We start from the raw sequence: 115343 nt of genomic DNA on the forward strand, positions 1-115343 counted from the left end.
CTCCGCACTTTGATTGCCAGAGAGAAGCTCGTCATCGACACCCGTAACCGTGCGTCCACGAGTCCGGATGTGCCTTCGTGCACAGACATTCTCCGGGTTGGCAGTTGTTGCTAAGTAAAAAGGCCTCGCCAGAGGAGCGCGCCAGTCAAGGAGAAGCGTCCGATAATCATCGTCTCTATCGTCTAATCCCATCCTGCCTATGTAGCGACGGTCGACGTGGGGTTGCCCAGGCACCGGATTATCGATGGCATCAGTTGACTCAGAGTAGACGTCGATACGACCAAAGACTAAGCCCAGTTGGGCGAGGTTAAGGCGATCAATTTTTTGATTAAGGGAGTGATACTCCGTTTCCCGGCGTACCAAAGCTTCTGCATCGGGATTAGAGGGATCGACGTGGAGCATGACTTCACGGAGGCGTTCATTGGCACGTAAGACCTCGGCGTCAAGTTTGCCAAAAAGCTTATCGACGTACCCCTGTTCTGCGATAACTGCATCAGCCTGGTTGTTATCTGGGGTACTTGCATGAGGTTCTGTTGTGTTGCTGGAACCTCGAGGATCGTGGCGTTGACTATTCTCTGCCCCCTGTTGAGACTTCAATACACAGCCTTTCCCATTACGTGCATAAAACTCGACAATATGTGTTTTCATCTGAGGTGCTCTACAAAAACAGAATGTGATCCGCTTCAGAGCTTGAAGAGTTATCCAGCATAGCGTTAAAACAAAAAGAGTGTGCAGCGAGTCCTGGGGTAAATAAAATGCCGGATCGGGACACCGATCCGGCATTATCTCAAAAACAAAGTAGAGGTAGTTAGAAAGCTCCGTCGAAACGTTTCATGGCTTTATTTAAAGCTTTTTCTGCCTGGCTTTGTAAACGAGAGGCTTTTTTACTGGCTTTTTTAGCAGAACGGCCAGTTGACTTCTCGGCTTGAGCGTAAGCCTCCGCAGCTCGTTCCTGGGCTTTAGCAGCAACTTTCACCGCCTTTTTCTTAGCGATCTTTGCGTTGTTTTGAGCTGTTGTGAGCCAATCGTCCTTGTTGTCTTCCACATAGCCCTGAGCAGCCTGTGCGTACTCGGTTACCTTATCGGTGGCATCGCCGATCCAGTCCTTAGCAGTGGAGGCAAAGGCTGACGCAGTTTCTTGTGCCTGCTCAGCGAGCTTATCTGTTTCGGATTTTGTTGGAAGTGCTTGCTGAATTTGGGCGCTGGCTTTTTGTGCTGCTTTATCAGCACGCCACTTTAAACTTGGTTTTCCTGCTGTATCGACACTGGTGATAGCCAGTCCACCGAGCAGTGCGACGCTGGTAAGGAAACCTTGTTTGCGGGCTGTCTTCTCCTCGCGATCCTGGGTTTCCCAGAAAGCGTGACGGGCAAGGATCGTAGGAACACTCAGTGCTGCAAGCGTTGTTGCAGCAAGACGCGGGGATTTTCCGAGTGCAAGCAAAGTACCTGCACCAATCTTTGCACCGCCTACTGCCTGTGTGATGAGCTTAGGGTCATCTGGTATCTGGCGGTAATATTTCCGCGGAAGAACCGTACGGAGATGACCGAGAACGGTCTGAGTCCCTTCCACATGTGCTTGGCTATTGAGAACGGTGTCCGCACCGTCGGCAATATAAACGGAAGCGAGCATCGGTCGGGCGATCTTGCGGATCATGGGCAAAGTCTCCTTCGTAATTTATTCGACGCGCAGCCGTTGGGGGATCTTGGCGATAGAGCATGACGCAATCGTCAGAAAAGGTAGCGAGCCGAGTTTGCGCATGCCATAGCAACGGCGTGCGCGCTATCCAACGCCTACGTAAGCCATGGTACATATCAATACGTTGTGTTGGTGGGATTTTCCTTCCTTTATTGTTAATGAATGAAGTATGTGCCTGGGGTCTTGCTACGGTGATGGGGCACACACGACCTACCAGCCGCGGGCTCGCCATTCATCGAGGTGAGGGCGCTCTGTCCCTAAGGTGGTGGGCCTTCCGTGACCAGGATGAACAACTGTAGTATCCGGGTACTTTTGGAAAAGCTTGGTCGATACGTCATCTAAAAGCTTTAGGAAATCCTGGTGGTTCTCTGTTTTCCCTATCCCACCTGGAAAAAGCGAATCGCCGACAAAAAGATGCGTGGTTTCTCCGATTGGGACTGCAATCGCAGCGCCGCCTGCAGTATGTCCATGCAGAATATGAACCGGAAAATCGTGGCCGGCAAAAGAAAGCATGTCTGAGTCTGTGAGTAGGACATCTATAGGGGCATTAATATTTGCAGCATCGGGCTGAGGTGCAAAGTGTTTAGCGCCTGTGTGCTCAAGAATCTGGGGGAGTGCCCGCAGATGGTCCCAATGGCTGTGAGTGCTAAGAACTGCGGTGATGGAGACATCGTTTTCGGCCGCTAAATCTAATAGGGCTTGTGGGTTATCGGCGGCGTCGATAAGCAAAGCCTCTTTCCCTGCGCAAAGGAGATAACAGTTGTTATCCATTTCTGACACGGAAATATGTGCAAGTGTTATGTCTTGGTTGTTCATGCGATCTACGATAGCGAAGAACCTAAAAAGCGTCCATATGTTCGAATGTGGTGTAGTCTGATGGAAAACCTATGGCCTGTGGATGCCTAAGCTCGCGCGCGAGATTGGGAATACAACTTTGTCTGGGCCAGTTGTGTAAAAGAGGTTGAAGGTATCGCGCGTCTCTTGTGAGGTTAGTGGTTACCTGGGTATAAGCAGGCGATTGATAAAAATCATGGGCCTGCGGATACAGCGAGTATTACAACGAGTATTGATGGCTCGGCAATGGTGAGGAATGGAATAGAGTGGCAGATCGTCTTGTAGTGCGTGGCGCACGGGAGCACAACCTAAAAGGCGTGGATATTGATATTCCGCGTGACTCTATGGTGGTGTTCACGGGGCTATCGGGATCAGGCAAGTCATCCTTAGCTTTTGACACAATTTTTGCCGAGGGACAGCGACGCTATGTCGAGTCTTTGTCGTCGTATGCTCGGATGTTCTTAGGGCAGATGGATAAACCGGACGTTGATTTCATTGATGGGCTTTCTCCTGCCGTGTCCATTGATCAGAAATCCACTAACCGCAACCCGCGCTCCACGGTCGGCACGATCACGGAGATCTACGATTATCTCCGACTTCTGTTTGCGCGAGCAGGCACTGCGCACTGTCCGGTTTGCGATGCTGTGATCGAGCGTCAGACTCCGCAGCAGATCGTTGACCAGGTGCTAGCTATGGAAGAGGGGCTGAAGTTTCAGGTGCTGGCCCCCGTTGTACGTACCCGTAAAGGGGAATTTGTCGATCTTTTCGCAGATTTAGCATCACAAGGATTCTCACGGGTGCAGGTCGATGGGGAAGTATATTCTTTAACGGAACCTCCCACGCTGAAAAAGCAGATCAAGCATGATATTGATGTGGTGGTAGATAGGCTTCAGGTGAAGCCATCGCAGCGCCAGCGTTTAACGGACTCGGTAGAGACTGCGCTGGGACTAGCCGACGGGGTTGTCGCTTTGGACTTTGTGTCCCTCGATGCCTCCGACCCACATCGAGTTCGGCGTTTTTCAGAGAAGATGGCGTGTCCCAATGGCCACGTGTTGAGCGTGGATGAGCTTGAACCGCGTTCTTTCTCCTTCAATTCTCCCTATGGGGCGTGCCCCGATTGTGACGGTTTGGGAACCCGGACGGTTGTGGACGTTGATCTTCTGATTCCAGACAAAGATGCTCCCGTGGTGCGATGTGTCCAGCCCTGGAATTCAAGCCCAAACCATAAATACTTTCAAAAGCTCATTGAAGGACTGTCCAAGGCTCTGGGGTTTGATCCCGAAACTCCGTTTAGTGAGTTAACAAAAGCTCAACAAGATGCACTCATCAACGGTAGTTCCGATGAAGTGACCGTGCGCTATAAAAACCGTTATGGCCGAGTACGCAATTGGACAGCACCTTTTGAAGGCGTTCTGGGCTATATCGACAGAAAATTAGAGCAAACTGGCTCAGAATCACAGAAGGATCGGTTGCTCCAATACACCCGTGAGGATGCATGTAAAACATGTGGTGGTGCTCGCTTGCGTCCGGAGATTTTGGCTGTGCGTATTAGCTCTACGTCTCATGGCGAGCTGTCTATTGCAGGATTGAGTGAACTCTCTGTTTACGATGCTGCAGAGTTTTTAGAGTCCTTGGTGCTAGGCAAGCGTGAGGAGATCATCGCTGGGGCTGTGCTGAAGGAGATCAACGCTCGGTTAAAGTTCCTACTAGACGTTGGGCTGAACTACCTCACTTTGAATCGGAGTGCAGGCACATTATCTGGAGGTGAAGCCCAGCGTATTCGTTTAGCCACCCAGATCGGTTCTGGTTTGGCCGGAGTTCTCTACGTCCTTGACGAGCCTTCAATTGGGTTGCATCAACGGGATAACCAGCGCTTGATCGCTACTCTTGAGCGTCTTCGGGATATCGGCAACACACTCATCGTTGTAGAACATGATGAGGACACTATCCGTGCTGCAGATTGGCTTATCGACGTAGGTCCGAAGGCTGGCGAGTACGGCGGACAAATTGTTTACCAAGGAAAACCGCAAGGGATCATCGAATGCGAGGAATCCATCACTGGTGCCTATCTTTCTGGTCGAAAAGTCCTGGGGGTGCCAGATCAACGCCGAGATATTGATCCGGATCGTAAGCTCAAAGTTGTGGGAGCGCGAGAAAACAATCTCAAGGATATTGACGTTGAGATACCGTTGGGGGTGTTGGCCTGCATTACTGGTGTATCCGGCTCGGGCAAATCGACACTTATCAATCAGATTCTTGCGAAAGTACTGGGCAATGAGCTGAATAGAGCGCGCAATGTTCCCGGACGGGCGAAACGCGTTGAAGGAATCGAACACTTGGACAAATTAGTTCAGGTTGATCAATCGCCTATCGGGCGCACACCTCGTTCTAACCCTGCAACATATACGGGTGTCTTTGACAAGATTAGAACGTTGTTTGCGGAGACTTCAGAGGCGAAGGTTCGAGGCTATAAAGCCGGCCGTTTCTCCTTTAACGTCAAAGGCGGCCGGTGCGAAGCGTGCCAGGGAGATGGGACGCTGAAAATTGAAATGAACTTCTTGCCTGATGTCTATGTCCCGTGTGAGGTCTGTCAAGGGGCTCGCTACAATCGTGAGACTTTGGAAGTTAAGTACAAAGGCAAAAACATCGCCGAGGTCCTTGACATGCCGATCAGTGAAGCTGCTGAGTTTTTTGAGCCGATCACTTCGATTCATAGATATCTCAAAACTCTAACGGAAGTGGGACTGGGTTACGTTAGATTAGGTCAATCGGCAACGACCCTTTCCGGAGGTGAAGCGCAACGTGTAAAGCTTGCCTCGGAGTTGCAAAAACGCTCTAACGGAAGAACCATTTATATCTTGGATGAACCGACAACAGGGCTTCATTTTGAAGATATTAGGAAGCTTATGCTCGTGATCCAGGGGTTGGTGGATAAGGGAAATTCGGTCATTGTGATCGAGCATAACTTAGATGTAATAAAGGCAGCTGACTGGATTATTGATATGGGGCCAGAAGGTGGATCCGGCGGAGGAACCGTCGTGGCAGAAGGCACGCCGGAAACCGTTGCGGCTGTTACTGGTTCCTACACAGGGGCTTTTTTAAAGGAAGTTTTAGGAAAACAATCAGCCTAGTAAAGCCGTCGATTTGTGCGGATGCTGTTGGTGCTGATATGGTTAGCTCTACTACCGCCTGAGTAGATAAAAATCTTGCTTGTTTTCACGTTGAGTATTTTTGTTTATTCGGGTCGCAAGTGGAGATCATCCCACCTGAAGCCGCAAGCGCATGTTTGCAGGACAAGGGTAAAAGGGTACATGGTGTGACCTAATAAGGTTGCACATGCATGGATCTCCCGTTCATTGTTAAAGATGGACGGGATTTTTCTATGTCTTTATGTATTTAGGTGAAATCTACGGGCGATGGGCGCGGTACATCACATTAATTGCTACTTGAGGAGTCCCCATCAGCGCTGAAGCTCGCATCAATGAGCGCATCCGAGTTCCCGAGGTCCGCCTTGTCGGCCCTAACGGAGAACAGGTGGGCATCGTGCGTATCGACGACGCCCGCAAGCTCGCTTACGAAGCAGACCTTGATCTTGTCGAGGTTGCTCCTAACGCTAAACCGCCCGTTTGCAAGATTATGGACTATGGAAAGTTCAAATACGAGCAGGCACAGAAGGCGCGTGAAGCTCGGAAAAACCAGCAGCAGACTGTGGTCAAGGAGCAGAAGTTCCGTCCCAAGATCGACGATCACGATTATGAGACGAAAAAGAACAATGTGATCCGGTTCCTTGAAAAGGGTTCCAAGGTGAAGGTCACCATTATGTTCCGTGGTCGCGAGCAGTCCCGTCCGGAGCTGGGTTTCCGTTTGCTGGAGCGTCTTGCGGATGATGTCGCAGATTTCGGCATTGTGGAGACAAAGCCTAAGCAAGATGGTCGTAATATGACGATGGTTTTCGGGCCGGTCCGCAAGGGCAAGAAGTAATACTTTAAAGACACTAAAAGGACGTAAATTCCATGAAGCAGAAGACCCACAAGGGCACCGCTAAGCGCGTCAAGGTCACCGGCTCCGGCAAGCTGCGTCGTGAGCGCGCCAACCGTCGCCACCTTCTCGAGGGCAAGCCCTCCACTCGCACTCGTCGCTTGAAGGGTACTGAGGACGTCTCCAAGGCTGACACCAAGCGCGTCAAGCGCCTCTTGGGCATGGCGTAATCGCGCCTTCCAATCATCCTCATTTCTCTTTAAGAACCTAAAACGATAAGGAAGTTTTCACTGTGGCACGTGTCAAGCGCTCACTGAATGCTAAGAAGAAGCGTCGCGAGATTCTCAAGGCCGCCAAGGGCTACCGCGGCCAGCGTTCCCGCCTGTACCGTAAGGCAAAGGAGCAGTGGCTCCACTCTATGACCTACGCTTACCGCGATCGTCGCGCGCGTAAGTCTGAGTTCCGTAAGCTGTGGATCACTCGTATCAACGCTGCGGCTCGTATGAATGACATCACTTACAACCGTCTCATCCAGGGCCTTCGCCTTGCTGAGATCGAGGTTGACCGCAAGGTTCTCGCTGACCTCGCTGTGAATGACTTCGCTGCATTCTCCGCAATCTGCGAGGCTGCTAAGGCTGCTCTTCCTGAGGACGTTAACGCTCCTAAGGCTGCCTAATTAGCTTGAAAATTAAACAGAACATCCGCCTCGTCACTATCGCGCGAGGCGGATGTTCTGTTTATGGAGTATGCGGACATCAGGCAGGCGTCGGTTAAGCTCCATGTCTATGGAAAAGCTCCTCTTCCACGCAAGCTAAGACGGAAGAGGAGCTTGAAAAACAAATGGGTTAAGCGCGCTTGGTGCGCATAACTCCGAATCCTAGAATGGCGAGGATAACGCCAAGAATTGCCATTCCAATGCCTGCCCACATGGCGATCGATCCAACAAGCCACCACCCATAAGCGCTCAGTAGGATGCCACGAAGGGTGTCTCCTTGGAAAAGAGAATCGCGTATCTTTTGTAGCTTAGCTATTTCCTCTTCGGATGCGCCCTTCTTCTTGGCCTCGTTGATCACAGTTCCCATTTCCTGGAACGTTTTTCCATCGGCGGAAGCCAGCATATGCTGCCAGATGTAATTGTCTGCGTAAGCCTTAGCCTGTGGACCGGTAGTGAGATCTTGACCGATCCACTTGGTCAGGATTTCTTTGGATTCTTGGTCCTTGAGTTTGTCGATGCCTTCTTGCGTTGGCATGGTGATTTTTTCCTGAACTAGTTGCTCGCGCACAAACCCATGTGCGTATGTGCCGCCAAAGATAGCGGCAGCGCCGACAACAATGAGAACGATAGAAAAAACGCGGCTTAGCGCGCCATAGATAGCTTTGTTACTCATGGTGTTTGAGAGAAACCTTCCTAAAAAGCGGCGGTGGAACGACGGAAATTGGTGACGCACCACATATTTTGCAACCTTAAAATTAACATTGAAATTCTTGTGAATTGAATTTTGTTGGATGTGATACACAACTCATTTCTTGTTGAGTCCAAGGAAAGAGGGGGTCATGGGTCTGCACTGTGCATTACTGATATGGTTTTTTCCATGGAACTGGATTTTGATCAGCCTTTTAGTGAGAGAACCCCCCGCGTAGTCAACGCTGCAAAGCTTCTACGGGCTGCAGGAAGAAAGAAGGCGGATCGGTTCCTGGCAGAAGGGGAAAATAGCGTTGAAGCAGCTGTGAGTACTGGTGCAGCCACTGACGTGTTTGTCACGGAAAGAGCAGCGCAAAGATTTGCCGATGTGATAACTGCTGCCAAGCACATGGGCGTGTACGTTCATCCGATCACCGATCGCGCTGCGAAGAGCTTGTCGGATACGGTAACCACCACTGGAATTTTTGCGGTATGCCGACCTGTCCTGTGGGATATTAAATCTGCGCTGAAAGGCCAACCTCGTTTAGTATGCGTCCCCGTAGGAACAGCAGAGCCTGGTAACGCCGGAACACTGATCCGTGTTGCAGATGCGATGGGAGCTGACTGCATTATCTTTGCCGGAGACACTGTGGATCCACAGGGGCCTAAAGCTGTGAGATCAAGTGCGGGTTCTCTTTTTCATATACCGGTAGTGCGCGAACCCAATATGCAGAGAGTCTGGGATTCCCTCAAAGCTCGTGGATTGACGATTCTTGCGACTACCGCACAAGGCGAAGTGAGTCTGGATAATCCGGGGGAGGCTCTTTCCAGCCCGACTGCGTGGCTTATGGGTAATGAAGCACACGGCCTGGATTCAGAGCTCATGGAGAAAGCGGATCATCGTGTAAGCATCCCGATCCGAGGTAGGGCTGAATCCCTGAACCTTGCCACTGCTGCGTCTATTTGTCTTTATGAGTCTTCGAAGGCCCTCCTAGCGGACTAGGAAAACCGCTGCAGGCAAGCTGCATAAATCTGTTGGAAGCATCGGGTAAAAGCGTAATAACGGAAATGGTGCTTGTACCTCATTCGCCCTGACTCATTTTGTCTACCTCAGTGTGGGTATGATGTGAGGGTTACTCGAATGACTATGGATCCAACAGAGGAGCACTGAGTGTCTGATCAACCGGATAATTCGTCGGTGGACTTAACCGAAGAAAGCTTGAATTCCGCTGCCGAGGCAGCTATTGAGGCTTTTGCCACTGCTCAGACCTTGGAAGACTTGGCTGAGGCGCGTCGAGCGCACCTGGGTGATTCCGCGCCGATCCCGCAAGCACGTCGCGCTTTGGGATCGATTGCAAAAGAAAAACGAAAAGAAGCGGGCCGTCTCGTTAATATGGCCAGGGGGCGCGTCGAAAAGCATTTTGCTGAGGCCAAGGTCGTTCTGGAAGAAAAACGTAATGCAGAAGTACTGAAAGCTGAGCGTGTCGACGTCACGGTGCCTACCACTCGTCGACAGCTCGGTGCTTTGCATCCGATCACAGAACTCAGCGAAACCATCGCTGACATTTTTGTGGGAATGGGCTATGAAGTTGCAGAAGGCCCAGAAGTAGAAGCAGAGTACTTTAACTTCGACTCTCTGAACTTCATTCCTGATCATCCGGCGCGTACGCTGCAAGATACCTTCCACGTGGGTGAGCCAGGCTCTAGCCAAGTACTGCGCACGCACACCTCACCAGTGCAGATGCGAACGATGCTTTCCCGTGACGTTCCGGTGTACGTTGTCTGCCCAGGCAGGGTGTTCCGCACTGATGAGCTCGACGCTACTCATACGCCGGTGTTCCATCAGATTGAAGGCCTAGCGGTAGATAAAGGCCTGACGATGGCTCATCTCAAAGGCACCTTGGATCATCTGGCTAAAACTCTCTTTGGACCAGAGACAAAAACACGCATGCGGACTAATTACTTCCCGTTCACAGAGCCTTCCGCAGAGGTTGATGTGTGGTTCCCTAATAAGAAGGGTGGCGCTGGATGGATCGAATGGGGTGGCTGCGGCATGGTCAACCCCAACGTCCTCAAGGCTGCGGGAATTGATCCAGAAGTCTACAACGGTTTCGCATTTGGCATGGGACTTGAAAGAACGCTTCAGTTTAGAAATGGATTGAGCGACATGCGCGACATGGTGGAAGGCGATGTGCGCTTCACCCTTCCTTTTGGTGTCCAAGCATAGAACCCGCACACCGAGAATCTTTCAAGACAAAAACAGGAGTTAGTTTTACATGCTTATCTCGCAAAACTGGGTAACGAGACTGCTAGGACATTCCAACAAGGGATGGTCCTTGACCCCGGAAGAACTAGACGCAGGTTATGTTCGTGTCGGGTTTGAGACCGAAGGCTATGAGGGAATCGCGGAGACAACCGGGCCGCTGGTGCTCGGGCGCGTGGAAACGATCGAGGAACTTACCGGTTTTAAAAAGCCCATCCGCCATTGCCACGTGAACGTAGGCGACGCTAACGGGACTGGCGAGTTGCAGTCCATCGTGTGTGGCGCACGTAATTTCCGCGAGGGAGACCTCGTGGTGGTTTCCCTGCCAGGTGCTGTCTTGCCTGGTAATTTCGCAATTTCTGCCCGAGAGACCTATGGGCGGATGTCTGCTGGAATGATTTGTTCGGCAGCTGAATTAGGACTCGCAGACAAGCAGAATTCAGGAATTATTACCTTGCCGGAAGGCGTGGGAGCACCCGGTGATGATGCTCGCGCTATTGTGGGCTTAGAAGACACTATTTTTGACGTTAATATCACGCCAGATCGCGGATATGCGCTTTCCGCGCGAGGTTTGACTCGGGAACTAGCCTCTGCTTTTAACCTCGAATACGCTGACCCTGCCGCAGACCTTCGGGTTGCAGGGATTGATGTTTCTGCAGTTCCTGCAGCAGCTAACACATCGCTTTCGGTTGATCTTAAACCTGAAACAAAAGCAGTACGTTTTGGTCTGCGTAAAGTAACTGGAATTGACCCCGCTGCAGAATCTCCTTTCTGGCTGCAGCGTGAGTTGATGCTGTCCGGTCAACGGCCTGTTAATCCTGCGACTGACGTGACCAACTACATCATGTTGCTCTTGGGCCAGCCAATGCATGCTTTCGACGCGGACGTGATCACCGGCGACCTCGTTGTACGCTGTGCTCACGCCGGTGAGCAGCTGGAGACTCTCGACCACATCACCCGGAAGCTTTCGGAAGAAGACGTGGTTATCGCCGATGCTGCTGGAATCCAATCGCTTGCAGGCGTTATGGGCGGAAATGTTTCAGAGATCTCTGCGGAGACGACAAACGTTTACTTCGAGGCGGCCAACTGGGATCCAATTACGATTGCTCGGACTTCACGCAGGCATAAGCTAAGTTCCGAAGCTTCTCGACGCTTTGAACGCGGAGTCGACCCCACGCTAGTGGAGACAGCGCTCGATGCTGCGTGCGCGCTGTTGGTGTCGATTGCAGGCGGAACCATCGAATCGGAGCGAACCCTGATCGGGGAAGTTCCTGCTATGCCAAAGGTGCGCATGCTTGCGCTTCGTCCAGCAGCAATCGCGGGCGTTGACTATTCTCCTGAAACCGTCATTTCTCGCTTAGAGGAAATTGGCTGTGTGGTGGAACGCGAGGGCGATGAGCTTATTGTGACACCACCAACGTGGCGCCACGATATTACGATGGCGGCTGACCTGGTAGAAGAAGTTTTGCGTTTGGAGGGGCTAGAGCAGATTCCTTCCATCGTTCCCCCTGCACCCGTAGGGACCGGGCTAAGCCGTGCGCAGAAACGTCGTCGGGCAATAGGACATTCTCTGGCGTATAACGGGTACGCGGAAATTCTGCCCACGCCTTTTATCAAGAGCGACAGCTTTGATCTGTGGGAGCTTCCCTCAGATGACGCTCGTAGACGTACAGTGAAGGTGCAGAACCCACTCGACTTCGATTATGCAATCCTTGCCACCACGTTGTTGCCGTCCATGCTGGAAGCGGTTGCTCGCAACGTATCCCGCGGGCAGCACTCCGTAAGCCTTTTCGGTCTACAACAGGTCGCATTTAACCGTGGCGAGGGGGTTTCCCCAATGCTTGATGTTCGTACTCGACCAAGCGCGGATGATGTGCAGGGTCTTTTGGATTCGCTTCCGTATCAGCCGCTTCACGTGGCTACGGTTGCCACTGGGCAGATTGAGAATGAAGGCCCGTGGGGACAAGGACGCGATTACACATATGCTGATGCCGTGGAGTCGGCGAGGGTCGTAGCGCGGGCAGCTGGGGTAGAACTTGAAGTCTCGAATGCGGAATATCTTCCGTGGCACCCAGGCCGCTGTGCAGAATTGCGCCTGGGTGAGGTAGTCGTAGGCTACGCAGGTGAGCTGCATCCGCAGATCCTAGATCGCTTGGGCTTGCCACCGCGCACCTGTGCAATGGAACTCGATATCACTGCGATGCCATTTGATAATGTTTTCCCTGCTCCGGTGTTGTCTGCCTTCCCAACCTTGCACCAAGATCTGGCTCTGGTTGTAGATGAAGACGTACCTGCGGAGTCAGTACGAAAAGTGATTGCAGAAGCCGCAGGCGAGCTTTTAGAAAAAGTAGAGCTTTTCGACGTCTACCGTTCCGATAACCTCGGGGAAAACAAAAAGTCACTGGCCTTTTCCTTGGTTTTCCGGGCACAAGACCGCACTCTTACGGATGAAGAATGTTCCGAAGGTCGACTTGCGGCGGCTGAGGCAGCCACGCAAAAGTTTGGTGCGGCTATGCGTGCTTAATGTAAACACGTAATTTAACGCGTCACATATATCCCAAAAGTCGGGTGTGTGGCGCGTTTGTGTTTTCCAAACAGGGGGCATCGGGGTAAATATTCTCGGAATACTTACATGTTACGGAATACTATGTATATAGTGGGGGTATGACGATCACGGTAGCAGTCGCGGGTGCAAGCGGATATGCAGGCGGAGAGATTCTCCGCCTTTTGCTTAACCATCCGCGTTATGTGAGCGGGGAATTAGAAATCGGAACACTAACCGGTTCATCCACTGCCGGAGAGCCATTGGGGAAACTCATGCCTCATTTACCGGAGCTTGCGGACCGAGTAATACAACCGACTACTCCAGAACAACTTGCTGGTCATGATGTAGTTTTCTTGGCCTTGCCGCACGGACACTCTGCGAAGATAGCTAAGGAATGTCAGGACTCGTGTGTGGTCATCGATTGTGCTGCAGACTTCCGCCTTCACGATCAAGGGGATTGGGATCACTATTACGGGGGAAGCTACTCAGGATCGTGGCCATATGGAATCCCGGAGATGCCGGGGCATCGTGAACAAATCAGGGGCGCGCGCAAAGTAGCGGTACCCGGATGCTTTCCTACGGGGGCCACGTTGGCACTGTGGCCTGCCATAAAAATGGGTCTTGTTAGGCCGGATATATCTATTGTTTCTGTCACGGGAGTCTCCGGCGGTGGGAAAAAGCCAGCTGTGGGTCTGTTAGGTGCGGAAACAATGGGATCATTGAGCGCATATAACGTTGCGGGTAGCCACCGACATACGCCGGAAATAGTCCAAAATTTGTCAGAATATTCAAGCTCGCCGGTTTCTGTCAGCTTTACTCCGATTCTGGCTCCGTTACCTCGGGGAATTCTTACCACCGCGATAGCTCCGATTGCTCCGGGAGTTTCTCACAGTGACGCCTATAACGCATACGTTAGTTCCTATGAGTCGGAGCCTTTTGTCCAGGTGCTTCCTCCTGGGATGCAGCCTCAGACCCAATCGGTTGTTGGTTCGAACATGTGCCATATTCAGGTAGCTGTGGATTCCGTGGCAGAAAAGCTCATCGTTACGTCTGCGATCGACAACCTGACAAAAGGAACAGGTGGGGCCGCAGTGCAATGCATGAATATTATTCTGGGTTGGGACGAAACGTCAGGGCTTCCGCGTACCGGGACTGCGCCCTAGGGCGGATCTTGTGTATCGGTTCACAGGGATAGAAGAAAAAGGACACATTTATATTATGAGCACTAGTGGCATCACGGCTGTTCAAGGCTTCTCTGCCGCCGCAACAACCGCAGGAATTAAGCCTTCCGGTAATAAAGACATGGCGTTGGTCGTTAACCACGGGCCAGAGTTTATAGCCGCCGCAGTTTTTACTAGAAACAAAATTGTGGCAGCGCCTGTGAAACTGAGTAAGAGGTCGCTAAGCGATGGGACCTTGAAGGCCATTGTCTTTAACTCCGGGAATGCTAACGCTTGCAACGGGGCCCAAGGTGAGCAGGATGCTCAGGCCATCGTGGACGCAGTGGCGCAGTCGCTTTCGCTCAAAAGCACCGACATCGCGGCATGCTCTACGGGGTTGATAGGAGAACCTCTGCCCGTCGAGAAGCTACTAGCGGCGACTTCTGTGCTTGTCGACGGCCTAGGCGACCACGGTGAGCAAGCCGCCGAAGCAATCATGACTACGGATACCGTCAGTAAACAAGCAGTACTCAAAGAGGCCGATTGGTCGGTGGGGGCAATGGGCAAAGGCGTAGGAATGATGGCGCCTTCGTTGGCCACGATGTTGGTATGCATTACTACGGATGCTTCGGTGTCCTCAGAAGTTGCACAATCTGCGCTGGAGAAAGCTGCAGCAAAGACTTTTAACACCCTTGATATTGACGGCTCTACCTCCACCAATGACACCGTAATACTGATGGCCAACGGTGCATCGGGTATAACTCCCAGCACGGAAGCCTTTGAATCGGCTATACATGCAGTGTGCTCTGATATAGCCGATCAGTTGCAATCGGACGCAGAAGGGATAACAAAGCGGGTTCGCATTACAGTGACCGGTGCAACCAACGATGACCAAGCGCTTCACGCCGCGCGCACTCTGGGGCGAGACAATCTATTTAAATGCGCGATGTTTGGGTCAGATCCAAACTGGGGAAGAGTCCTTGCTGCTATCGGCATGGCAGAAGCTGATATGGACCCCGATAATATTTCAGTTTATTTTAATGATCAGCCAGTATGCCTGGCATCGACCGGAACACCTCATGCCCGAGAGGTGGACTTAAGCGGGACCGACATCGATGTTCGCGTTGACTTGGGCACTGCTCACACAGGAACTGCCTTTATCCGAACAACCGATTTGTCTCATTCATATGTGGAAATTAACTCAGCTTATTCCTCCTAACAAGTAGAGGGACAAAAATGAGCATCATGATCTGCGCTTGTCCCCAGACTGGAGAAGGGCATTGTCTATGACAGATATGCTTGATCATCTCACTGCACAAGATAGAGCCACAGTGCTAGCTGAGGCTTTGCCATGGTTGCAACATTTCCGCGACAAGATTGTGGTCGTGAAGTATGGCGGCAACGCGATGGTGGATGAGTCTCTCAAAGCCGCGTTTGCTGCGGACATGGTCTTCCTACGCACTGTTGGAGCAAAACCCGTCGTGGTGCACGGCGGCGGGCCACAGATTTCCTCCATGCTGAATAAATTGGGGCTAGAAGGCGAATTTAAAGGGGGCTTTCGGGTAACCACTCCTGAAATTATGGAGGTGGTACGGATGGTGCTCTTTGGTCAGGTGGGACGGGACCTTGTCGGTTTGATCAATTCCCACGGCCCGTACGCGGTTGGCACATCAGGTGAAGATGCGGGGTTGTTCCAAGCAGAAAAACGACTTGTAGCAGTGGGCGGACAAGCTACCGATATTGGTTTGGTAGGCGACATTACAGCTGTCAATCCTGCGAGCCTCATGGATATCATCGAGGCTGGGAGAATACCCGTAGTATCCACGATTGCTCCCGGTGATGACGGAGAAATATATAACGTTAATGCGGACACGGCGGCAGGCGCACTCGCCTCAGCCATAGGAGCGGAACGACTGCTTATTCTCACCAACGTGGAAGGCCTCTATACCGCGTGGCCGGATAAGGGATCCCTTGTTTCTAAAATCAGCGTAGCTGAGCTTCGCGCGATTATTCCTACCTTGCATGCAGGCATGATCCCGAAGATGGAAAGTTGCCTTAACGCTGTTATCAAAGGCGTACCTGCAGCGCATGTGATTGATGGACGCACTCCGCATGCAGTTCTCCTGGAACTGCTGACATCTGGTGGTATTGGCACGATGGTGACTCAGGATGCAGCGATCCCAGAAGCAACAATTTTTAGACACACTCAAGGAGGGAAATGATGCAGGAAGAAAATATATGTCAGGCTAAAAGCCATGCTGGACACCGTTCTGCACGAGAAAAGTGGCCTGACGTTGTGATGAACACATATGGGACTCCAGCATTGGAACTCGTTGACGGACACGGAGCACTAGTCACTGATTCCTTGGGTAGGGAGCATATAGATCTTCTCGCTGGAATTGCCGTGAACTCCTTGGGCCATGGGCATCCTGTTATTACAGAGGCAGTAACAACACAAATCCAGAGTTTCTCCCATGTGTCTAACCTTTTTGCTTCTGCACCTGTGGTGAATGCTGCAGAAAAAATCATCCAACGGTTTAGCCAAGGCCAACCAGACTCGGATGCTATCGCTTCTGATACACGAGTATTCTTTTGCAACTCCGGAACAGAGGCAAACGAGGCTGCTTTTAAGCTTGCTCGATTGAGTAGGCGAAGCCGAATTCTTGCAGCACAACATGGTTTTCACGGAAGAACGATGGGCGCGTTGGCGCTAACCGGACAACCAGAAAAGCAAGCTCCTTTTGGTCCTTTGCCTGTTGGAGTCGAGTTCTATCCTTATGGAGACCTTGACTATCTGCGCAAACTTGTCGCCATAAATCCTCACGACGTAGCTGCTATTTTTCTAGAGCCAATTCAAGGGGAAACCGGCGTAATTCCAGCGCCTGAAGGATTCCTGCAAGAAGTCCGGTGCTTATGCACTGATAACGGCATCCTGATGGTGGTCGATGAAGTTCAAACCGGTGTCGGGCGTACCGGAGACTTCTTTGCATTCCAGCACGATGGGGTGTTGCCGGACGTCGTTACCATGGCCAAAGGTTTAGGTGGGGGATTACCTATCGGAGCGTGCATAGCGCATGGAAAGGCAAAGGATCTATTTACTCCTGGATTGCACGGAACCACATTTGGTGGGAATCCTGTGGCCTGCGCAGCGGCGTGCGCAGTACTGGACGTAATAAATGAGGATTTTATTACCGACGTCCGAGCAAAAGGGAAAATCTTCAAAGACAAGCTATCAGACTTGAAATCCGTTGATTATGTGCGCGGTCGAGGTCTTATGTTGGGGGTAGTGCTGAAGCAGCCTATCGCAAAAATTGCGGCGCAACGAGCAGCAGATTTTGGTGTGATTCTCAATGCTCCATCGGAATTCGTCTTAAGGATTACTCCGCCGTTAATTATCGACACTGAACACATTGTGGAAGCAGTCGGACGCATAGAGCGCCTGTTTGATTCCCTGACTGCTCCTACTGAGTGAAAGGACCTTGCACACTAATGAACACGGATACGACACTGTCTTCTCACGACGCCTTTGACACCTTTGATGAGGCAGGACCTGGAAAGGCTTTAGCAAGGCATTTTTTAGCTGATGACGACCTCACACCTTCTGAACAGCGTGAAGTATTAGAACTGGCCGCACAGCTCAAAAAGCATCCGTATTCTTTGCGTCCACTGGAAGGGCCTCAATCGGTTGCGGTCTTATTTGATAAGACATCAACGCGGACAAGGTTTTCTTTTGACGCAGGAATTGCGCAACTGGGAGGAAACGCGATTGTCGTAGATAGCAACGCTTCCCAGATGGGCAAGGGCGAGACCTATCAGGATACTGGTGCAGTCCTTTCCCGGTTTACCTCGGCTATCGTGTGGCGCACGTTTGCCCACAGCAATCTGGAGGAGATGGCTCAGACTGCCACGGTGCCTATTATTAATGCTTTGTCTGACGATCTTCACCCGTGCCAAATCTTGGCGGACCTGCAGACCTGTGTTGAACATCTTTGTGCGGAAGAAGGCCCCAGTGGCTTGCGTGGGAAAAAGGCTGTCTACCTTGGAGATGGCAGCAATAACATGGCGAACTCGTATCTCATTGGTTTTGCCACGGCAGGTGTAAACATAAGCATTATCGCTCCGGCTGATTTTCAGCCTAAAGCAGAGTTCGTAGCGCGCGCGAAAAAACGTGCTGAGCAAACCGGGGCAGTAATCACTGTTACTGATGATCTTGATGAAGTATCAGGGGCACATATTGTGATTACAGATACATGGGTATCTATGGGGATGGAGAAAGACGGTATTGATCGTCGAACTCCTTTTATTCCTTATCAAGTTAACGATGCCATTATGGATCGCGCCGATGAGAGCGCTATATTTCTTCATTGTCTCCCCGCATATCGGGGGAATGAAGTTGCTGCTTCTGTTATTGATGGTCCGCAGTCTGTGGTCTTTGATGAGGCGGAAAATCGCCTACATGCGCAGAAAGCACTCATGTCTTGGCTGCTGGATTATCAACCAACAGCCTAGGATAGATGCGTAAAAGCGATATAAAAGAATTCGGTACCCCGCATAACTTTAGGGGAGCGAAGAGAAAGTTGTGAGGAAGAATCCATGAGCACTAGTCCGATTACGCGAACGGTTCGGCAAGCCTTGATTCTTGATTTGCTCGAACAAAACCAAGTGTCGAGCCAAATGCAATTGTCCGATCTGCTTAAAGCGAAGGGCGTGGAAATCACTCAGGGAACGCTATCCCGTGACCTGGATGAGCTCGGGGCAAAAAAGGTTCGCCCCGAGGGCGGGCGTGCGTTTTATGCGGTGGGAGCTGCAGATGAGGTAGCAGCGCCATCGACGGTAGGTACTCGGGAGAAGCTTCGCAAGATGCTTGACGACTTGCTCGTTTCCGTCGATCACTCCGGCAACATCGCTGTGCTGCGTACCCCACCTGGGGGTGCCCCATTCTTAGCTTCGTTCATTGACCGTGTGGGAATGGAAGAAGTAGTTGGAACTATCGCTGGCGATGACACCGTTTTTGTTCTGGCACGCGATCCAATGACTGGTCAGGACCTTGGAGAATTCCTTAGCCAAAGACGCTCAGGGCACTAATCTGGTTGTTTTTCAGTCGACTTAGTGCCAATAAAAACAGTGAGTTGGCTTCCTAAGTCATGAGTTTTCTGGGTTCTTTCCTAGGGGCGGAAAATCTCGCTTCGCAATTTATGGGAATGAGTGCATAAACTACCTAAAGAAGGATTCATATATGTAGAACCTCCAAACTTATGGATAGTTTAGTGGTACTGAACCTGCGTCTTTTCCATAAATTCTGCATAATGATCAAAATTTCATCTCATATTCAATTCAGTTGAGAATTTTTAAGGAGCAAACATGACCAATCGTGTCGTTCTGGCGTACTCCGGTGGACTTGATACTTCTGTCGCTATTCCTTACCTGGCAAAAATGACAGGGGGTGAGGTCGTTGCGGTTTCGCTCGACCTGGGTCAAGGCGGCGAGGATATGGAGTCCGTGCGGCAGCGTGCACTCGACTGCGGTGCGGTTGAGTCCATCGTGATTGACGCTAAAGACGAGTTTGCTAACGATTATTGTTTGCCTACGATCAAAGCAAATGGCATGTATATGAAGCAGTACCCTTTGGTCTCTGCTATCTCGCGCCCGCTGATCGTAAAGCACCTAGTAGAGGCTGCTAAAGAACACGGCGGTACGCATGTCTCACATGGTTGTACGGGCAAAGGAAACGATCAGGTCCGATTTGAGGTTGGTTTCCGCAACCTAGCGCCGGAGTTGGAGATCATTGCTCCTGCGCGTGATTACGCGTGGACGCGTGATAAGGCTATCGCATTTGCGGAAGAGATCAATCTTCCTATTGAACAATCAAAGAAATCGCCTTTCTCTATTGATCAGAATGTGTGGGGTCGTGCTGTTGAGACCGGATTCTTGGAAGATCTGTGGAATCCTCCAACAAAGGATTTGTACTCTTACACCGAAGATCCTGCGTTGGGCAACGCTCCCGATGAACTGATTATTACTTTCGAGGCCGGTGCTCCTGTGGCTATTGATGGTCGCAAAGTTACAGTTCTGCAGGCGATTGAAGAACTCAATCGTCGTGCAGGCGCACAGGGAATCGGACGCCTGGATATGGTCGAGGATCGCCTTGTCGGTATTAAGTCTCGTGAGGTCTACGAGGCACCAGGTGCGATTGCTTTGATTACTGCTCATCAGGCTATGGAAGATGTCACTCTGGAGCGCGAGGTTGCCCGCTATAAGCGCGGTATCGACGCACGTTGGTCCGAGGAAGTATACGACGGCCTGTGGTACGCGCCGCTGAAGCGTTCACTCGACGCTTTTGTGGATTCCACGCAAGAGCATGTCTCTGGTGATATCCGCATGGTGCTTCACGCTGGAAAGATCATTGTCAATGGACGCCGCTCTGCACATTCACTTTATGATTTTGATCTAGCAACCTATGACACCGGCGATACATTTGATCAGACCTTGGCCAAGGGTTTTGTTGAGCTGCATGGTTTGTCCTCCAAGATCTCGAACCGTCGTGACCGCGAGGCTCGCTAACGTGAATAAGCACGGAACAAATGAAGGTGCGCTGTGGGGAGGAAGGTTTTCCGGCGGCCCCAGCGAGGCGATGTTCGCGTTGAGCGTGTCCACTCATTTTGACTGGGTTCTTGCTCCCTATGATGTTCTAGCATCCAAAGCTCACGCCAAGGTGCTGCACTCGGCAGGGCTTCTGAGCAGCTCGGATCTAGAGACCATGCTGGCTGGCCTTGACCAGCTGGGCAAGGATGTAGCAGATGGCTCTTTTACTCCTTTGCCCAGTGATGAGGACGTCCATGGGGCAATGGAGCGCGGACTCATCGACCGCGTAGGTCCTGAAGTTGGCGGACGTTTGCGTGCAGGCCGGTCGAGGAACGACCAGGTTGCGACGCTCTTCCGTATGTGGGTTAGGGACGCGATACGAGGCATCGCTGTTTGCGTTACCGAGCTTATCGACGCCCTCGTACAACAAGCGAGCGCGCATCCAGAAGCAATCATGCCGGGCAAGACTCATTCTCAGGCTGCGCAGCCGGTTTTGCTGGCTCACCAGCTGTTGGCACACGCACAACCGTTGCTGCGCGATGTAGACCGAATTCAGGACCTGGATAAGCGCTTAGCGGTGTCACCGTACGGCTCAGGAGCACTCGCGGGTTCGTCATTAAAGCTTAACCCTGAGGCGATTGCAGAAGAGCTGGGATTTGACTCCGCCGCGGACAACTCCATCGACGCTACGTCCTCCCGAGATTTTGCATCTGAGACAGCTTTCGTTTTGGCCCAGATCGCAGTTGACATGTCGCGCCTTGCAGAGGAAATCATTTACTGGTGCACACCAGAATACGGTTATGTCACATTGTCTGATGCATGGTCGACCGGAAGCTCAATCATGCCGCAGAAGAAAAACCCTGATGTGGCGGAGCTGACGAGGGGCAAGACGGGTCGTTTGATCGGTAACCTGGCTGGACTCATGGCAACCCTTAAGGCCCAGCCTTTGGCTTATAACCGCGATCTTCAAGAGGACAAAGAACCCATTGTTGATTCGGTTGCACAGCTGAACTTGCTTCTTCCTGCAATGACAGGTCTAGTGTCTACCCTTGAATTCCATGAAGATCGCATGGCTGAACTTGCCCCAGCCGGCTATACGTTAGCTACGGATCTGGCTGAGTGGATGGTTCGCGAGGGCGTGCCTTTTAGAGAAGCTCACGAGGCTTCTGGAGCATGCGTGCGTATTGCAGAACAACGCGGAGTAGGACTCGATGAGTTGACGGACGAGGAATTCGCTAGCGTCGACTCACGTTTGACCTCTGCGGTTCGAAACGTGCTCACCGTAGAAGGCGCAGTTGCTTCGCGAGCGACGCGCGGAGGTACCGCTGGAGTGCAAGTATCCAAACAACGGGAACGCGTTGAACTAGCGTCTGCGGAGTTACGCCGTTGGGCTGAAACTCCTGTTCGCTCGTAAACTTGTTACGTCGAAAAGCCTCGACCCCTATTTCTTTAACCTGGATAGGGGTTGAGGCTTCGCTGCTATTGTCCGCTAAGCAAAGGGAAAATATCTCGGTGTTGTACGCTAGAAAACCATGAGTATCGATCCCCAGCTGCTAGAAGTTCTCGCATGCCCCCAAGACAAAGGGCCGTTGCGCTATCTAGAGCATGACAATGTCTTGGTTAACGATCGCCTTGGCATTGCCTATCGAATTGAAGACAATATTCCGGTAATGCTTGAAGATGAAGCGATTACGTGGCCTCAAGGGAAAACCCAGTAGTTTTCCATTTATTTTCACCATACTCACACAATCAAGGAACCTATCTACATGTCCCAGCATGGCAATATCGTTGATGAACTCCTGTGGCGCGGTTTAATTAACGATTCCACAGACATTGATGCACTGAAAGAAGCATGCGAACAGCCCATTACTCTTTATTGTGGCTTTGATCCCACCGGCGATTCCCTGCACGCGGGGCATTTGGTTCCTATGGTTATGCTGCGCCGTTTTCAGCAGTTTGGGCACAGGCCACTAACCCTAGCTGGCGGAGCTACAGGCATGATCGGCGACCCACGTGATGTGGGAGAGCGTGTCATGCTCACAGAAGAAAAAGTTGCGCAGAATCTTGAGGCGATTAAAAAACAGCTTCGACGGTTTGTTTCTTTTGAATCCGGTCAGAATAACGATGCGATCATGGTCAACAACGCTGACTGGACGGCGGAGATGTCAGTGATCGAATTCTTACGCGATGTAGGAAAGAACTTTTCACTGAATACGATGTTGGATCGCGAGACGGTGAAGCGTCGTCTTGCTAGCGACGGCATCTCTTACACCGAATTCTCTTACATGCTTCTGCAGTCAAACGATTTTGTTCATCTGCGCAAAAAATACGATTGCATCCTACAGATCGGTGGCGGAGATCAGTGGGGCAACATCATCTCGGGTGTTGACCTGAACCGACGAGTTGATGGCACAAAAGTCCATGCTTTGACGGTTCCGTTGGTAACTGATGCTCAGGGACAAAAGTTTGGTAAGTCTACCGGTGGCGGAAAACTATGGCTCGATCCTGAGCAGACCAGCCCTTACTCCTGGTACCAGTATTTCCTCAATGCTGGAGACACGGTTGTTATTGATTACCTCAAGTGGTTTACGTTCCTAAGCGAGTCCGAGATCGCGGAACTGGAAGTCCAGGTAGCTGAGGCCCCTCATAAGCGTGAGGCACAGCGGAGGCTCGCTCGAGAGATGACAACGCTTGTCCATGGCGAAGCTGCTACTGCTGCCGTGGAATTGGCTGCTCAAGCTCTTTTTGGCAAAGCCTCGATTGAAGACCTTGATGAGCAGACACTGATTGGCGCGGTTTCTGAAACCCCAGTTGCGGAGATTGCGGCTGGGGAAGCTCGAACCATCGTTGACCTGCTTGCTGCTTCGGGTCTTGCCGATTCCAAGGGGGCCGCTCGACGCGCAGTAAAAGAGGGCGGTGCCTACGTAAATAACGTTCGCATTAGCGACGAAGCCTGGGAACCAAGCAGCGAGGATCTACTTCATGGCTCATGGGTTGTTTTACGTAAAGGTAAAAAGAACTTTGCGGGCGTTCGGTTTAACACTTAACTGTTAACAAGGACCGTGAGAAGAACTTCTTTCTTCTCACGGTCCTTTTGCTTATTCGGTTTCCGGTAAAAGGAATCCACCTTTTAATGCTGTGTTGTGTGTTGAAAACGGCATTGAGGAATCGATTGGCAAAGTCCTCTGCAAGTGGTCTGCTTTAAAAGTGGCTGTGAGCTGGGGATTTGTGTGTTCTGTTGAGGGTGTGTAACTTTATGCGAGTCGCCGCGGCCGAGAGGTTGCAAGATGGTGACCGGATGGTGAACAAAGAAAACGAAGAGTTTGACTTTTGTTGTTACTGTGTTTACTGTTTGTTGTACTTACGCTTGTAGCGCGCTGATGATGGTTGGTGTGTGGGGTGTGGGTGTGTTGTTTGAGAACTCAATAGTGTGCCAATGTACTTATAAATATATTTTATGGTTGACATGGTGATAGCTACGTTTTGTAGTTAAACAATGATGCGTTATCACATGATGTTTTATGTGATGATCACGGTGTACACAGTTTTGGCCGGCAAGTGTGGCTTGCTTGTAAAAATGTTGTGCTAAGGAAATGAGTTGTTTATGCGAAACATGGTTGTGTTTCATGCTTATGGCCCTGTGTGGGTTGTGGTGTGGGATTCCATGTGAACAAACAATAGTCACACAGTGTGTGGGTGTTGGGTGGTTGTTGTGTTGTCTCGTCAAGGCATCGATGATCACTGTTTTTTGCTTTACTTTTTTCATTATTTTTTTGATGAATGATCAATGGATTATTTTTTGTTGGTTGTTTGTTTTTTTGCCAGTTTTGGTTGGGCTTTTCACGAAGCCTGGTTGGTCTTTTATTGGACTGATTTTTTGTGGAGAGTTTGATCCTGGCTCAGGACGAACGCTGGCGGCGTGCTTAACACATGCAAGTCGAACGGAAAGGCCCCTTCGGGGGTACTCGAGTGGCGAACGGGTGAGTAACACGTGGGTGATCTGCCTCGTACTCTGGGATAAGCCTGGGAAACTGGGTCTAATACTGGATAGGACCGCACTTTAGTGTGTGTGGTGGAAAGTTTTTTCGGTACGAGATGAGCCCGCGGCCTATCAGCTTGTTGGTGGGGTAATGGCCTACCAAGGCGTCGACGGGTAGCCGGCCTGAGAGGGTGGACGGCCACATTGGGACTGAGATACGGCCCAGACTCCTACGGGAGGCAGCAGTGGGGAATATTGCACAATGGGCGCAAGCCTGATGCAGCGACGCCGCGTGAGGGATGACGGCCTTCGGGTTGTAAACCTCTTTCGACAGGGACGAAGCTTTTGTGACGGTACCTGTATAAGAAGCACCGGCTAACTACGTGCCAGCAGCCGCGGTAATACGTAGGGTGCGAGCGTTGTCCGGAATTACTGGGCGTAAAGAGCTCGTAGGTGGTTTGTCGCGTCGTCTGTGAAATTCCGGGGCTTAACTCCGGGCGTGCAGGCGATACGGGCATAACTTGAGTGCTGTAGGGGAGACTGGAATTCCTGGTGTAGCGGTGGAATGCGCAGATATCAGGAGGAACACCGATGGCGAAGGCAGGTCTCTGGGCAGTAACTGACGCTGAGGAGCGAAAGCATGGGGAGCGAACAGGATTAGATACCCTGGTAGTCCATGCCGTAAACGGTGGGCGCTAGGTGTGAGGGTCTTCCACGACTTTCGTGCCGTAGCTAACGCATTAAGCGCCCCGCCTGGGGAGTACGGCCGCAAGGCTAAAACTCAAAGGAATTGACGGGGGCCCGCACAAGCGGCGGAGCATGTGGATTAATTCGATGCAACGCGAAGAACCTTACCTGGGCTTGACATATACAAGATCGGCGTAGAGATACGTTTTCCCTTGTGGTTTGTATACAGGTGGTGCATGGTTGTCGTCAGCTCGTGTCGTGAGATGTTGGGTTAAGTCCCGCAACGAGCGCAACCCTTGTCTTATGTTGCCAGCACGTTATGGTGGGGACTCATGAGAGACTGCCGGGGTTAACTCGGAGGAAGGTGGGGATGACGTCAAATCATCATGCCCCTTATGTCCAGGGCTTCACACATGCTACAATGGTCGGTACAACGCGTTGCGAGCCTGTGAGGGTGAGCGAATCGCTGAAAGCCGGCCTCAGTTCGGATTGGGGTCTGCAACTCGACCCCATGAAGTCGGAGTCGCTAGTAATCGCAGATCAGCAACGCTGCGGTGAATACGTTCCCGGGCCTTGTACACACCGCCCGTCACGTCATGAAAGTTGGTAACACCCGAAGCCCATGGCCCAACCAGTTTTCTGGGGGGAGTGGTCGAAGGTGGGATCGGCGATTGGGACGAAGTCGTAACAAGGTAGCCGTACCGGAAGGTGCGGCTGGATCACCTCCTTTCTAAGGAGTTTTATTTTTCCAGCATTCACTGGTTGGTGTTTGTTGTTGTTTATTTGTAAATCCGGGTGGAGCAAAGTTGTGTGTGATTGTGTGCTGCTAATCAGATGGTGGCTGTGCATGGTTGTGTGATGGTGTGTTGTTGTGTTGTGTTGGTTGTAGGATTGTTTGTTTGTTGTGTTGGCATGCTGTTGGGTGTCTGGGATGATGCACTGTTGTGTTGATTCTTGTGGCTGCTTTTGTGCTGGTGATGGCCTGTGTGGGTTGTTGTTGGTGTGGGGGTGGTTGTGTTGTGTGAGAACTGTATAGTGGACGCGAGTAATAATCTTTATTCTTTTTAGTTCTTGGTATTTTTTGTTTGCATATTTTGTGTGTGTTGTTTTTTAAGGGCACACGGTGGATGCCTTGGCATTATGAGCCGATGAAGGACGTGTAAGGCCGCGATAGGCCTCGGGGAGTTGCCAATAGAGCGTTGATCCGAGGGTGTCCGAATGGGGAAACCTGGCCATAGTTATGTGTGGTTACCCTTCAGTGAATTCATAGCTGTTGTGGGGGTTTACGCGGGGAAGTGAAACATCTCAGTACCCGTAGGAGAAGAAAACAATTGTGATTCCGTTAGTAGTGGCGAACGAACGTGGATGAGGCTAAACCATGTGCGTGTGATACCTGGCAGGGGTTGCGTGTGTGGTGTTGTGGGGTGTGTGCGTTAAAAAGGCTGCCATCTTTTTGCTGGTTTGTGCATGTGTTAGCGGAAGTGGTGTGGGAACGCCTGCCGTAGAAGGTGAGAGTCCTGTACGTGAAAGCATGTGTGCGCTGGTTGTGCATGTCCCCGAGTAGCAGCGGGCTCGTGGAATCTGCTGTGAATCTGCCGGGACCACCCGGTAAGCCTAAATACTTGTAATGACCGATAGCGGATTAGTACCGTGAGGGAATGGTGAAAAGTACCCCGGGAGGGGAGTGAAATAGTACCTGAAACCGTGTGCTTACAATCCGTCAGAGCCTCTTTTGTGGGGTGATGGCGTGCCTTTTGAAGAATGAGCCTGCGAGTCAGCGGCATGTCGCGAGGTTAACCTTTTGGTGGGTAGCCGTAGCGAAAGCGAATCCTAACGAGGGTGTTGTTAGTGGCATGTCCTGGACCCGAAGCGGGGTGATCTACCCATGGCCAGTGTGAAGCAGAGGTAAGACTTTGTGGAGGCGCGAACCCACTTAGGTTGAAAACTGAGGGGATGAGCTGTGGGTAGGGGTGAAAGGCCAATCAAACTCCGTGATAGCTGGTTCTCCCCGAAATGCATTTAGGTGCAGCGTTGCGTGTTTCTTGCTGGAGGTAGAGCTACTGGTTGGTTGAGCGGGACTACAATCTTAGCAATGTCAGCCAAACTCCGAATGCCGGTAATGTTATAGCGTGGCAGTGAGACTGCGGGGGATAAGCTCCGTTGGTCGAGAGGGAAACAGCCCAGATCGCCGGTTAAGGCCCCTAAGCGTGTACTAAGTGGAAAAGGATGTGGGATCGCGAAGACAGCCAGGAGGTTGGCTTAGAAGCAGCCATCCTTGAAAGAGTGCGTAATAGCTCACTGGTCGAGTGGTTCTGCGCCGACAATGTAGTGGGGCTCAAGTACACCGCCGAAGCCGCGGCAGTCAACATTTTTTGTTGGTTGGGTAGGGGAGCGTCGTGCATGTGGTGAAGCATTTGGGTGACCGGGTGTGGAGTGTGTGCGAGTGAGAATGCAGGCATGAGTAACGAATGAAAAGTGGAAAACTTTTCCGCCGGATGACTAAGGGTTCCTGGGTTAAGCTAATCTTCCCAGGGTGAGTCGGGACCTAAGGCGAGGCCGACAGGCGTAGTCGATGGATAACCAGTTGATATTCTGGTACCCGTGGTGATGCGACAAGTGGTGAATCAGTGGTACTAACCGCCCATTAATTGCATGTGTTCATACTTTGTGTGGGTGTGTGTGGTTGTGCGTGGGACCTTCGTTGGTAGTAGCCAAGTGATGGGGTGACGCAGTGAGGTAGCCGAGCCACTTATTGGATTGTGGTGTAAGCGTGTGGCCCGTGGCATAGGTAAATCCGTGCTGCATATAGGGTGAGGCGTGATGCGTAGACCTTTTTGGTTGATGTTGGTGATCCTGTACTGTCGAGAAAAGCCTCTAGCGAGTGTCATTATGGCCCGTACCCTAAACCGACACAGGTAGTCAGGTAGAGAATACTAAGGCGATCGGGTGAACTGTGGTTAAGGAACTCGGCAAAATGCCCCCGTAACTTCGGGAGAAGGGGGACCATTGTTGGTGACAGACTGATGGAGCTGACGGTGGTCGCAGAGAATAGAGGGAAGCGACTGTTTATTAAAAACACAGGTCCGTGCGAAAACGTGGAAGTTGATGTATACGGACTGACGCCTGCCCGGTGCTGGAAGGTTAAGAGGACCTGTTAGATCCCTTGTGGGGTCGAAGCGGAGAATTTAAGCCCCAGTAAACGGCGGTGGTAACTATAACCATCCTAAGGTAGCGAAATTCCTTGTCGGGTAAGTTCCGACCTGCACGAATGGCGTAACGACTTCCCTGCTGTCTCAACCACAGGCCCGGTGAAATTGCAGTACGAGTAAAGATGCTCGTTACGCGCGGCAGGACGAAAAGACCCCGGGACCTTCACTATAGCTTGGTATTGGTGTTTGGTTCGGTTTGTGTAGGATAGGTGGGAGACTGTGATACTGCGCCGCTAGGTGTGGTGGAGTCGCAAGTTGAAATACCACTCTGATCGGATTGAGCACCTTAACCTTGGCCCATGATCTGGGTTGGGGACAGTGCCTGGTGGGTAGTTTAACTGGGGCGGTTGCCTCCTAAAATGTAACGGAGGCGCCCAAAGGTTCCCTCAGCCTGGTTGGCAATCAGGTGGTGAGTGTAAGTGCACAAGGGAGCTTGACTGTGAGACTGACAGGTCGAGCAGGGACGAAAGTCGGGACTAGTGATCCGGCACCTACTTGTGGAAGTGGTGTCGCTCAACGGATAAAAGGTACCCCGGGGATAACAGGCTGATCTTCCCCAAGAGTCCATATCGACGGGATGGTTTGGCACCTCGATGTCGGCTCGTCGCATCCTGGGGCTGGAGTAGGTCCCAAGGGTTGGGCTGTTCGCCCATTAAAGCGGCACGCGAGCTGGGTTTAGAACGTCGTGAGACAGTTCGGTCTCTATCCGCCGTGCGCGTTGAAACTTGAAGAAGGCTGTCCCTAGTACGAGAGGACCGGGACGGACGTACCTCTAGTGTGCCAGTTGTCACGCCCGTGGCAGGGCTGGTTGGCTACGTACGGAAGGGATAACCGCTGAAAGCATCTAAGCGGGAAGCCTGTTTTAAGATGAGGTTTCTTTTGAGGTTCCCTCTAGACGAGGGGGTTGATAGGCCAGATCTGGAAGAGTGGTAACACTTGGAGGTGACTGGTACTAATTTACCGATAAACAACCACCTTATGTGGTGTGAATGTGTTGTGCCTGGAGCGTTTAAAAAGAAGAAGAGTTTTGTTGCTTGTGTTCACTGTGCAGTGTCTGACATGACACGTGTGTGTTGTGTTATATAGGATGTGTTGGTGGTTATAGCGTCGGGGGTACGCCCGGTCCCTTTCCGAACCCGGAAGCTAAGCCCGATTGCGCTGATGGTACTGCACCTGGGAGGGTGTGGGAGAGTAGGTCGCCGCCAACCAAAAAATTTGATAGAAGAGTGGTTATATAGGGTGTGTGTTGTGTAGGAGGATAAAATTTCTTCTATACTACACACCCTATTTCCGCATTTTAATAAAGGAATTTTATGGCTGATTCTCATTCCCGTGAAGGCCGCTCACAGCGCGGCTTTAAGTCTCGTGACGACCGCCGTCAAGGTGGTGAACGGGGACGCCGTGGTGAGAGCTCATGGGGGCGTAATGATCGTCATGAGGGAAATGACCGACGCGCTGGAAGCTCAAATGGCGGACGTCGAGAAGGCTATGGACGACGTCGGGATGAGAACGACCGTAAGTCAGGGCGCCCCTTTGACAGAGATCGCAGGGGGCGTTTTGATGATCGGGACAAACGAAGAAGCGATGACCGCCGCGATGATCGTCGGCAGGGTTCCCGTTGGGATGACGATAAGCGGGGGCCTCGTCGGGATGATCGTCGTAAGAGCTGGAATGATGAGCGCAATGGGGAGCGCCGCCGAGGCGGACGCCCAGAATATCGTCGTGGGGATGGAGAGCGTTCTGACCGACCACGTAATAATGATCGTGGTCGTGATGGGGAGCGCCGTCACTCACAACGCGGCGGAGCTGATCGGGATAAACAACAGCGTGGGCCAATTCGTCCAGGCTACCGCGAGGAACGTATTAATAACCGCGTGAATGAACCGGATTTGCCGGATGACATTGACGTGCGTGATCTGGATCCTATGGTGCTGCAAGATCTTAAGGTTTTAGCTAAAGATAATGCGAATGCAGTAGCTAAACACATGATTATGGCGGCTACATGGATGGCAGATGATGCGCAGCTCGCTTTGAAGCATGCACGTGCTGCCAAAGACCGTGCTGGCCGTATAGCGGTCGTCCGAGAGACATGTGGCATTGCTGCTTATCATGCGGGAGAGTGGAAAGAGGCTCTTGCTGAGCTACGTGCTGCGCGTCGTATGAGCGGAGGCCCTGGCCTCATCGCTGTTATGGCTGACTGCGAGAGGGGGCTGGGACGTCCAGAAAAGGCTATCGAGCTCGCTCGCGATGAGGATCCAGCATCCTTAGACCCGGAAACCCGGATTGAGCTTGCAATCGTAGTAGCAGGAGCCCGTCTAGATCTAGGGCAACCTGATTCTGCAGTAGTTATCTTGCAACGTGAGAACCCTGATGCTGCTGCAACCGGATTAGGTGCGGTGCGCTTGTCCTACGCGTATGCAGATGCGCTACTGGCTGCGGGACGAAAAGATGATGCTCGAGAGTGGTTTGCTATTGCAGAAAAGCAAGATGTGGATGGTTACACCGATGCAAGTGAACGTTTGCAGGAGTTCTCTTAATCCCTAATTATCTGCTTCTACCAACGTGAACTAAGCTGAAGAGTATGTCTTTACTCCAGCATCATGATGCTCTGTTCTTTGACCTCGACGGAACCGTCTGGGAAGGAGGCAGGGCATTGCCAATGGCGGTGGAGGCGTTTGAGAAGAATACGCTGCCCGTAGCGTTTATCACTAATAATGCGTCTCGTGGACCTAGTGCCGTGGCTGAGATGCTCCAGAAAATTGGCATCGCTGCTCGCCCCGAGGATGTGTTGACCTCAGCACAAGCAGCGATTGACCTTGCAGCGGAATACCTGCAGCCTGGCGATACAGTGTATGTGCTTGGAACAGACTCCTTTAAAGACTTAGCACGGAGTGCTGGTTATACAGTGGCAGTATCCGCTGATGAAAAGCCACGTGCTGTGTTTCACGGACATAACCCTGAAACTGGATGGGCAGAGCTTTCTGAGGCCGCAATGTCTATCCGGAACGGTGCTCGCTACTTTGCATCGAATTTAGACTCGACGCTACCGACGGAGCGCGGACTGTGCGTGGGAAATGGCTCAATGGTTGCGGCTATTGTCAATGCAACAGGCGTGCACCCTGTTTCTGCTGGAAAACCAGGCGCTGCGATGTTCAACGTGGCGGCTCAACGTTTGGGAGTCTCTGCGCCATTAGCTATTGGTGACCGCCTCAATACGGATATTGCGGGAGGCGTAGCTGCAGATATGGCGACGCTTCATGTAATGACTGGCGTGTCCCGGCATTGGGATCTGTTGCGGGCTATCCCTTGTGAACGGCCGACTTACCTAGGTCTAAATTTATCTGATTTATTTGCATCGCCTAATAAGCTTCTGCCTGGTAGTCAAGGTGATTTCCATGCTGAGTGGTGTGGCAATGATATTGAGTTAAGCGGAGGAACGTCGGCCGCAACGCCCATGGAAGCATTGCGTACGGTAGCCGGTATTGCTTGGGAACATGAGGCATGGACCGGAAAGCTGTTTACCCGTGGGGAACATGCTGAGCGCGTGCTCCTAGACTGGGAGTGATCAATCATGGAGACACCGAAACCCCATGATCCTCGTCTGCAGGGGGTAGATCCAGATGAGGTGAAGAGCGAATTAGAGAACATATTATCTGAGACCCCGACTGATCTCGCAGCAGAATCTGAACTTTTAGCTCGTGCGCATGAAGTCCTTCACAGCGCGCTTCAGTAATTTTTACCGTAGGAAGGTTTGACTGTAAGTGGCTTCTCGAAAACGCCTTGATGCTGAGTTGGTGCGCCGCAAGATTGCGCGTTCGCGTGAGCATGCTGTGGATATGATTCGTGGTGGACAGGTGTACGTCCAGGGGATACTCGCCACTAAGCCAGCAACGCAAGTGGAACCAGAAGTATCAATACGGGTTGAAGAATCCGCTATCGACGATTGGGCGTCTCGCGGTGCACATAAACTGCTTGGAGCTCTTGAGGCTTTCCAACCCAAAGGGTTAGTCGTTGAGGGGAAGAAAGCTTTGGACGCGGGGGCATCAACAGGAGGTTTTACCGATGTGCTTTTGCGTCGTAAAGCCTCTCAAGTTGTAGCGGTTGACGTAGGATACGGTCAGCTCATATGGCGTTTGCAAAATGATGATCGCGTTCTTGTTCTGGATCGTACAAATATACGAAACCTCGACATAGAAGCCACCCAGGGGCCATGTGATTTGATGGTTGGAGACCTCTCCTTCATCTCTCTCAAACTCACATTGCCAGCAATTGTAGAATGCCTTGCTGATGGTGCGGACTTAGTCCCCATGGTCAAACCCCAGTTTGAAGTAGGAAAGCAACGACTGGGCAGTGGCGGCGTAGTGCGTGATCCGCAGTTGAGAGAAGACGTGACGGTGGAAGTCGCCGAGTTTGCACAAAGCTTGGGGCTGAGCTTACTGGGCGCGGTGGCATCGCCGTTACCTGGCCCATCAGGAAATGTTGAATTCTTCTTATGGCTGAGAAAAGATGGCGGTAAGGCGGCTGCTAGCCCGGATACTCTCCGCGCAATGGTTCATAAAGCTGTTATGGAAGGACCTCAATGAATCTGCTTCATAGCCCTGAAAAACGCCTTATTTTGCTCGTGCCTCATACAGGCCGTGATTCTAATGTGGCCACGGCGGCTCTTGCTGCTGAGCTTCTCGACGACGCCGGGATTGCAGTTCGTATTCTGGTGCCTGAGTCAGACACCACGGTGTCCAGTCATCCAGTGCTTAGCCAATTTGAAAGAGTGACCCATTCCTTAGACGCAACAAATGGTGTAGAGCTTATTTTGGTTCTAGGGGGCGATGGAACCTTCTTGCGAGCGGCTGATCTGGCTCACGCGGCTGATCTGCCTGTTCTTGGGATTAATCTTGGACACGTTGGCTTTCTTGCTGAATGGGAGAAAGACTCGCTTGACGAGGCGGTGCACCGTGTTATGAAAGGTGACTATCGCGTCGAAGAACGAATGACGCTGGATGTTGAAGTGCGTGACCAAGAGGGAAATCTTTTAGAGCGGGGGTGGGCGCTTAATGAGGTCAGTATTGAAAACACCAATCGACGTGGTGTGCTTGATGCAACGCTAGAAGTAGATGAGCGTCCCGTGAGCTCTTTTGGATGCGATGGTGTGATTGTCTCGACTCCAACAGGGTCCACTGCCTACGCCTTCTCTGCTGGTGGCCCTGTTCTGTGGCCGGAACTTGACGCAATCGTGGTGGTGCCTAACAATGCGCATGCACTCTTTACTAAGCCTTTGGTTGTTAGTCCGCAGTCTTTGGTTGCCGTGGAATCCAAGCCACATTCTTTTCCTGCAATGGCGGTCATGGACGGTTTCCGATCAATCGCAATGCCACCGGGCGCGCGAACGGAAGCGCGCAAAGGACAACGTTCTGTTAAATGGGTGAGATTAGATAACCTGCCTTTTGCAGATCGTTTGGTATCTAAACTGCGACTTCCTGTTGAGGGATGGCGCGGGCCATCAAGTGCTCGGTTGTCGGAAAAGAATTGCTCTGATTCTTAAAAGATTCACCCCATATAGTAGAACGGGTGTTCGCATAATGTGGGGTGGTTGATGTACTATGTGAGCATGCTTGCAGACATTGCCATTGAAAATCTTGGCGCTATCCCTCACGCTTCGCTTGAGTTGAGCGGGGGGCTGACCGTCCTTACGGGTGAGACCGGCGCAGGTAAAACAATGGTTGTTACCGGCTTAAGACTGCTGACAGGTGGCCGTGCTGACGCGCAGCGCGTGCGTTCGGGGGCAGCGCGTGCCGCAGTAGAGGGGCGCTTTACCCTGGATGGTGTCAGTGGAGCTATCGCAGACCACGGTCGTGAGATTGTTTCCTCCGTTGGCGGGATTCTGGACGAAAATGGGGAAATCATTGCATCGCGCACTGTGAGCGCTCAGGGGCGCTCAAAAGCGTATTTAGGCGGTCGGGCTGTGCCTGCTGCGACCCTTTCGGATTTTTCTGTAGAACTCCTCACGATTCATGGGCAAAATGATCAGTTAAGGCTTCTTAATTCGGATCGGCAACGGGAGGCGTTGGACCGCTTTGACCCAGCGATATCTCCTTTGTTGAAGGAGTGCTCTCATGCTTTTAAAAACTGGCGGAAGCTCGATAAGGATTATCGGGAACGCCTCAAATCGCGGATGGAACTCGCTCAGGAGGTAGATCGCCTGGAGTTTGCCATCAAAGAGATTTCCGATATTGATCCGCAGCCGGGGGAAGATACTGAAATTCAATCCCTTATCCGCAGGTTGCAAGACGTAGACGAGCTGAGGGATCAGGCCACTACTGCGTTGGGAGCCATCGACGGCGCAGAAGCTCTTAGTGAGTTCGGAGGTTTTTCCGATAGCGACGGTGGCGCTGCCTCTGACCTCGTAGGACAGGCTTTTTCTGCAGTGCACAATAGCTCAGATCCGGTGTTAAGAGGAATCGCTGAGCAACTCGACCAAGTCACCACAATTCTTGCGGAGCTATCGGGGGAACTAGGAAAATACTTGGGTGAGCTGCCCATGGATGCAGACCAACTGGAGCAATCTCTCCAGCGTCAGCAAGCACTGAAATCTCTTACCCGTAAATACGCTCCTGATATTGAAGGGGTGCTGCGATGGCGGATGAAAGCTGAAGAAAAGTTGGAGTCTATTGACGTTTCGCCGGAGGCACTAGAGGAACTTAAACGTTCAGTGTCTCGTGCAGCCAAGAAACTCGATGCCGTTAATAAAAAACTTTCTCAAGCTAGAGCTAAAGCAGCTAAAAAGCTGAGCCTTAAAGTCACAGAGGAGATACAAGGGTTGGCTATGCCCAAGGCTGTTTTCTCGGTGGATATTCAGCGTTCTGAGCCTAGCGCGCATGGAATGGACTCGATTGAGTTTCGATTAGCTCCGAATTCCCACGCTGAGCCCCGGCCACTTGCGTCCTCTGCATCCGGCGGAGAGTTGTCCCGCGTAATGTTGGCATTGGAGGTGATTCTTTCTGCGGGATCGAGGGGTACAACTCTTGTTTTCGATGAGGTCGATGCCGGCGTGGGAGGTCGTGCGGCCGTAGAGATCGGACGTCGATTAGCAAGGCTTGCGCAATGGAATCAGGTTATCGTGGTTACCCACCTAGCTCAGGTAGCCGCTTATGCAGATACACACTTACATGTAGCTAAAAACGTAGGCGACACTTCTGTCGCCTCGGGGGTTGAAGATCTTAGCGATGAGCGTCGGGTGGAAGAACTCTCTCGTATGCTTGCAGGTTTGGAAGACACCGAAAGCGGTCGGGCGCATGCTACAGAATTATTGGATAAGGCTCGGTCGGAGATCAAGGAGTGGCGGACCTAAAGAGAAATAAGTGTAAGAAAAGATCGTATTTCTTCCCTTATTCTTTGATAATCTTCCGCGCGCCTCACCAGGTTGAGCAGTTTTCATTGGACAATGCAACCCATGAGTCTGTTCTCTCGATCCGCTGACCTTCCGGGCCTTCATGCAGTGACACGCGACTGCTCGTCGCGAGGAAAAGGCTTTAGACGTCTGAGTAAAGGGGACATCGCAGTCATTGATGCCCCGGATATTTCTCGTCCTTTGGCCCAAGAGCTGATAGAAGCGAAACCTGCAGCTGTTGTGAACACAGGGCAGTTTTCTACTGGAGTTATTCCGAATTTCGGGCCGCAGATGCTGCTTGATGCTGGGATTCTCCTCGTCGAAGGTGTCGGCGTAGATATCTGGACAACTCTTAAAGACGGAAAGAAAGCTCGGCTAACACAAGAAGGCCAGCTTTTTTATGGCGAAAAGCTCATCGCTTCAGGATCTGTCCTTGACGAGGCACGTGCAGAGGCACAATTTGTTGATGCACAGCAGTCTCTCGTGGAGCGGATGGAAGCATATTTTGGCAACACCATTCAATTTATTCATGCTGAAGCTCCGTTGCTCATTGACGGATTAGGGGTGCCAGACACCGGGGCAAATTTGCGCGGCAAGAAAGTTCTTGTAGTAAGTCCTGGACCGCAGCACCGTGGACAGGTTAAAAATCTACGTAACTTTATCCGTGAGTATGAGCCAGTGTTGATCGGTGTTGACTCTGCGGCAGATACGCTCGTGGAGCTTGGATATAAACCTGACTATATAGTCGGAGATCCTTCAGGCGTGGGGGCAGAAGCCTTAAGAAGCGGTGCGCGTGTCATACTGCCGGCTGAGCCGGATGGGCATGCCTTGGGTCTGGAACGTATCCAAGATTTAGGCATCGGTGCGATGACTTTCCCTACCTCGGTAGATACTGCTACTGATCTGGCACTTTTGCTTGCAGACTTCCACGGTGCGGACTTGATTGTTAATTGTGGGGCGCATTTTGACCTGGAATCTATTTTCTCTGAGCGCACGTACGCTACGCCAGCTGCGCTCCTTACGCGAGTAAAGATTGGCGCGCGACTTGTAGACTCCGAGGCTATCGAGAAGCTTTACACAGTCCGCTCTGGTGGAAGTATTGCTTGGCTGTGGGCGATCCTCGGGATTTTGGTGGCTATTGCTGTAGTTGTTGTTATTGCAGGCACAGCCGGTGACGGGAGTTTTACGCAGAACCTCATTGATACGTGGAATAACATTGCCTTGGCTTTCCAAGGGTTGTTCAAATAGCTCTTAGGAGGAAAGCAGAATATGGCACGAAAATCTGGTCATTCGGCGGCGGTTACCGCAGGTCTTGCCTTCGGCTTAGCTATAGGGCTGGGTTTGGGTACCTATGTCTTATCCCCGAATTTGTCGGGCGGAAGTAGTCACCAGCGGCTCACCTTGGAAAAGGAACGTAATGAGGCTCGTGAGCGCGCGGATATTCAAGCAGCACAAGCAAGTAGTGCAGATCACTTTGTGGACAAACTAGCAGCGTCGGTCTTGCCTGACACGCTTAAGGAACGTCCTATTCTTATGATTCGGACTGCTGATTCTTCGGACGAGGATGCGAAGGCTCTAAGCGAGGATCTTAAGAGAGCTGGTGCGATTAATTCCGGAACCATCTCATTGACTGAAAAGTTTTTTGCGCAGGATGGAGCGGATGGCCTAAAAAATATCGTTTCTACTGTTTTGCCAGCTGGCGCCCAATTATCCACAGACAAACTTGACCCGGGCACGCATGCTGGTGAGGTGCTAGGAAGCGCTTTGACGCTGAACCCGCAGGACGCTAAAGAACAAGCGACTCGTGATGAGCGAAGCTTGGTTCTCAATGCGCTGAGGGAGGGCGGTTACCTTTCCTATGAAGAAGGCACGATTTTACCTGCTCAAGCTGTTGTTGTTCTCGGTGGAGATAGTGACGGTGTCGGAGCGGATTTCACGGTGAAAAACCAAGTGTCTTTTGTAGAAGCACTTGATTCGCGTGGTTCCGGTGTTGTGTTTGCAGGTCGGATTCATATGGCGGCAGACAGCGGAGCATTAGGGAAATTGCGTGCTAATAAAAAGGCTGCCTCTCAGGTTTCTTCAGTAGATTCTATTGATCGTTCCTGGGGAAAAATCGCTACCGTTCTAGCTCTTAAAGAGCAGCTTTCCGGTGGTGCCGGGGCCTATGGTGCTGCAGGAAACGCTGATGCTACGGCACCAGCGCCGAGTGAGGACAAACAATAAGCATTGTTGTCGCGCGTAGCAGTCTGCACCCCGATACGCGCGAATGCTATTAAAGTTGAGCATTATGACTCACCGTTTTACTGTTACCAGCTCTGAGTTGCTTATCGACGCCCCGATTCTGGCGGTTCGTCGGGATGCCGTCACTATGCCTAATGACTCCAGTGCCCATCGTGAGATTGTTGAGCACTTTGGAGCAGTCGCGGTTGTTGCTGTTCAAGATCAAAATATTGCGATGGTGAAGCAATATCGTCATAGCGTTGGGCGACGGTTGTGGGAACTTCCCGCTGGTTTGCTCGACGTTGCAGATGAACCGCCCCTTGACGCAGCACAGCGTGAGTTGATGGAAGAAGCCGGCCTTGTGGCGGCTGATTGGGAAATCTTAGTTGACCTAGTCACGAGCCCCGGGTTTTGTGACGAGGCAGTTCGTGTGTACCTTGCCCGAGACTTAGCGCATGTGGAACGGCCCGAAGCTCAGGATGAAGAAGCTGACATGGCTTTGGAGTGGGTACCACTCGCAGAGGCCGTCAATATGGTTTTTGCCGGGGATATTGTTAATTCGATCGCGGTCTCGGGGATTTTAGCCCTGCATGCACAGCGCACAGCCCCCCGGATTCTTAGAGACCCAGATCAGCCTTTTGATCTTCGTCCTACTCGGTTAGCTGAACGCAGAAAAGGCGCTGTTAAAAATCGCGACCTGAAAACTTCTTCATGACGTCCCCTAAGACAGCCGCTGATCGTTGGTTAACGCATTTAGCCATCGAACGAGGAGTTAGCTCTAACACCCTGAGCAACTATCGACGCGACGTGCAGCGGTATCTTGATTGGATCGCACATCGCGGCATCGACGATTTGAGCGCTGTGACCTCGCGGGATATTGAGTCCTATGTTCTTGATCTACGGCGAGGAGACCCGGATACGGGTAAGCCGCCTTTGGCTGCTTCGTCGACAGGCCGTGCGCTTATAGTTGCGCGGGGGCTTCATAAATTTGCATTGATGGAGGGGCTGATACCCGTTGATGTAGCGGGCGAGGTTTCTCCTCCATCGACTGGGCGCCATCTGCCGGACACCCTGTCAATCGCAGAAGTCGATGAGCTTATCGCTGCAATTCCTACGGACGATGTAGCTACCCCTGAGGATCTACGCGATGCAGCATTGATCGAGCTGCTCTACGGCACTGGTGCTCGTATATCAGAAATCATGAATCTTACAGTGGATGAAGTGATGGCGCTGGAAGAGACAGAGGGCATGTTGCGGATTGTAGGAAAAGGGGACAAACATCGTATCGTTCCTGTTGGCTCGATGGCGCAAAAAGCGTTACGACGCTACCTCGTACGGTCGCGGCCACAGCTGGCAAAAGGAAAGAGCCACGCGCTCTTTTTGAATAAACGCGGTGGGGCCTTATCTAGGCAAAGTGCGTGGCAAATACTTAAGAATTCTGCTCGGAGAGCTGGGATACAAAAAGATATTTCGCCTCATACTTTACGCCACAGCTATGCATCGCATCTTCTTGAAGGTGGCGCGGATGTGCGTGTTGTGCAAGAACTTTTGGGGCACTCATCCGTTACCACCACGCAAATTTATACGCATGTGACGGCAGATAATTTGCGTGTTGTATGGACGCAGTCGCATCCCAGGGCTTAAGTTGGCTTTCTTTAGTCAAGGGTTTTGGCTTGAATTTCTGGAATGCTCCCAGGTTGATCGGCGCGTCTTGCGGGGATTACACAAGAACTTTCTTCAGGCGGTTAATATCAACAGTGTAGTTTAGGTTGTAGTCTCGCCGAGGATGATAAGGCCCGACTGACGTTGGGACATATGGTGGGGTGAACGGGAAGTAAGAGTCGTCGACTGTCAAGGAAGTGGAATAGACATGAGTGATTCGGGACTGTTCGATACATCAGACTCGAAAATGGGACTCACTGGGCGTCCGCTCCAAAAGTTCCCCGATCCCACGCCTTTGGAAAAGCATGGACCCGCCAAGATTATTTCCATGTGTAACCAAAAAGGCGGAGTGGGTAAAACTACTTCCACGATCAACTTGGGTGCTTGTCTGGCTGAATTAGGGCGAAAAGTTCTACTCGTAGACCTTGACCCACAGGGGGCCTTATCTGCAGGATTGAGTATTCCGTATGAGGAACTAGACATTACGGTTTATAACCTGCTGGTAGACAAACATACCTCGATTCACCAGGCGATTCATCATACATCTATTCCAGGCCTTGACTTAGTTCCGGCGAATATTGACCTGTCCGCGGCGGAGATTCAACTTGTTAATGAGGTTGGCCGGGAACAAACGCTAGCTCGTGCTTTGCGCCCTGTGATGAAGGATTATGACTACATCATTTTGGATTGCCAGCCGTCTTTGGGGCTTCTGACAGTTAACGCTTTGACCTGTTCCCATGGCGTGATTATTCCCATGGAATGCGAGTATTTCTCGTTGCGCGGGCTGGCTTTGCTTACCGATACTGTGGACAAAGTACGCGACCGCCTTAACTTTAACCTGGACATCGTGGGCATCTTGGTCACGATGTTTGATCGGCGCACCACGCATGCTCGCGAGGTAATGTCACGGGTCGTGGAAGTTTTCGATGATCGGGTCTTTGACACCGTGATTACTCGAACAGTCCGGTTCCCAGAGACCTCTGTGGCCGGTGAACCCATCATCACCTGGGCCCCGAACTCACAAGGGGCTCATCAGTACCGGCAACTTGCCCGTGAAGTCATCGAGCGCACTAACTAGAACTTAGAACGTGGCAACATCACGTATCCCGGATAATCAACCAGAAATTACTGGTTTTAGGATTGTCCTCAACAATTTTGAAGGCCCCTTTGATCTTCTTCTGCAACTGATCAGTGCCAAGAAGATGGATGTGACTGACGTTGCATTATCTAAGGTGACGGATGAGTTTGTTGCATACACCCGCCAACTCGGAGAATACTCTGAGCTTGATGAGGTCACTGAGTTTTTGGTGGTTGCGGCCACGCTGTTAGATCTAAAGGCCGCTCGTCTTCTTCCTAGAGGCGAGATGGAGAGTGAAGAAGACCTAGCACTCTTGGAATCCCGTGATCTTCTTTTTGCGCGATTGTTGCAGTACCAGGCGTATAAGCAAGTCGCCGATATTTTTGCGTCATGGCAGCGAGATGCACGTCGTAGATTCCCGCGAGCAGTTGCTATGGAGGAACAGTTTGCTAGTTTACTGCCACCGGTAGTTCTGGGACATACTCCTGAGACTTTTAGCGAGCTTGCTGCGAGTGTTTTTAGACCTAAACCGCCAGAAGCCGTTGCCACAGGGCACATTCATCAAGTAGCTGTCTCTGTGCCTGAACAAGCAGGAAAAATTCTGAACATGCTGCGTTTAGCGGGTAAAAATGAATGGGTTTCTTTTCTTACTTTGACGCAAGATTGCACAGCTTCAATGCATATAGTGGGAAGATTCTTAGCTCTTTTAGAGCTTTATAAAGCCCAAGCAGTGAGTGTTGTACAAGAGGAATCCTTAGCTGAATTGTCAGTGGCATGGACTGGACTTGAAGTGGATCCGGCGGTAGTTGCGTCAAGTAACTGGGAATAATTGTTGAGGAACAAGCCAAGTTTTTTAGTGTGCATTTAAAGGCGTAAGCGCTACTGCGACGGGGGTAGTAATGGCTAGTTTCTGGCAAACGATTACTATCGGGAAACGAGTGTTTGCTTATTAGTGTCGGCGAGAGGGATAAAACTCGTGAGCGTAGTTGTGGTATCTGGGTTGGCTACAGGTGTAGGCAAAACCACCGCGACGGCAGCGATCGTTCAGATTCTTCGAGAAAAGGGGAGAGATGTTGTTCCCGTTAAAGTCGCTCGCTTAGGAACGTCAGTTGCGGGAGCTGATATCGGCACAATCGAAAAGCTCACAGGTATTCGTGGTGAAGATTTTTCTTCTGAAGAAGATCCGCTGGCAAAGGTTCGGGAGCTCTCGGAAACGGGAGTTACCGTAGTACTTGAAGGTTCTGGTGGACTTAGCGTTCCGCTATTAAACGGCAAAACGATTGCAGATATTGCCGCAGAGTTAAATGCCCCCATGATCGTGGTTTCGGGCATGGCCTCGGGGGCAGTGGGGCTTGCAGTGCAGGCGGTAGCTTTTGCGCGTGCTTGCGGTGCTCGTGTTGCGGGCCTATTAGGGGGGAAATTGCCTTCGGGGGCTGATCTGCGTACGCGTTTGACTCTCGTGGAAGTATCCCGTGCAACAGGCGTGCCTTTTTTGGGAAGCCTCAATGACGGAGTTGGTTCTTTGGGAGCTGAGCAGTTTGCTCAGGCGCTTTCAACGATTTTTCTTCCCAAGGATTGGTAAGCACGGGATCCTTTAAGAGTTGCGCAAGGAAGTTATCCAACCTAATTCCTATTAGGTGTTGCTTTTGAAAGTTTGTGTGCAGCCACCCACGTACATAACCCGATACATATTGCCAAGGACCCACACGCAAAGAAGTAGATTCTCTCAGCAGAAGCAGAATCCGAGTCATAGTAAGAGGAGATGCTTCCGGCAAGCGCGGTTCCTATAGACATTGTAAGAAAGTACAACGCAGAAAATTGGGTGCGATAGGAGGCTGGGGCGTGCTTTGCCGTGGCTGCCATCCCTATAGGACCTGCGAATAACTCGCCTATTGCAGTGATAAGGATGCTTAAAGTAAGTATGAGAAGTGGCGTGGAATTGGGGCCGCCGCCGGCAAAGGGGATGAGTACGAGGAAACCGGAACCTCCGACGATAACTCCAATGGAGATTTTGGTAGCTGCCGTGGGACCACGAGATCCAAGTTTTGCCCATAGATACGCGAGGGGAATGGAAAGCGTAAGAACGAAGATCGGATTCAGCGACTGGGTCCACGCAGCGGGGAATTCAAAGCCAGCAATCGTGCGATTGAGTCGGACATCGGAATACACGGCGAGAACGCCATAGGTCTGATTCATAATGGCCCAGAAAGCCACCGAAGCACAGAAGATGGGGATGTAATGAAGAATGCTATGGCGTTCCTGCCAGGTGGTATGTGGGGAGCGGAACATAGTAAACATAAGGAAAACAGCTGCGGTGATAGTAATGCCGAGGAGGAAATGGGCAAGCGAAGCTGCTGTGAAGATCCCCGTAGCTACGGCAAGCACCACCATTATGAGGGCCAATATCCCCAAGGATGTGATCGTGAGCGCTGTTCGTCTGGTCACCGGATGCGCTGGAGATTGCATGCATTGTCGTGATTGCTCGCTCATTTCTTCTAAAGCACGGCTTCGTAGAGCCACGTATACTCCCATGCCGATAATCATGAGGAGAGCTGCAGCTAGGAAACCTACGTGGAAAGAGTAGGTAAGCGCTAGCCAACCTGTAAGCAGCGGTCCCGCTACCGCCGCTACTTGAATCCCTAGGTAGAAGAACTGAAATCCGGTTTCACGATGTGCGTCGCTGTGGGAGTCTTCCCTGTAAACAGTTCCAAGAACGGTAATTGCTGCTGTTTTTAAAAATCCTGACCCTAGCGCTATGAGCGTTAAACCAGTTGCTAGCCCCGGGATGGGGTGGACTAAGGACAGTATTAGGTGTCCGATGACAAGGAGCGATGCCCCTAAGAAAAGAGTTTTTTCTGCGCCTAGGACTCTGTCGCCTACCCATCCGCCTGCAAAGGTGCACAGATAAACAAGAGCCCCGTAGGCTCCGATAAGTGCGGTGGCCTCGGATTTTGCTAAGCCTAGTCCGCCGTTGCTGGTCGTGTAATACAGGTAGTAACCAAGGATGGCCTGCATGCCATAAAAGCTGAAACGTTCCCAGGCTTCGATGCTGATGATCGAGCGAACCACGATGGGGTGATGCCAAAAGTCACTTTTATGCACAGTTGAACGTTGTTCAAGATGGGTCATAATATGCATTATGACGTGTAACGCCCGGAAAATGGTGTTAAACGCAAAAAATTGATTTTTGTTCTCAAAACTCTAACCCCAGACGAGAAGCGTGGGACTGTGAATCCATTCGAGCAGCAAGTTCACTTTGACCAAGACCATATCTGGCATCCGTATAGTGCGATGCCAGCCCCTATAGCGCCGCAGCTTGTTGCGTCCACCGAAGGCGTTTACCTCACGCTAAGCGATGGTTCTATGCTTATCGACGCTATGAGCTCCTGGTGGGCAGCAGCTTTTGGACATGGGCACCCAAGGCTCAAGGAAGCGGCGCATCAACAGATTGAAACAATGAGTCATGTGATGTTTGGCGGGATCACACATTCGCCTGCAATTGATCTCGCCCAGAAGTTAGTGAGCATTACTGATGAGGGTTTAGAAAAAGTCTTCTTTTCAGACTCAGGGTCTGTCGCTGTAGAAGTAGCGATGAAGATGGCGTACCAATATCAGCGCGGCATCGGGCATCCAGAACGTCATCGTTTGCTCACCTGGCGGGGTGGTTACCATGGTGACACCTTTGCAACCATGAGCGTGTGCGATCCAACCGGAGGAATGCACACACTGTGGGCAGATAGGGTCGCTTCCAACGATTTTGCGCCAGCTCCCCCTGAGCGCGGGGCGTCGAGAAGCAACGTGGAACAGTACCTGGATACTCTAGAAGCGCATGTCAATAGTTCGACAGCTGGGATTATTATCGAGCCTATAGTGCAGGGGGCCGGGGGAATGCGCTTCCACGATGAATCTCTGATCCGAGGTATTCGAGACATTTGCGATAGGCACGACTTGGTTTTTATCGCCGATGAAATAGCTACTGGCTTTGGTCGGACTGGAGAAATATTTGCCACGACGGGTGCGGGTGCTACCCCGGATATTTTGTGCGTTGGCAAGGCACTGACCGGCGGATTTATGTCCTTAGCGGCAACGATCACAACAGAGCGGATTGCCGCAGCGATTAACACACCAGGTGGCGGGGGTGCGTTGATGCACGGACCAACTTTTATGGCTAATCCTTTGGCTTGTTCAGTTGCTTCAGCCGCACTTGAACTAGTGATTGAGGGGGCATGGCGGAAACGAGTCCCAGAGATTGAACAAAGGCTTCTTAAAGGGCTCTCGCCGCTGAAAGAATCTCCTGCTGTTGCCGATGTCCGTGTACTCGGTGCAATTGGAGTGGTGGAGATGAAAGAACCCGTGGATATGCGGTTGGCTACGGAGACCGCAGTAGCTGCAGGAGTGTGGCTGAGACCATTCGGCCGTCTGGTTTATACGATGCCTCCGTTTATATCTACCGATGGACACATCGATAGCATCTGCGAGGCCGTCACAGCCGTGGTCAGCGCTGAGCAGAGTCGCTTGTGTGCCTAGAAGTACTCGCTTAGTTTTTACAGAATTGGAGTATCATGTCCATCCTAGCTATTACAGGAACAAATACCGATGTAGGAAAAACCATCGCTACTGCGGCTCTCGCCTTGCACGCAGCGACTTCGGGATTCGAAGTAGTCCCCGTCAAACCAGTTCAGACCGGTGAACCACTGGGAAGCGGGGATATAGAGACCGTAGAAAAACTGGCCGGTGTGGCTGGAATCGAATTTATCCGTTATCCGGAGCCCTTGGCACCTAATCTTGCGGCTAAGCGAGCGGGAATGCAACAACTGGATCTTGATGTGCTGGTGGACAAGATTAGGGATCTCGACGCGCCACATCGGCTTGTTCTTGTAGAAGGCGCTGGCGGACTATTGGTCCGACTTGCGGATGAGATCACGCTGGCAGACGTGGCCGTGGCGTTAGGCTCACCCCTCGTTGTGGTTACGAGTCTTAGCTTGGGGTCGCTCAACATGGCGGAGCTTACTGTTGAAGCAGCTCGGCGTCGCGGACTGCACGTTGTTGGACTTATTGGCGGAAGCTTAGCTGCACAACCGGATTTAGCTACCCAACTTAACCTTGATGAGATGAGTGCCGTGACAGGCGTACCCTTGTGGACATGTCTTCCGGAAGACGCAGGAAGAATGTCTCCCGAAGAATTTGCCCAGGTTGTCTCCTCGCTGGGGTTGCCGGACTTGCAGTCGATGCTTTCGCAACAGAATGTTTAGGCGAACGCACATGCTTGTATGATTTCTCCCGTCGGATTGGCCAGTAGCAGATTAATGTGGTGGAGAGAAAAGACCAGGTGCGGTACCGACTTGATAAAGACATCCACTGGACTAACAAAAAGAGGCAGATATGAGCACCGAACATTCGGAAAATACTGGAACAGACGATGCTTCGGCTGCTTCTTTCTCTCATCGAGGACTTGGGCTAATCCCTCAGCTGCGTTCTCGTATCGAATCAATCCTTTTAGTCGTTGATTCCCCCGTGAGCGTGGAAGCTTTGTCGCGGGCGCTTAACGTTGATTCTGCGATGGTGCAGGAGACTATTCAAGAGATATCTACGGAATTTCGTCATAGGGGCAGCGGAATGGAATTGCGTGAGTCTGAAGAGGGATGGCGTTTATATTCTGTTCGAGAAAACGCGGAAGTCGTAGAGAAGTTTTTATTGGATGGAACTCAGTCGCGGCTGTCACGAGCTGCTCTGGAAACGCTGGCGGTCGTAGCTTATCGACAACCTGCGACGCGTGCTCAAGTATCGGCAGTGCGAGGCGTTAACGTGGATGGAGTAATGCGGACTCTACAATTACGCGGGCTCATTAGAGAAGTCGATATGGGTGGTGATACTGCTGAAACCGGCAACGCTCACCATTATGAGACAACGGAGCTTTTTCTAGAACTTCTAGGTATCGATTCTCTTGACCGTTTACCAGAATTAGCTCCTCTTCTTCCTGATATGGACAGTATTGATGAGCTTCTTTAGAGCTTCAGGCAACGCCAAGATTAGCTAGTCTCGAGTTATTCAGCTAAGGTGGCCAGTGCTTTATAACCGCATACAATTTCTAACGATAGGACGTATCGTGACACGAACCGCTCGCCGAGATGGCACACCGGATAGAGCCCGTCGGGGCCGCGAAGACAACCGTGGCAGGCGCGGCGAAAGCCCCAAGCGCACAGAAACAAGCAGCCGAACAAACGGTAATCGTGCTGCACAAGGGGGACGTACCCGAGGCTCTGAGAGCCCTCGCACCGGGGAAAACACTCGCGACTCTTATGGATTTCGTCGGAATAATAAACCGGTAGAAACCACTAAAAAGGCGCGCCCACAGAAGCAGAAGAAAGAACGTCCTTCAGAAATGCTTCTGTCCAATGCTCGCCCGGCTAAGCGGCAAAATGTTGAGCACCGTGATACCGGGGCTGCAACCGGAGAAGGTGTTCGCCTGCAGAAGGTGCTTGCGCAAGCTGGTGTAGCTTCGCGTCGTCATGCAGAAATACTCATTGACTCTGGTCGCGTCGAGGTCAACGGAAAGATCGTGTTGACCCAGGGCGTTCGTGTCAACCCTAATGCGGACATTATTAGGGTTGATGGCGTTCGCATCAATGTTAATGAAGACATGCAGTACTTTGTGCTCAATAAGCCACGTGGTTTGCAATCTACTATGAGCGACGACATGGGACGACCATGCGTTGGCGACATCGTCGGTGAAAGAATTGCTGCTGGTCAGCGCTTATTTCATGTGGGTCGCCTTGACGCTGCGACAGAGGGGCTTCTGCTTCTTACCAATGACGGAGAACTAGCCAACCGTCTGATGCATCCCAAGTATGAAGTGGCCAAAACCTATTTGGCTACCGTGTTAGGTGAGGCCGACAAACGCCTGGTAAAGCAGTTGCGTGATGGCATTGAGCTAGACGACGGCCCTGCAAAGGCTGATTTTGTGCAGATTGTGGATACCCACCAGGGCAAGTCTCTTATCCGTATTGAGCTGCATGAAGGCCGGAAGCACATTGTTCGTCGGATGCTAAAGACAGCTGGTTTCCCGGTAGAGAGGCTCGTACGCACCAAGATCCATACCATTCAGTTAGGTGAACAAACACCAGGTGCAGTGCGGGCACTGAACAGCAGCGAGCTTGCGAGCCTTTATAAAGCTGTAGGGATGTAAAACTTGATGGATAAACAGCTCTCTAATATGCCGGGGAACGGGCTGATCGTTGCTATCGACGGTCCATCCGGCGCTGGAAAATCAACGGTCTGCCGTGCGATTGCGGCTAAGCTCGGAGCCCAGTATTTAGATACGGGTGCTATGTATCGCGTGGCCACGCTGCATGTTTTGCGTCAGAATATTGATCCTAATGATCATGAGGCAGTGGCGAAAGCGACTGAAAAACTTCCTTTGACGATCAACGATGACCCTGCTTCCCACAGCGTCATGCTTGGTGGAGAAGATGTTGCTTCGGAAATTCGTAGTGCTGAGGTTACACAGAATGTTTCTGCCGTTTCAGCCAATACTGCGGTCCGTACTAATTTGGTTGCGCTGCAGCGTCGTTTAGCTTCTACTGCACGACGCTGCATCCTTGATGGGCGCGATATCGGTACGAATGTTTTAGTGGATGCACCGGTAAAGATTTTCCTTACTGCTTCTCCAGAAGTGCGAGCTACTCGGCGCTTTGAACAGGATCGGGCCGCTGGCCGTGAAGTCATTTTTGAAGATGTTTTAAAAGACGTAAAAAAACGGGATTATATTGATTCAACCCGCGCCGTCGATCCACTCCGACCTGCCCCCGACGCAGTGATTGTAGACTCTTCTGAACTTTCCCTTGAGCAAGTGATCGAAACATTAGTCACTCTCATCGAACGCTCTTCTGAAAGGAATACCAATGAGCGATAAACGCATTTCTCAAGAAGAAAATAATGAGACAACGTTTGTCTATCACACTCCACATGGAGAGATGGATGCGGCTGAGGTTTTCACTGAAGAAGACGTAGTGGTCCCGGGTGGCGGCTACGCAGCCTCTGATTTTGATCACAACGATTACAACTTTGAGTTCTCAAAGGATGAATCGGGAAACTTTGTTTTTGATGAATCGGAGTTTGCTGAGCCTGATTTTGGAGAAGACTACGACGAGGAAGACTGGGAAGAGCTCGAGCGGAGCTTTGGCATCGATGCCGAAGGCGTTACTCGCGAGAACCTCTGCACCGTCGCCATTGTCGGCCGTCCGAATGTAGGAAAATCTTCTCTGGTTAATCGCTTCTTGGGGCGTCGAGAAGCAGTCGTTGAGGATTTCCCAGGGGTTACCCGAGACCGAGTTTCCTACCTAGCGGACTGGGGCGGTCAGCGATTCTGGGTTCAAGATACCGGCGGGTGGGATCCTAACGTAAAAGGCATCCATGGAGCGATTGCTCGACAGGCAGAAGTAGCCATGGCGACGGCTGACGTTATTATCATGGTGGTAGACACCAAGGTCGGTATCACAGAAACTGACTCTGTGATGGCTCGTAAACTGCAGCGTGCTGAGGTTCCGGTCATACTCGTGGCTAATAAGTTTGATTCCGATAGCCAGTATGCAGATATGGCAGAGTTCTACGCTTTGGGGTTGGGGGATCCGTGGCCCGTGTCCGCGCAACATGGTCGTGGTGGCGCTGATGTCCTAGAACAAGTGCTGGCTGCGTTCCCAGAAGAGCCAAGATCGGCTTCGATTGTGGAGGGACCACGTCGTGTCGCTTTGGTAGGTAAACCAAACGTTGGTAAATCTTCGCTGCTCAATAAGATCTCTGGTGAAGACCGCTCGGTTGTAGATAATGCCTCGGGAACCACTGTTGATCCCGTTGACTCGCTGGTACAGCTGGACCAGAAGCTATGGAAGTTTATTGATACTGCTGGTCTCCGCAAAAAAGTTAAAAATGCTCAGGGGCATGAATATTATGCGTCGTTGCGTACACGTGGCGTCATTGATGCTGCAGAGGTTTGCGTATTCATGATCGACTCCTCGGAGCCGGTATCAGAGCAGGATCAGCGGGTTTTGGCGATGATTCTTGAATCTGGCAAAGCTTTAGTGCTGGTCTTTAATAAATGGGATTTGATGGACGAGGATCGTCGGTGGGAGTTGGATCGAGAAATCGATCAACAGCTGGCTCATATCCCATGGGTCAAGCGCGTTAACATTTCGGCAAAAACTGGTCGCGCTTTGCAAAAGCTAGAGCCTTACATGCTTGAGGCTCTAGAAAACTGGGATAAACGCGTAAGTACCGGTCAGCTCAACACCTGGTTGCGTGCGACTATTGCACAGAATCCTCCGCCAATGAAGGGCGGGCGAGTCCCACGCGTCTTGTTTGCTACCCAGGCGACTACTCAGCCTCCGACGATTGTGCTGTTTACAACCGGATTCTTGGACGCCGGTTATCGCCGTTATCTGGAACGCAAATTCCGAGAGTCATTTGGATTTGAAGGAACTCCGGTAAAAATTGCTGTGAGGGTGCGCGAGAGGCGATCCCAAAAATAATACTGCTGTAGTTCAGATATGAGGCTATATTCTCCTGGCGAGATATAGCCTCATATTTTTTGCTTTACACAATAATTGAATACCTCAAGGCGGGGGTAGTGGTCATGAGTTAAGTGAATAATTTGCATAATTCTGATTGGTGAAAATTGCATACCGTGCTGTTTGCCTTTGGAAAATATGATTTTTTGTGGATATTTTGGCAGGTCCTTGCAGTGTTTTTTATTGTCGCAGTTGGATTGGTAGGTACGGCATTGCAAAATTGAAAGACAGTGAAATATGTCTCTATCTATTGGTTTTGTGACGTATTCTGATGCGTTTTAAGCTGTGATCGACAACGACTGAGACTCTCCTTGGGAGACAAAACTAGTCTGTTCTTCGCTGAAAGGAGCATCCATGCTCGCAACAATCCTCGATCCGATGTCGGGGTTTGCCACTAGTATCCAAGTAATCCTCATTCTCGCCTGCCTCGTGCTGGGAACACGATATGGCGGTATGGGATTAGGCTTAATTTCAGGTATCGGTCTTCTTATCCTGACGTTCGTCTTTGGCCTTAAGCCTGGGGATCCGCCGGTATCTGTGATGCTGACGATCATCGCTGTGATTGGATGCGCAGCGACGTTGCAGCAGGCCAAAGGCTTGGACGTAATGATGCAGTTTGCTGAGCGAATCTTGCGTAAGCATCCTGAGCGCATTACGATTTTAGCCCCTATCACCACGTGGACCCTGACTGTTTTATGCGGAACGGGACATGTTGTGTACACGATGTTCCCGATTATTGAAGACATCGCAGTGAAGACCAACATCCGCCCAGAACGCCCCATGGCGGTTTCTTCTACGGCAGCACAGATGGGTATCACGGCATCGCCAGTGTCTGTGGCTATGGTGTCTCTCGCATCAATTCTTGCTGAAAATGCGGGAGTGACAGGCGCAGCTTTCTCCATCCCTCAGATTCTTGTCGTTGCGCTACCTGCGTCGTTAAGCGGTGTTCTTGTCGCCGCGCTATGGTCTTTGCGCCGTGGTAAGGACTTGGATAAGGACGAGGAATTCCAGGAGCGCCTCAAAGATCCAGCTTTCAAAGAAGCGGTTTACGGTGACTCGCACTCGCTTATTGGTCAGAAATTTGAGCCAAGTGCTTACCGAGCTACCTACATCTTCCTTGCTGCGATTGTCCTTGTGGTGATCCTTGGCGCCGCGGAGTGGCTACGTCCAAGCTTCCCGGATAAGAACGGTGATTTGAAAGCACTGTCGATGAATCTGGTCATCCAGATGATCATGCTTGTCGCTGGAGCTTGCATCATGTTGTTCTGCAAGGCAGATGCTGGAAAAGTTGCTTCGACGACTGTCTTTAAAGCCGGTATGACCGCGGTTTTCTCAGTGTTTGGCGTGGCATGGATGGCCGATACGTTCTTCCAAGCGCACCTGGATAAACTCGTTGAAGGACTCAGCGGCGTGGTACAAAATCATGCCTGGGCATATGCGGTTGTGCTGTTGATTGTTTCTAAGCTAGTTAACTCTCAAGGCGCGGCAATCGTGGCCATTGTTCCGCTTGGTTTGAAGTTGGGTGTGAGCCCAGAAACTGTCATTGGCTTTATTGGCGCTGCTTATGGCTACTTTATTTTGCCTACCTATCCGTCGGATCTCGCTTGTATCGGATTTGATAAGACCGGCACCACGCGTATTGGTAAGTTCGTGATCAACCATTCGTTTATCATTCCAGGCTTTATCTGCGTGATTACGTCCTGTGTAGTAGGTACACTCTTGGCCCAAATTTTGCTCTAATCAGCTTAAAACGTATGGTTTAGCGCAAAGTCCAGCATCCGTTTTAACTAAGCGGTGCTGGACTTTCTGTATTCACAGAGAAACTGTGTTTGTTACCTATGCTTTTTGGACAATAAAAAGGCATCGCATCGATATGGAAGCTCTATGAGGTCTGTGTCTGAAAAACCAAGGTGTTCGTTGAGATACCAGGAAAGGTTGGCGGTTACTTTCTCTCGGGTTTTGTCTGAAGATCTGAGCCAATAAGAGCGCGTATGGGTAAGCAGGTGGATGGACGGAACGCTCATAGGCTGGGACCATGTGAGGCGCACTTCTTTTTTAATAAACCAGGGATCGCAAAAAGTAGGTATGAAGCCCTCTTTCAGCGTATCTCCAGAGTGCATAATGCGGGACAACCGATGAACCCAAGGGACAGAGACATCCAAGGTATTCCATACGAGTAGTACTTGACCCGATGTGCTCGTGATTCTATCGAATTCCTTGGAAGCTAGGCCTGCATCAAGCCAATGCCATGTCTGGGCGCATGTGATTGCATCAAAAACGTCACTTGCTGCGGAGGTCTGCTCCGCGGTAGCGATCCAAGCAGGGACCTCAAGATGACTTTGTAGGGTTCGTACCATGTCTTCGCTGGGATCAAGAGCAAAGACGTGATGACCGCGCTCTTTAAGCTGTTCGGTGAGCTTACCGGTGCCGCAGCCTACGTCGAGAAGCTTCGCGTTGGCAGAAACCTCTAACAGATCAAGAACTTGGGCGGGGTAGGAGGGGCGAGCTTTATGGTAGTCGTATGCTCCTGATTCAAACGCGCGCGCTGAAAGATTGCGATGTTCGCGGCTATGGAATTTAGGAGTATCTCGTTGAGAAACGGAAGGTGCGTTAGGTGGCGGAACAAAGGTCTGAGACACGGTATGTGAGCTTCGAAAGCTAGATTGGTTTTCGCACATCGATTACTTATCGTAGCGGGTGACTATGGTGATACCTATAAATAATGGTTCGTTGGGGCTCTTTTCGCTCACGTCACAGTCTGATATTTGTGAACAAGTGCACTCGATTACGTGGGATATGTAGTAGGAACATGTGTTTTCCAGTGCATATATTTAATAAAAGCGGTGTAGTGTTAGTTCGTTCTGAAAGCCTAGATAAGGCTTGCTTTAACCCTGAGGATGATTGAGATCTCTGTATGCAATTTCTTAAAGACATAAGCCTTACAGATCCACCCGTGAACTGGTTTATTTATGGGTGTGGCGTTATTGCGCTTTTGATAGTCCTGAGGGGCCTTAAAACGAAACGAATTATGGTCGTTTCGATGATATGGGCAGTAATCTCAGTTTTGACTGTGATCGCGGGCAAGTACTTTATTGAAGTCGTATGGAAGCCCTTCCCAGATGCTGTTCCCACAAACGTATACGTGGCCTGGGGCATTGTTATCTTTGTGTTTCTTTGCGCTCTCACGCATTCTGGTACGCGAATCGTTACAGCTATAGCCGTTCTTATCGCTGCAGTGTGTGCCGCCGGAGTAACAAATATTCATTATCAAACATACCCAGATGTAGCTTCGCTCAATCCACAACCTGTGGCAAAAGAAATGAATTTTGATGAGTTCAACGCTACGCGGCAAGCGCCGTCGGATAGCTCCGGGGAAACGGGTGCGATTGTGACTGTGCCTTTGGCTGGGACTAGCTCAGGCTTCCCAGCACGAGACGCCATAGCCTATGTTCCTCCGGCATATTGGTCTCAGCCGGAAACGCGTCTTCCAGTTTTAGTTTTGATGGCGGGAAATCCGGGTCAGCCTTCAGATTGGTTTGAATCGGGGCAAGTTGGCAGGGTAGCGGATCAATACCAAAATGCTCATGGAGGTGTAGCGCCTATCGTGATCAGCGTAGATGGCACTGCTACGTTCACTGGGAATCCTATTTGCGTGGATGGTCCGCAACACAAGGTGATGACGTATATAAGTCGAGACGTTCCGGCGTTGATTAAACAAAAATTTAGGGTTAATGAAGACCAAAAAACGTGGACTATTGGTGGACTGAGTTATGGCGGAACCTGCAGCCTCCAGATCATGACTAATCATCCCGATTCTTATGGGGCATTTCTCAATATGTCGGGCCAAGCGGAACCTACCGTAGGTAATCACGGGGATACTGTTAAACAATTCTTTGGGGGAAATGAGGCTGCTTTCCAGGCCGTCAACCCCGAGCAGTTATTGCGTACGAAGCGTTACGACGGAATCCCAGGGCGCTTTGTCGCCGGGAAGGGAGACCCGCTAGCACAAAAAGAACTGACTCATCTTAACGATCTTGCTGTGAAGGCTGGAATGAAGACGGAGTATTTTACAGTGGAAGGTGGCCATGACTTTAAGACGTGGCGGAATGCTATTGCGCAACATTTCGATTGGATTGCTCAACGAGGGGGCCTTAGCTAGTGCCATCAATAACGGATATAACCGCAGAACGCACTAACGGAGATATAAAAGTTGGTGAGCCTGATGCTGAACTCAGTACTACTTCTGGGAAATTCTCCATCCGAGTAGTGCTCAACTATCTGGCTACCACGCGGGTTGCATGGCTTCCTATTACATCGATTCGGCGGATACTTTTCCCTATAGTCTCCTCCGGGAAAAGTATTATCAGGCGAGTTCCGATCTCATTCTTGTTGCTTGCTCTGCTATGGGTCCTCTACGCAAGTGTTGATCATCCGCGTGGGATGCTTGGGCTGAACTCATCAGAGAAGCTGCCATCGTGGCATCTTCTTACCGCTGGCCTTACCGTTGGTTCGCATCAGTCTGCAGTGCTGGCAACCCTTGGGATTCTCTGTTTAGCTGTTCCTGCTGAACTCGTCCTTGGATCGACACGATTCCTGGTCGCGGCAGGAGTAATGAATGGGATTTCTATTCCTCTAGGAATACTCAGTGCTCGTTTTATTGAGACTTTAGGACTTAACCAATGGGGTAACGATCTGCTCAATGAGACATTGCTTAGCCCAACAGGTTGGATTTTTGGCGCTGCAGCTGTTGCTTCTTCCTCGATGTCTACATTGTGGAGACGGCGCCTTCGGTTGGTGCTTTTTTCCTTGTCTTTTACGCTAGTGCTGTTTTCCGGAACGCTGTCGGATTCGGTAGCAACGGTGGCTACTGTTGTCGGTACTGTCGTCGGAGCCGTCCAGCTCGGAGGCAAAAAATACCACAAAATAAAAGTAGCTTTTCGACGCCCCTCACTGAGAGAGTCTCGTATTCTAGTAGCGGTGCTCTGTATGAGCGTGGCAGTGGGACCTGTTGTAGTTGCTTTTAACCCTCATGCACATGGGCCTTTTTCCATGGTGACTAGTTTGATGTGGCAACCACAAATCTCCTCAGCTGAGGTTGCAGAGATATGCGCACCAGATTACTCATCGCCAGAGTGCATAGATGCACTGACTTTGGCCCGGCAAACGGGGTTTGCGGCTATTTTTGCTAATTTAGCCCCGGTTATTGCACAGCTTATTTTCTGTATTGGGCTGATCCGTGGACGTCGAGTAGCTTGGGGCTTATCTCTGGTATTGCAGTGTTTGTCGCTTTTTGCGATTGCAGTTCAGCTTATCGCCATTACCGATGAGCGTGGCGACTCCCTCATTTTCACGGTCAACTTCTTCGAGGTTATGTTGCCGTGGATGATTACGTTGTTGGCCCTTGGTGTTAGCCGACGGTTGTTCTTTGTCAACGTGGAACGCAAAGAGGTTATACGGAATATTTCGTTGATCTTGGCCACTTTCGTGATCACGGCTCTGACATGGGTCATCGGCGTTTATTATTTGGCAGATAGCTTTAATTCGTTGGACTCGCTGCTTTATGCCTTTTATGAATTGCCTAGTAGGTACCTGCCTCCGGCATTAGCTTTGGTGCTGGAACATGTGCTGTATCCAGAAAGCCAACTTGCGTGGATTCTCTATCAATGGGTAGGCGCGGTGTTCTGGATGGTAACCCTGTTCGCCCTCTACCGGCTCATTATGAGTATCCCTGCGACTGGTCATGACGCATCAGATATCAGCACAGCGCGGAAGATTTTACGCAAAGGCTCTGGCGATCATCTGTCTTGGATGAGCATGTGGGATGGAAATAGCTTCTGGTTTGCCGCACCTCATGCACACGATGATGCGGCTGAAACTGACTCAGCGACTGAACAGCTTCCACGCGGTTTTGTTGCCTTTAGACTGGTCAAAGGGGTGGCTGTGACGCTCGGCGAGCCGGTGGTCTTGGATCAGAAAGATCGTTTGGCTGTGGCGCGGGAGTTCAATGCATACGCTTCTGACCGTGGATGGCGGGTTGCATGGTATTCCACTCGTGAAGAATTCGCCGAGGAAATCCGGGCTGATGGTTTTAGAAAGCTGCACGTTGCAGAGGAATCTGTCTTGCAAACCACCAACACTGAGTTTAAAGGCAAGAAGTTCCAAAATATCCGTACCGCACGCAATCGAGCTGTCAAAGAGGGGATTAGCACGGTATGGACTTCCTGGGCGGAAGCCTCTCCCGAGCTACAAAATAGGATTGTGGTTCTTTCCGAGGAATGGGTGTCAGAAAAAGCTCTTCCTGAGATGGGGTTCACCCTTGGAACCTTGGAAGAACTCAAGGACTCTGAGACCAAGTTGCTTGTCGCCGTCGATGAAAACGGCCATGTGCATGGAGTAACAAGCTGGCTGCCTGTTCGCGAGAATGGCATTCTTGCTGGTTATACTTTGGACTTTATGCGTCGTGACGCCAACGGTTTCCGGCCTGTCATCGAATTTTTGTTGGCTGAAGCGCTGATCAAAGCGAAAGAGCTCGACTGCTCGTGGATTTCCCTTTCAGGTGCTCCTCTTGCGCCGCCATCGGGGCAAACGATGCCTACGCTTCTCGACGCAACCTTAAACAAAGCTGGAGAAGCTATCGAGCCTTTGTACGGATTTAGATCTCTGGCTGCATCGAAATATAAGTTCCATCCAGAGCATCGAGCTTGGTATCTGTGCTATGACGATGAGTTGGCATTACCGACGATCGGCCTTGCGGTTTCCCAGTGCTACCTTCCTCAACTAAGCGCTAAAGATGCGCGTGCTGCGCTTACTACCTGGGTGCGCGCACAAAGGATGCCATAAGGGGGCGTCCGTCTTCCCGGCGGAGAACAAGGAGACTCCGTCGGGAAGACTTGGATACAAACAAGGTTATGTGGGGCAGTGTGAGAAATAATTTTGCTTAAAAAGCGCAGACATTGCAATATTAGGGTATGCAAAGCAAACCTAATTTCTTGAGTGTGTCCTTGCGGAACGCCTTGTTTGTGGCACTCGCAGCGATGATGGCTATTGTTGCTCTAATCTTGGCAGGATGTTCTACAACAGGTAGCACGAATTCCAATGCAGAAGGTTCCCAAAACGCGAAAAAAGAGTCGGAAAAACGGGTCGTTGCGTTGGACTGGAGATATGAGGAAATTCTCTATGCTCTTGGAGTGCAACCGGTAGGAATAGTGGAAATAGGTAAGTCAAAAGAACCCCAAACCCTTAAAGGAAAATTGGGTGATGCCACATCGGTAGGACAAGCTAAGCAACCAAATCTAGAAGTTATTCAGTCCCTCGAGCCTGACCTTATCCTTGCGAGTCCCACGCGCCAAGCAGGGATCATGGAGCAACTAAAAAATATTGCTCCTACTGAGGCTTACCAGGACACTAGTTATATCGATGTGCTTGATTCCATGGACAGCATTGCGAAAAAACTAGGAAAAGAAGACAAAGCCGCAGAGGTACGGAGCCGAATTGAATCTAAAATCGGAGCGGCTAAAAACAAAGTAGAACCCGGTACCCGCACTGCTCTTATTGGGTGGTCCAAGAATACGCTTTATACATGGGTAAAAGAATCCTTCCCCGGTTCGCTATTAACCGCTGCTGGATATGACTACGGTTTCGATGGGGAAAAATCTGCGATTGAATCCAAGACTGACGTAGCAGAATTGACCGGTGATAAATTGCCTGAAATGAAGCTTGACGTCATGTATTTGTATAACGACATCGAGGGCTTCCGCGCTAGCCCTTATGCGGGGGTTGTTCGTAGCATCGTGGATGTTGAGCAGGATACGTGGTCGCGGTCACGAGGCCCCTTGGCAGCAGAAGCAATGCTGGATCAGATTATTAACTCCTAGTTGTGCTTGCGTATCAGAAGAAACAGACAGGAGGCTCGTCTACAAGGGGAGCCTCCTTGGCTGTATGCGTGTTTGTCTGCGTTCTTATCATAGGGACTCTATCTGCATGGAAATTACTACAGGTCGAGGCCCCCAAGGATGCGCCATGGCTGTATCAAGAGATCTGGATGGGAACGCGTGATCGCTTATTAAGCGCACTACTTATCGGTGCGGCGCTAGGAACAGCCGGGGTATTACTACGAACTGCGACATCGAATCCTCTTGCTGATCCGCACATTACGGGAGTCAATTCAGGTGCAGCCTTTGGCGCAGTGGCATCAAGTTTTATCACTGGCTCGTCTACGGGCGTGTATTTGCTTCCAGGTGCTCTTGTTGGAGCGGCAGTAGCCTCTGGAATCACGTTGACGCTTAGTCTGCGTGGAAGAAATCCGGACTTATCCGGAACAAATGCAATCCAGAAAATGGTTTTATTGGGAATTGCTGTTTCCGCAGTGTTTAGCGCAATGACTTCAATTTTCTTAGTGTTGGATGAAGCTCAATTGACCACGGTTCTAGCGTGGCTCAACGGGCGCCTTGGCGGTATCCGGTTACCTGACCTTATTCCCGTGATTGTCGCAGTTGCCGTCCTCTTGCCAATTCTATTTGCAGCGGGAAGAGCATTAGATGCGTTGAGCACCGGTGATTCTGTTAGTAGAGCGATCGGGGCAAACCCAGCTGTGGTAAGAAAATGGGTCGTCGTTTCTGCCGTGATTCTTACTGCGACATGCGTGGCGGCAGCTGGGCCAATCGGCTTTTTAGGTCTTTTAGCAGCAGTGATTGCGCAGCGAGTATGTGGAAGAGCACACCGATTTGTGCTGATCTCTGCGGCATGCGTGGGAGCAACAGTGCTGTTGGTCGCGGATACGATAGGGCAACAATTATGGGCTCCAGCAGAAACTCCGGTGGGTATTCTGACGGGTATTGCCGGTGTACCACTGTTGCTATGGGGTATTCGGAGTATGGGATCCACAGGAAAGTCAAGGTAATCCCATGAAAAGAAATAAAGAATTAGTCTTGAAAAAGTCCCATAAAAATCCACGGTATTCGTACAAAAAGTTTGCCACTGTTGTGTTTATTTGTGGTGTCTTACTGGTCTTTGCATGCATTATCGGAATGGCGATTGGGGCTGTACAAAAACCTCTTATTGATGTTGTGACGGGTGTTCTTGCCGGTGAAGACCTCTATTGGAAATATCGGATGCCCCGGGTCGTCGTAGGAATGCTGGCTGGTATTGGCATGTCTATCTCAGGGTGTTTGTTGCAGACAGGTTTACGTAACCCTCTCGCAGCACCCGACACTTTAGGTATTACTGCCGGTGGAGGTTTACTCGCCGTTTTAGCTCTTTTGGGGTTCGGCACGCTTCCAGCTGCTTTTCTCACTCCGATCGCTTTTCTTGGTTCTTTGCTTGGAGCCATTCTTGTCTTTGCTGCGGCAGGTAAATCTGCTATCGATCCAGCTCGCCTGGCGTTGACGGGAGTCGCGGTTTCCGTGGGCCTTGCTGCGGTAACGCAACTGCTTCTAGTGAGGGCTGCTCCTGAAGCAGGAGCAGCAATGACCTGGTTAAAAGGATCTTTGTATGCGCGTACGATGAGTGATGCCATGACGGTGGCCCCAATTATTATCGCTAGTTTTATCGTAGTCATGGTGCTGGCCCGTCATCTCAATGCTTTGGCGTTGGACGACTCGACAATGAAAAGCATCGGGGCGCATGTGCGGTTTTTGCGCCTGGGAGCTATGGGGATTGCGGTACTCTGTGGCGCTGCATCGGTAGCAGCTGCTGGAGTCCTCGGTTTTGTAGGGCTCATAGTCCCGCATGCCGCAAAACTGCTTGTAGGGCAATCTCTAGTTAGACAAGTGCCGGTCGCTGCCTTAGCTGGAGCAGCAATTGTCGTGGGAGCCGATGCTGTGGGGCGATGGGCTTTTGCGCCAACGGAGATCCCGGTGGGAGCGCTCATCGCAATTGCCGGGGCACCATATTTCATCTATCTGGTTCTCAACGTAACAAGAGTTCAGGGGAAATAATGTTTGATCGGAAAAACGATAACGTATGCGGCATTAACGAGCCCCAGCTTGCTTGTAAAGGAGTATCAGCGGGATACGGCGGAGAACACATAGTAAAAGATATTTCGGTGACGATTCCCGCTGGGAAAATTACTGCGTTGATCGGTCCTAACGGTTGTGGCAAGTCAACCTTGCTCAAACTTTTGGGAAATCAATTAAAAAACGAACATGGGCAGGTCACACTAGGGGAACGTGGTCTTGATAGTTTCTCCGCTCGCGATTTTGCACGTCAGGTTTCTTTCCTGCCTCAACAACCCGTTGTTCCTGAAGGCATGACGGTGCGTGAGCTTATTGCTTTTGGTCGTTATCCATATACGGGTGCTTTTGCGTCTTTAAGCGAATCAGATCAGCAAGCTATCGATGAGGCTGCAAAACTTACCAGTGTCGAGGACTTCTTGGGGCACTCTGCAATGGAGCTGTCTGGGGGACAAAAACAACGCATGTGGATTGCGATGACTCTGGCACAAGAAACCTCTATCATGCTGCTTGATGAGCCAACCACGTTTTTAGACCCCGCACACCAGTTGGCTATTTTGGAGTTGGTTAAGTCCTTAAATAGACAAGGGAGAACCATCGTGATGGTGGTTCATGACATGGCGCATGCAGCTAAGTTTTCTGACCATGTTGTGGTGATGAAGGAAGGAAAAATTCTTGAACAAGGGCCAACGGAATCTACTTTAGATCCATCCTTGATCAAGAAAGCTTTTAATATTTCGACGCTTATGGTGACAGATCCAGAAACTGGTAGGAAGCTTCCCATCGCTTATGGAATTCACAAGTAACTAAAGGTAGCCTTGGCTACCATGTTGAATGATAAATTTGAAAAAATTAGCTACTTCAAAGATTTTTCTGCGTTTGTCCAGGAAGCTGAGACAGATATTCGTCAGAGACTCATTACAGCGCTTCAGCAGGAGAATTTGCTTTGTGATGAGACCGTTCTAGGAGACTTGAATACACAGCCTCCTCAGATCGATTCCCCTGCTCACATGCTGCGTTACCTGGCTGAATCAGGTGCTCTCGCCGTAGAAGCAACCAACATTGATCGGGCATGTGAAGAAATTGAAGACGGAGTAACGGGGCTTGCGCGGGCTAGAGCTGGGATTTCTTCTCGCTGGATGGAAAAACGCGAAGAACTTTCTTCAGAAGAATCCAGCCGCCTGGAGCAAGCTCCCTTTTCTGCACTTGTTGCGGCGATGCTACAACGGTGTCAGGTGACTGATTCATCTGCGTTATTGGCCAGGTGCGAACAAGTAGTGTGTGATGGACACCCAGCTCACCCTGCGGCAAAGACATCCTTAGGTGTGGGAGAGGCCTGGCAGGAAGTCCTTCCTGAGCAAATCGAGTCGTATGAATTACGGTTTATAGCTGTTCCTCGGGAGTTTGTCGTAGCCACAGGGGCAAGCATGCGCAAGGAGCTGGCTACGCTACTCCCACAGCTCTCTCGCATGCTAGAAGCCGAGCTACTAGAAGAAGGGAGAGCAGATCAAGAAGTTATTCCTGTTCATCCATTTCAGTGGCATTCGGTGATAAGGAAAGAGTTTTCTCAAGAAATTTCAGATGGTGTAGTGCAGCTACTCCATACAACTATTTCAGCTGAACCTCTTATGTCTGTTCGGACTGTGCGCGTAAGCGACGGCGTGGGATCGGCTCACATTAAACTTGCATTGGAAGTGCAGCTTACAGGTGCTGTCCGAGGTATTTCTGAAGGCGCGGTAAAAGCACCGCTGATTTCTTCTGTGATTGATTCAATTATGGCTCTGGATTCAGGCTTTGTTCCTCGCACTCCAGACGATGAACCCGGATTTAACCTTGTGCGAGATAAAGCTGCGATCCGATGGGATGAAAGTACCGGAATTCGGTCACATTGTTTGGGAGCGATACTCCGAGAAGATCCCGCGCGGAATGTGCGCTCTGGTGATGTGGCTTTGCCCGTCGCAACGCTGATAGCGCGAAACCCATTGACCGGCAATTGTGTGTTCAAAGATTTAGCGGAAGAACTATCCCGTCGCTCTTGCGTAGAAACGGAAGATTTTATCGAGGAATGGTTTAGTGCACTAGGCCGATTGCTGTTTGTTCCGGCGTCGGCTTTGCTAGGACGTTGGGGAATCGCGCTTGAGCCACACCCACAAAATGTTGTTGTGGTATTGCGCGATGGCATGCCGCACAAGGTATTTGTGCGAGATTTGGGAGGCTGCCGACTGTGGTCTCAGGGGCCGTTAGCAGAGCACAGTGTGGGACGCGGCATCATTGATGAGGTTGCCGGTACTGCGCTGAGCGAAAAGGATGCGCTGCGGCTTGTTGATAAAGTGTTCTACCCGCTGGTCGCTAATCTATACCGAAACCTCTTGGACTCTCTTTCTTTGGAAAAACCGCAGATAGAGAGCATCTCTACTAAGATTTCGTACTTGCTTGCGCGTGAATACTGGCGCAGCCGTGCGGCTAAATTTGGTGCAGAATCACCGATGGAAACCCCCATGGATCAGCATCTGGCACTTGTTTATGGTCGCTTTTTAGGCAGCGAATTACCGGTTAAGCGAGTACTCGGCATGCGTCTTTCCGGTGCTGTGACAGAGCAGGAATATGTGTTTGCTCACAATCCCTTGGAACATGAAGACTTTTTGAAGCAACAACATGTACGCAGAAAAATCGAGAGGAACAGACCATGGGCTGAATCGTGTGTGTACAACCGCGTGAACGCTGCTGCTAAAGACGAAGGCCTTTCTGCCGATGACCTCACAGTGCTATCAGAAGATATAAGGAACGCGACAGAGAATCTTTCGCTCGTCCGGACTCACGTAGAGCAACATATAGGGAAGCGCCATCGGAGTCTATGGACTATGCTCCAGGAACTGTCCTCACACGAGGCAATGGTTACTGCCGATTCGCTAGGAATTAGCGGACACAATGTGCATCCGTTGGCAAAACTTCGGCGGGGATTCTCCATGGAAGAGTCCGTAGCTTATGGCCCCGAGTCCTATTCCACAGTAGATTTACGGCTATTAGCGGTACACCGCGATCTGCTGGAGACCTCTTCAACAGAGGGGTTTCATGCTTTTTTCACCCGTCATTTTGCCAACCACGTTGATGCCGCAGCTCAAGAACTGGGTCGGATAGGTCTTCAACGACAAGAGTTTGAGATCATTCCTGTTCATCCCTGGCAATGGGAACACGTGATTTCAAGGGCATATGCTCAGGACATCAGTAGTGAGAACGTGGTGATTATTCCCCACGTGACACTGGCTGTGCGTCCAACTATTTCTTTACGCACGGCTATCCCACATGCGCCTTCGGTGCTAGGACAACGTCCTTTTATCAAGTGTGCGGTCGATGTTGTGCTGACGTCAACGCGACGTTCTATTTCGCAAAATAGCGCGCTAGGAACACCACGAGTTGCCGAACTTGTAAAAAATGCGGTTGCCTATGTGCAGGAAAACATGGGAGCTTCTCGAAGCGTCAAGGTTATCCCTGAACTAGCGGGCGTTACCTTGGCTAGGAGTATTGGAAGTACGGATGAAGCCGCCAAGCGTGGTTTATCTGTTTTGCTTCGCGACGACGCTACCAACTACCTAGAAGACGGAGAAATTGCGATAAGCGCATGTGTCTTACGCGGGCACGAGGGAATACTAGCCAGCCCTCTGCAAGAACTCGGCCTGGATTTTCTGCGCAAATACACCTTTGACCTCATGAGTACAGTATTGGCTCTTATGAGCTTCCGGGGGATTGCCCTAGAACAGCATTTGCAAAACACGATGGTTCGTATCGCTTTTGTGGACGGGGCTCCTGTTTATCGAGGTCTCCTGTTAAGAGATTTTTCTGGATTGCGCGCGTACCTACCAAGGCTTAATCAATGGTGCGAACAAAACCCATTTGAACCCAATGCAATAACCCTGACAGATGATTATGAAGAATTCATCAACAAGGGGTTCTATGCCTCTGTTTTTGGGAACCTAGATGGCTTTGTCACTGAGATTGCGCACCTACACGAGGTTGATAGTGATGACGTATGGGAAATAGTGCGTGCGGAAATCGACCGTTTTATCGATGCCTTACCATGCGTGCTTCCGGAGAACGATGCCCAATGGTTGCGTCGAGAAGCTATGAGGCGCAAAGGGTTTTTATCCATGGGGATGAATAGGACGGGAACGGATATATACATTGATGTGACAAATCCACTGCGTAGCGATGCATAAAATTTTGATGCGTGGAAAAGACAAACCGAATGATGTTCGGCTGCTCATAGGCCAGGCATTGCTTTCTCGAGTAGCAAGCTCCTCTGAGCTTGTAGCGCTCAATTGGTGGATTTTTCATGCCACAGGGTCATCTACGCTGGTCGGCCTTATCACTTTTGCCAGATTATTTCCGCTGCTTGTGGCTGCGCCTAAGTTAGGGGCTCTGTCTGACCGGAAAGATCCCACCCGGTTACTTGCGTTTGTGCTTTTTATCGGCAGCGCAGCCACGTTACTCATAGCTGGGTTAATTTTGGTAGCGGCGCGCACTTCGGTTTTAAGCACCTGGCACATAGTGTGGCTTGTGTGCGGTGTTGTGGCTATTCGCGCATTAATAACGTCTGCTGAGCCGGCTATTAGAAACGTGGTCTTAAGCAGGCTAAGCGAAGACACAATGTTTGTGTCGAATATGTCATCTCTGTCGCTGGTTTTAACTCTTTCACTTGCAATCGGACCAGCAGTCTCGGGTCTTTTGATGGCGCTTGGTGGAGCCGCGCTTGCCATTGCTCTAAGCGCTGCATTCTACGGCATCGCTGCTGTTATCGCCATGAGGATGTCTATTTGTGGGAAAAACCGGAAGCGCAGTCGCGACGCCTCTGCAAAAGAAATCGTTGCGGATGAAGAATCTGAAAAGCAGGTTTCTCAGCAGAAAAACACGAAGAGCCTAGCGATTATTCGGGCAGAAATCCGTAAACAGCCAGCTCTCGGCGCGCAACTCATCCTAGCCGCAGGTCCGATGCTTTTTGTGTTCCCGTATACCGCGATGCTTCCCGTTATAGCGCATTCAGCTTTCAAAGAGGACGCAGAACATGGCGTTGCACTTATGGCGGGGGCTGCTGGCATCGGAGCGGTCTTGGGAGCACTAGTTCTAAAGCGATGGGTGAAAAAACCTGCGGCGGTAGTAGCACTTTATAGTGCTGTTTTCCTAGCCGTACCACTTGCTGGGCTTGCGACGTCGCTTTCTACCAGGAATATCGCTTGGCTTAACCTTTTGCTTATCGGGAGTATCGGGCTTATCGGGCAGTTGTATCGCACCACTAACCGAGTTGCCGCGTTGCTCCTAGCACCAGATGCTCATAGGGGACTTTTTAGCGGAATTTCCCAAACAGATCGTGCGCTCATCCCATGCGGGGCATTTTTCTTGGGGGTTATCGCAGATCATGCAAGTGCAACTGTGATGATAAGTTGCATGGTTGCTGGCAATATCTTATTTATTCTGCCAGCCCTTGGATTAATGATGAGGAGTAGGAAGGTTGGTTAGAGACAAGGCGCGCTAGAACAGCGATGTATAGATGCGGAAGACTCTTTTCGCTCTATACTCTTTTATGTCCAAAACTGTACTGGCTAAGTGGCACAGCTAGGGAGGCTAGTAATGCTCTACCCATTATTCATCACGATCAGTTCAGCTGTTTTAACAATTACTGCTGCTGTATCGGCTACCAAAGCTAAACCTCAGCATCCGTTGGTGGGGGAAAAGTCCGCTAAAGCGTCTGCTTGGTTTGGCGGAGCCAGTGTGCTTTATCTAGGGGCAGTGATTTTAATCTTGTTGGAGATGAAGTGGTTGGCTGTAACGGCAGGGTTAATTGGTCTTATCGCAGCAGCAACCGGGTTTGCTCTCTCTAGCTTTAGAAAATAGCTATGTACGTCCCTTCTACCAGTACTGAGGCTGGGGGTAAAACTCGTGGCCCTTGTAGTACTTTTTTGTGCCACGAATGTGCCATTTTCTTTCCTTCTCGGTGCTTTAAAAGAAGGGCATAGACGTTACGGTAGTGGTCGCTTTGAGAGGTGGTTACTAGCCCGTCTTTTTAGCTGTTTGTCCCTGTGTTTTCGTGCAATAATCGTGCAATTCCTATGCCAATCTAGGCTAAAACCGCAGGTCGTCGACAACCGGGCTATGTTGTCGGATTACGGTTGTTCTGTATAGTTGTTTTTGCCCTAGGGAGGTGCATTTATACAGAAATACCCTGCTCTGAAAGTGTGAAAACACCTTCTGAACAGGGCTTTGGTCGGACTGACAGGATTTGAACCTGCGACCCCTTGACCCCCAGTCAAGTGCGCTACCAAGCTGCGCCACAGTCCGATGTTGTTCTGGCAACTGCTATAGGTTACATCATTGTGATTGTAGAATGCGAATTAGCAGGTAGTGGTAGGAAATTAGGTGACTATTCCATCAACATAGGTCCAGAGGCCGTCGACACGAGTGAAACGGGAGCGCTCGTGGTGCTTTCCTCGTGATCCTTCGAACTCGTAAAAGGCGGTAAATTCTACGATTCCTTCAGCGTCCAGTAAGCCGCCCTGTATGGAGTCGTGAATGATGAGCCGTGTCCATGTGATGTCGGGATCAAGCTCTAGATCATCAGGTCGAGTTGAGGGGTGCCACGTTGCGACGAGATACTGTGGATTCTCTAGCACAAAAGCGGTAAACCGTGACCTCATAAGGGCGGTCGCGGTGGGGGCGGCCTTGGAGAAGTTGAGGAAAGGCTGGCAGCATTCGTTCAAAGGCAACGATGTCATGCACGGACAGGCTGTGGTCTGGTGGGACATAGGGATTGCCTGCACTAGCGGATGAGATCGTCGATAGCGATATTTTCGCTGAGCAGTGCTTCAATCTCGTTATTTTTAACTGCGGCGAGCAGTATCTTCCGTTCTTCCTGTGATAGCTCTCCCACGAGCTCGATTTCCCGGCGAAGCTGGACGTTGCCATCAGTGGTAAGTGTTTTTTCCACTGTAACGTTGACGTTTTTCAAGGTGGAGATGCGCTTTTCTTTAGCTGCAACCCTTATTGCTTGCGATGACGCTGACGCTAGCGCAGAGACAATGAGAGCTGTTGGTGAGTAACCGAGATTCTTTCCGCCCTGTGCCTTTTCTCTGTCGGTGGTGAAGCTGTGCGTACCGGTTTGTACATGATCTGTGAATTTACCGGCAGGAATGGAACGGGCGATAGCTGTGGTCTCGGGGATTACGTCGGAATCTTCGACCTTATTTTCGATGACCAGGTGCTGTTGGGCCCATGTATGGATAATGTGTGCAGCGTGCTGTGCCGCCCCTTGTTTTGTGACCAAGTGATCCACTTTATGGAGTGCAACAAGGGACTTAGGGTAACGGGTCGTGCGGAAGATGAGCTGCGCGTTATCTACTCCGACTGTTGTGTCAGTGGGGGAGTGCAGGATCAGCAAAGGTTTGCGCAGTCGGGGGAGATAAGCCTCGGGATTGGTTTCTGCAAGGTCTTCGAGGAAGTCTCGTGAGATGGTGATGTCGCGTCCGCCGAGCAACAGTGTGACCGCCCCGGTTTCGTCGACTTCGCTAATCCTGTCGGCAAAGTGCAGAACTGCGTGGGCAGGATCAAAAGGTGCGCCGATGGTTGCAACCGCTTTGATGCTTGGCATATCGGTTGCTGCTTTTAGAGAGGCAGCTCCGCCGAGCGAGTGTCCTATGAGCAGTTGCGGGGCGGTGTAATTGTCCGCTAGCCACTGTGCCGCAGCGCGGATGTCTTCCACATTTTCACTGAAACAGGTGTCTGCAAAATTTCCTTCCGATTGACCAAGTCCGGGGAAATCAAAACGAAGGCAAGCGATACCAAGGTCCGCCAAAGTTTTAGATACTCGTGCGGCCGCTGGAGTAAAACGGGAACCAGTAAAGCAGTGTGCAAAAAGCGCGAAGGCTGTAGGTGGTGCGTCTGGGAAATCGATGGTCCCAGCCATCTGGTATCCCTTGCTGGAAGGTACCTTCACACTTACAGAATGCATTCCATACTCCTTGCCGGATATGACTTATATTGGCATCCCTTTGGAGCTTTCTGGCCTTGGCGGGGACATAAAGGCCACAATTTGATAAAGGCATGAGAAAGCATCCCCGAGGGCAAGGGATGATGTATATCAGCTTATCGGGAAACGTTCTGAAAGGTGGTGACGGTTTGTGTATCTGTCTCCTAATTCAAAATGGCATGCCTTGTGCTGTGTAGGTCACGTAGGGGGCACTTACTGGCCAATCGTCACCCCGTAGGAGGCGAGGGTACTTCGATGGCTTTAATTGCTATGAGTATATACTAAGTTTTATTAAATTTTCTATTGGTTTTGTTTTATTTGTATCTCCGCAAGTCATGGAATTGACAATCGGTGAGGGTATTTGACGGGCCTTTTATGCTCTGATCGCGCCGTGATGGGGTAGAACTAAACAAGGAAATACTGCTGTAAAGGCATTGCAAAAGCATTGTGTACGCAAGGAGAAGGGAACATCTACTGTGGCGGGCTTTGACTGGTTTTGGAAAGCAATGGGTGGAAAAGCTAGCCGAAGCCAAGCTAAGAGCCGGGGGGTCGTTGAACAGGCGCGCTCGGAGATCGTTACGCTTGAGTCTTTGGATGATGAACAGTTGCGAGAAATCGCCGTACGACTCGCCGACTCGGGGCAAATAAAGGACCAGGCTAAGTTCTTGGCGGTGCTGAGCTTGGCTTCTTCTCGTACGTTGAATCTAACTCCTTTCCCTGTTCAGCTGCAGGCTGTTCTCCGGCTATTGGATGGTGACGTGATCCAAATGGCGACCGGTGAAGGAAAAACGCTGGTTGGTGCCATGGCTGCTACCGGTTATGCGCTCATGGGCAAGTCAGTTCATGTGATCACTGTTAATGATTATCTCGCAGAGCGGGACGCCCAGTGGATGGCCCCGTTGGTCAGCTTTTTTGGCGTGACTGTGTCCTCGATTACGGAATCGAAGACTGTGGAGGAGCGTCGTCAAGCGTATGCCTGCGATATTGTTTATGGCCCTGTTAATGAGATCGGTTTTGATGTTCTGCGCGACCAGCTCATTACACATCGTAAAGATGCGGTTCAGCATGGAGCGGACGTGGCTATTGTTGATGAGGCCGATTCCGTTTTGGTCGACGAAGCCCTCGTTCCGCTCGTTTTGGCCGGGAATGAGCCCGGAGCTGCGCCTGGGGGGAGGGTAACCGAGATCGTACGCCGTCTTAAGGAAGGCGAGCACTACACGCTTGACGACGATCGTCGCAACGCTTTCCTTACCGAAGACGGCGCGGCTCTTGTCGAACAAGCACTGGGAATTAATAGCCTTTACGACGATCAACATGTGGGCACGACGCTGGTGCAAGTGAATCTTGCGCTTCACGCTAAGGCCCTGCTGATCAGAGATGTTCACTACATCGTCCGGGATGGAAAAGTTGCTTTGATCGACGCTTCCAAGGGACGCATAGCGGAATTGCAGCGTTGGCCAGACGGCGTTCAGGCGGCAGTAGAGGCAAAAGAAGGATTGGCGGTCACCGAAGGGGGGCGGATTCTTGACACAATGACTTTGCAGGCGCTTATGGGACGGTATCCGCTGGTGTGTGGCATGACAGGCACAGCGGTTGCCGCAACAGATCAGCTGCGGCAATTCTATGACCTAAGAGTGTCTGTGATAGAGCCGAATGTGCCGTCGCAGCGTTTTGACGAGGCCGATCGTGTGTACGCCACAATTGAAGAAAAATTTAATGCTCTTGTTCGAGAAATCTCTGAGATTCATGCGACAGGGCAACCAGTGCTGGTAGGAACTCAGGACGTCTCAGAATCCGAGAGACTGGCAAAGGCACTGCGAGACCTTGACATTGAGGTAAGCGTTCTTAACGCTAAAAACGATGCCGAAGAGGCCCGTATTATCGCAGAAGCTGGCGATTTTGGTCGAGTTACCGTCTCAACACAAATGGCTGGACGAGGCACCGACATCAAACTCGGCGGGGCGCAAGAGGCAGATCGTGCTGAAGTTGCCAATACGGGTGGTTTGGCTGTGATCGGAACCGGCCGTCACAGAACCTCGCGTCTTGATGACCAACTGCGGGGGCGTGCGGGCCGACAAGGCGATCCAGGACTTTCCTTATTTTTTGTCTCCCTGGAAGATGACGTGGTTGCAGTCGGAGGGGCCGGGGAAGAGGTGAAAGCTCGGCCTGAGCCGGATGGACGGATCGATTCCAAGCGCATCAATGATTTTATTGGGCACTGTCAGAGAGTGACGGAAGGGCAACTATTAGAGATTCACGCTCAGACATGGAAGTACAACAAGCTGCTTGCTGATCAACGTGTGATTATTGATGAGCGACGAAACGATCTGTTGGACACAGACAAAGCATGGGAGGAACTCGCCCAGGCAAATCCTGAGCGAGCTGAATCATTAGTGCAAGAAGAAATTAGTTCTGATGTATTACATCAAGCGGCCAGAGACATCATGCTGTATCACCTTGATCGATGCTGGAGCGATCATCTGGCAATAATGGATGATGTACGGGAATCAATTCACCTGAGGGCAATTGCGAGGGAAACTCCCATCGACGAGTATCACAGAATCGCTGTGCGGGAATTCAAGCAATTAGCTCAAAGGGCTGTTGATGAGGCTGTGAAAACATTTGCAAACGTGACTATTGATGCAGACGGTGCGCATTTGGAAGAACACGGTCTGGCGCGCCCCTCAGCTACGTGGACCTATATGGTCAGTGATAATCCCTTATCCGGTAATGGAAATTCTGTGCTGCGGGGAATCGGTAGTATTTTCCGGTAGATTGGTAGACTTTGGTGGAATTGCTCCACGGATTAAGAATCTCTAAGAGGCCACTGATGTTATCTCTTTGTTACCAGTAGTACTTCTTCATCAGTCGTTCTCTAGGGCTATGATGTAAACCATTGACTGAAAGTTCGAATTTCATTCGAAGCTCGTTTGACTCGGAGGTTGAATAATGAGTGACAACAGCGCTGCTCCTGACGTGCAAGTAGAGACCACGTCGGTTTTCCGTGCAGATCTGCTCAAGGAAATGGAGTCCGGTGCGAACGCGACGCCGGCCACTGGTAGCGATGTCACCCCGCCTTCCGGTTCGGGAATGCTTGTTGTTAAGCGCGGCCCTAATGCCGGCGCTCGCTTCCTCTTGGATCGCGAAACTATAACGGCAGGACGGCACCCGGAGAGTGACATCTTCCTTGATGATGTCACCGTGTCGCGTCGGCACGCGGAATTCCGCTTGCAGGATGGCTCCTTTGAAGTTGTTGACGTGGGAAGTCTCAACGGGACTTACGTCAACCGCGAGCCTAGAAATTCGGAGATTTTATCTTCTGGAGATGAAGTCCAGATTGGCAAGTTCCGACTCGTTTTCATCGAGGGCTCCAAGAGTTAAATACTCTGCAACTGTTCTTGCCCGATGCTTGTGAGCATTTATGCTCCTAAAGTAATCTGTTTAAAGATTATTGCTTTCCGTTAGTACACCCACCACACCGAGAAACGAAGCATAGATGAGTGCACTTCCTCAGAGCTCTGGTTCCCAACCTGTCGTTCCAGGGCAACAGCGCCCCCGAACTGGTAACAAGACCATGTCTATTGGAGTGGTCCTGGAGAAACTGACAGCAGAGTTTCCCGATGTGACCGTTTCTAAGATCCGTTTTTTGGAATCAGAAGGACTAATTGCACCAAAACGGACGGCTTCGGGATACCGACGCTTTACCCATGATGATGTAGAGCGCCTTCGGTATATCTTGGTTACCCAGCGTGATAACTATCTTCCCCTAAAAGTGATTCGCGAGCAGCTGGAAGCTATGGATTCCGGCGCCGTGACTCCGATAGGCCGTGGCGGAGACGCAAAGCCAATTATTAGCCCGGAGAATTTTCGGGCTCCGGTGGCAACTCGGCTAAGCGATAAAGATGTTGTTGACCGTAGTGGTGTGGAGCTATCTTTGTTGCAAGAATTGAGCTCGGCGGGGATTATTCGACCTGATAGCTCCGGGTTTTTTACCGCAGATGATGTGCAAGTAGTGGCTATAGCTTCTCAGCTCAAAGACTTTGGGTTTGATGTGAGGCACCTCAAGTCTTTGAAAAATACTGCAAGCCGTCAAGCGGACTTTATTACGCGTGCGGCTACTCCCACAGCTCGTTCTAAAAGCGATGGTGCGAAGCAGCGTGCAGAGGAGATGTCTCAGCAAATGAGTGCGCTTGTCGTGTCGCTCAATGCGACTCTCGTAAAGACAATGGTCCGCAACGAGCTTGGTCAGTAGCGACGGTTTTTAACACGATGTCTTTTTGCGAGATGGAGTATCACTCCGTTCATGTTTTATCGCCGGATAATGATCCGTGCATTATTTTGCGTTGGCCTGAGCGTAACCGAATCCTTCCTATATGGATTGAAGAAACTGAGGCCTTTGCCATTGCTGCGAGGGATGAAGATGAACAGTTTGGTTCTCGTCGTCCACTGACTCACGATCTGCTGATTCATGCACTATCTAGGATCGGCAGTCCAGTCGTAGAACTGCGGATTGTGAGTTACCACGAAGGTGTATTTCTTTGTTCCCTCGTATTATCTGATGGGGAAGAGATTGACTGCCGTCCTTCTGATGGAATCACCGTTGCCCGTATGCTAGGGATTCCCGTGATGGCAGAAGAATCTATGCTTAATCAGGTAAGCGTCTTTCTCAATGAAGCAGATCTGGAAGCATATCTAGGTATTACGGTGGAAAGTGATGAGGAAGATCCTTCTCTTTCTGCGTCAGGGAACCCAGAAGCAGACGCAGACTTTTTGCGGCTGATGGCGGATCTTGGGATGGCGGAGGACGAGCTTTTTAGTGAATCGCCACCCAATATCGTGGAAGGCTATACTGATGATTTCCCGGACAGCGATAAGGGGAAATAAGTCTCAACTTCAACTTGAGATTTAACTTTTGGGCGTGTCGCGAGTTTTCTTCTTGACGTTGTTCTACCCTTGGCTAAGAATAGAAAGCAAGGCTCAACGCGAAAGCCAGAAATCGCAGGGAGAATAATCGTGACTGAAGAGACCGCAAGGAATAGTACCCCGGTACAGGAAGCCCTTTTTGATATGGGGCCAGACGAGGAAGTCGGTTACCGGGTTCCTATCGCTTGCCAGGTTGCCGGTATCACATACCGCCAGCTCGATTATTGGGCACGCACCAAGCTCGTAGAGCCTACCATCCGTACAGCACGGGGCTCCGGCTCACAGCGTCTTTATTCGTTTAAAGATATTCTGGTTCTAAAAATTGTAAAGCGACTGCTAGATACTGGTATTTCCCTGCAGAATATTCGCCTTGCCGTAGATAAGCTCCGTAATCGTGGCGTTGATGACCTAGCGGAGATCACTTTGGTTTCAGATGGCACTACGGTGTACGAGTGTCGCTCCAACGAGGAAGTTATTGATCTTCTAGGAGGAGGACAGGGCGTCTTTGGTATTGCAGTTCCCGGTATCGTTCGCGAACTAACCGGAACGATTTCGGCTTTCCCGTCGGAAAAAATAAATAGCTTTATGGATGACAACGTAGTGGGTGTAGATGAGCTTGCTGCTCGTCGCAGGAGGAAGACTTCCTAAGCACAAGGATAATGAGTGATGCCTCCAACGGATCTGGCCCGTTGGAGGCATCACTTTATCTAGCATCTAGGAAGGGAATTCTGATAATCTGCCCCGGACTAAAATGCCCGGGGAAGGTTTTATATCTGAGAAGCTTTATCGATCGCCGCTTTGAGCTGTAGCGGGTCCTCTACAGTTTGTGCAGATCCGCCACTTGCCTGCGCAGCTTGTGCGAGCTCCTGATCTACTGGAGCGGCGCCGACATGCACCACGTTGATGTGGAGCTGACTGTTTTTAGGAATGTCGGCAAGTGAAACAGAAGAATCTTCGGTGCCGCTGGTGACAATGACGAGGTTGACAGCGTGACCTTCTCGGATATGTGCATCAGCAACCGATAACGCAGCTACAGTTGCTTCACGAGTAAGCGGATGCCCGCCTATGCCAAACTCCTGAATGACTTGGGAAATTGTTTCTGCTGATTTGGCAGTGCCAAAACCGATATTGTCACGCCAACCATGCGTTGCGCCGTGGCTGAGCGGTGAGGAGTAGTTCCAGAGCGCCAGGTTTTTCCCTAGATTCTCCAGCTTCATTGATGCCTGAATAATCGCCTGCGCAGAATGGGACTGCCAAGAACTACCATCCGAAGTAGGTTTGCCCATGTTCACCGAGGTATCCAACAAAAACAGAGTGTCGGTGGGTTGTGCAAGAGACGCGGATTCTGGTTTATCGCCACCTTCTGCATCCTGTGTCTGTAGCGTAGCAAGCACTTCTGCTGCAGTTATAGATTCCAGAGAAGCCTTGTCTGATGGTTTTGTTTCTGCAGCATTGCTGGCTATTGCAGTACCAAAATCTGCGCCTGCCCGGATAGTGTCTTCCTGTACTTTATCCGTTGCATTTAAAGCGACAGAGCGTAATGGCTTAGTCAGACCATCTGCGGGAACAAAAGAGTAACCAGAAGGAAGATGAGATTCCGCGATTGCAATCGTCTCTGATTGCTGTTGTGTGGCTTCTTCTATAGTCAGATGCAGCGAAGCGCTCAGCGCGGTTTTTGTGGCTTCAACATCGTTTGCATGAAGTTTTGCAGCAACAAGAGCGCTTGCCACTGCATCCGAGCTCACCGGATAAGTAACGTTGGTCGCCGCATCAAATGAATCGAGTCCAGTTTTACTCGCTACTCCTACCTTGTCCGTGGCAACTGTGGGCCATTCAAGAGTCGCTGGAGAGCGCGAAGCTTTTTTCAATTCTTGGTTTATTGTGTTATCGGATTCACTACTGAGGTAGACACCGGCTGTCGTGATGTCGTCGCTAAGCTTTGCGACGACACAGTGATCGCGGACAGTACGGCCGGCTTCGTTGTAGGCGTCGATAACCTTTTGAGCAGCACCTTTGTCGCTGGAAGCAACCGGAAGGACTAGTTCGCCCTGGATGCAGTCTTTTGCTGCGGAAGTGGAAGAATCCTTGGTGTTCAACCACCATAGAACACCAGAGACAAGGACGATGATCACAACGACAAGGCCAATGAGGCCCTTGGACACCGAGTAATTGTTTTTGCCATCGGAGTGCTTTGCCACGGATTCCTCCACCTTTCGAGGTTGCTATCACAGCGCGCTATTCAGTCAGTGTAGCGTTCCGAGTCTCTCTAATGACGGCGACAAGCCGGTTCCTTAACGGAACTGCCCGTTGTGATAACGCACGTTGCCGCGCTACATATTCAGCTTTTCCTTCAGGCGTTTCGATGGGAACTACTCCTAGCCCATACTCTCTGCAGTCATATGGTGAGGCTTCCATGTCTAAAATTCGAGCATCCCAAGCAATCTCAAATGTATCGAGCCATAGTTCTCCGGATACAAGTGGTCCCAGCTTTGTGGCCCACTTGTATAAATCCATGGCTGCATGAACGCAAGCTCGTTGATCGAAACGCGGTTGATCCTCACGAGACAAAATAGTGAAGTTAAGCGGTCTAGCTGCCGGTGTGAAAAAACGGAAAGCGTCGAAATGAGTGCATTTGATAGCGCTATTTTCCACCACTTTATTAGTTTCTTTAGAGCCCAGGCGTAGCGGAAGATCGTGGCGAGGCTGATCAGTTTGGTAGACCATCGCCCATTCGTGTAGTCCGAAACAGTCGAAATGTACTGGATTGTCGTTGGTTGAGACCAATAAATTCTCTATATACGACATGGCTCGACCGCGACGAGACCAAAAAGAACGAACATCTATCGATGTCGAGCGATGCGTTGTCGCGTAGTTTTTCCATTGCGCATGCGGGGGTATGCAGTCTTTCTCATGAATAAGATGTACACCAAAACCCGGATGCCAGCGCTCCAAGTGCGCTATGCGCACGGGATAGTATTCAAAAAGAAAATCAAATACAGGATGTTTAGCGCCAGTTTTCCTCCGTATGAGGTGCTCGGCAGTATAGCTACGCGCACGTTCACGGTGCGCGATACTCCGTGCTTTCCATTCTTCGGGGGCTAGTTGCATGTGAGGCTGTGCCATCATCATCCCTGTTCATGGGTCCAATCTGAGAAAGTACCTACATATTCCTCGATAAGGTCTTCTAGCGTAATCACGCCCAGTAACGCCCCTCGGTCGCGGACCTGCGCCATGTGGGCTGATTTTTTATGCATCAGCTGAAGAGCTTCGTCCATCGTGCCGGTGGCAGCAACGATGGTCAGTGGCCTAATTTCTGAGCGATGGATGATGTGATCGGGTGTATCAGTATCAAAACGGTCCAAAATGTCTTTGACATGGACATAACCAATATACGAACCATCTTTACCCATCACGGGGAAACGGGAAAAACCGGTCTCTGCAACGGCTTGCTCAAGATCGCTTAGCTTAGGGCCACGGGTACCAAAATCGAGAGTTCTTACGCGTGATAATGGGATAAGAGCTTCTTTTATGGAACGGTCTTCCACTCTGAGCGCTTTGTTGAGTCGGGCATGCTCTTCAGCGTCTAGGAAGCCTTCTGAGCGTGATTCAGAGATCATAGTGGCCAGTTGATTCGGATCGACGGTGGAATCAAGCTCATCTTTTTGTTCAATGCCAAAAGCCTTCAACGTGATCCGTGCAAACCAGTTCATCAAAGCTAAGAACGGTCGAGTGATTTGGCAAAAGACAATGAGCGTGGGAATAAGCCACAATGCAAGTGTTTCTGGCCCCGCTAACGAGATATTTTTGGGGACCATCTCGCCGAACAAAATATGCAGGAAGGTGATGATGCCTAAGGCGATGACAAATGAGGTGGGATGTAAAAGATGCGCAGGTAGCCCTAAGGACGCAAAAGGTTCTTCGATAAAACGCGCGATGGCAGGTTCGGCTACTTTACCGAGGATCAAGGAACAGATTGTGATGCCAAACTGGCATGCAGCCAGCATGATAGAGAGGTGTTCGGTGGCGTACAGTACCCGTTTTGCCCCAGGCCTTCCTTGCGAAATGAGATTTTCAATGCGATCTTTTCTTGAAGAAATCAAAGCAAATTCAGCGGCAACAAAGTAAGCGTTGGCCAACAAGAGAACAACTATCAACACGATAGCGGTGAGAAGATTCATTAGTTCTCCTCCTCTTGCGCGCTAGTAAAACGAGCGGCTTCCTCGTCTGTGACAGGGGAGAGAATCACTCTATCTACTCGTCTATCTTCCATAACAGTTACTTTGGCTATCCATCGCCCGTTATAGCCAGACTCAAACTCGGCAAGGAACGGATTATCACTTTCAGGTGCAAGAATCTCATCATTAACTTTTGGTATGCGTCCCAGAACGCACATGACTAAGCCTCCGAGAGTTTCATAGGGACCTTCCGGTGCAAAATAGCCGACCTTTTCAGCTAACTCATCGAGTCTAACCAGTCCGGATACTTCCCAGCTGGAACCAAAGCGCTGGAAATCTCGTTCAGATTCTTCATCGTCATGTTCGTCGTAGACTTCTCCCAGAATCTCTTCAACCACATCTTCGATCGTGATGAGCCCCGCAGTGCCGCCGTATTCATCGGCAACCAAAATGATCTGGGAGCCGGCTGATCTGACGGCATTAAGAACAGAGTCACCGTCAAGGCTTGCTGGAATTATGGGAACGGGTCGAGCCAATGAACCTAAAAGAACGGAGTGACGCTGATCTTTGGGAACGGAAAAAGCATCTTTAAAATGAACGACGCCGATCGTGTCATCAAGATCACCTCGGATAACAGGGAAACGAGAATGCCCGGTTTCAATAGCAAGATTGATCAAATCAATGACGGTAGAGTCTTCACCGAGCGTCTCTACCGTTGACCGAGGAGTCATGAGTTCTTCGGCGGTGGTCTCACCAAACTTCAGAGACCTGTCTAGGACCAAGGCCGTATTTTCATCTATGTCGCCTGTTTCCGCGGAACTACGAACTAATGCCGTCAACTCTTGAGTTGATCTGGCTGTGGCCAGCTCATCGGCTGGCTCAATGCCAAGCTTACGCACTGTCCAGTTCGCTGACTTGTTTAATGCGTTGATGAAGCCTTTAAAGACAGTATTGAATGCATTGACAGGACCAACGACATGTCGCGCTGTACCGAGCGGATTAGTGATCGCAATGTTTTTGGGGACTAGCTCACCGAAAACCATGGACAGCAGAGTTGCGATGACAAGTGCTAAGACTAGAGCGACCGCAGTGCTCGCAGTATGCGGCAGCCCGAAGAGTGCCAAAAGAGGCGTGAGGAACTTAGCCAGGACAGGCTCTGCCAAGTAGCCTGTGGCAAGCGTCGTGATTGTGATGCCAAGCTGCGCACCAGAAAGAACGAAAGAGAGATTTTGATAGTCCCGCTGAACCGCCAGTGACTTCTTATCTCCGCGTTCACGTACGTCGTTCTCGATCGTCGAGCGTTCGAGGCCAGTGAGCGCAAACTCAACCGCAACGAATAAGCCGGTGCTTGCTGTCAGAAGCACAAAACCAAAAAGTGAAAGGATACTTATCAATATGTCCATTGTTAGATGCGGGGATTAGCTCCGCCCACCGCGTTGTCCATCTTTCTTATTCTTTCCTCTAAAACCTGTTGTACCACCACGAGTTTTAGAAGAAGTACGTTGTTGTTGGGGCCGCCTACGACGTGCCGCATTGTTTCTTGTTGATTGTGACCCTTTTTTCCGCTGTTGTGGCTGTGCCGCACCGAACGGGGGTAAAGGCGCTCCCGTAATTTTTTGTGCTCCAGTGATACGCACTAGTTCTGGGGAGTTAGCCGAGACTTCCAGTAATTCTGCATCCACACCAGCTTTCTGTAGAAGCGTGTCTACTTCCTGTATCTGTTCTTCCATAACAAGGGTGACTACTGTTCCAGAGGAACCTGCTCTTGCCGTGCGTCCTGCGCGATGTAGATAGGCTTTGTGCTCTGCTGGAGGATCGACATGGACAACGAGGTCAACGTCTCCGATGTCTATTCCACGGGCTGCTATGTCTGTAGCCACCAGAACCGGTACAGAGCCATCAGAAAAACCTGCTATGGCATTTGTGCGTGTGTTTTGACCTTTATCGCCGTGAATACCGACGGCGTTAATACCGATGCGTCGTAGCTTTTTCACTTGACGATCCACACCGTGTTTGGTCCGCATAAACATAATTGTTTTTCCGCTACGCCCTGCAATACGCAGAACGACGTCATTACGGGCATCCCGGTCACCCACGTGCAAACGATAATGCGTCATCGTGTCCACGGCGGCGGCTACTTCCGCAGTGGAATGTGTTACAGGATCATGCATGAAGCGCTCGACAAGCTTATTGACGTCGCCGTCTAGGGTCGCGGAAAAGAGCAAACGCTGAGCATTGCTAGGAGTGAGGTCGAGGAGCTTAAGGACTTGCGGAAGAAAACCCATATCTGCCATCTGATCAGCCTCGTCGAGAGTAGTGATCAGGACTTTATCAAGGAAGAGCTTCTTATTGTTCACAAGATCCTGTGCGCGTCCTGGTGTTGCCACCAAAATATCGACAGGAGCCGCGAGTGCAGTGATATGGCGATTAATGTTGACACCGCCAACAACATCAAGGAGCCTGAGCCCCAAGGCTGCAGCGGGCTCGTCGAGACGCTCACGTACTTGGGCTGCTAATTCTCTTGTCGGGACGAGAATCAGACCACGGGGATGTCCCGGAATCGAGGCTCCTGTTTTAGCTAGGGCTGCGATCATGGGAAGGCCAAAGGTGAAGGTTTTCCCCGAGCCAGTAGGGCCACGCCCAAGAACATCTCGCCCTTTAAGAGCGTCTGGGATTGCAGCCTCTTGGATAGGAAACGGTGTGGTTATTCCTTGGCGATTGAGCACATGGACGATGGACACCGGCAATCCGAGGTCGGAGAATGAAGTCATTGTATTGAGTGTAGCCTGCGGCGAGGATTTAACTGATTTTGCAGCAAACGCACCTGCTGCTTGCCGCCTACTGCGACATAGAACAGGTGCGTTGTCCACGTAAAAATGTGTTAGGCAGCTTTAAGACGTTTCGATCTCGCTACGGTCGCCGGACCATTGCGTATGGAAGGTACCTTCTTTGTCAACGCGCTTGTATGTGTGTGCGCCGAAGAAGTCACGTTGTCCCTGAATAAGGGCCGCAGGCAGGCGCTCTGCACGAAGCGAATCGTAGTAAGAAAGCGAAGAAGCGAAAACCGGAACGGGAAGTCCTAGCTGTGTGGCCGTGATAACGACTCGACGCCATGAATCCAGAAGACCACCAAGCTCAGCCTTGAAATAGGGGTCCAAGAGAAGAGAAGGCAGAGCAGGATCTGCGTCGTAGGCTTCACGGATACGGTTGAGGAATTTCGCCCGGATAATGCATCCGCCGCGCCAGATTGTGGCTAGGTCACGAGGATCTACAGACCAGTTGTGTTCTTCAGAGCCAGCCTGGATCTCATCAAATCCCTGAGCGTAAGCAACAAGCTTAGAAGCGTAGAGTGCACGGCGAACATCCTCAACGAATGTCTCTTTGTCCGTTCCTAGCTCATCGAGTGTAAGAAGCGTTCCGGAGGGGAGGCTACCGATGGTCGCAGAGCGTTGTTTAGCTGCGCCAGAGAGCGCGCGAGCGAAAACGGCTTCTCCGATGCCGGTTACAGGGATGCCCAAATCGAGGGCGGCCTTTACCGTCCAGCGGCCTGTTCCTTTTTGTCCGGCAGCATCGACGATGACGTCGATAAGCGGCTGTCCGGTTTCTGCATCAACCTGGGATAGCACCTCAGCGGTGATTTCAATGAGGTATGAGTCAAGATCACCCTTGTTCCAGGTCTTGAAAACCTCAGCGATTTCCGCAGGCTCCATACCTGCCGCATAGCGCAGAAGCTGATAGGCCTCGCCGATAACCTGCATGTCGGCGTATTCGATTCCATTATGAACCATCTTGACAAAGTGCCCTGCGCCATCTGGGCCGATATGAGTTACACAAGGTGTCCCATCGACGACGGCGGAGATAGATTCTAGGAGAGGTCCTAGTGCATCCCATGACTCTGCAGGACCACCTGGCATGATGGAGGGGCCGTTAAGAGCACCTTCCTCGCCACCTGAAATACCTGCGCCGACAAAGTTGAGTCCGCGCTCGGCGATCTCTTTTTCGCGGCGGATTGTATCCGTGTACAAGGCGTTGCCGCCGTCGATGATGATGTCGCCTGGTTCCATGGCGTCTGCAAGTTGGTTGATTACAGCGTCAGTCGCGGGGCCTGCCTGGACCATGATGATCGCCCGGCGCGGTTTTTCCAACGAGGCAACGAAGTCCTCAATTGTCTCTGAGGGGATGAAGTTTCCTTCAGAACCGTGTTCCTGCATCAACGTGTGGGTTTTTGCGGAGCTGCGGTTATAGACAGCTACGGTGTGTCCCTTATGAGCAAAGTTGCGGGCGAGATTTGAACCCATCACCGCAAGTCCGACAACGCCGATGTGTGCCAAGTTGGATTGATCAGTCATAACATCAGAGGATACCCCGCGGGTGAGGAAAGGACACAACAGCGCCATGTAGAGGGATCTCCAGTTTGGAAAACCGGAGGAAGGGGAGAGGCGCAGATTTGTGGCTGACCCGAGAAGAAGATTATGTACAACCGCGCCCATTATTTTGCCTGTTTGCGTTGTTTTGTGATGGATCTCTATCCATATTTTCTGCCCGATCGGACAGTAGGGCCTGCGAATAGGTCATGAATCGGTTAGATTAGGGCGTATGGGCAACGGAACAAAAATGCTGGAAATGCTCGAAGGTCTCAACCAGTGTGGTTTGAGCATTGAGCAGCTTGATGAGTTTAATTCTCTCAGCGAAGGCTTTAGTAAAACACTCGGGCTACGTTTTACAGAAATAACGCCGCAGTCAGTGAAAGCAGAACTGCCGGTCAGTGACGCTCACTTGCAGGTTTCGGGAATGGTCAACGGCGGAGTCTATTCATCGCTAGCGGAAACTGTTGGGTCGGTAGCCGGAGTTATTGCCGCTAACGGGAAACTCGTTGTCGGTGCTAATTGCACGACTGATTTTCTGGGAACAGTAAGCGCAGGGGTCATTGATGTGGATGCACACGTCATCCACCCAGGACGTACCAGCCAATTGATAGGGATTGACCTGTATCACCGGCACAAGCTGGTGGCGCGGGCGACTCTTCGCACAATTGTTATCACGCCACAGCCTGAAGCCCCCAAGAAAGACAAGTTCAATATCAACGCAGACTGATATTCCTGATGCGTCGGTGAGCAGAAAACGAACGACAGGCTAGGAAAGTAGACGGCGGATGAGCTGGTCACTTACTTTTCTAGCCAACGCATCTTCTTGAAGTACCACCACAACCACGTCACAATACCTATCATGACGGCGATGACTATGTAGTAGCCGTACCGAGAACCTAATTCAGGCATGTGCTCAAAGTTCATTCCATAAACGCCGGTTATTAGCGTGGGGACAGCCGCCATGCCCACATAAGCAGAGATGGCTCGCATGTCAGAGTTCTGCTGGAGGGTAATCTTGGCAACGCCTGCGTCGATAAGCGCAGAGAGGCGCTCATCAAAGCTAATCACCTGATCTTTGACCACCATGATGTGGTCTAAGACATCGCGCAAATAGGATCGAAGCTGCTTGTTGATCATGTCTTTATTAGCGCCGATCATCAAACGGAATGCCGGGTCTAAAGGATCCACAGAGTGTCGCATTTCGAGGATCTCCCGCTTGAGCATATAAATCTGTTCGATATTAAAGGTGCTGCCGGGAGTAAAGACTTCTTCTTCTAATTCATCGACATCTTGGCTAAGCTCACCGACGATACGGATGTAATTATCTACTAAGTGATCGGACCAGGCCCACGCAATGCCCATCGGCCCATAAGCGTTAACCTCGTCAGGTGCGTCGAGCCGAGCGTCGAGAAGCGGCAACTTTGTTTTATGCCGGATGGTGATGATGAAGTCGTCGCTGACGAGCATCTGGACCTCGCCGGTGTTGATGATATCGGAGGCATCATCGACAGTTTCATGATCACGATAAACAACGGACCGAACCACAATAAAAAGTTGGTCATCGTAGCGTTCGACTTTTGGCCGCTGGTGAGCTGCAACAGCATCCTCAACGATCAGCTCATGGATATCAAAGTCCTCAGCTAACTGGATCATATGAGCTTGTGTGGGCTCCTCGACAGAAAGCCACACAAAGGAATGGTGACCGTTTTTATTGAGCTCTTTTACCTTACGGAGTGCCTCATTATGCGTTAATTCAGCTGTCTGTAGATTTCCATCAACGTATACCCGGCAGTGGTCAGTAATTTCTTCTACTGGCATAGCGGACCGGTTTGGCGGAAACTGGTGGACTCTGCGTGGCCTCATTGCGGGCATCTATGGGCCTCCTCAAAACTTGCGGTCTCTATACTTGTTTACATGCCAACTTGGAAAGACATGACTACGCGTAATCCTGAGCACTCTCGCAACTATGCGGCTAGGTGGGATAACTTAGCTGCTGCAGGAAACGACATCGTAGGTGAAGCTCGGCTTATCGACGCCATGGCGCAACGAGGAGCTCGTATTTTGGACGCCGGTTGTGGTCAAGGAAGAATTGGCGGCTATCTTTCCGAACGTGGGCATACGGTAGTTGGTGTAGATATCGACGACTACCTTATCAGTCAAGCGCGTCTGAATTATCCTCACGCTACCTGGCATGTCACTGACCTGGGCTGCGAAACCATCCCTGATAATGGGTTTGAACTCGTGGTATGTGCTGGAAATGTAATGACATTTATAGCTCCGGAGAATCGCGCAGATGCTCTGAAGAACATCTATGATGCGACGGCCGTGGGCGGTAGATGCGTCTTTGGCTTTGGTGCAGGCCGCGGATATATCTTCCCGCACTTTTTTGAAGATCTTAGTGCTGCCGGTTTTAGCATCGACGCTAACTTTGAATCATGGGATCTACGGCCATTTTCGGAAGAATCAACATTTTTGGTTTCGATTGTGAGTAAAAGGGTTTAACGTCTGAAAATAGAAAACGATATTTTTACATCGATCAATTTATAAAATACTGAACCTCTGGGGGCTTGTGGATCTATCGCAATGCCCCCCAGAGGTTCTTTTCTATTTATATAGAACACCATGTAGTGGTGCACTCGCCTTTATTCATTTTCGTAGAAGTATTTTGTCTATAAAATTTCCATGTGTAACTTCATATCTAGGATAGTGTTATGTCAGCCCTTGAAAAGGGAAAGATAGGAAGGGAAGGATCTGGTCTTGAGTGAGCATTGATTCGCTCATATTGTGTAACAGTCTCTAGCGCTTTCCCTGTAGAAAGGACTATCTTGAAATTAAAATCGAAATCTTGGGTTTAGCAAACCGGAAGAATAATCCTAATAGTGGCTACTCAACTTACGTTGAAACTTTTGACTTAGGAAGATTAATCCTCGATTGGACCAAGATTGTTTATTAATATTAAAGGAATTAAAGTCACTCGTTCGAAGAGAATTATCCTTGATATTTCTCAGCTAATAATAGATCAACGACCTACTCTACTATTAGGAACTAACGGGGTAGGAAAATCAACGCTTCTTTCAGTTCTGGGAAGAAAAATAAAACCGGATACAGGAATTGTGAATAGTTCTGGGGTAGTGGCTAGCGTAGAACAAAATTTCCGTCCAATTGTTGGTTTTACCTGTGCTGAATATTGTTCTTATGTCGCTTGGCTACGGGGACAGTCTTGGAAAAATGCACGTAGAGATTGCGCAAACTGGCTTGATTTTGTAGACCTTTCCCATGCTGGACACCAACGATGTGAAAGCCTAAGTGGTGGCGAGCGTGCTCGCTTAGCAATTGCCACAGCTCTTAATTCGGGTTCGGATATGTTGCTTTTGGATGAACCTAGTGCAGCGCTAGATCCGTTGAGCAAACAAAAAATCACTGCTATATACGAGCGCATTGTCCAACAAGGTCAGGCATTACTCGTTTCTACACACGATAGTGTGGAGTTACAACACCCTTTTGAGCGGGTTCTTGTGCTTCACGCTGGAAAGATTTATTTTGACGGAAATCGTCAGGACTTCCTTGGTCTTTCTTCGCAGTCGGGGGATTCTCCTGCCCATGTACTCTCACGTGCGTTTGCCCTGAGAGGCGGTGACCGTGTCACCTAGCTTTGGTCTAGCGCATTGGATAAAGCGTCCTTCTTTGTGGCTATGCGTTATTTCTTCTGTGTTGTGTTTGATTCCTGTATCAAGCATAGAGACATCAGGTTATAGCCAAACTGTCTTGGGTCAGTCAACGCTTACTTTTTATATCATGGCCCCAGCTACTGCCGCTGCCGTTGCATGGGAAATATCTAGATTTCAAGCTATTATCAATCTTGGCGGTAATGCTATCCGCAAAATTATTGTAAGTAGAATTTTGCTGTTTTCCTTTTTCCCGGCACTAGGTTATTTATTAGCGGTGTTATTTTTAGGAAACAACTTACGTTTCTTGTACTCAATAACATTTCTAGAAATGATCTCCTATTCGTATGCCGTGGGTATAAGTTGGGTAGCTATAGGATGTACATTTGGTTTGATACTTAGGCCGTTAATCGCTGTCAGCCTTTCTGCAACTGCTGCCTACGCATGGTATGCATTGCTTCCTTCAGCGGCTCCACCTGGTCCAGTGCGCCGAATGGTTGGTGACTTGATTGCTTGCTGTTCACTAAATTCTGTTTTAGACAGCCGCGCTATCTTTATAGCAGCGGGAACAATAGTAAGCGTTGCTCTCATAGTGATCGGATTGGCTATTGGTTTCAAAGTTGGGCCGATTAATGCAATGCCGATCTTTATAACAGGTTTGGCATTTTTTATCGGAAGCGGCTTAATCAACAGTAACGTGAATGCATCGGGTGTGATTGATCGTGATCACTCAGATATGGTCTGCACTGATGATGTCTGTGCGTGGCCAGAGGTATCGAAGAACAGCGTGGACCTCAATGCACAAGCTCGCGAAATTTTTAGGCAAATCGCACCTCTGGAATGGAAACATTATGCAGATGGTCCTGTGACGTGGGGTGATGTCTCGAAGCAAAATCTAGAATTCAGCGGACAGCGGTCTCTCGAAGGAGTACTGGGGGATTACGTTGACTATGTTGGCTCATTAGAGCTAGCTCGGTCCGGTAGTCAATTGTGCGGAGTAAGCGCACAGGAAATAGGCATTGTGCGAAGCGCTCTTCCGTGGAGTCCAACAGAACAGATTGAAATAAGCAAAGTCGAGCAGCGCCTAAGTCAAGCTTTATGTCCGGTACAAGGATAATATGATGCGATCACGGACGATTCTTTACTGCCGAGGTCATAAGCTGTGGGAGGCTTGTCTATTAACTGCCATTGTGATGTTTGCAGTGTACGGTGCTGGAAGTACGGTCGTTAATATACCGTGGCTCAGCGGCTTACATGCTGTAACTCTCAATGGTGTTGTTGGAACAGCCTACGCTCTTAACGTTGTTTTGATATTTCGCAATGAGATATCTCGGTTAGAACATGGTTCATCGCATTCATGGAAATGGGTTAACGGCGTTATTTTCATAGTGCTATGGGGGTTGCCTTGGATGACTGCATTAGGAGCAGACGATGGCACACGATTTGCGTATATAGCTACTGTCACTCTGGGATTGTGCATAGGAATCGGCGGATTTGTACGCACAGATACGCTTATGCTGCTGCTCATTGCGCAATTCCTTGTTCAAACCATAGTGTGGCAAAGTTTAGAAAGCACGCCATGGAGACATCTTCTTTTTGTCATAGATGAGCCGCCGTTGTATATAACTTTGGTGGTCAGCTTTGTTGCTTTGATAGTAAGTTTCTTCCTCTTAGGTAGGTTCCAACAACGAGAGGATGGGAACCAAAAAGTTTAAGCACCATGAGGTAAGGCCCCGAGCTACGATGAAAATTTTCATGTAGCAAGGGGCCTAAAACTTACTCAGGAAGTCGATTACTAGTTTTTGGCTTCCAAATTTTTATCCTGCTCTGCAAGCGCACCATGCGCATGTAGTTGTTGGCGAGTGGTTGCCAAGTTCCAGCGCTTACGCGACAGTGCGTTGATTCCCCATGAGAATGCTGCAGTTGCGCGGTTGCGGAAACCGACGAGGAACATGAGGTGGACGCAGAGCCACATGATCCACCCGATGAACCCTGTGACCTCAACTTTTCCGAGTTTGACCACGGCATTGAACCTGGAGACGGTAGCCATGGAGCCTTTATCGTAATATTCAAACGGCTCGCGCTCGTCGGCACTGCGTCCTTCAACCTCGGCTGCGATCTGTTCTGCAACATACGCGCCACCCTGAATAGCAGTTTGTGCGACGCCCGGAAGGTTATTCAGCGACATCATGTCACCGATAACAAAGACATTTTTCTCGCTGCCTACGGAGAGATCCGGATTAACAGGGACGCGTCCAGCGCGATCAACGTCCACTCCGAGCTGATCGGCGAGAACCTTGCCCAACGGAGACGCAGCGACGCCAGCAGACCAAATCTTGCAGAAAGAGTTGATGGTGTGAGTGGAGTCATCTGTTGTGGATTTATAGGTGACTGAGTTCTCATCAACGTCGGTGACGATGGCGTTGAGCTTGACTGTCACACCAATCTTTTCGAGCTCGCGCTGAGCGTTACGTCCCAGACGCTTGCCAAAAGGCGGCAAAACCTGAGGCGCGCCATCGAGGAGAATGATCTTCGCATTGGCAGGGTTGAAGCGAGTGTATTCGCCTGCCAACGTGCGGTGCGCCATCTCTGCGAGCTGGCCTGCCAGCTCAACACCTGTAGGGCCTGCACCAACGATCACGAAGGTGAGAAGACGGTCTCGTTCAGCAGGATCATCGCAAATCTCTGCACGCTCGAATGCTCCGAGGATACGCGCACGTAGCTCAAGGGCATCGTCAATCGTCTTCATACCTGGGGCATACTGTGCGAAGTGATCGTTTCCAAAGTAGGACTGCCCTGCGCCGGCGGCCACGATCAGGGAATCGTATTCGATGGTCTTGGAGTACTCGCCAAGTGACGCAGACACTGTCTTAGCCGAGGTATTAATGTCGGTGACTTCGGCTTTGACAACGTTGACGTTGTCCTGTTTCAGCAGGACCTGACGCGTCTGGGGGGCAATTTCACCCGAGGAAAGGATGCCGGTTGCTACTTGGTAGAGCAGCGGCTGGAAAAGGTGGTGGTTTGTCCGGTCGATCAAGGTGATATCGACGTCAGCATCCTTGAGGTTCTGGACCGCGAATAGACCACCGAAGCCGGAGCCAATCACGACGACGTGATGGCGGCCGCCTTCAGGGCGAAATGGTTTGTCAGACATTGAAAACTGTCTCCTCGACTAAAAAGTGAAAAAAGTCATTCGCTAGTGTGATTTTCGCCCGCTTTTGAGCGACTTCTTTATGCTAGTCCTACTTGGCTGGTAATACATCATCCGCTCCTAGCTTCGCGCGTCTGCGCTCATAAGCGATTCGCTCACACTAAGCTTGGCCCTTGTGAAAGGACATTCAGGCTCGCGTGATCATCTTGTGCGTATCAACGCCGAAATGTGGCCAAGCATAGCCACTGTGCCTGAGGGCTTTCGGATTAAAATGAAGGCTCGTAAAGCAGAATCGGGATTTGCTGCTGCTTGTTCCAAAGCTGGCTTGCGCCTTGATGGCGAAGATCCGGATCTTGTTGTAGTAGAGGAAACCTTATTTCGTCGAATAGCTGAGGCCGGCTGGCTTGGGCTTGCCGAAGGCTATATGGCGGAAGAATGGAGATCCGAGCGGCTGGTTGACGTACTAGTAAAGCTTTTTGCTGTGGGATATAACCCGAAGGCATCCCATGCCTCGTTAGGGGGCGAGTACCAGGGTAAAGAGATTCCGCCACAACTTATCAGGCTGTTTTCTGGGGACGGAATGAGTGTTCATGGGACAGTCTTTTCCTCAGGTGTTCCCACCACGGAGAGAACCTCTGTAAGAAGTTTTGTCAGAGGCGCGGGAAAAACTAACGAACCAGCAAGTCACTTTGTGGATGTCACGACGGTGAGCGACCCCACGGTAGTGGAGAAGGCCGATCTCGGGGATGGGCAGCTACGCGCAACAACGATGCTTCTCGACGCAGCACACGTGCATGCAGGGACGCATCTCCTTGATTTTCCCAGTTCTGGGCCCGCCTTAGCGATCAACGCAGCGCACCGGCGTGCAACTGTTGATGTTTTGACAGCTGATCGTGAGCATTCTCAAGACATGAAGTACGTGCTAGACCTTGCGGAAGTTGAGGGCAGCGTTCATGTGGAGTTGCTTGATACCGCGATGCCAGAAGCTGCTGCATGGCCCATGAGCTATGACGTGATTACCAGCGTGGAAAAGCTTGAACTTATGGGGCCTCGGATGCGTAAACGCTATGTACAAACGCTTGATCGCTTGCTTACTGCGGGTGGTTTTCTTGCAGCGCAATCCGTAGTTCTGACTGGCCTTATGCCGGATGTCACCACAAACGCGTTAGGTGTGTGCAAAGCGTATATTTGGCCTGCTTTAGACCTTATGACGATGGAGAACGTGCATAAGCTTTTCGACGTCTCCTCGGATTTGAGAATAACTGCGGAAACGCACGTCGGGGGCCATTATCAGGAAGGACTGCGCCTGCAACGAGCCACATTTGAGGGCCTCCTACGAGAGGCTGCTGCAGATGGTTTTGACCCGGTATACCGGCGGCTATGGGTATTCCAATTGGCTATTCGGGAAGCGTTATTTCGCGTTGGAGCGTTGGATGCTGTACAGATTACGGCGACAACAAGGAACCGCAGGCGACGTCGATAGGCAATAAGAAGACATAATGCACCCTGAGCTGTGATCTTAATATTTTGATCACGCATATGGGTGCATTGCGCTTATTTGTTAGGAGCTAGATTTCAGACATATCAAAATGCCGTGTTTCTTTCATACAGAAAACCGCGACCAACGTGATGAGTGATACGACGATGAGGTAGATTCCGACCGCTCCCACTCCATAAGAATGAACAAGAGCGGTAGCAATGAAGGGGGCTACTGCAGCACCCAGGATGGATGAAACGTTGTAACTAATTCCCGATCCTGTATATCGCACATTGGTGGGGAATAGCTCTGGGAGAACCGCAGACATAGGGCCGAAGATGAGACCCATGATAAACATTCCGATCGTGAGGAAAGCCAAGACGCTGCCCTCGGTAGCCGTTGCGGGATCGAGGAAGAGTTTAAACGACAAACCGAAAACGATCATGACTATCGAGATGCCAATGAGTGAGGACTTTCGGCCGCGACGATCTGCCATTTGTCCTGCCAGCGGGATGCCGATGATGAAAGCGACGATAGAAATAAGCTGGAGTTTGAGGAAGTCAATATAGGGGATTCCTAGTCCAAGGCCAAGGTCCTTTTTGCCGATGCCATAGGACAGCACCCATGTGGTGACTAGGTAAAACAGTGTGTAGCAGCTCAGCATGATGAAGGTTCCCAAGATCATGGGGCGCCAAGCTGTCTTGAAAGCCTCGGTCAGCGGAGTTTTTACCTTCTTGCCGGACTTTACTGCTGCTTTAAAGACGGGGGTTTCTTCAAGGGTAAAGCGAACCCATAGACCGATAATCACCATTACCGCAGACATTGCGAAGGGGATCCGCCAACCCCATGTCATGAAGGCACCCTCAAGATCGCCGTTTGTATGCCCAAGAGTGGTGACCAAAAACAGGAAGAAACCGTTGGCTAGGAGGAAACCAAAAGGCGCTCCCAATTGTGGCCACATTGCGGCCCAGGCGCGTTTGCCCTTTTCGGCTGTTTCGGTTGCTAAAAGCGCAGCTCCTGACCATTCGCCTCCCAATCCCAGACCTTGACAAAACCGCATGAGGGCCAAAAGTGCGGGTGCGGCTATACCTACTTGGGCGTATGTGGGCAGGAATGCGATAAGAAAAGTGGCTATGCCCATCGTAAGCAAGGAGCCTACGAGAGTGGCTTTTCGTCCAATACGATCCCCAAAGTGTCCGAAAATGATAGAACCCAGTGGGCGAGCTACAAAGGCTAAGCCGAACGTGGCAAAAGACGCGAGCAGACCAACGGTTGGATCTTCATTTTTGGGGAAGAACAGGTGGGGGAATACCGCAACTGCGGCTGTGGCATAAGCGTAAAAATCGTAGAACTCAATGGTAGTTCCCACCAGGGAAGCAGTGATGATTTTACGTCTCATGGCTTTATCTACTTTTGGACGTGCTGTCCCATGGGTATTGTGCTCCGCCATGGCGGGGGCGGTCGATGAGCTCATCATCACACTCCTTATGCATCGATATCCATCCGAAAGGGTGGAACCCCTAACATAGTTTCCCGTCTAGTGGGATGCAAATATCATTTTGTGGGATTTTGTGAGAGGTGGAGGAGCTTGTGGGAAAGTAAAGTTCGTATGGAACAGGTGAAATGCATAGTGACCTGCGTTAATGGCGCAGGTCACTACGGTGTATCTGGAAAAGGCGTGGAGATAAAACCTTTACCTATTTAAGGGGATATTACTGGTCGGGAGACTCGCTCCAGGAGAGTTGCCACATGTTCGAAGGGCTTTCCAGACACCATCTCAAGCCCCATCTCACACGTGCGATTGGAGGCTACAAAGCAATCGCACTTCTCTGCGTCGAGTGCAGCGCGTTCTTCGCGAGTAGCGGATTCCGTTAGCTCGGGATGAAGCATCACCCGATCTCCGGCAGCGCCGCAACAATGAGCGCCGGAGGGAATCGTTACTGATCCTGCGGCAGCTGCTACATGAATGAGCGTATCGACTAGCCCCATGTGTTGGATGGAACACGTAGGGTGCAGCCCGACAGTCCCTATATTTTCCGTAATTGTAAGGTGGTCGATAACTTCAGCATCGAGCCATTCCACTACGTCCAGAATTCTTAAAACATGGAATCGTTCTAGGTCTTCTCCGTTAAGGGTGCCGGTGGCATTGTCTAGTAGTCCATGGACACAGCTTGACGCATCGATAATGATGGGAAGTTTCCCTTGGGAAGACCAGTTCCACATGGCATTGACTATTGATCCAACTGTGAAAGCTAAAGCCTCGTCGTATCCTTTTGATGACCAAGGTGTGCCGCAGCAAAGCCCTGCGACGTTCTCTGGGATCCATACGGGTGCTCCGGCCCGACGGCCCAGTTCCACGATGGAATGGGGTAGATCAAGCGAATCAGGGGCAGAATGTGGCGAAGGCCCGAACATTCTGTTGATGCATGCTGGAAAATACACCGCACGGGCTCCCTCGCGTTGGGTTCTAGGCAATCGTTGGGCTGCTTTGGGAAGTTCGCCAGGCACAGTGGGAAGGATATCGGGGTTGATGACCCCGCGAGCTGCGTCAGAGAGGACTTTTATTTTGTTGGTACCAAGGGCATGGGCGCTTATAACCCCACCGCGGACTAGTTTTTCCACGACATCCCATTTTTGCGCGCCTGATAAGGCGACTTTTTGCGCGGTACGCGTTGTTTGAGCAGATCGGAAGCCTTTCATCACTTTTCCAGTATCAATACTGATCGGGCAGGCGATAGAACACACTCCGTCTGCAGCACACATATCGATTGCGGCGTATTGGTACTCTTCCTGCAGCTTTTTCAGTACAGGGGAGTCCTGCTTTTGTCGCGCCATTTCTCGACGTAATACGATTCTCTGCCTGGGAGTTACAGTGACATGTCGAGAAGGACACACTGGTTCACAAAAACCGCATTCAACGCAAGGATTAATCTCTTCTTCTAGCTGTGGGAAGGTTTTAAAGTTTTTGAGGTGAATATCCTGTGATTTTGTGAGCTTGACATCAGGGGAGAGGATTCCAGCTGGGTCCAGAAGACGTTTTACTTCCCACATGAGGTTCCAGGCCTGTGTTCCCCATTCGCGTTCCAAGAAGGGGGCCATATTGAGGCCGGTTCCGTGTTCTGCCTTGAGCGAACCGTCATAATCGTCAAGGACGAGGCTCGCCAGATCATCCAGGAATCTGGCGTATTTCTCACGTTCTTCCTGAATGCCAAAGTCCGGGAGAATGAAGAAGTGCAAGTTTCCAAAAGCCGCATGGCCCATGACCATTTCGGGATATCCGTACTTGGCAAGTAGATCGAGCAAATCGGCGGCAGCTTCACCAATTTTTTCAGGCGGGAAGCAGACGTCTTCAGTAATGAGGGCGGTTCCTTGAGGTCGGTCGGACCCAATAACGCCGAAAAGACCGTTGCGGATGTGCCACGCTCCGCGCTGTCCCTCTGGGGTCTTGTCAAACTGAAGCGGAGCGATGAGTTTTGCCTCGGATAAAACCTCCGTGGCGCGCTTGATAGCATTATCGAGCGCATGTTCATCAACACCACCTACCTCTAAGAGTAGGGCAGCGCTATTGTCCGGAATGGAGCTCCAAGAACTGGGCGCTTCGGGGAAATTGCCGACGGAGCGCTTAAGGGCAGGTGCAACGAGCAATTCGCATGCTTCCGCTCCGGTCTGCATGAGCGGATTGACGTAGTTTGCTGCGTCTCTAATGTCATTAAGCATCACCCAGGCCACAGCCCTTTTCTTTGGCAGTGGAACTGTGCGGATAACGGATTCTGTTATGGCGCCGAGAGTTCCCTCGGAACTCACCATGAGCTTGAGCAAAATGCGTACAGGCTGATCTTCATCGAGAAAAGCGTCGAGACGCAGCCCGTTGGTGTTGCGGATAGAAAACTTGGTACGCAAGCGCTGAACAAGCTGAGAATCTGAGCGAATACGATCGCGTAATTCGAGCAAACCTTGATGGAGTGCGGGTTCCTGAAGCTTGAAAGCCTCGTCTCCTTGTGCGGTGTCGACTACCGAGCCACTGGGTAAAACAATGCGGGCATGTTCTATGCAATGGTAGGTGTCTCGATCTATTGAACAGCGCATTCCTCCCGCATTATCCGCGATGACGCCGCCAATCGTACATACAGAGGTGGATCCAGGGTCGGGGCCGAGCATGACTCCTGACCTGCCAAGGATCGCTTGGGCGTCACCTAATACTGTGCCTGGGCGGGACCAGAGTTTTGCGCCATCATCGAGTACCTCTAGGCCTTGAAAGTGGGTTTTGAGGTCAACCAGAATGTCATCACTGGAGGCTTGATCATTAAGCGAGGTTCCGGCGGCTCGGAACGTGAGGTGCCGCCGTTCCCGCTGAGCAAAAACCATCAACTGGGAAAGATCATCTTCGTTTTGCGGACGAACCACGACTTGAGGAATGCGCCGGTAGGGGGAGCCGTCGGAGGCGAAACGGATGAGATCTGATAACGAGCCTAAAACGTTTTTGCGTCCTACTATTGCGGAAAGCTTATCGACGAGCCATGGGGGCGTGCCGTGTAATAGTTCGGGGCCTGCCGCATCAGCTTGAGACGTGGACCTGGCTGGCTGTCCAATGTGAGCTGGATCTGGGGTGAGTAGTTTCTTCATGATTTCAGGGTAAGCGTGCGAATGGCGCTTATGGCCTCAAAAATGTGCGCAAACGGAAAATTTCACCCTCATGGGTGTGGTTTTGGGATTTGTATTCCACTGTATGGAATGGATTGCTAGGCTTTCTTGAAAGTGAGATGAAGTGAGGTCGTTGATATGTCAATGCTCGATAGCCACGAACATGTGGACAACGAACGTGGGGGAGCTGCGGCAGAGGAACGCTCGGCAAAGGTGGCAGTAATATGTTTCCCGCTGGTGATCCTTGTAGGGGCGGTGATCGCATATCTTTCCCCGGAAACGTTTGTAGGTTTTAAGCCTTTGGTCAATCCCATGCTTATGCTGATCATGTTTTCCATGGGACTGACCATTACGTTGCCGGATTTGGGTGAGGTAGCACGTAGACCGTTGCCGATTATCGCGGGTGTGGCATGCCAATTTATTGTGATGCCAGTATCGGCGTTGTTAATTTCCCGCGCATTGGGCTTTAATGAGGCCATCACTTTTGGGCTTATTTTATTGGGATCTGTGCCAGGTGGAACGGCGTCTAATGTGATCGCGTATCTGGCAAAGGGGGATGTTGCACTTTCTGTTGCAATGACTTCAGTATCCACGTTGGTTTCACCTTTAGCCACGCCCGCATTGATGGTGCTTTTGACTGGGCGCAGCGCGGAGCTTAATGCCGTGGGGATGACTATTAGCTTGTTAAAGGTTGTTCTGGTGCCAGTCCTCGCAGGACTTGCACTGAGGTGGCTGGCGGGCAAGGTTGTTGATCGAATCCTGCCAGCTCTTCCGTGGATTTCCATTGCTGTCATCGGATTTGTCATGGTGATTGTGGTGTCTGGGGCGCGAGATAAGTTGGCAGTGGTTGGCCTTGTTGTGGTTGCAGGTGTGGCGCTTCAGAACGTCATTGGTTTTGTCTTTGGCTATGTGAGCGCAAAGCTTCTTAAAGAAGATGAGCCTGCATGTCGGACAACGTCTATCGAGGTAGCCATGCAGAATTCGGGTCTTGCTGCTGCAATGTCCGCTCAGTTTTATTCTCCGGAGGCGGCATTGCCGGGTGCGATCGCGGCAATGTATGCGAATGTGTCTGGTGCTATTTTTGCGGCCATCATGCGAAATCGTAACGGGGTGGTTTAGGTGCGGTCTGGGGTGGGTCGATCTGTTTGGGGCTACCGATATGAGATGTATTGACAGACGTCCGGCAGGGCAGATTTAAAATGACATAATGTACATTATCGGACAATTGGTACTATAGGGCTATATCTAGCAAATCTGGCGATTCATGGATATGTATGCAGCTTCTCCGCGTCTTTGTAGAAAATGCTATAACTCTCAGTGGTTCCTGAATCTGTATGCGTTGCTGCGCTATTCTTTGTTTTGTTGCAGTTGTATTTGTATACGTACATCCTCTGACGTGAATCATTGGCACATCGGGCTTGGTGTGGAACATAAAGTGATGGGAAATCTCCCTTGTGGCTTCGGTTTTGTCGGGTCTTTAATCTGTCGGGTTCTGGTTTCTGTTTAAGCCGGCGGGACTTTGAGATATTTTCTACCCTTACGGTCTTTCTGGGAACGACACTTATGCCCTTTATTACGTCACTGTGACGTAATAAAGGGCATATATTTGTAGTAGGCTTTCCGCCTACTGGCGGTCTCCTTGAATGTTTCCTCCTGCATTACGCCGTTCTCGATACGCATAATAAAGCTGAATGAGCGTGATAACGGAAAAGACAGCTGCAAAAACTGCTAACCACGGGAGCTTTTCATAGATCATAAAAGCAGCAAAACCTAGAAGGACGATGAAGCGTAGCCATAGTCCGGGGATCATCCTTGATGCCATGAATAAGTGACTCTCTAGTTCTTTTTAAGGGTAAGTAAGACGTTGATTTCGCCATTCGTGTCGATTTTGGCTGCCACGAATTCCGGGGTGTTCACATCATAATCGAGACGGTTAATCGGGATGGTTGAGGAAAGCTTGACCGTGTCTGCATCGCGAACGATCGTAAAGCTGGGAGAGATCGTATTCGTTTTGCCGTGAATAGTAAGTTTGCCTGGGATCGTAATCTCCGTTGTGGTTCCATCTTCAGGGATGGATGAAACATCCGTGGATCCGGTGGTCTCAAAGGTTGCTTCCGGATATTTTTCCACCTCAAAGATCTTGGCGCGCACGTTGTTATCGCGTTTATCGTTATCGGTGCGGATATCTGCCATATTAATGGCTACTTTTCCTGAAACGATCTTTTGCTCTTTAACTTCGACTGTTCCGGTTACGCTTTGAGTTGATCCAGAGGTAACGCGTTTCTCTGCCGGCAGCACCTCATAGAAAGTGAACCCCGCAGAACTAATATTTGGGGCCTTGCCATAGATAACTTCCCACGTTCCGTTAATGTCCGTTGTAGCGGCCTTTGCGTCGGATGCGTCAAGAGCTTCGGTTTTTACACCAGGCCCGTTGATGAGTGGGATAATCGCCATGGCAACGGCAAAAACAGACAAAAGAACAACGATAACTGCCGTGCCAAGTGCAATGAGTTTATGCTTTTTTTCCATGGGTGCGCTGGTTATCCTTCTACCTGAGTTTCTCTATTTGTTTAGCTAGCACGACCAATTCAGAACAAAGCTGCTGCATCTCTGTTGGATCGGCGCCCTCTGAACTGGCTGTGGCGATGTCTTCTGCGGCGCAGCGAAGCTCAAACAAAGAGTCGCGTAGCTCACTAACTCGCTCAGGTCGTAATACTACTGCGTTTTCTGGCACTGCTGGTCCTATACTCGCGGTTCTTTGTTCATATGCCCGCTGCCTGCAAGAATGCGAACAAAATTTCTTTGGACGTCCGCGTCCAGGATTAGCAAATTCCTTACCACACCATGCACACGTATTAAGCCTTAAAGTAGACATCCACTTCAGTCTAAACCACCAAGACCCAGCTGGATTAGTTCTGTGGGAGGTAGTAATCCCCTATTTAAGGAACCTGAGGAACAAAAACTACTGGTTCGTACGTTATAGTGGAAGACCTTGAGCGTTTTCTCCGTAATGGAGACTTCGCCGTGCCCCCTTTGAGATGGAAAGGACTGATCCCCTATGGCAGATCGTGTTTTGCGCGGCAGCCGCATGGGTGCTGTCAGCTACGAAACCGACAGGGACCATGACCTGGCTCCTCGTCAGATGGTTCGATATAAGACAGAAACCGGCGAGATCTTTGACGTACCCTTTGCACATGACGCGGAAATTCCAGGTACGTGGCTGTGCAAGAACGGCCAGCTCGGAACGCTCATGGAGGGAGAAGGCGTAGAATCCAAGCCAGCAAAGCCCCCACGTACGCACTGGGATATGCTTCGTGAGCGCCGTTCCATCGAAGAACTGGATCTGCTTTTAGAAGAGCGTATTGAGCTCCTGCGTAAGCGTCGTCGTAACGCTGCACGCTTATTAAAGCAGCAGCAGGAAGAAGCTGCAGCGCAAGCAAATAATCAGTAATTAACTGATCTTTCAAAGTGATCACCCCACGCGATGCTCCTACGAGCCGCGTGGGGTGATCACTTTTATATGTTTGAGATTAGATCATGTGCTTCTTTCTGAAAGCAGCGATCTCATGTTTCGCCAGCTTAGAGCCTTCGCGGTAGATGTTGGTGATTTGCTCTTTCCGGTGGTTCAGTCCCCACTTGGTTACCTCGAGCAGCGAGTCTTTAACAAAGCTGCCGTCTAGCTTAGACTCCCCGATTTCGCGCTCTGTGAACGTGATTGGCACTTCGCGAACATCGAATCCTGCTTGTACAACGCGCCATGCCATATCGACCTGGAAAATATAACCTGCATTGGATAGCTCATCGAGATCGATAGCCTCCAAAACCTCACGCTTGAAGGCTCGGTACCCCGCCGTCATATCCGATAGCCCAGCGCCAAGGGCAACGGAAATGTAGATGTTACCGCCTTTGGACAAGACCCAACGGTTTTTAGGCCAGTTCACTACTTTGCCACCGGGGACGTATCGGGAGCCGATAACAAGATCGGCTCCCGCGTCTACCTGGTCAAGAAGCAAGTGCAGCTGCTCAGGCGCATGAGAACCATCTGCGTCCATCTCACACAATACTGTGTAATCACGCTCAAGGCCCCACCGGAAGCCGGCAACGTAAGCGCCGCATAAGCCGCCTTTGCCCTCCCGATGGAAAACCTTGATGTGGCTATCCTTTTCTGCCAATGCATCAGCTGCTTTGCCGGTTCCATCGGGGCTGTTGTCATCGACAATCAAGATGTCCACGTCAGGAGCGGCCTCACGGACACGACCGGTGATGAGGGGAAGATTCTCCAGCTCATTGTAGGTGGGAATGATCACCAGGGTCTTATCGCTGGGCTTGGTCATTGCTTTAAGTGACTCCTTGGTAGGCGGTTAAAACTAGCGCTTAGCGGTTTGAGACTTCAGTTTGCGGCTGGTTCCTTTACCTGTGCTGGTGCTCTGAAAGAACAACGACCACAAAGCGCACATGGTTCCTATGATAACCAAGGCGTACTCAATATAGGTGCCATACCTAGCTGAAAAGGTCAGCGTGTCGCGAAGAGGAAGCGCATCTTCCAAAGTAGCAGACTGGAAGATTTTAGTTTGAGAAATAACGGAACCATCGGGTTTCACCAGTGCGGAGACCCCGGACGTCGCTGCTACAACTACTGCCCTATCCAATTCAATGGCCCGCATGCGGCTCATTGCCAATTGCTGATAGGTCATATCTGTGAACCCAAAGGTTGCGTTGTTAGTGGGAGTCGTAAGTATCTGAGCACCAGCAGTAACTGCGTCGCGGCCGGCTTGATCAAACGCGACCTCATAACACGTGGCGATGCCTACGGCTATATTCTTTCCTGTGGTGGCAGCTGTCATATGCACAACGCCGTTGCCATTTCCGGGTTTAAAATCTCCAGCCAGATCTACCAATGGCGAGAGTTTTCTAAAGAACTCTCTCCAAGGCATGTACTCGCCAAAAGGCTGAAGGTATTTCTTGTTGTGGGTCTCCCCTATACCCGTCTGTGGATCGAAAACCACCATGGAATTTCGATGTCCTACGGCATCCTTGGTGATGGTTCCTACAAGGATAGGTGCTTGTGCATGCGTCACAGCTTGGGAGACAAGTTGCTCAGCCTGCTGGTCACTCAACGGGCTCACATCGGCTGAGTTTTCCGGCCAGATTACTAAGTCAGGTTGTTCAGATAGCTTTTCCGTTTCCCTCACATGATTGGCTAGTACGGCCCGGCGTTGAGCATTGAAATCGAGCCCTAACCGTGGAACGTTGCCTTGTATAGCCGCTACGTTCACGGTTCCCTGTTCATGAGCTCGCCCGTTTGTGAGCGTTGCGACGCCCGCCACTAGGAGAACCGCGACCATAGTGGACACAGTTTGGCGTCGATAAGCGGAATTAGTGACGCATTGCCAGAGTGCCGTCCCCACAACGGCAGTGAGAAGCGATACGAGGGCTGGTCCTCCCCAAGAAGCTACTCCAGCGAGAGGACTGTCAATCTGACCCCACGCGATACGAACCCACGCGAACCCACCGAACGGAAAATTAGAGCGTGCCCATTCCACCGCCACGATGACAAAGGGAAACCAGACCCATCCCAAACGATGGCGCAAAAGCCGAACGCCTATTATTCCCAACGGAATGGAGTACAAGGACAAGAACGTGGAAAGCGCAATATAGGGCATAGCGCCAACAAACTCACCTATCCAGGGCAAAAGAAGGAGAAAAAGTGTGACGGAATAAATAAAACCCAGGAGTGCTCCTGTTTTTCCTGATGGGCGGTTTCCTTTCCATGGAGCTAAAGCACCGCATAACAGCGCAAGGCCAATGGGAGCGGCGAAAAACCACCCAAGGGGTGCGTAGGAAGCATAAACAGACAGTCCCGCGAGAGCTGCGATCGCAGACCGGATAAGAATTGATCGCATTGCGTGCGAGGAGAAGGACATAAACACTGCTCACTGATCAAGAGACGGGAAAGAACACGCGCCCAGACTTAGGGTGGAAGATGGCTGGCATATCTGCCGCCATCCCTGAGAAAGACATAAGCACTACTGAGTGAGGCTACAAAAGAAGTTTCTGTATGAAAAGCCTTAGCAGCTAGAACGCTTATTTTTGTTGTGAGTTTGGCCCGTGTGGTCCACCGAAATCCTCAGGCTTTATATCGCGGGACCACTTTTGGATCTCTTCCTCGTCGAGCTGGTCATGTTCGATCACTGATTGTGCGCTAAAGCTGCCGTAGCTGGCATGTTGCCTATAACTATTGGTTGCCTCGAAACTGCGAACGCCCATATCCTCGATCTTTTTTCTAAGTCCTTTGGCCAAAAACGATCGAATGAGCGCTCTAGTAGGAGGAAGAATAAGCAGAAGGCCAAATAAGCTTGTGACAAAGCCAGGGAGGGCTACTCCCACGGCTCCGGCAGCTAATAGCCCTAGATCACCTGCGGCACGCCCCGGAGACGAATTACCAGAGGCTAGACGACGTGAAATGCTTCGCATTTCAAAGGCCGCAAGAAATAAGCCGCCAAAAAGAAAAGCGATGAGCGCGATGAGCGCAGTGGCGGTTCCTAGCCACTGAGCAACACCCCAGAAAGCAAAAGCTTCAATCAAAATGTACGGAAGACCAATGAAAAGCGGCATAGTCCTTACTTTACTGCTTTTGTCTTATCGATGATGCTCTGCAAGCTTCTGGGGCTGTCAGATCCTACTTCTGTTGAGAATCTTCTTCCAAGGCACCTTCCATCTCTAGGAATGTTCCACGCAGGGTATCCAGAGCTTCTTTCGTAGGATCTTCCCACAGTCCGCGGTCTGCAGCTTCAAGTAATCGCTCGGAAATGTCGCGGAGCGCCCAAGGATTAGAAGCCTCAAAGAATTCTTTGTTCTCTGGATCTTTGACGTATGTGTCCGTCAGTGTTTCATACATCCAATCGTCCATGAGCCCGGTGGTCGCATCGTATCCGAAGAGATAGTCAACGGTAGCGGACATCTCAAAGGCGCCCTTGTACCCATGCTTGCGCATAGCTGCAATCCACCGTGGGTTAACCACACGGGCACGGAAAACACGGCGTGATTCTTCATGCAACGTGCGGGTTTTGACGGTTTCCTGACGCGTAGAATCACCGATATAGGCTTCAGGGTCTTTACCTGTGAGCGCGCGCACTGTAGCAACCATGCCGCCATGGAATTGGAAGTAATCATCCGAATCGGCGATATCATGTTCCTTGGAATCCACGTTCTTTGCAGCGACCTGGATCCGTCGGTAAGCAGTGCGCATATCGTCAGCAGCCTCTACCCCGCTAATGCCACGTCCATAGGCATAACCGCCCCACGCTGTATAGACATCCGCAAGATCTTTATCGTCACGCCATGTGCCAGACTCGATGAGCTCAAGTAGCCCGGCCCCATATGTGCCTGGTTTTGAGCCGAAAATGCGCCGTACGTGATCTTGTTGCGCATCGTCAAGCGCATGGGCCTTGATGTAGTTCATGTGTAGCGGCTCGTCGAGGTGAGCCGCTAGCTGGACGGCATCGTCGATAAGTGCAAGTACGTGAGGGAATGCATCGCGGAAGAAACCAGAAATACGGACTGTTGTGTCAATACGTGGTCGTCCGAGCTCTTCGAGGGACATGACTTCTAGGTCGACCACCCGGCGCGATGCTTCATCCCACACGGGGCGCACTCCAAGGAGCGCGAATACTTCGGCGATGTCGTCTCCGGAGGTGCGCATAGCGGAGGTTCCCCAGACGGAAAGTCCGACGGATGTTGGGTAGTCTCCGTTGTGCTCTGCCTGATATCGCTCGATGAGGGAATCTGCGAGGAGTTGGCCGGTTTCCCATGCTAGGCGGGATGGGAGGGATTTGGGGTCGACTGAGTAGAAGTTGCGTCCCGTGGGGAGAACGTTGACCAGACCTCTCATTGGGGAACCGGAGGGGCCTGCCTCGATAAATTTTCCATCGAGCGCGCGGAGGATCTGGTCGATTTCCCGTTCTGATTGGGATAGTCGCGGGATGATCTCCTTGCACGCAAAACCCAGGAGCTTGGCTAGTTCTTCTTTGTTTGCGTTTCCAGGTAGTTCGGTTGCGTCCAGGATGGAGTCCACACTGTTGGGGTTCCAGTCTGCGGCGTCGAGCTCTATGAGAAGAGCATGGGCGATTTTTTCTACCGCATCTACCCTGCCGAGGGTTTCATCGCCGGCTTCGGATAGGCCTAGGGATTCGCGTAGACCTGGTACTGCTTTGTCGCCTCCCCAGAGTTGGCGGGCGCGTAGCATTGCTAGAACGAGTTCGATGCGGACTTCCCCGGTGACTGCTTCTCCTAGGATGTGAAGCCCGCCGCGGATAGCTGCGTCTTTGATTTCGCAGAGCCATCCGTCGATTTCCATGATTTGATCATCAAAGGCGTCTTCGTCGGGGCGTTCTTCCCAGCCAAGGTCTTTGTCCATTTTTGCTGCTTGAAGCAGCGTCCAGATTTCTTGGCGGATAGCGGGGAGTTTGGCGGGATCCATGGACGCAATGTTTGCGTGTTCGTCGAGAAGCTGTTCGAGCCGGGTGATGTCTCCGTAGCTTTCGGCGCGCGCCATGGGCGGAATCATGTGGTCGACAAGTGTTGCATGGGCTCGTCTTTTGGCTTGTGTTCCTTCCCCTGGGTCGTTGACTAGGAAGGGATAAATGAGCGGTAATTCGCTGATGGCCTGATCCGGGTAGCATTCAGCGGAAAGGCCTGCGTTTTTTCCTGGTAACCATTCCATGTTTCCGTGCTTGCCCATGTGCACGATGGCGTTGGCTCCAAAGATTTCCCGGAGCCAATAGTAGACCCCTAGGTAGTGATGGTTGGCGGGTAGGTCGGGATCGTGATAGATGCCGACAGGGTTTTCGCCGAAGCCACGGGGTGGTTGTACCATCACGACGACGTTGCCAAACTGCAATCCAGCTATGTAGAGTTCGCCGGTTTCTTGGTTGACGTAATGAGCTCCGGGGGCTTGTCCCCAGTGCTGGATCATCTCGTCTTGCAGTGCTTGCGGTAAGGAGGCGAAGAAGCTGAGGTAATCCGCTTGGGAAAGTTTGAGGGGGTTGTTCTCGATGACCTCATCGGTGAGCCATTCTGGGTCGTGTCCACCCGCCGCGATGATGGCGTGCATTAATGCGTCTCCATCATGAGCGCCGTCTTCTGAATAACCTGGTATTTCACTGGTGTTACCGAGGTCGTAGCCTGCGTTGTTGAGGGCTTGAAGGACGCGGAGTGTAGAAAGCGGAGTATCGAGTCCCACGGCGTTGCCAATGCGGGCGTGCTTGGTGGGATATGCAGAGAGCATGAGGACGAGTTTTTTGTCTTTGTTCTCGATAGTTCGCAGTGCCGCATGGCGGATGGCTATTCCGGCAAGGCGAGAGCATCGTTCGGCATCGGGCACATAGGAGATGAGGCCGTCGGAGTCGTATTCTTTGAATGAGAATGGTACGGAGATGATCCGCCCGTCGAATTCGGGTACCGCGATTTGGGTGGCTACGTCGAGAGGGCTGAGTCCTTCGTCGTTGTCTTCCCATTCGGAGCGTGCATTGGTGAGCGCAAGACCTTGGATGATGGGCACGTCGAGAGCTGCAAGCTTTGCGACGTCCCACGCTTCATCGTCCCCGCCGGCTCCTGCAGTAGCCGGTTTCGTGCCGCCAGCGGCAAGCACGGTGGTGATTAATGCATCGCAGGTTCGTAGTTCTTGAAGTAATTCTTCTGATGCTTGACGCAGTGATGCGGCAAAAATTGGTACAGGTACTCCGCCTTTTTCTTCGATGGCGTGGGAAAGGGCTTCGATGTAGGCGGTATTGCCTGCTAGATGCTGTGCTCGGTAATAGATAATGCCGATTCGGGGAGCGTGCGGTGGGACCGTGATCGTGGATTTTCTGTCTAGATGCCCCCACACTGGCATGTGTTGTGGCTCTTCAAAGCCTAAGCCGGTGAATAACAGGGTATCGGAGAGAAAATTGTGAAGGTTTATAAAGTTAGCTTGGCCGCCCTCGGCTAAGTATGTATGGGCTGTGGTGACAACCCCTGCCGGTGCAGTGGATAGCTCGGTAAGTTCAGCGTCCACTGCAAGTTCGCCGGAAACGGCTACCAAAGGAACTGAAGAGGCGAGGATGCGCTCTAAGCCAGATTCCCATGCGCGTTTTCCTCCCAAAAGACGGACGATAAAGACGTCAGTCTGTGCGATAAGTTCGTCGAGCTTTTCTTCGGAAACATAGTTTGGGTTAGCAAAATGGAAGCTGACGTTGTCAGTTTCTCCCGCTACTTTGGCCGAAAGGAGATCTGTATCCGATGTAGACAAAAGCGTGATCATGCGAGGCAAGGTGTCCTTTCGTGGGTGACGCGCCCATCGACGGCGTTGTTTAAGAGGGGACGTTGTGGCACGTGGTTTTCATGAAATCGATGGTCTGGCTATAACAGTGGCGCGACCGTCCGGAATTCCACCGGATTCATCGACTGGGAACCACAGTGCGGTTCTCTATTGTCATTATTACGTTGTTTTTAACAGCATGCCCAAGGGCGTGTAACTACCTTAGCTAATCTGCGCTGTGAGTTGGGGTTGTATGGGGGTGAGGCGCTCGCTAACAGGGTGATTGCTCTGTGAATTTTCCATTCATATCAGGCATATATAGCGCGCAAAGTGTCAAAAAACTTAAGAAAAGTGTTTATTTCAACAAAGTTTCACAGGTCACAATGTTGGTTTAAGTGTGTTTGCTTTTACTATCATGTTGCGCATGACCCACCCTAAAACCTCGCAATCAGCAGTACTGATTGCTCACCCCGACCGTAGCCGTTCTGACATGTGTCCTGGTGCGCTTAAGCTGCATCACGCTACGGATGGATCTATTGGGCGTGTTCGCTTCCCTGGCGGGCGAGTACGCCCAGAACAATGGAAAACGATTGCCCAGATCGCTCGGGAACTTGGCGATGGAACAATCCACATCACGACTCGAGGAAATATGCAGTTCCGGGGTGTGCAAGATGAAACACAGTTTGCCACCGTGGTTGAAGATGCTGGATTCTTGCCTTCACGGAGCCACGACAAGATCAGGAACATTCTGGCCTCTCCCCTACACCCTGAGCTACGGCCGCTAGTAGAAAGCTTAGATGCTGCGCTTTTAAGCGATGACGTAGTCTCGGGTTTATCTGGACGCACCCTCTTTGGCTTTGACGCAGGCGAAGGTGACATTCTGAGCCAAAGGCCCGACTTTGGCGTCATAACAATTGATGATGCACACCATATGATCCTGGGCGGGCAGATCACTGAGATTCGTCTGAATACCCTAGACCTCATCCCTGAGGTGCTTACTTTTGCCGCGCGAATGTGGCAAGAAAATCGCGAAGACTCATGGCGCCTCCATGAAAGTCCATCTATACGCGCGTACATCCTCGATCAAGTCCAGACGCACTTTGCCGTGGACGCACAAGCGGTAACACCTCCAGTCATTGAGGGATCTGCGCGTCCGGTTGGTTGGATTGACCTTGGCAATGAGCGTGTTTCTTTGGGAGCAGGGCTTCGTTTTGGCTTCCTTACTGCACAGGTTGCTGATATTTTAAGCGCGATAGATGCAGAGACAACGATTACTCCTTGGGCATCAATCGTGATTCACGATCTCCCACACCATGATGCAGATGCCGTGGTGAAAGTGCTGGCACCGCTTGGGCTGATTTTTGACCAAGAATCACCATGGCTACGAGTAACCGCGTGTACCGGTCTGCCGGGTTGCCAGAAATCTTTATCCAACACCCAAAAGGATGCAACGCAGTTGGTCCTTTCAGATAAAGCACCAGAGGGCCTTGTACACTTTTCAGGGTGCGATCGCCGTTGCGGCCATCCCCTATCCCATCACACGGAATACGTTGCCACCGGCGACGGAGAGTACGAGGTATCAGCAAGGTGAGTTTTGACTACATCACCGACGGCAATGAGATTTACCGTCAATCCTTTGCGATGATTCGTGAGGAATCCGATCTCAGTAACTTTGATCCAGACCAAGCACAAGTTGCTGTCCGTATGATTCATGCCGCCGGTGAGGTAGACCTCGCCGAGGACATTGAGTTCTCGGCGAACCTTGTTCCTGCAGCTCGAAGCGCACTCAAAGCGGGAGCCCCCATTTTTACTGATGTCAACATGGTAAAAAGCGGAGTCACCCGTAAACGACTCCCCGCAGACAACGACGTAATCTGTCTGCTTAAAGACGAACGCATCCCAGAACTTGCAGCCCGACTCGGCACCACTCGATCTGCCGCAGCAGTAGAACTATGGACTGAGCGTCTCGACGGCGCCATCGTAGCTATCGGAAACGCCCCTACAGCGCTCTTCCACTTAATGAACTGGCTTGCTGAAGACACCACCCGGCCGCGTCCCGCCGCAATTATCGGGATCCCCGTAGGGTTCATTGGTGCTGCCGAATCCAAATCAGCTTTATCCAATGTGGCCGCAGACCTTGGCACTGAGTTTGTCACCGTCCATGGACGTCGTGGCGGCTCCGCCATCACATGTGCTGCTATTAATGCTCTTGCCACAGAAAAGGAGATCCTCCCGTGAGTGAGGCACGACTCATTGGCGTAGGGGTAGGCCCGGGCGATCCCGAACTGTTAACAGTCAAAGCCGTGAACGCTATCCGCACCGCAGATGTGATTGCTTACCATGCTCGGCCTAATGGGGCATCGGCTGCACAGAAGATCGCCGAAGCTTATTTAACGGACACACAAGAGCATGTACTCCTGGAATACCCAGTGACAACGGGAATCACTGATCATCCCGGAGGGTACGCCGGAGCTATGGCCGACTTTTACCTTGATGCTACCCAGCGACTTCGCGCATACCTACAACAAGGCAAAATCGTCGCCGTATTGGCGCTCGGCGATCCCATGCTTTATAGCTCGTACCAGCACTTACACAAGCATCTCGCAGAAGAATTTCCCGCAGAGATCATCCCAGGAATCCCCTCTATTACTGCTGCAGCTGGTGTCTTGGGTATGCCGCTATCTGAGGATGATGAAGTTCTCTCGATCATCCCAGGAACGCTTCCTAGCGCTGAACTAACCCAGCGACTTCTCGATTGTGACACAGCGGTCGTGATGAAGCTGGGACGTACGTTTAAAAAAGTTCGACAGTGCCTCATAGACGCAGGAGTTGCCGATCGAGCGTACGTCGTAAAGCGTGTAGGCATGGAGGGACAAAGCACAATCCCTGTACTTGAAGCTGATCCGGATTCTATCCCTTATTTCGCAGTAGCGGTTGTTCCCTCGTTGGTGCACCAAGAACATGGCGTACCGCAAGAAGGACACCACCAGGGTGCTGCCCTAGGAGAAGTCGTAGTCGTAGGCCTCGGGCCGGGTGCCTCACGGTGGATAACACCCGAGGTCACTGCTGAACTAAAAAACGCCACCGACATTGTCGGTTATTCCACCTATGTCAATCGCGTGCCCCTGCGCGCCGGGCAACGTCGACACCTCTCCGATAACAAGGTGGAAGCTGAGCGCGCAGCCATGGCCTTAGACATGGCAAAACAGGGAAGAAAAGTTGCGGTGGTTTCTTCTGGAGATCCCGGCGTATTTGCCATGGCTGCAGCAGTGCTAGAGACAGCCGATGACGAACAATGGCGCGACGTGCCGGTTCGTGTTGCCCCTGGCATGACCGCGGCGCAAGCCGTGGCAGCTCAAGTAGGCGCACCTTTAGGCCATGATTTTGGGATGATCTCTTTGTCTAACCGGCTCAAGCCCTTTGAGATCGTGGAAAAGCGTATCCGTGCGCTCGCAGGTGCTGACATGGCTTTTGCCTGCTATAACCCTGCTTCAAAAGAACGACGTTGGCAGGTAGCAAAACTCAGAGAGATTGTTTTGGAATACCAGCCGGAAGATACCCCCGTCATTGTGGCTCGTGCGGTGGGGTCAGACCAGGAAAATGTCGTGGTGACTACCCTGCGAGACTTTGACCCGGACATCGTCGATATGCGCACTATGGTGATCGTGGGAGCGTCGACAACGCGTCAATATATGGGCGCGGATGGACTCCGCGTTTTTACTTCACGACGCTACGAATAACCCAAAAGGCTATTGCTGTGTAAAAACCGCGGTAGCCTTTTGCTATAGGTTAAGAATGCGGCTCGAATAAGAACTGTGAACAGCTGTTATATGCACTGAATACAAAGCGGTCTAAACTACTTCGGGTAGCTGAAGCCGGCACGAAAAACGTGAGGCAAGAAACTTCGTGTTCGGACGAATACGCGTTATTGCATTGGTGAGATCTTAGCTGCGACCTCGTCTCGTAGACAGAGAGGTCTTTTTTAGAAAGGACTCATTGCGATGAGCGCCAATGATAGTGGCTCCCCTATTCAACCCACGACGACGCTACCACCTAGTACAAAGTTACGGCAGGTTCGAACTTCTCGGATTAGACGCAACGGTGGCTTAAAACATCGGCACCTTCATTTCATTGCCTTAGGATCTGCCATCGGCACAGGACTTTTTTATGGTTCAGCTGGGGCGATACAAGCAGCAGGTCCTTCGGTTTTGCTTGTCTACCTACTTGGCGGCGCGGTAGTTTACTTCATGCTTCGAGCATTGGGCGAGATGGCGGTTCGCAACCCTATTTCCGGGTCTTTTGCAGAATATGCGCGTGAGCATATGGGTGGCTGGGCCGGCTATATCACTGGGTGGATGTTTGCTTTTGAAATGGTCATAGTCTGTTTAGCCGACCTCACCGCAATTGGTATCTATATGAAGTTTTGGCTTCCACACGTCTCGCAGTGGGTATGGGTTGTAGTAACTCTGCTGATAGTAGGCGCGGCGAATATAGCCACTGTAAAAGCATTCGGAGAATTGGAATTCTTTTTCACGCTTATCAAGGTCGGTGCTGTTATCGCGATGATCGTTGGTGGCGCGGCAGTACTTGTTTTTGGCCTGAGTAATGCAGAGACTGGACCTGCAAATCTCGTTGCGGACGGCGGTTTCTTCCCCAACGGCATAAAGGGGATGATTGCATCCTTCATGTTGGTGCTCTTTGCTTTCGGCGGCACTGAAATCATCGGTGTGGCAGGCTCAGAAGCAGAAAATCCAGAAAAGTCGATTCCACAAGCAATTAATACTGTTCCTCTGCGTATTTTTGCTTTTTATGTTCTCGCGATTTTGGTGATCTTGTTGATCAACCCGTGGCGGACTATTACCGGCGATGAGTCTCCTTTTGTTCAAATATTTGATTCCCTCGGGGTAACGTGGGCAGCAGCTCTGCTGAATGTGGTGGTGATTGCGGCGGCGCTGTCAGCAATTAATGCGGACTTATTTGGCGCGGGGCGAGTTCTTACTGGACTAGCAAAACAAAACCTTGCGCCGAAAGCGATGGCGCATACCTACCGTAATGTCCCTGTCATGACCACGGTTATTCTGGTCATCGTGCTGATCATCGGAGCGGCCCTCAACGTGGTACTGCCCGACCGCGTGTTTGAGATCGTTGCAGCATTAGCCACGTTTGCCACCGTATATGTCTGGTTGATGATTCTTCTTGCGCATCTCTTCTCACGGAGAAAAATGAGTGCTACAGAAATAGCAGCTCTAGGCTATAAAGTTCCTTTGTGGCCGTGGGGACAGTACTTTGCCATTGGCTTTATCGCTTTTACTTTTGGAATCATGGTGTGGCTTCCTGAATACCACCTAGCGCTTGCCGTGGGAATCGGCTTTTTAGCAGTCATGACCCTGATGTATTTTACGTGTGCCAAGCGCCATCACCGCATAATTGACGGCGCTGTATTCGTGGATAACGAGCGTTAATTTTAGAGTTTTTGTATGACGTCCATGACTTCTGTCGCAGAAGCAGTTGTGTACGCTGCGTGAGGCAAAACAGGGCGCTGGACCATGATCACGTCAATTCCAAGCTCGCGTGCTGCGCTCAATTTAGCGCTTGTCAACGGACCACCAGAATTTTTGGTGACAACGCAATCAATCTGATTATCCACCATGAGCTTCTTTTCATCAGCTACGGTAAAAGGACCACGAGACATAATCAATCGGTGCCGCTGCGGAAGTATCACCTGCGGCGGCTCCACGGTGCGTATTACGTACAAGTTATGAGGATCCTCGGCAAAAGGGGCAAGTTGCTGGCGTCCGATAGTAAGAAAAATATGGTGATAATCTCTAGCAGCCAGGCGGGCTGCCTCGGCCATTGAAGAGACGGGTCGCCAACGATCTCTGGGGCCAGCTACCCACGCAGGGCGATGGAGTGCGATGAGCGGAATTCCGGTGGCTCGTGTGGCTTCCGCAGCGGAAATACTAATACGCTCGGCAAAAGGATGCGTGGCATCGATGACTACTTCCACGCCTTCCTTGATCAGCCATTGGGTAAGACCCATAGGGCCGCCAAAACCACCAATGCGCACTTCTCCTACAGGTAGTTTAGGATTCGCAACTCTTCCTGCGAGCGAGCTAGTAACATGCCAGCCAGCGTCGTAAAGCAACTGAGCGACTTCCCGAGCTTCGCCAGTGCCACCAAGAATCAGTGCACGCATGGAATAGTCCTTCCTTCTGCATCGCGAGGACGTCCATCAGAATAGAGGAAGGAATCCGGGAAGCCTTCGGCAGTTAAAACCCGGCCGACAACGATGATCGCGGTGCGAGTAATGCCTGATTCTTTTACTTTTGCCGCAACATCTGCGAGAGTTCCCCGAACAATTTTCTCCTCTGGGCGGGAAGCAAAAGCGACAACGGCGACCGGGCAGTCCTCGCCATAATTAGGAATGAGCTCTGCTACCACACGGTCGATATCATGGGCTGCTAAATGTATGCATAACGTGGCTCCGCTTTGCCCCAGCGTGGTTAGATCCTCGCCCTCAGGCATTGCTGAAGCCCGTCCAGATACACGCGTTAAGATGACGGTTTGACCTACCGTAGGTACGGTCAGCTCGTGTCCTAATGCTGCAGCAACAGCTGCAAAGGAAGGTACCCCAGGCACTATCTGATAATCCACGCCATGCGCGGTGAGACGCCGGGCTTGTTCGGCCACAGCAGAATAAATGGCAGGATCGCCGGAATGCAGCCGTGCGATATCTTTTCCCTCGGCGTGTGCGTCGAGAATGCGCTGGGTAATTTCATCTAACGGCATACGAGCGGTATTGATGACCTCGGCATTGTCTGGAACAGAGTCTAAGACCTCAGCCGGAACAATAGAGCCAGCATACATACACACTTGGCAGGTGCTGATGAGTTTTTGTGCGCGTAGCGTTAACAAATCTGCGGCACCTGGACCGGCGCCAATAAAATAGACAGTCATGTGTACCTTTAATTTTCTACGGTTTTATCAATGGCAGTGGTGTTGGATTTGGTAATAACCCACTGAAGTACAGGCAGCGCTGGCTTCATCGTGGTAAACGATCCCACGTTATGCTCCTGCGAAATATCGAAACGCGCCATGGTTCCGCCCAATGCTTGTCTTAGCTCCCAGAGCATTGCTTCGCTTTCAATTGTCACTGCGTTAGCTACAAGACGGCCGCCTATCGGAAGCCTAGCCCATGCGGCCTCAAAAACCCCAGGTGCTGTGAGTCCGCCTCCGATGAATATGACATCCGGAGATGTAGGGACCTCGTCGAAAGACTGGGGTGCCCCGTTGTGGATGGCTAAGCGGTCGATAACGCCTAGCGTCCGTGCGTTTTCTGCGATGCGGTTGCGGCGTTCCTCAACGACCTCAAAGCAGACTGCAGTTGTACCAAGTGCGGATCGAAGCCACTCGATAGCGATGGAACCAGAACCCCCACCAATATCCCATAAGGTCTCGCCTTGGCGAGGAGCCAAAGCCGATAGCGTAAGAGCTCGGACGTGGTGCTTAGTTAGCTGGCCATCGGAGAGATAGTGGGCGTCGGAAAGCCCAGGAAGCATGCTCTCGCCCGCACGTTGTAGAGAGACCGCAATAACGTTGAGGGCGCTCGTAGCGGTAGGAGGATTTTCTGCAGTTCCTGAAGCTATGGCCTCATCGGGGCTACCCAAATCGCTGAGTATTGTTACGTGTGCGTCTGATTGGTTGAGCTCAAGTAACAGGTCGCAGATACGGGCAGGAGTTTTTTCATCTTGCCCGAGCACCAGGAAATGTCCACCGCGTTGTATCGGAAGCACAAGATGGTCTACAGCGTTGGTAACCAGGCTATACACGGGAGTTTTGTCAAGGGGCCATCCTAGACGCGCACACGCAAGGGATGCTGAAGAACTATGCGGGATGACTGTAATCGAGTGTTGCGGAAGCATCCGTATGAGTGTTGACCCGATGCCATGGAACATCGGGTCGCCGGAGCCTAAGACCACCACATTCTGGTCTGTTAGCTCTGCAAAAATCTCCGGGATCTTGGGAAGCATAGGAGACGGCCATGGGCGGCGTTCCGCGGGGACATCATCAGGGACGAGTCCTAGCTGACGCCACGAGCCAATGATCACTTTTGCCTGGTAGATGGCCTCGCGCGCTTGGGATCCCAACTCATCTACGCCACCGGCGCTAATCCCTACCACGGTGATAGAACCCGTTGTGGCTACTGAATCTCCTACCGCAATACGCCGTAACGAGGTCGCTTCCGTACTCATAGAAAAAATTCTAGCGATACAAAAGGCATTCGCTGTGATCAGCGTGGCATATGCCGCCATATTGAGCTAGGAACCACACGCATGAGGAGGGCTAGTGTTATGAGGCGCCGAGGTATCCACAGTGTGGCGGACCTCCTTCCAGTGTTTATCTCCCGTACAACAGCTTGGGCCACGACATCCGGTGTCACAGACATAGGCGCAGGAGACATTCCAGCAGTCATTCTTCCAATCACAAACCCAGGTCGAGCAGTGATCATGCGGAGATTCGTTGCGTGTAAAGCCATACTGAGGCCTTGACAAAAGGCGTCTAAGCCAGCCTTAGTCGACCCGTAGACGTAGTTAGCTCGCCGAGCTCGCCAACCAGCGATAGAGGAGAAAGCCGTGATGGTACTGGGTTGAGAGTTACGCTTCATGCGATCCGAGAGGACAGTAAGCGCAACAATCTGTGCCGTGTAGTCTATCGTGGCGATGTTCGCAGCATGGTGTTCATCAACTTCGGCGGTCTCTTGGTCTCCGAGAATGCCGAAACATACTACGGCATGTTCAATATCGCCGGAATTTTCTATTATCTTCCGATGTGAGCGCAGGTCGGAAGCATCGAAAAATTCAGTATGTACTGATACGGCTCCCACGTCCATGAGCTCCGCACTAAGGTCTTTGAGAGCTTCAGTGCGGCGCGCAGCGAGCACCACATGGCGGCCAGGCGCTAGGAGTCGCGCTATCTGCCCGCCAATCTCGCTGGTGGCTCCAAGGATGAGCAAGGTGCGAACGTTGGAGGTCACTGGAGCGTTCGTGGTTGGTTGTTGAGACATTCGCAGCCGTTTTCTGTTACCACGACAATGTCCTCAATACGTGCGCCGAAACGGCCTTCGAGATAAATGCCGGGTTCGACGGAAAATGCCATGCCTGGTTGGAGAACAAGGTCGTTTCCTTCCATGATAAAGGGCTCTTCGTGCGTTGATAAGCCAATGCCATGGCCGGTGCGGTGGATGAACGCGTGTCCGTAGCCTGCCTCCGAAATAATATCGCGGGCTACTTTATCAATGCTTGCTGCGGTGACCCCAGGTTTAATAGCTTTAACCGCCTCTTCCTGTGCACGGAGAAGCACATCGTACATCTGTTGCGCGTCTGCATCTAAGAGATCAGGGCTGCCCCCAACAACATAGGTTCGGGTGCAATCCGAGTGATAGCCCACACCGTAAGTACCACCGATATCAACCACAACCATGTCTCCGGGTACGAGTTCGCGATCCGAATAATCGTGGTGCGGATTAGCACCATTGACCTGACTTCCTACGATCACAAAGTCGACTTTGGAATGGTCTTTCTTGATAAGTACAGCCAAGTCCTCGGCTACTTCGGCTTCTGTCCGCCCCGGTTGCAAGAGGAACGGTACTTGTGCGTGGACCCTGTCGATAGCTTGGCCAGCTGCTCGTAGTTGCTCGATTTCTTCGGGGTCCTTGGCCACGAACAACTCGGCTAGAACGGCGGTTGCCAATACCGTAGCTGATTGTTCCCCCAGGATATTTTGAAGTGATATCAAGTGATTAGCCGTGAGATCCTCTCCTACGCCAACGATCGTGTGAGGAGGTTCCCCCAACGCACTTATCACGGCCGCATAGGGGTCTTGTCCGTCTATCCAACCGAGAACGTTAATACCAAGAAGCGGAACAGAGGATTTCCGTAAGTCACCTCGATCTACGTCTGGTACAACAAGGGTGGGTTGAGCCCCGGAAGCCGGAATCACCAGGGCCGTAAGCCGCTCGTGTGTTGAGATCCAAGAACCGGTGAGATAGGCAAATTGTGCGCCGGCTCCGATAATGAGTCCGCTTAAACCCGATTCGCGCGCAAGAGCAGCTGCGCGTGCGATCCTATGTGCATAGACTTCGGGGGCGAAACCTCGATATTCATTGATAGACATAGTGCTTATTCTAGAGAACTTAAAGCTTATCGACGCCACCTAGCTGCCTATAGCGACCACACCGCGTCGTATTGCTTCAATGGCAGATCGAGCAGATTTTTTCGTCTCATTGCTGTAGGCAGTTGACCTGATCTGTTCGAGTAAATCAATAACCTGACGGCACTGCCGCACAAAATCACCTGCGGTGAGCTCCGCCCCTGATTCTGCGGCAGCTGCGAGGCAATAGCCAAGTGGCGCGCCAGCCGTCCATTGATGAATAGCTAGAGAA

The 115343-nt window shown here is 51.1% G+C and carries 94 protein-coding genes, 1 tRNA gene and 3 rRNA genes (2 of these 98 running past the window's edge); 66 read left to right on the forward strand and 32 right to left on the reverse strand.

What is annotated here, in order from left to right:
• From CULFRC11_RS05025 to CULFRC11_RS05035, 3 genes are all read right to left on the reverse strand, one after another.
• Window positions 1-648 carry the 5' portion of a HelD family protein gene (locus CULFRC11_RS05025; RefSeq protein ID WP_023635604.1) on the reverse strand. It extends 1737 nt beyond the left edge of the window, so the window shows 648 of its 2385 coding nt (coding positions 1-648); its start codon is at window positions 646-648; its stop codon lies beyond the left edge, outside the window.
• 160 nt (window positions 649-808) lie between these two features.
• Window positions 809-1654 carry a DoxX family protein gene (locus tag CULFRC11_RS05030; RefSeq protein ID WP_023635605.1) on the reverse strand — a complete coding sequence of 282 codons (846 nt, stop codon included), beginning with the start codon at window positions 1652-1654 and terminating at the stop codon, window positions 809-811.
• A 252-nt stretch (window positions 1655-1906) separates the two neighbouring features.
• The gene (locus CULFRC11_RS05035) at window positions 1907-2512 is read right to left on the reverse strand and encodes an MBL fold metallo-hydrolase (protein WP_023635606.1); all 606 of its coding nucleotides are present in this window, start codon (window positions 2510-2512) and stop codon (window positions 1907-1909) included.
• A gap of 284 nt (window positions 2513-2796) precedes the next feature.
• Between CULFRC11_RS05035 and uvrA the strand changes: the two genes are divergently transcribed.
• The 4 genes from uvrA to rplT all read left to right on the forward strand — a co-directional run bounded on the left by uvrA (window position 2797) and on the right by rplT (window position 7184).
• Window positions 2797-5661, forward strand: coding sequence for an excinuclease ABC subunit UvrA (gene uvrA / locus CULFRC11_RS05040; RefSeq protein ID WP_023635607.1), 2865 nt, complete (start codon window positions 2797-2799; stop codon window positions 5659-5661).
• A gap of 328 nt (window positions 5662-5989) precedes the next feature.
• The gene (gene infC, locus CULFRC11_RS05045) at window positions 5990-6511 is read left to right on the forward strand and encodes a translation initiation factor IF-3 (protein WP_071575965.1); all 522 of its coding nucleotides are present in this window, start codon (window positions 5990-5992) and stop codon (window positions 6509-6511) included.
• Window positions 6512-6543: 32 nt separating this feature from the next.
• Window positions 6544-6738 (forward strand): 50S ribosomal protein L35, encoded by a 195-nt coding sequence (gene rpmI / locus CULFRC11_RS05050; RefSeq protein WP_013241801.1) that lies wholly within the window; start codon window positions 6544-6546, stop codon window positions 6736-6738.
• 62 nt (window positions 6739-6800) lie between these two features.
• Window positions 6801-7184: a 50S ribosomal protein L20 gene (rplT, locus tag CULFRC11_RS05055; protein ID WP_013241802.1), complete on the forward strand. Its 384-nt coding sequence runs from the start codon at window positions 6801-6803 to the stop codon at window positions 7182-7184.
• 169 nt (window positions 7185-7353) lie between these two features.
• Here the strand turns inward: rplT and CULFRC11_RS05060 are convergent, their stop codons facing one another.
• Window positions 7354-7896: a hypothetical protein gene (locus CULFRC11_RS05060; protein WP_031270237.1), complete on the reverse strand. Its 543-nt coding sequence runs from the start codon at window positions 7894-7896 to the stop codon at window positions 7354-7356.
• A 204-nt stretch (window positions 7897-8100) separates the two neighbouring features.
• On the opposite strand from CULFRC11_RS05060, the gene CULFRC11_RS05065 reads away from it, so the two are divergent.
• From CULFRC11_RS05065 to bioD (CULFRC11_RS05200), 29 genes are all read left to right on the forward strand, one after another.
• Window positions 8101-8913, forward strand: coding sequence for a TrmH family RNA methyltransferase (locus CULFRC11_RS05065; protein WP_031270239.1), 813 nt, complete (start codon window positions 8101-8103; stop codon window positions 8911-8913).
• A 168-nt stretch (window positions 8914-9081) separates the two neighbouring features.
• Window positions 9082-10137, forward strand: coding sequence for a phenylalanine--tRNA ligase subunit alpha (pheS, locus tag CULFRC11_RS05070; RefSeq protein WP_023635610.1), 1056 nt, complete (start codon window positions 9082-9084; stop codon window positions 10135-10137).
• A gap of 49 nt (window positions 10138-10186) precedes the next feature.
• Window positions 10187-12697, forward strand: a complete 2511-nt coding sequence (gene pheT / locus CULFRC11_RS05075; protein WP_023635611.1) for a phenylalanine--tRNA ligase subunit beta — start codon at window positions 10187-10189, stop codon at window positions 12695-12697.
• Window positions 12698-12837: 140 nt separating this feature from the next.
• Window positions 12838-13881: an N-acetyl-gamma-glutamyl-phosphate reductase gene (gene argC / locus CULFRC11_RS05080; RefSeq protein WP_023635612.1), complete on the forward strand. Its 1044-nt coding sequence runs from the start codon at window positions 12838-12840 to the stop codon at window positions 13879-13881.
• Window positions 13882-13936: 55 nt separating this feature from the next.
• On the forward strand, window positions 13937-15097 hold the full coding sequence (gene argJ / locus CULFRC11_RS05085; RefSeq protein ID WP_023635613.1) for a bifunctional glutamate N-acetyltransferase/amino-acid acetyltransferase ArgJ: 1161 nt from the start codon (window positions 13937-13939) through the stop codon (window positions 15095-15097).
• Between the two features lie 67 nt (window positions 15098-15164).
• Window positions 15165-16100, forward strand: a complete 936-nt coding sequence (argB, locus tag CULFRC11_RS05090; protein ID WP_023635614.1) for an acetylglutamate kinase — start codon at window positions 15165-15167, stop codon at window positions 16098-16100.
• Window positions 16100-17350, forward strand: coding sequence for an acetylornithine transaminase (locus tag CULFRC11_RS05095; RefSeq protein ID WP_023635615.1), 1251 nt, complete (start codon window positions 16100-16102; stop codon window positions 17348-17350). The genes argB and CULFRC11_RS05095 overlap by 1 nt, the downstream gene beginning before the upstream one ends.
• 17 nt (window positions 17351-17367) lie before the next feature.
• Window positions 17368-18387, forward strand: a complete 1020-nt coding sequence (argF, locus tag CULFRC11_RS05100) for an ornithine carbamoyltransferase (protein WP_038620527.1) — start codon at window positions 17368-17370, stop codon at window positions 18385-18387.
• Between the two features lie 84 nt (window positions 18388-18471).
• A complete protein-coding gene (locus CULFRC11_RS05105; RefSeq protein WP_038620529.1) occupies window positions 18472-18963 on the forward strand; it encodes an arginine repressor in 492 nt (163 codons plus the stop codon).
• Window positions 18964-19239: 276 nt separating this feature from the next.
• A complete protein-coding gene (locus tag CULFRC11_RS05110; RefSeq protein ID WP_013911390.1) occupies window positions 19240-20439 on the forward strand; it encodes an argininosuccinate synthase in 1200 nt (399 codons plus the stop codon).
• A gap of 1 nt (window position 20440) precedes the next feature.
• The gene (gene argH, locus CULFRC11_RS05115) at window positions 20441-21874 is read left to right on the forward strand and encodes an argininosuccinate lyase (protein ID WP_031270242.1); all 1434 of its coding nucleotides are present in this window, start codon (window positions 20441-20443) and stop codon (window positions 21872-21874) included.
• Between the two features lie 118 nt (window positions 21875-21992).
• Complete coding sequence (locus CULFRC11_RS05120) at window positions 21993-22178, forward strand: Trm112 family protein (RefSeq protein ID WP_023635619.1); 186 nt, start codon at window positions 21993-21995, stop codon at window positions 22176-22178.
• Window positions 22179-22226: 48 nt separating this feature from the next.
• Window positions 22227-23507, forward strand: a complete 1281-nt coding sequence (gene tyrS, locus CULFRC11_RS05125) for a tyrosine--tRNA ligase (RefSeq protein WP_023635620.1) — start codon at window positions 22227-22229, stop codon at window positions 23505-23507.
• 829 nt (window positions 23508-24336) lie between these two features.
• A 16S ribosomal RNA gene (locus CULFRC11_RS05130) occupies window positions 24337-25856 on the forward strand.
• A 370-nt stretch (window positions 25857-26226) separates the two neighbouring features.
• A 23S ribosomal RNA gene (locus CULFRC11_RS05135) occupies window positions 26227-29312 on the forward strand.
• A 114-nt stretch (window positions 29313-29426) separates the two neighbouring features.
• Window positions 29427-29543 (forward strand): 5S ribosomal RNA (rrf, locus tag CULFRC11_RS05140).
• Together the 16S, 23S and 5S rRNA genes form the textbook arrangement of a ribosomal RNA operon.
• A 105-nt stretch (window positions 29544-29648) precedes the next feature.
• On the forward strand, window positions 29649-30872 hold the full coding sequence (locus CULFRC11_RS05145) for a hypothetical protein (protein WP_023635622.1): 1224 nt from the start codon (window positions 29649-29651) through the stop codon (window positions 30870-30872).
• A 44-nt stretch (window positions 30873-30916) separates the two neighbouring features.
• Window positions 30917-31900 carry an HAD-IIA family hydrolase gene (locus tag CULFRC11_RS05150; protein WP_023635623.1) on the forward strand — a complete coding sequence of 328 codons (984 nt, stop codon included), beginning with the start codon at window positions 30917-30919 and terminating at the stop codon, window positions 31898-31900.
• Between the two features lie 6 nt (window positions 31901-31906).
• Window positions 31907-32068, forward strand: coding sequence for a hypothetical protein (locus CULFRC11_RS11275; protein WP_023635624.1), 162 nt, complete (start codon window positions 31907-31909; stop codon window positions 32066-32068).
• 28 nt (window positions 32069-32096) lie between these two features.
• Window positions 32097-32918, forward strand: a complete 822-nt coding sequence (locus tag CULFRC11_RS05155) for a TlyA family RNA methyltransferase (protein WP_023635625.1) — start codon at window positions 32097-32099, stop codon at window positions 32916-32918.
• A complete protein-coding gene (locus CULFRC11_RS05160; protein WP_023635626.1) occupies window positions 32915-33874 on the forward strand; it encodes an NAD kinase in 960 nt (319 codons plus the stop codon). The genes CULFRC11_RS05155 and CULFRC11_RS05160 overlap by 4 nt, the downstream gene beginning before the upstream one ends.
• A 66-nt stretch (window positions 33875-33940) precedes the next feature.
• Window positions 33941-35680 carry a DNA repair protein RecN gene (gene recN, locus CULFRC11_RS05165; protein WP_038620970.1) on the forward strand — a complete coding sequence of 580 codons (1740 nt, stop codon included), beginning with the start codon at window positions 33941-33943 and terminating at the stop codon, window positions 35678-35680.
• A 93-nt stretch (window positions 35681-35773) separates the two neighbouring features.
• Window positions 35774-36967, forward strand: coding sequence for a putative cytokinetic ring protein SteA (gene steA, locus CULFRC11_RS05170; RefSeq protein WP_023635627.1), 1194 nt, complete (start codon window positions 35774-35776; stop codon window positions 36965-36967).
• A 21-nt stretch (window positions 36968-36988) separates the two neighbouring features.
• Entirely contained in the window at window positions 36989-37942 is a 954-nt protein-coding gene (locus CULFRC11_RS05175; RefSeq protein WP_023635628.1) for a copper transporter, read from the forward strand.
• A gap of 43 nt (window positions 37943-37985) precedes the next feature.
• Window positions 37986-38654: an NUDIX domain-containing protein gene (locus tag CULFRC11_RS05180; protein WP_023635629.1), complete on the forward strand. Its 669-nt coding sequence runs from the start codon at window positions 37986-37988 to the stop codon at window positions 38652-38654.
• Entirely contained in the window at window positions 38651-39583 is a 933-nt protein-coding gene (gene xerD, locus CULFRC11_RS05185; RefSeq protein WP_023635630.1) for a site-specific tyrosine recombinase XerD, read from the forward strand. Before CULFRC11_RS05180 ends, xerD begins: the two co-directional genes overlap by 4 nt.
• A 226-nt stretch (window positions 39584-39809) precedes the next feature.
• Window positions 39810-40679, forward strand: coding sequence for a ParA family protein (locus CULFRC11_RS05190; protein ID WP_023635631.1), 870 nt, complete (start codon window positions 39810-39812; stop codon window positions 40677-40679).
• Between the two features lie 10 nt (window positions 40680-40689).
• On the forward strand, window positions 40690-41508 hold the full coding sequence (locus CULFRC11_RS05195) for a segregation and condensation protein A (RefSeq protein WP_023635632.1): 819 nt from the start codon (window positions 40690-40692) through the stop codon (window positions 41506-41508).
• Window positions 41509-41655: 147 nt separating this feature from the next.
• The gene (gene bioD / locus CULFRC11_RS05200) at window positions 41656-42261 is read left to right on the forward strand and encodes an ATP-dependent dethiobiotin synthetase BioD (protein ID WP_023635633.1); all 606 of its coding nucleotides are present in this window, start codon (window positions 41656-41658) and stop codon (window positions 42259-42261) included.
• Between the two features lie 41 nt (window positions 42262-42302).
• On the opposite strand, the gene CULFRC11_RS05205 is transcribed toward bioD (CULFRC11_RS05200), so the two are convergent.
• Entirely contained in the window at window positions 42303-43817 is a 1515-nt protein-coding gene (locus CULFRC11_RS05205) for a peptide MFS transporter (protein ID WP_031270262.1), read from the reverse strand.
• Between the two features lie 90 nt (window positions 43818-43907).
• On the opposite strand from CULFRC11_RS05205, the gene CULFRC11_RS05210 reads away from it, so the two are divergent.
• The 7 genes from CULFRC11_RS05210 to CULFRC11_RS05245 all read left to right on the forward strand — a co-directional run bounded on the left by CULFRC11_RS05210 (window position 43908) and on the right by CULFRC11_RS05245 (window position 51982).
• On the forward strand, window positions 43908-45206 hold the full coding sequence (locus tag CULFRC11_RS05210) for an adenosylmethionine--8-amino-7-oxononanoate transaminase (protein WP_031270264.1): 1299 nt from the start codon (window positions 43908-43910) through the stop codon (window positions 45204-45206).
• A 35-nt stretch (window positions 45207-45241) separates the two neighbouring features.
• A complete protein-coding gene (gene bioD, locus CULFRC11_RS05215; protein WP_023635636.1) occupies window positions 45242-45931 on the forward strand; it encodes a dethiobiotin synthase in 690 nt (229 codons plus the stop codon).
• Between the two features lie 130 nt (window positions 45932-46061).
• Entirely contained in the window at window positions 46062-46688 is a 627-nt protein-coding gene (scpB, locus tag CULFRC11_RS05220; RefSeq protein ID WP_023635637.1) for an SMC-Scp complex subunit ScpB, read from the forward strand.
• A 373-nt stretch (window positions 46689-47061) separates the two neighbouring features.
• Window positions 47062-47865: a pseudouridine synthase gene (locus tag CULFRC11_RS05230; protein ID WP_014836328.1), complete on the forward strand. Its 804-nt coding sequence runs from the start codon at window positions 47062-47064 to the stop codon at window positions 47863-47865.
• Between the two features lie 6 nt (window positions 47866-47871).
• Complete coding sequence (gene cmk, locus CULFRC11_RS05235) at window positions 47872-48591, forward strand: (d)CMP kinase (RefSeq protein WP_023635639.1); 720 nt, start codon at window positions 47872-47874, stop codon at window positions 48589-48591.
• Entirely contained in the window at window positions 48581-50203 is a 1623-nt protein-coding gene (der, locus tag CULFRC11_RS05240) for a ribosome biogenesis GTPase Der (RefSeq protein ID WP_013911412.1), read from the forward strand. Before cmk ends, der begins: the two co-directional genes overlap by 11 nt.
• 393 nt (window positions 50204-50596) lie before the next feature.
• Window positions 50597-51982 (forward strand): anaerobic C4-dicarboxylate transporter, encoded by a 1386-nt coding sequence (locus CULFRC11_RS05245; RefSeq protein ID WP_023635640.1) that lies wholly within the window; start codon window positions 50597-50599, stop codon window positions 51980-51982.
• Window positions 51983-52074: 92 nt separating this feature from the next.
• Here the strand turns inward: CULFRC11_RS05245 and CULFRC11_RS05250 are convergent, their stop codons facing one another.
• The gene (locus CULFRC11_RS05250; protein ID WP_023635641.1) at window positions 52075-52920 is read right to left on the reverse strand and encodes a class I SAM-dependent methyltransferase; all 846 of its coding nucleotides are present in this window, start codon (window positions 52918-52920) and stop codon (window positions 52075-52077) included.
• Window positions 52921-53156: 236 nt separating this feature from the next.
• Here CULFRC11_RS05250 and CULFRC11_RS05255 point away from each other — a divergent pair, with 236 nt between their 5' ends.
• From CULFRC11_RS05255 to CULFRC11_RS05295, 9 genes are all read left to right on the forward strand, one after another.
• Window positions 53157-54401 (forward strand): alpha/beta hydrolase, encoded by a 1245-nt coding sequence (locus tag CULFRC11_RS05255; RefSeq protein WP_023635642.1) that lies wholly within the window; start codon window positions 53157-53159, stop codon window positions 54399-54401.
• Window positions 54401-57082 carry an MprF family protein gene (locus CULFRC11_RS05260; RefSeq protein WP_023635643.1) on the forward strand — a complete coding sequence of 894 codons (2682 nt, stop codon included), beginning with the start codon at window positions 54401-54403 and terminating at the stop codon, window positions 57080-57082. The genes CULFRC11_RS05255 and CULFRC11_RS05260 overlap by 1 nt, the downstream gene beginning before the upstream one ends.
• Before the next feature lie 128 nt (window positions 57083-57210).
• Complete coding sequence (locus CULFRC11_RS05265) at window positions 57211-58116, forward strand: ABC transporter substrate-binding protein (protein ID WP_023635644.1); 906 nt, start codon at window positions 57211-57213, stop codon at window positions 58114-58116.
• Between the two features lie 56 nt (window positions 58117-58172).
• Window positions 58173-59141: a FecCD family ABC transporter permease gene (locus tag CULFRC11_RS05270; RefSeq protein WP_023635645.1), complete on the forward strand. Its 969-nt coding sequence runs from the start codon at window positions 58173-58175 to the stop codon at window positions 59139-59141.
• A 4-nt stretch (window positions 59142-59145) separates the two neighbouring features.
• Window positions 59146-60177, forward strand: a complete 1032-nt coding sequence (locus CULFRC11_RS05275) for a FecCD family ABC transporter permease (RefSeq protein WP_023635646.1) — start codon at window positions 59146-59148, stop codon at window positions 60175-60177.
• The gene (locus CULFRC11_RS05280) at window positions 60177-60998 is read left to right on the forward strand and encodes an ABC transporter ATP-binding protein (protein ID WP_023635647.1); all 822 of its coding nucleotides are present in this window, start codon (window positions 60177-60179) and stop codon (window positions 60996-60998) included. Before CULFRC11_RS05275 ends, CULFRC11_RS05280 begins: the two co-directional genes overlap by 1 nt.
• Before the next feature lie 21 nt (window positions 60999-61019).
• On the forward strand, window positions 61020-64406 hold the full coding sequence (locus CULFRC11_RS05285) for an IucA/IucC family protein (protein ID WP_023635648.1): 3387 nt from the start codon (window positions 61020-61022) through the stop codon (window positions 64404-64406).
• Entirely contained in the window at window positions 64399-65703 is a 1305-nt protein-coding gene (locus tag CULFRC11_RS05290) for an MFS transporter (RefSeq protein WP_038620536.1), read from the forward strand. Before CULFRC11_RS05285 ends, CULFRC11_RS05290 begins: the two co-directional genes overlap by 8 nt.
• A 111-nt stretch (window positions 65704-65814) precedes the next feature.
• A complete protein-coding gene (locus CULFRC11_RS05295; protein WP_023635650.1) occupies window positions 65815-66078 on the forward strand; it encodes a hypothetical protein in 264 nt (87 codons plus the stop codon).
• Between the two features lie 367 nt (window positions 66079-66445).
• Here CULFRC11_RS05295 and CULFRC11_RS05300 read toward each other — a convergent pair.
• The 3 genes from CULFRC11_RS05300 to CULFRC11_RS05310 all read right to left on the reverse strand — a co-directional run bounded on the left by CULFRC11_RS05300 (window position 66446) and on the right by CULFRC11_RS05310 (window position 68188).
• Window positions 66446-66522: transfer RNA gene (locus CULFRC11_RS05300), tRNA-Pro, on the reverse strand.
• Window positions 66523-66596: 74 nt separating this feature from the next.
• The gene (locus CULFRC11_RS05305) at window positions 66597-66986 is read right to left on the reverse strand and encodes a YchJ family protein (protein ID WP_023635651.1); all 390 of its coding nucleotides are present in this window, start codon (window positions 66984-66986) and stop codon (window positions 66597-66599) included.
• A gap of 14 nt (window positions 66987-67000) precedes the next feature.
• Window positions 67001-68188, reverse strand: a complete 1188-nt coding sequence (locus CULFRC11_RS05310) for a bifunctional alpha/beta hydrolase/OsmC family protein (protein WP_023635652.1) — start codon at window positions 68186-68188, stop codon at window positions 67001-67003.
• Between the two features lie 494 nt (window positions 68189-68682).
• Between CULFRC11_RS05310 and secA2 the strand changes: the two genes are divergently transcribed.
• From secA2 to CULFRC11_RS05335, 5 genes are all read left to right on the forward strand, one after another.
• Window positions 68683-70980: an accessory Sec system translocase SecA2 gene (gene secA2 / locus CULFRC11_RS05315; RefSeq protein ID WP_023635653.1), complete on the forward strand. Its 2298-nt coding sequence runs from the start codon at window positions 68683-68685 to the stop codon at window positions 70978-70980.
• Window positions 70981-71155: 175 nt separating this feature from the next.
• A complete protein-coding gene (gene odhI, locus CULFRC11_RS05320; protein WP_023635654.1) occupies window positions 71156-71587 on the forward strand; it encodes an oxoglutarate dehydrogenase inhibitor Odhl in 432 nt (143 codons plus the stop codon).
• A 115-nt stretch (window positions 71588-71702) separates the two neighbouring features.
• Window positions 71703-72458 (forward strand): transcriptional regulator FtsR, encoded by a 756-nt coding sequence (gene ftsR / locus CULFRC11_RS05325; protein WP_023635655.1) that lies wholly within the window; start codon window positions 71703-71705, stop codon window positions 72456-72458.
• 17 nt (window positions 72459-72475) lie between these two features.
• On the forward strand, window positions 72476-73090 hold the full coding sequence (locus tag CULFRC11_RS05330) for a bifunctional nuclease family protein (RefSeq protein WP_023635656.1): 615 nt from the start codon (window positions 72476-72478) through the stop codon (window positions 73088-73090).
• Between the two features lie 183 nt (window positions 73091-73273).
• Window positions 73274-73777, forward strand: a complete 504-nt coding sequence (locus CULFRC11_RS05335; protein ID WP_051373198.1) for a MerR family transcriptional regulator — start codon at window positions 73274-73276, stop codon at window positions 73775-73777.
• 119 nt (window positions 73778-73896) lie between these two features.
• Here CULFRC11_RS05335 and CULFRC11_RS05340 read toward each other — a convergent pair whose 3' ends face one another.
• The 6 genes from CULFRC11_RS05340 to gndA form a co-directional block, all read right to left on the reverse strand.
• Entirely contained in the window at window positions 73897-75327 is a 1431-nt protein-coding gene (locus CULFRC11_RS05340) for a vWA domain-containing protein (protein WP_023635657.1), read from the reverse strand.
• A gap of 37 nt (window positions 75328-75364) precedes the next feature.
• The gene (locus tag CULFRC11_RS05345) at window positions 75365-76252 is read right to left on the reverse strand and encodes a hypothetical protein (RefSeq protein WP_080669064.1); all 888 of its coding nucleotides are present in this window, start codon (window positions 76250-76252) and stop codon (window positions 75365-75367) included.
• A gap of 2 nt (window positions 76253-76254) precedes the next feature.
• Window positions 76255-77307 carry a hemolysin family protein gene (locus CULFRC11_RS05350; protein WP_013911433.1) on the reverse strand — a complete coding sequence of 351 codons (1053 nt, stop codon included), beginning with the start codon at window positions 77305-77307 and terminating at the stop codon, window positions 76255-76257.
• Window positions 77307-78707 (reverse strand): hemolysin family protein, encoded by a 1401-nt coding sequence (locus tag CULFRC11_RS05355; RefSeq protein WP_023635659.1) that lies wholly within the window; start codon window positions 78705-78707, stop codon window positions 77307-77309. Before CULFRC11_RS05355 ends, CULFRC11_RS05350 begins: the two co-directional genes overlap by 1 nt.
• 15 nt (window positions 78708-78722) lie before the next feature.
• The gene (locus tag CULFRC11_RS05360) at window positions 78723-80075 is read right to left on the reverse strand and encodes a DEAD/DEAH box helicase (protein ID WP_023635660.1); all 1353 of its coding nucleotides are present in this window, start codon (window positions 80073-80075) and stop codon (window positions 78723-78725) included.
• Between the two features lie 120 nt (window positions 80076-80195).
• Entirely contained in the window at window positions 80196-81653 is a 1458-nt protein-coding gene (gene gndA / locus CULFRC11_RS05365; protein ID WP_038620976.1) for an NADP-dependent phosphogluconate dehydrogenase, read from the reverse strand.
• Window positions 81654-81900: 247 nt separating this feature from the next.
• Between gndA and CULFRC11_RS05370 the strand changes: the two genes are divergently transcribed.
• Entirely contained in the window at window positions 81901-82398 is a 498-nt protein-coding gene (locus CULFRC11_RS05370; RefSeq protein WP_031270272.1) for a PaaI family thioesterase, read from the forward strand.
• 71 nt (window positions 82399-82469) lie between these two features.
• Here CULFRC11_RS05370 and CULFRC11_RS05375 read toward each other — a convergent pair whose 3' ends face one another.
• Window positions 82470-83543 carry a magnesium and cobalt transport protein CorA gene (locus tag CULFRC11_RS05375; RefSeq protein WP_023635663.1) on the reverse strand — a complete coding sequence of 358 codons (1074 nt, stop codon included), beginning with the start codon at window positions 83541-83543 and terminating at the stop codon, window positions 82470-82472.
• Window positions 83544-83585: 42 nt separating this feature from the next.
• On the opposite strand from CULFRC11_RS05375, the gene CULFRC11_RS05380 reads away from it, so the two are divergent.
• The 4 genes from CULFRC11_RS05380 to CULFRC11_RS05395 all read left to right on the forward strand — a co-directional run bounded on the left by CULFRC11_RS05380 (window position 83586) and on the right by CULFRC11_RS05395 (window position 87051).
• Window positions 83586-84173, forward strand: coding sequence for a class I SAM-dependent DNA methyltransferase (locus tag CULFRC11_RS05380; RefSeq protein WP_023635664.1), 588 nt, complete (start codon window positions 83586-83588; stop codon window positions 84171-84173).
• A gap of 440 nt (window positions 84174-84613) precedes the next feature.
• Window positions 84614-85321 carry an ATP-binding cassette domain-containing protein gene (locus CULFRC11_RS05385; RefSeq protein ID WP_023635665.1) on the forward strand — a complete coding sequence of 236 codons (708 nt, stop codon included), beginning with the start codon at window positions 84614-84616 and terminating at the stop codon, window positions 85319-85321.
• A 145-nt stretch (window positions 85322-85466) separates the two neighbouring features.
• Entirely contained in the window at window positions 85467-86453 is a 987-nt protein-coding gene (locus tag CULFRC11_RS05390) for a hypothetical protein (RefSeq protein ID WP_230478272.1), read from the forward strand.
• 76 nt (window positions 86454-86529) lie between these two features.
• Window positions 86530-87051 carry a hypothetical protein gene (locus CULFRC11_RS05395; RefSeq protein WP_230478275.1) on the forward strand — a complete coding sequence of 174 codons (522 nt, stop codon included), beginning with the start codon at window positions 86530-86532 and terminating at the stop codon, window positions 87049-87051.
• Window positions 87052-87131: 80 nt separating this feature from the next.
• Here CULFRC11_RS05395 and CULFRC11_RS05400 read toward each other — a convergent pair whose 3' ends face one another.
• Window positions 87132-88490 carry an NAD(P)/FAD-dependent oxidoreductase gene (locus tag CULFRC11_RS05400; RefSeq protein ID WP_023635668.1) on the reverse strand — a complete coding sequence of 453 codons (1359 nt, stop codon included), beginning with the start codon at window positions 88488-88490 and terminating at the stop codon, window positions 87132-87134.
• Window positions 88491-88662: 172 nt separating this feature from the next.
• Here CULFRC11_RS05400 and CULFRC11_RS05405 point away from each other — a divergent pair, with 172 nt between their 5' ends.
• Window positions 88663-89970 carry a class I SAM-dependent methyltransferase gene (locus CULFRC11_RS05405; protein ID WP_023635669.1) on the forward strand — a complete coding sequence of 436 codons (1308 nt, stop codon included), beginning with the start codon at window positions 88663-88665 and terminating at the stop codon, window positions 89968-89970.
• Between the two features lie 85 nt (window positions 89971-90055).
• On the opposite strand, the gene CULFRC11_RS05410 is transcribed toward CULFRC11_RS05405, so the two are convergent.
• Entirely contained in the window at window positions 90056-91441 is a 1386-nt protein-coding gene (locus tag CULFRC11_RS05410; protein WP_023635670.1) for an MFS transporter, read from the reverse strand.
• Between the two features lie 224 nt (window positions 91442-91665).
• Window positions 91666-94587 carry an FAD-binding and (Fe-S)-binding domain-containing protein gene (locus CULFRC11_RS05415; RefSeq protein ID WP_038620540.1) on the reverse strand — a complete coding sequence of 974 codons (2922 nt, stop codon included), beginning with the start codon at window positions 94585-94587 and terminating at the stop codon, window positions 91666-91668.
• 156 nt (window positions 94588-94743) lie between these two features.
• Between CULFRC11_RS05415 and CULFRC11_RS05420 the strand changes: the two genes are divergently transcribed.
• Window positions 94744-95724, forward strand: coding sequence for a bile acid:sodium symporter family protein (locus CULFRC11_RS05420; protein WP_031270274.1), 981 nt, complete (start codon window positions 94744-94746; stop codon window positions 95722-95724).
• Between the two features lie 505 nt (window positions 95725-96229).
• Here CULFRC11_RS05420 and CULFRC11_RS05425 read toward each other — a convergent pair.
• Genes CULFRC11_RS05425 through CULFRC11_RS05435 form a run of 3 tightly spaced genes read right to left on the reverse strand, consistent with a single transcriptional unit; the run spans window position 96230 to window position 97480 of the window.
• On the reverse strand, window positions 96230-96427 hold the full coding sequence (locus CULFRC11_RS05425; protein WP_023635673.1) for a hypothetical protein: 198 nt from the start codon (window positions 96425-96427) through the stop codon (window positions 96230-96232).
• Window positions 96428-96441: 14 nt separating this feature from the next.
• Window positions 96442-97134, reverse strand: coding sequence for a YceI family protein (locus tag CULFRC11_RS05430; protein WP_014525737.1), 693 nt, complete (start codon window positions 97132-97134; stop codon window positions 96442-96444).
• A 19-nt stretch (window positions 97135-97153) separates the two neighbouring features.
• Window positions 97154-97480, reverse strand: coding sequence for a hypothetical protein (locus tag CULFRC11_RS05435; protein ID WP_013911450.1), 327 nt, complete (start codon window positions 97478-97480; stop codon window positions 97154-97156).
• Between the two features lie 183 nt (window positions 97481-97663).
• Here CULFRC11_RS05435 and CULFRC11_RS05440 point away from each other — a divergent pair, with 183 nt between their 5' ends.
• The gene (locus tag CULFRC11_RS05440) at window positions 97664-98056 is read left to right on the forward strand and encodes an RNA polymerase-binding protein RbpA (RefSeq protein WP_013911451.1); all 393 of its coding nucleotides are present in this window, start codon (window positions 97664-97666) and stop codon (window positions 98054-98056) included.
• A gap of 79 nt (window positions 98057-98135) precedes the next feature.
• Here the strand turns inward: CULFRC11_RS05440 and CULFRC11_RS05445 are convergent, their stop codons facing one another.
• The 4 genes from CULFRC11_RS05445 to cobN form a co-directional block, all read right to left on the reverse strand.
• Window positions 98136-98939 carry a polyprenol monophosphomannose synthase gene (locus CULFRC11_RS05445; RefSeq protein ID WP_013911452.1) on the reverse strand — a complete coding sequence of 268 codons (804 nt, stop codon included), beginning with the start codon at window positions 98937-98939 and terminating at the stop codon, window positions 98136-98138.
• A 33-nt stretch (window positions 98940-98972) separates the two neighbouring features.
• On the reverse strand, window positions 98973-100529 hold the full coding sequence (lnt, locus tag CULFRC11_RS05450) for an apolipoprotein N-acyltransferase (RefSeq protein ID WP_023635674.1): 1557 nt from the start codon (window positions 100527-100529) through the stop codon (window positions 98973-98975).
• Window positions 100530-100689: 160 nt separating this feature from the next.
• Window positions 100690-101220 (reverse strand): FxsA family protein, encoded by a 531-nt coding sequence (locus CULFRC11_RS05455; RefSeq protein ID WP_023635675.1) that lies wholly within the window; start codon window positions 101218-101220, stop codon window positions 100690-100692.
• 64 nt (window positions 101221-101284) lie between these two features.
• Window positions 101285-104905 (reverse strand): cobaltochelatase subunit CobN, encoded by a 3621-nt coding sequence (gene cobN / locus CULFRC11_RS05460; RefSeq protein ID WP_023635676.1) that lies wholly within the window; start codon window positions 104903-104905, stop codon window positions 101285-101287.
• Between the two features lie 412 nt (window positions 104906-105317).
• Between cobN and CULFRC11_RS05465 the strand changes: the two genes are divergently transcribed.
• The 4 genes from CULFRC11_RS05465 (at window position 105318) to CULFRC11_RS05480 (ending at window position 110364) form a co-directional block, all read left to right on the forward strand.
• Window positions 105318-106493 (forward strand): ferredoxin-like domain-containing protein, encoded by a 1176-nt coding sequence (locus CULFRC11_RS05465; RefSeq protein ID WP_031270276.1) that lies wholly within the window; start codon window positions 105318-105320, stop codon window positions 106491-106493.
• On the forward strand, window positions 106490-107140 hold the full coding sequence (locus CULFRC11_RS05470; RefSeq protein ID WP_023635678.1) for a precorrin-8X methylmutase: 651 nt from the start codon (window positions 106490-106492) through the stop codon (window positions 107138-107140). Before CULFRC11_RS05465 ends, CULFRC11_RS05470 begins: the two co-directional genes overlap by 4 nt.
• Window positions 107137-108642 carry a precorrin-3B C(17)-methyltransferase gene (gene cobJ / locus CULFRC11_RS05475; RefSeq protein ID WP_023635679.1) on the forward strand — a complete coding sequence of 502 codons (1506 nt, stop codon included), beginning with the start codon at window positions 107137-107139 and terminating at the stop codon, window positions 108640-108642. Before CULFRC11_RS05470 ends, cobJ begins: the two co-directional genes overlap by 4 nt.
• Window positions 108643-108903: 261 nt before the next feature.
• Complete coding sequence (locus CULFRC11_RS05480; protein ID WP_038620545.1) at window positions 108904-110364, forward strand: amino acid permease; 1461 nt, start codon at window positions 108904-108906, stop codon at window positions 110362-110364.
• A gap of 2 nt (window positions 110365-110366) precedes the next feature.
• Here the strand turns inward: CULFRC11_RS05480 and CULFRC11_RS05485 are convergent, their stop codons facing one another.
• The 6 genes in view from CULFRC11_RS05485 to CULFRC11_RS05510 are tightly spaced (at most 39 nt apart) and all read right to left on the reverse strand, a layout consistent with a single transcriptional unit that may run on beyond the window.
• On the reverse strand, window positions 110367-111098 hold the full coding sequence (locus tag CULFRC11_RS05485; protein ID WP_023635680.1) for a cobalt-precorrin-6A reductase: 732 nt from the start codon (window positions 111096-111098) through the stop codon (window positions 110367-110369).
• Entirely contained in the window at window positions 111086-111859 is a 774-nt protein-coding gene (cobM, locus tag CULFRC11_RS05490) for a precorrin-4 C(11)-methyltransferase (protein ID WP_023635681.1), read from the reverse strand. Before cobM ends, CULFRC11_RS05485 begins: the two co-directional genes overlap by 13 nt.
• Before the next feature lie 8 nt (window positions 111860-111867).
• Window positions 111868-113154 carry a bifunctional cobalt-precorrin-7 (C(5))-methyltransferase/cobalt-precorrin-6B (C(15))-methyltransferase gene (locus tag CULFRC11_RS05495; protein WP_031270277.1) on the reverse strand — a complete coding sequence of 429 codons (1287 nt, stop codon included), beginning with the start codon at window positions 113152-113154 and terminating at the stop codon, window positions 111868-111870.
• A gap of 38 nt (window positions 113155-113192) precedes the next feature.
• On the reverse strand, window positions 113193-113966 hold the full coding sequence (locus tag CULFRC11_RS05500; RefSeq protein WP_023635683.1) for an SDR family oxidoreductase: 774 nt from the start codon (window positions 113964-113966) through the stop codon (window positions 113193-113195).
• On the reverse strand, window positions 113933-115075 hold the full coding sequence (locus CULFRC11_RS05505) for a M24 family metallopeptidase (protein WP_023635684.1): 1143 nt from the start codon (window positions 115073-115075) through the stop codon (window positions 113933-113935). The genes CULFRC11_RS05500 and CULFRC11_RS05505 overlap by 34 nt, the downstream gene beginning before the upstream one ends.
• 39 nt (window positions 115076-115114) lie before the next feature.
• Window positions 115115-115343 carry the 3' end of a DEAD/DEAH box helicase gene (locus CULFRC11_RS05510; RefSeq protein ID WP_023635685.1) on the reverse strand. 2531 nt of this gene lie beyond the right edge of the window, so the window shows 229 of its 2760 coding nt (coding positions 2532-2760); the start codon falls outside the window, past its right edge; the stop codon is at window positions 115115-115117.

This window comes from Corynebacterium ulcerans (assembly GCF_000767685.1).
Classification (GTDB): Bacteria; Actinomycetota; Actinomycetes; order Mycobacteriales; family Mycobacteriaceae; genus Corynebacterium; species Corynebacterium ulcerans.

What these genes read in the sequence shown, in the direction of transcription:
- CULFRC11_RS05030 (WP_023635605.1), bottom strand. Translation starts at nt 1,654, where the DNA reads ATGATCCGCAAGATCGCCCGACCGATGCTCGCTTCCGTTTATATTGCC.
- CULFRC11_RS05035 (WP_023635606.1), bottom strand. Translation starts at nt 2,512, where the DNA reads ATGAACAACCAAGACATAACACTTGCACATATTTCCGTGTCAGAAATG.
- rpmI (WP_013241801.1), top strand. Translation starts at nt 6,544, where the DNA reads ATGAAGCAGAAGACCCACAAGGGCACCGCTAAGCGCGTCAAGGTCACC.
- CULFRC11_RS05060 (WP_031270237.1), bottom strand. Translation starts at nt 7,896, where the DNA reads ATGAGTAACAAAGCTATCTATGGCGCGCTAAGCCGCGTTTTTTCTATC.
- CULFRC11_RS05065 (WP_031270239.1), top strand. Translation starts at nt 8,101, where the DNA reads ATGGAACTGGATTTTGATCAGCCTTTTAGTGAGAGAACCCCCCGCGTA.
- pheT (WP_023635611.1), top strand. Translation starts at nt 10,187, where the DNA reads ATGCTTATCTCGCAAAACTGGGTAACGAGACTGCTAGGACATTCCAAC.
- argC (WP_023635612.1), top strand. Translation starts at nt 12,838, where the DNA reads ATGACGATCACGGTAGCAGTCGCGGGTGCAAGCGGATATGCAGGCGGA.
- argJ (WP_023635613.1), top strand. Translation starts at nt 13,937, where the DNA reads ATGAGCACTAGTGGCATCACGGCTGTTCAAGGCTTCTCTGCCGCCGCA.
- argB (WP_023635614.1), top strand. Translation starts at nt 15,165, where the DNA reads ATGACAGATATGCTTGATCATCTCACTGCACAAGATAGAGCCACAGTG.
- CULFRC11_RS05095 (WP_023635615.1), top strand. Translation starts at nt 16,100, where the DNA reads ATGCAGGAAGAAAATATATGTCAGGCTAAAAGCCATGCTGGACACCGT.
- argF (WP_038620527.1), top strand. Translation starts at nt 17,368, where the DNA reads ATGAACACGGATACGACACTGTCTTCTCACGACGCCTTTGACACCTTT.
- CULFRC11_RS05105 (WP_038620529.1), top strand. Translation starts at nt 18,472, where the DNA reads ATGAGCACTAGTCCGATTACGCGAACGGTTCGGCAAGCCTTGATTCTT.
- CULFRC11_RS05110 (WP_013911390.1), top strand. Translation starts at nt 19,240, where the DNA reads ATGACCAATCGTGTCGTTCTGGCGTACTCCGGTGGACTTGATACTTCT.
- CULFRC11_RS05120 (WP_023635619.1), top strand. Translation starts at nt 21,993, where the DNA reads ATGAGTATCGATCCCCAGCTGCTAGAAGTTCTCGCATGCCCCCAAGAC.
- tyrS (WP_023635620.1), top strand. Translation starts at nt 22,227, where the DNA reads ATGTCCCAGCATGGCAATATCGTTGATGAACTCCTGTGGCGCGGTTTA.
- CULFRC11_RS05145 (WP_023635622.1), top strand. Translation starts at nt 29,649, where the DNA reads ATGGCTGATTCTCATTCCCGTGAAGGCCGCTCACAGCGCGGCTTTAAG.
- CULFRC11_RS05150 (WP_023635623.1), top strand. Translation starts at nt 30,917, where the DNA reads ATGTCTTTACTCCAGCATCATGATGCTCTGTTCTTTGACCTCGACGGA.
- CULFRC11_RS11275 (WP_023635624.1), top strand. Translation starts at nt 31,907, where the DNA reads ATGGAGACACCGAAACCCCATGATCCTCGTCTGCAGGGGGTAGATCCA.
- CULFRC11_RS05160 (WP_023635626.1), top strand. Translation starts at nt 32,915, where the DNA reads ATGAATCTGCTTCATAGCCCTGAAAAACGCCTTATTTTGCTCGTGCCT.
- recN (WP_038620970.1), top strand. Translation starts at nt 33,941, where the DNA reads ATGCTTGCAGACATTGCCATTGAAAATCTTGGCGCTATCCCTCACGCT.
- steA (WP_023635627.1), top strand. Translation starts at nt 35,774, where the DNA reads ATGCAACCCATGAGTCTGTTCTCTCGATCCGCTGACCTTCCGGGCCTT.
- CULFRC11_RS05175 (WP_023635628.1), top strand. Translation starts at nt 36,989, where the DNA reads ATGGCACGAAAATCTGGTCATTCGGCGGCGGTTACCGCAGGTCTTGCC.
- CULFRC11_RS05180 (WP_023635629.1), top strand. Translation starts at nt 37,986, where the DNA reads ATGCTATTAAAGTTGAGCATTATGACTCACCGTTTTACTGTTACCAGC.
- xerD (WP_023635630.1), top strand. Translation starts at nt 38,651, where the DNA reads ATGACGTCCCCTAAGACAGCCGCTGATCGTTGGTTAACGCATTTAGCC.
- CULFRC11_RS05190 (WP_023635631.1), top strand. Translation starts at nt 39,810, where the DNA reads ATGAGTGATTCGGGACTGTTCGATACATCAGACTCGAAAATGGGACTC.
- CULFRC11_RS05205 (WP_031270262.1), bottom strand. Translation starts at nt 43,817, where the DNA reads ATGCATATTATGACCCATCTTGAACAACGTTCAACTGTGCATAAAAGT.
- bioD (WP_023635636.1), top strand. Translation starts at nt 45,242, where the DNA reads ATGTCCATCCTAGCTATTACAGGAACAAATACCGATGTAGGAAAAACC.
- scpB (WP_023635637.1), top strand. Translation starts at nt 46,062, where the DNA reads ATGAGCACCGAACATTCGGAAAATACTGGAACAGACGATGCTTCGGCT.
- CULFRC11_RS05230 (WP_014836328.1), top strand. Translation starts at nt 47,062, where the DNA reads ATGCTTCTGTCCAATGCTCGCCCGGCTAAGCGGCAAAATGTTGAGCAC.
- cmk (WP_023635639.1), top strand. Translation starts at nt 47,872, where the DNA reads ATGGATAAACAGCTCTCTAATATGCCGGGGAACGGGCTGATCGTTGCT.
- der (WP_013911412.1), top strand. Translation starts at nt 48,581, where the DNA reads ATGAGCGATAAACGCATTTCTCAAGAAGAAAATAATGAGACAACGTTT.
- CULFRC11_RS05245 (WP_023635640.1), top strand. Translation starts at nt 50,597, where the DNA reads ATGCTCGCAACAATCCTCGATCCGATGTCGGGGTTTGCCACTAGTATC.
- CULFRC11_RS05250 (WP_023635641.1), bottom strand. Translation starts at nt 52,920, where the DNA reads ATGTGCGAAAACCAATCTAGCTTTCGAAGCTCACATACCGTGTCTCAG.
- CULFRC11_RS05255 (WP_023635642.1), top strand. Translation starts at nt 53,157, where the DNA reads ATGCAATTTCTTAAAGACATAAGCCTTACAGATCCACCCGTGAACTGG.
- CULFRC11_RS05265 (WP_023635644.1), top strand. Translation starts at nt 57,211, where the DNA reads ATGCAAAGCAAACCTAATTTCTTGAGTGTGTCCTTGCGGAACGCCTTG.
- CULFRC11_RS05275 (WP_023635646.1), top strand. Translation starts at nt 59,146, where the DNA reads ATGAAAAGAAATAAAGAATTAGTCTTGAAAAAGTCCCATAAAAATCCA.
- CULFRC11_RS05280 (WP_023635647.1), top strand. Translation starts at nt 60,177, where the DNA reads ATGTTTGATCGGAAAAACGATAACGTATGCGGCATTAACGAGCCCCAG.
- CULFRC11_RS05285 (WP_023635648.1), top strand. Translation starts at nt 61,020, where the DNA reads ATGTTGAATGATAAATTTGAAAAAATTAGCTACTTCAAAGATTTTTCT.
- CULFRC11_RS05290 (WP_038620536.1), top strand. Translation starts at nt 64,399, where the DNA reads ATGCATAAAATTTTGATGCGTGGAAAAGACAAACCGAATGATGTTCGG.
- CULFRC11_RS05295 (WP_023635650.1), top strand. Translation starts at nt 65,815, where the DNA reads ATGCTCTACCCATTATTCATCACGATCAGTTCAGCTGTTTTAACAATT.
- CULFRC11_RS05305 (WP_023635651.1), bottom strand. Translation starts at nt 66,986, where the DNA reads ATGTCCCACCAGACCACAGCCTGTCCGTGCATGACATCGTTGCCTTTG.
- CULFRC11_RS05310 (WP_023635652.1), bottom strand. Translation starts at nt 68,188, where the DNA reads ATGCATTCTGTAAGTGTGAAGGTACCTTCCAGCAAGGGATACCAGATG.
- odhI (WP_023635654.1), top strand. Translation starts at nt 71,156, where the DNA reads ATGAGTGACAACAGCGCTGCTCCTGACGTGCAAGTAGAGACCACGTCG.
- ftsR (WP_023635655.1), top strand. Translation starts at nt 71,703, where the DNA reads ATGAGTGCACTTCCTCAGAGCTCTGGTTCCCAACCTGTCGTTCCAGGG.
- CULFRC11_RS05330 (WP_023635656.1), top strand. Translation starts at nt 72,476, where the DNA reads ATGTCTTTTTGCGAGATGGAGTATCACTCCGTTCATGTTTTATCGCCG.
- CULFRC11_RS05335 (WP_051373198.1), top strand. Translation starts at nt 73,274, where the DNA reads ATGGGGCCAGACGAGGAAGTCGGTTACCGGGTTCCTATCGCTTGCCAG.
- CULFRC11_RS05345 (WP_080669064.1), bottom strand. Translation starts at nt 76,252, where the DNA reads ATGGCACAGCCTCACATGCAACTAGCCCCCGAAGAATGGAAAGCACGG.
- CULFRC11_RS05350 (WP_013911433.1), bottom strand. Translation starts at nt 77,307, where the DNA reads ATGAATCTTCTCACCGCTATCGTGTTGATAGTTGTTCTCTTGTTGGCC.
- CULFRC11_RS05355 (WP_023635659.1), bottom strand. Translation starts at nt 78,707, where the DNA reads ATGGACATATTGATAAGTATCCTTTCACTTTTTGGTTTTGTGCTTCTG.
- CULFRC11_RS05360 (WP_023635660.1), bottom strand. Translation starts at nt 80,075, where the DNA reads ATGACTTCATTCTCCGACCTCGGATTGCCGGTGTCCATCGTCCATGTG.
- gndA (WP_038620976.1), bottom strand. Translation starts at nt 81,653, where the DNA reads ATGACTGATCAATCCAACTTGGCACACATCGGCGTTGTCGGACTTGCG.
- CULFRC11_RS05370 (WP_031270272.1), top strand. Translation starts at nt 81,901, where the DNA reads ATGGGCAACGGAACAAAAATGCTGGAAATGCTCGAAGGTCTCAACCAG.
- CULFRC11_RS05375 (WP_023635663.1), bottom strand. Translation starts at nt 83,543, where the DNA reads ATGCCCGCAATGAGGCCACGCAGAGTCCACCAGTTTCCGCCAAACCGG.
- CULFRC11_RS05380 (WP_023635664.1), top strand. Translation starts at nt 83,586, where the DNA reads ATGCCAACTTGGAAAGACATGACTACGCGTAATCCTGAGCACTCTCGC.
- CULFRC11_RS05390 (WP_230478272.1), top strand. Translation starts at nt 85,467, where the DNA reads ATGGCCCCAGCTACTGCCGCTGCCGTTGCATGGGAAATATCTAGATTT.
- CULFRC11_RS05395 (WP_230478275.1), top strand. Translation starts at nt 86,530, where the DNA reads ATGTTTGCAGTGTACGGTGCTGGAAGTACGGTCGTTAATATACCGTGG.
- CULFRC11_RS05400 (WP_023635668.1), bottom strand. Translation starts at nt 88,490, where the DNA reads ATGTCTGACAAACCATTTCGCCCTGAAGGCGGCCGCCATCACGTCGTC.
- CULFRC11_RS05410 (WP_023635670.1), bottom strand. Translation starts at nt 91,441, where the DNA reads ATGATGAGCTCATCGACCGCCCCCGCCATGGCGGAGCACAATACCCAT.
- CULFRC11_RS05415 (WP_038620540.1), bottom strand. Translation starts at nt 94,587, where the DNA reads ATGAAGAAACTACTCACCCCAGATCCAGCTCACATTGGACAGCCAGCC.
- CULFRC11_RS05420 (WP_031270274.1), top strand. Translation starts at nt 94,744, where the DNA reads ATGTCAATGCTCGATAGCCACGAACATGTGGACAACGAACGTGGGGGA.
- CULFRC11_RS05425 (WP_023635673.1), bottom strand. Translation starts at nt 96,427, where the DNA reads ATGGCATCAAGGATGATCCCCGGACTATGGCTACGCTTCATCGTCCTT.
- CULFRC11_RS05430 (WP_014525737.1), bottom strand. Translation starts at nt 97,134, where the DNA reads ATGGAAAAAAAGCATAAACTCATTGCACTTGGCACGGCAGTTATCGTT.
- CULFRC11_RS05435 (WP_013911450.1), bottom strand. Translation starts at nt 97,480, where the DNA reads ATGTCTACTTTAAGGCTTAATACGTGTGCATGGTGTGGTAAGGAATTT.
- CULFRC11_RS05440 (WP_013911451.1), top strand. Translation starts at nt 97,664, where the DNA reads ATGGCAGATCGTGTTTTGCGCGGCAGCCGCATGGGTGCTGTCAGCTAC.
- CULFRC11_RS05445 (WP_013911452.1), bottom strand. Translation starts at nt 98,939, where the DNA reads ATGACCAAGCCCAGCGATAAGACCCTGGTGATCATTCCCACCTACAAT.
- lnt (WP_023635674.1), bottom strand. Translation starts at nt 100,529, where the DNA reads ATGTCCTTCTCCTCGCACGCAATGCGATCAATTCTTATCCGGTCTGCG.
- CULFRC11_RS05455 (WP_023635675.1), bottom strand. Translation starts at nt 101,220, where the DNA reads ATGCCGCTTTTCATTGGTCTTCCGTACATTTTGATTGAAGCTTTTGCT.
- cobN (WP_023635676.1), bottom strand. Translation starts at nt 104,905, where the DNA reads ATGATCACGCTTTTGTCTACATCGGATACAGATCTCCTTTCGGCCAAA.
- CULFRC11_RS05465 (WP_031270276.1), top strand. Translation starts at nt 105,318, where the DNA reads ATGTTGCGCATGACCCACCCTAAAACCTCGCAATCAGCAGTACTGATT.
- CULFRC11_RS05480 (WP_038620545.1), top strand. Translation starts at nt 108,904, where the DNA reads ATGAGCGCCAATGATAGTGGCTCCCCTATTCAACCCACGACGACGCTA.
- CULFRC11_RS05485 (WP_023635680.1), bottom strand. Translation starts at nt 111,098, where the DNA reads ATGCGTGCACTGATTCTTGGTGGCACTGGCGAAGCTCGGGAAGTCGCT.
- cobM (WP_023635681.1), bottom strand. Translation starts at nt 111,859, where the DNA reads ATGACTGTCTATTTTATTGGCGCCGGTCCAGGTGCCGCAGATTTGTTA.
- CULFRC11_RS05495 (WP_031270277.1), bottom strand. Translation starts at nt 113,154, where the DNA reads ATGAGTACGGAAGCGACCTCGTTACGGCGTATTGCGGTAGGAGATTCA.
- CULFRC11_RS05500 (WP_023635683.1), bottom strand. Translation starts at nt 113,966, where the DNA reads ATGTCTCAACAACCAACCACGAACGCTCCAGTGACCTCCAACGTTCGC.
- CULFRC11_RS05505 (WP_023635684.1), bottom strand. Translation starts at nt 115,075, where the DNA reads ATGTCTATCAATGAATATCGAGGTTTCGCCCCCGAAGTCTATGCACAT.